Source organism: Streptomyces sp. NBC_01622 (genome assembly GCF_045209635.1).
In the GTDB taxonomy this organism is placed as follows: Bacteria; Actinomycetota; Actinomycetes; order Streptomycetales; family Streptomycetaceae; genus Streptomyces.
The window spans coordinates 8919397-9034739 of record NZ_CP109293.1; the positions used below are offsets into that span (position 1 = coordinate 8919397).

General features: G+C 69.9%; 99 protein-coding genes and 4 pseudogenes (1 of these 103 running past the window's edge). 68 read left to right on the forward strand and 35 right to left on the reverse strand.

Features of this window, described 5'->3' with window-relative positions; all coding sequences use genetic code 11:
* From OH768_RS41360 to mshC, 4 genes are all read left to right on the forward strand, one after another.
* Positions 1-564 carry the 3' portion of a histidine phosphatase family protein gene (locus OH768_RS41360; protein ID WP_406461568.1) on the forward strand. 123 nt of this gene lie to the left of the window's left edge, so 564 of the gene's 687 nt are visible here — the last part of the coding sequence; the start codon falls outside the window, past its left edge; it ends in the stop codon at positions 562-564.
* Between the two features lie 75 nt (positions 565-639).
* Positions 640-1230 carry a DUF3090 domain-containing protein gene (locus OH768_RS41365; RefSeq protein WP_406461569.1) on the forward strand — a complete coding sequence of 197 codons (591 nt, stop codon included), beginning with the start codon at positions 640-642 and terminating at the stop codon, positions 1228-1230.
* Positions 1194-2021 carry an SCO1664 family protein gene (locus OH768_RS41370; RefSeq protein WP_406461571.1) on the forward strand — a complete coding sequence of 276 codons (828 nt, stop codon included), beginning with the start codon at positions 1194-1196 and terminating at the stop codon, positions 2019-2021. Before OH768_RS41365 ends, OH768_RS41370 begins: the two co-directional genes overlap by 37 nt.
* Positions 2022-2138: 117 nt before the next feature.
* On the forward strand, positions 2139-3368 hold the full coding sequence (gene mshC / locus OH768_RS41375; RefSeq protein ID WP_406461573.1) for a cysteine--1-D-myo-inosityl 2-amino-2-deoxy-alpha-D-glucopyranoside ligase: 1230 nt from the start codon (positions 2139-2141) through the stop codon (positions 3366-3368).
* Positions 3369-3432: 64 nt separating this feature from the next.
* Here mshC and OH768_RS41380 read toward each other — a convergent pair whose 3' ends face one another.
* The 7 genes and pseudogenes from OH768_RS41380 to OH768_RS41410 all read right to left on the reverse strand — a co-directional run.
* Positions 3433-3975, reverse strand: coding sequence for a hypothetical protein (locus OH768_RS41380; protein WP_406461574.1), 543 nt, complete (start codon positions 3973-3975; stop codon positions 3433-3435).
* 34 nt (positions 3976-4009) lie between these two features.
* Complete coding sequence (locus OH768_RS41385; protein WP_406461576.1) at positions 4010-5731, reverse strand: S8 family peptidase; 1722 nt, start codon at positions 5729-5731, stop codon at positions 4010-4012.
* A gap of 180 nt (positions 5732-5911) precedes the next feature.
* Positions 5912-6928 carry a PAC2 family protein gene (locus OH768_RS41390; RefSeq protein WP_406461578.1) on the reverse strand — a complete coding sequence of 339 codons (1017 nt, stop codon included), beginning with the start codon at positions 6926-6928 and terminating at the stop codon, positions 5912-5914.
* A gap of 198 nt (positions 6929-7126) precedes the next feature.
* Positions 7127-7798, reverse strand: a complete 672-nt coding sequence (locus tag OH768_RS41395) for a FadR/GntR family transcriptional regulator (RefSeq protein WP_019066078.1) — start codon at positions 7796-7798, stop codon at positions 7127-7129.
* An 85-nt stretch (positions 7799-7883) separates the two neighbouring features.
* Positions 7884-9179, reverse strand: coding sequence for an amidohydrolase (locus OH768_RS41400; protein ID WP_406461579.1), 1296 nt, complete (start codon positions 9177-9179; stop codon positions 7884-7886).
* Positions 9176-9928 (reverse strand): nucleoside phosphorylase, encoded by a 753-nt coding sequence (locus tag OH768_RS41405; protein WP_406461581.1) that lies wholly within the window; start codon positions 9926-9928, stop codon positions 9176-9178. Before OH768_RS41405 ends, OH768_RS41400 begins: the two co-directional genes overlap by 4 nt.
* A pseudogene (locus tag OH768_RS41410) lies at positions 9925-10533 on the reverse strand (ABC transporter permease); the annotation flags it as partial. The pseudogene OH768_RS41410 and the gene OH768_RS41405, both read right to left, overlap by 4 nt.
* Before the next feature lie 292 nt (positions 10534-10825).
* Here OH768_RS41410 and mtnA point away from each other — a divergent pair.
* Together mtnA and OH768_RS41420 are read left to right on the forward strand one after the other, a co-directional pair.
* A complete protein-coding gene (mtnA, locus tag OH768_RS41415; RefSeq protein ID WP_406461583.1) occupies positions 10826-11899 on the forward strand; it encodes an S-methyl-5-thioribose-1-phosphate isomerase in 1074 nt (357 codons plus the stop codon).
* Positions 11900-11966: 67 nt separating this feature from the next.
* Positions 11967-12371 (forward strand): hypothetical protein, encoded by a 405-nt coding sequence (locus OH768_RS41420; protein WP_406461584.1) that lies wholly within the window; start codon positions 11967-11969, stop codon positions 12369-12371.
* A 30-nt stretch (positions 12372-12401) separates the two neighbouring features.
* On the opposite strand, the gene OH768_RS41425 is transcribed toward OH768_RS41420, so the two are convergent.
* A complete protein-coding gene (locus tag OH768_RS41425; protein ID WP_406461586.1) occupies positions 12402-13388 on the reverse strand; it encodes an alpha/beta hydrolase in 987 nt (328 codons plus the stop codon).
* Between the two features lie 143 nt (positions 13389-13531).
* Here OH768_RS41425 and OH768_RS41430 point away from each other — a divergent pair, with 143 nt between their 5' ends.
* A complete protein-coding gene (locus OH768_RS41430; protein ID WP_406461587.1) occupies positions 13532-14134 on the forward strand; it encodes a helix-turn-helix domain-containing protein in 603 nt (200 codons plus the stop codon).
* Positions 14135-14215: 81 nt separating this feature from the next.
* On the opposite strand, the gene mtnB is transcribed toward OH768_RS41430, so the two are convergent.
* Genes mtnB through OH768_RS41445 form a run of 3 tightly spaced genes read right to left on the reverse strand, consistent with a single transcriptional unit; the run spans position 14216 to position 16142 of the window.
* Positions 14216-14824 carry a methylthioribulose 1-phosphate dehydratase gene (mtnB, locus tag OH768_RS41435; RefSeq protein WP_406461589.1) on the reverse strand — a complete coding sequence of 203 codons (609 nt, stop codon included), beginning with the start codon at positions 14822-14824 and terminating at the stop codon, positions 14216-14218.
* A complete protein-coding gene (gene mtnC / locus OH768_RS41440; RefSeq protein ID WP_406461591.1) occupies positions 14821-15546 on the reverse strand; it encodes an acireductone synthase in 726 nt (241 codons plus the stop codon). The genes mtnB and mtnC overlap by 4 nt, the downstream gene beginning before the upstream one ends.
* Positions 15543-16142 (reverse strand): 1,2-dihydroxy-3-keto-5-methylthiopentene dioxygenase, encoded by a 600-nt coding sequence (locus tag OH768_RS41445; protein ID WP_406461592.1) that lies wholly within the window; start codon positions 16140-16142, stop codon positions 15543-15545. The genes mtnC and OH768_RS41445 overlap by 4 nt, the downstream gene beginning before the upstream one ends.
* A 439-nt stretch (positions 16143-16581) precedes the next feature.
* On the opposite strand from OH768_RS41445, the gene OH768_RS41450 reads away from it, so the two are divergent.
* From OH768_RS41450 to mtnK, 4 genes are read left to right on the forward strand one after another with little or no spacing between them, the layout of a single operon-like run.
* Positions 16582-17679 carry a substrate-binding domain-containing protein gene (locus tag OH768_RS41450; RefSeq protein ID WP_406461594.1) on the forward strand — a complete coding sequence of 366 codons (1098 nt, stop codon included), beginning with the start codon at positions 16582-16584 and terminating at the stop codon, positions 17677-17679.
* Positions 17666-19195: a sugar ABC transporter ATP-binding protein gene (locus OH768_RS41455; RefSeq protein WP_406461596.1), complete on the forward strand. Its 1530-nt coding sequence runs from the start codon at positions 17666-17668 to the stop codon at positions 19193-19195. The genes OH768_RS41450 and OH768_RS41455 overlap by 14 nt, the downstream gene beginning before the upstream one ends.
* 25 nt (positions 19196-19220) lie before the next feature.
* On the forward strand, positions 19221-20267 hold the full coding sequence (locus OH768_RS41460) for an ABC transporter permease (protein ID WP_406461597.1): 1047 nt from the start codon (positions 19221-19223) through the stop codon (positions 20265-20267).
* A gap of 22 nt (positions 20268-20289) precedes the next feature.
* On the forward strand, positions 20290-21450 hold the full coding sequence (gene mtnK, locus OH768_RS41465; protein ID WP_406461598.1) for an S-methyl-5-thioribose kinase: 1161 nt from the start codon (positions 20290-20292) through the stop codon (positions 21448-21450).
* On the opposite strand, the gene OH768_RS41470 is transcribed toward mtnK, so the two are convergent.
* The 5 genes from OH768_RS41470 to OH768_RS41490 all read right to left on the reverse strand — a co-directional run bounded on the left by OH768_RS41470 (position 21421) and on the right by OH768_RS41490 (position 27224).
* Entirely contained in the window at positions 21421-21951 is a 531-nt protein-coding gene (locus OH768_RS41470; RefSeq protein WP_406461600.1) for a hypothetical protein, read from the reverse strand. The two genes, mtnK and OH768_RS41470, sit on opposite strands and share 30 nt — an antisense overlap.
* Positions 21952-22054: 103 nt before the next feature.
* A complete protein-coding gene (locus tag OH768_RS41475) occupies positions 22055-23671 on the reverse strand; it encodes an FAD-dependent oxidoreductase (RefSeq protein ID WP_406461601.1) in 1617 nt (538 codons plus the stop codon).
* A 9-nt stretch (positions 23672-23680) separates the two neighbouring features.
* Entirely contained in the window at positions 23681-25219 is a 1539-nt protein-coding gene (gene glpK, locus OH768_RS41480) for a glycerol kinase GlpK (protein ID WP_406461603.1), read from the reverse strand.
* A gap of 72 nt (positions 25220-25291) precedes the next feature.
* Positions 25292-26071 (reverse strand): MIP/aquaporin family protein, encoded by a 780-nt coding sequence (locus OH768_RS41485; RefSeq protein ID WP_406461605.1) that lies wholly within the window; start codon positions 26069-26071, stop codon positions 25292-25294.
* Positions 26072-26450: 379 nt separating this feature from the next.
* Entirely contained in the window at positions 26451-27224 is a 774-nt protein-coding gene (locus tag OH768_RS41490; protein WP_406465664.1) for an IclR family transcriptional regulator, read from the reverse strand.
* Positions 27225-27530: 306 nt separating this feature from the next.
* Here OH768_RS41490 and metH point away from each other — a divergent pair, with 306 nt between their 5' ends.
* From metH to OH768_RS41510, 4 genes and pseudogenes are all read left to right on the forward strand, one after another.
* A complete protein-coding gene (gene metH / locus OH768_RS41495) occupies positions 27531-31046 on the forward strand; it encodes a methionine synthase (RefSeq protein ID WP_406461607.1) in 3516 nt (1171 codons plus the stop codon).
* 98 nt (positions 31047-31144) lie between these two features.
* Positions 31145-31843, forward strand: coding sequence for an HAD family hydrolase (locus OH768_RS41500; protein WP_406461608.1), 699 nt, complete (start codon positions 31145-31147; stop codon positions 31841-31843).
* A 415-nt stretch (positions 31844-32258) separates the two neighbouring features.
* Positions 32259-33857, forward strand: a complete 1599-nt coding sequence (locus OH768_RS41505; protein ID WP_406461610.1) for an ABC transporter substrate-binding protein — start codon at positions 32259-32261, stop codon at positions 33855-33857.
* A 78-nt stretch (positions 33858-33935) separates the two neighbouring features.
* Positions 33936-35386 (forward strand): annotated as a pseudogene (locus tag OH768_RS41510) (ABC transporter substrate-binding protein).
* Between the two features lie 78 nt (positions 35387-35464).
* On the opposite strand, the gene OH768_RS41515 reads toward OH768_RS41510, so the two are convergent.
* Together OH768_RS41515 and OH768_RS41520 are read right to left on the reverse strand one after the other, a co-directional pair.
* Positions 35465-36136, reverse strand: a complete 672-nt coding sequence (locus OH768_RS41515; protein WP_019066105.1) for a response regulator transcription factor — start codon at positions 36134-36136, stop codon at positions 35465-35467.
* Positions 36137-36283: 147 nt separating this feature from the next.
* Positions 36284-37261, reverse strand: coding sequence for a RecB family exonuclease (locus OH768_RS41520; protein WP_406461611.1), 978 nt, complete (start codon positions 37259-37261; stop codon positions 36284-36286).
* Between the two features lie 595 nt (positions 37262-37856).
* Here OH768_RS41520 and OH768_RS41525 point away from each other — a divergent pair.
* The 3 genes from OH768_RS41525 (at position 37857) to OH768_RS41535 (ending at position 41189) form a co-directional block, all read left to right on the forward strand.
* The gene (locus OH768_RS41525) at positions 37857-39416 is read left to right on the forward strand and encodes a site-2 protease family protein (RefSeq protein WP_406465666.1); all 1560 of its coding nucleotides are present in this window, start codon (positions 37857-37859) and stop codon (positions 39414-39416) included.
* Between the two features lie 50 nt (positions 39417-39466).
* On the forward strand, positions 39467-40369 hold the full coding sequence (locus OH768_RS41530; RefSeq protein WP_406461613.1) for a tRNA (adenine-N1)-methyltransferase: 903 nt from the start codon (positions 39467-39469) through the stop codon (positions 40367-40369).
* A 241-nt stretch (positions 40370-40610) separates the two neighbouring features.
* Positions 40611-41189, forward strand: a complete 579-nt coding sequence (locus OH768_RS41535; RefSeq protein WP_406461614.1) for a hypothetical protein — start codon at positions 40611-40613, stop codon at positions 41187-41189.
* 28 nt (positions 41190-41217) lie between these two features.
* Here the strand turns inward: OH768_RS41535 and OH768_RS41540 are convergent, their stop codons facing one another.
* Positions 41218-41523: a ferredoxin gene (locus tag OH768_RS41540; RefSeq protein WP_043682010.1), complete on the reverse strand. Its 306-nt coding sequence runs from the start codon at positions 41521-41523 to the stop codon at positions 41218-41220.
* Between the two features lie 386 nt (positions 41524-41909).
* Here OH768_RS41540 and arc point away from each other — a divergent pair, with 386 nt between their 5' ends.
* The 6 genes from arc to prcA all read left to right on the forward strand — a co-directional run bounded on the left by arc (position 41910) and on the right by prcA (position 48026).
* Positions 41910-43676, forward strand: coding sequence for a proteasome ATPase (gene arc, locus OH768_RS41545; protein ID WP_019066111.1), 1767 nt, complete (start codon positions 41910-41912; stop codon positions 43674-43676).
* A gap of 245 nt (positions 43677-43921) precedes the next feature.
* Positions 43922-45433: a depupylase/deamidase Dop gene (gene dop / locus OH768_RS41550; protein WP_406461615.1), complete on the forward strand. Its 1512-nt coding sequence runs from the start codon at positions 43922-43924 to the stop codon at positions 45431-45433.
* Positions 45434-45588: 155 nt separating this feature from the next.
* Positions 45589-45807, forward strand: coding sequence for a ubiquitin-like protein Pup (locus OH768_RS41555; protein WP_406461617.1), 219 nt, complete (start codon positions 45589-45591; stop codon positions 45805-45807).
* 6 nt (positions 45808-45813) lie between these two features.
* Positions 45814-46407 (forward strand): endonuclease VII domain-containing protein, encoded by a 594-nt coding sequence (locus OH768_RS41560; RefSeq protein ID WP_406461619.1) that lies wholly within the window; start codon positions 45814-45816, stop codon positions 46405-46407.
* Positions 46359-47204 carry a proteasome subunit beta gene (gene prcB, locus OH768_RS41565; RefSeq protein ID WP_317879858.1) on the forward strand — a complete coding sequence of 282 codons (846 nt, stop codon included), beginning with the start codon at positions 46359-46361 and terminating at the stop codon, positions 47202-47204. Before OH768_RS41560 ends, prcB begins: the two co-directional genes overlap by 49 nt.
* A gap of 69 nt (positions 47205-47273) precedes the next feature.
* Positions 47274-48026, forward strand: coding sequence for a proteasome subunit alpha (gene prcA, locus OH768_RS41570; protein ID WP_019066115.1), 753 nt, complete (start codon positions 47274-47276; stop codon positions 48024-48026).
* A gap of 77 nt (positions 48027-48103) precedes the next feature.
* Here prcA and OH768_RS41575 read toward each other — a convergent pair whose 3' ends face one another.
* Positions 48104-49120, reverse strand: a complete 1017-nt coding sequence (locus OH768_RS41575; RefSeq protein WP_406461622.1) for a LacI family DNA-binding transcriptional regulator — start codon at positions 49118-49120, stop codon at positions 48104-48106.
* 104 nt (positions 49121-49224) lie between these two features.
* Between OH768_RS41575 and OH768_RS41580 the strand changes: the two genes are divergently transcribed.
* From OH768_RS41580 to OH768_RS41630, 11 genes are all read left to right on the forward strand, one after another.
* Positions 49225-50478: an MFS transporter gene (locus OH768_RS41580; RefSeq protein ID WP_406461624.1), complete on the forward strand. Its 1254-nt coding sequence runs from the start codon at positions 49225-49227 to the stop codon at positions 50476-50478.
* A gap of 9 nt (positions 50479-50487) precedes the next feature.
* A complete protein-coding gene (gene pafA / locus OH768_RS41585) occupies positions 50488-51849 on the forward strand; it encodes a Pup--protein ligase (RefSeq protein ID WP_043681683.1) in 1362 nt (453 codons plus the stop codon).
* A gap of 141 nt (positions 51850-51990) precedes the next feature.
* On the forward strand, positions 51991-52998 hold the full coding sequence (locus OH768_RS41590; RefSeq protein WP_381245886.1) for an FKBP-type peptidyl-prolyl cis-trans isomerase: 1008 nt from the start codon (positions 51991-51993) through the stop codon (positions 52996-52998).
* Between the two features lie 92 nt (positions 52999-53090).
* Entirely contained in the window at positions 53091-53462 is a 372-nt protein-coding gene (locus OH768_RS41595) for an FKBP-type peptidyl-prolyl cis-trans isomerase (protein WP_403653422.1), read from the forward strand.
* A gap of 130 nt (positions 53463-53592) precedes the next feature.
* On the forward strand, positions 53593-54546 hold the full coding sequence (locus OH768_RS41600; protein WP_406461627.1) for a helix-turn-helix transcriptional regulator: 954 nt from the start codon (positions 53593-53595) through the stop codon (positions 54544-54546).
* Between the two features lie 19 nt (positions 54547-54565).
* The gene (locus tag OH768_RS41605; protein WP_406461629.1) at positions 54566-55582 is read left to right on the forward strand and encodes a helix-turn-helix transcriptional regulator; all 1017 of its coding nucleotides are present in this window, start codon (positions 54566-54568) and stop codon (positions 55580-55582) included.
* 127 nt (positions 55583-55709) lie between these two features.
* Positions 55710-56003, forward strand: a complete 294-nt coding sequence (locus OH768_RS41610) for a hypothetical protein (protein WP_388105823.1) — start codon at positions 55710-55712, stop codon at positions 56001-56003.
* A 19-nt stretch (positions 56004-56022) separates the two neighbouring features.
* Entirely contained in the window at positions 56023-56217 is a 195-nt protein-coding gene (locus OH768_RS41615; RefSeq protein ID WP_406461630.1) for a hypothetical protein, read from the forward strand.
* Positions 56218-56477: 260 nt separating this feature from the next.
* A complete protein-coding gene (gene tatA / locus OH768_RS41620; RefSeq protein ID WP_406461632.1) occupies positions 56478-56759 on the forward strand; it encodes a Sec-independent protein translocase subunit TatA in 282 nt (93 codons plus the stop codon).
* A gap of 48 nt (positions 56760-56807) precedes the next feature.
* The gene (gene tatC, locus OH768_RS41625; RefSeq protein WP_406461633.1) at positions 56808-57770 is read left to right on the forward strand and encodes a twin-arginine translocase subunit TatC; all 963 of its coding nucleotides are present in this window, start codon (positions 56808-56810) and stop codon (positions 57768-57770) included.
* 86 nt (positions 57771-57856) lie between these two features.
* Positions 57857-60721, forward strand: coding sequence for a DEAD/DEAH box helicase (locus OH768_RS41630; RefSeq protein ID WP_406461634.1), 2865 nt, complete (start codon positions 57857-57859; stop codon positions 60719-60721).
* A gap of 75 nt (positions 60722-60796) precedes the next feature.
* Here OH768_RS41630 and atzF read toward each other — a convergent pair whose 3' ends face one another.
* Genes atzF through OH768_RS41650 form a run of 4 tightly spaced genes read right to left on the reverse strand, consistent with a single transcriptional unit; the run spans position 60797 to position 67432 of the window.
* Positions 60797-62596, reverse strand: coding sequence for an allophanate hydrolase (atzF, locus tag OH768_RS41635; protein ID WP_406465667.1), 1800 nt, complete (start codon positions 62594-62596; stop codon positions 60797-60799).
* Positions 62488-65997 (reverse strand): 5-oxoprolinase/urea amidolyase family protein, encoded by a 3510-nt coding sequence (locus tag OH768_RS41640; protein WP_406461636.1) that lies wholly within the window; start codon positions 65995-65997, stop codon positions 62488-62490. The genes atzF and OH768_RS41640 overlap by 109 nt, the downstream gene beginning before the upstream one ends.
* A complete protein-coding gene (locus tag OH768_RS41645; RefSeq protein ID WP_406461637.1) occupies positions 65994-66611 on the reverse strand; it encodes an urea amidolyase associated protein UAAP2 in 618 nt (205 codons plus the stop codon). The genes OH768_RS41640 and OH768_RS41645 overlap by 4 nt, the downstream gene beginning before the upstream one ends.
* Entirely contained in the window at positions 66608-67432 is an 825-nt protein-coding gene (locus OH768_RS41650; protein ID WP_406461638.1) for an urea amidolyase associated protein UAAP1, read from the reverse strand. The genes OH768_RS41645 and OH768_RS41650 overlap by 4 nt, the downstream gene beginning before the upstream one ends.
* A gap of 174 nt (positions 67433-67606) precedes the next feature.
* Between OH768_RS41650 and OH768_RS41655 the strand changes: the two genes are divergently transcribed.
* The 6 genes from OH768_RS41655 (at position 67607) to OH768_RS41680 (ending at position 73106) form a co-directional block, all read left to right on the forward strand.
* Positions 67607-68242 (forward strand): TetR/AcrR family transcriptional regulator, encoded by a 636-nt coding sequence (locus OH768_RS41655; RefSeq protein WP_406461640.1) that lies wholly within the window; start codon positions 67607-67609, stop codon positions 68240-68242.
* Positions 68243-68550: 308 nt separating this feature from the next.
* Positions 68551-70134 carry a sensor histidine kinase gene (locus OH768_RS41660; protein ID WP_406461642.1) on the forward strand — a complete coding sequence of 528 codons (1584 nt, stop codon included), beginning with the start codon at positions 68551-68553 and terminating at the stop codon, positions 70132-70134.
* The gene (locus OH768_RS41665) at positions 70131-70538 is read left to right on the forward strand and encodes a roadblock/LC7 domain-containing protein (RefSeq protein ID WP_200715016.1); all 408 of its coding nucleotides are present in this window, start codon (positions 70131-70133) and stop codon (positions 70536-70538) included. The genes OH768_RS41660 and OH768_RS41665 overlap by 4 nt, the downstream gene beginning before the upstream one ends.
* The gene (locus OH768_RS41670; protein ID WP_406461643.1) at positions 70535-70936 is read left to right on the forward strand and encodes a DUF742 domain-containing protein; all 402 of its coding nucleotides are present in this window, start codon (positions 70535-70537) and stop codon (positions 70934-70936) included. The genes OH768_RS41665 and OH768_RS41670 overlap by 4 nt, the downstream gene beginning before the upstream one ends.
* Positions 70917-71537 (forward strand): GTP-binding protein, encoded by a 621-nt coding sequence (locus OH768_RS41675; protein ID WP_406461644.1) that lies wholly within the window; start codon positions 70917-70919, stop codon positions 71535-71537. The genes OH768_RS41670 and OH768_RS41675 overlap by 20 nt, the downstream gene beginning before the upstream one ends.
* Positions 71538-71633: 96 nt before the next feature.
* A complete protein-coding gene (locus OH768_RS41680; protein WP_406461646.1) occupies positions 71634-73106 on the forward strand; it encodes a cytochrome P450 in 1473 nt (490 codons plus the stop codon).
* 19 nt (positions 73107-73125) lie between these two features.
* Here the strand turns inward: OH768_RS41680 and OH768_RS41685 are convergent, their stop codons facing one another.
* Positions 73126-74070 (reverse strand): RluA family pseudouridine synthase, encoded by a 945-nt coding sequence (locus tag OH768_RS41685; RefSeq protein ID WP_406461647.1) that lies wholly within the window; start codon positions 74068-74070, stop codon positions 73126-73128.
* 140 nt (positions 74071-74210) lie between these two features.
* Here OH768_RS41685 and OH768_RS41690 point away from each other — a divergent pair.
* From OH768_RS41690 to OH768_RS41710, 5 genes and pseudogenes are all read left to right on the forward strand, one after another.
* A pseudogene (locus OH768_RS41690) lies at positions 74211-74795 on the forward strand (GNAT family N-acetyltransferase).
* A 222-nt stretch (positions 74796-75017) separates the two neighbouring features.
* Complete coding sequence (locus tag OH768_RS41695) at positions 75018-75515, forward strand: transposase (RefSeq protein WP_406461648.1); 498 nt, start codon at positions 75018-75020, stop codon at positions 75513-75515.
* Positions 75516-75744: 229 nt separating this feature from the next.
* Complete coding sequence (locus tag OH768_RS41700; RefSeq protein ID WP_406461650.1) at positions 75745-76788, forward strand: hypothetical protein; 1044 nt, start codon at positions 75745-75747, stop codon at positions 76786-76788.
* Positions 76789-76897: 109 nt separating this feature from the next.
* On the forward strand, positions 76898-78250 hold the full coding sequence (locus OH768_RS41705; RefSeq protein ID WP_406461651.1) for a cytochrome P450: 1353 nt from the start codon (positions 76898-76900) through the stop codon (positions 78248-78250).
* A gap of 809 nt (positions 78251-79059) precedes the next feature.
* Complete coding sequence (locus OH768_RS41710; RefSeq protein WP_406461653.1) at positions 79060-79353, forward strand: hypothetical protein; 294 nt, start codon at positions 79060-79062, stop codon at positions 79351-79353.
* On the opposite strand, the gene OH768_RS41715 is transcribed toward OH768_RS41710, so the two are convergent.
* Positions 79256-80815 carry an amino acid permease gene (locus tag OH768_RS41715; protein ID WP_406461654.1) on the reverse strand — a complete coding sequence of 520 codons (1560 nt, stop codon included), beginning with the start codon at positions 80813-80815 and terminating at the stop codon, positions 79256-79258. The two genes, OH768_RS41710 and OH768_RS41715, sit on opposite strands and share 98 nt — an antisense overlap.
* A gap of 222 nt (positions 80816-81037) precedes the next feature.
* On the opposite strand from OH768_RS41715, the gene OH768_RS41720 reads away from it, so the two are divergent.
* From OH768_RS41720 to OH768_RS41730, 3 genes are all read left to right on the forward strand, one after another.
* Entirely contained in the window at positions 81038-81658 is a 621-nt protein-coding gene (locus tag OH768_RS41720) for a PadR family transcriptional regulator (protein ID WP_406461655.1), read from the forward strand.
* 182 nt (positions 81659-81840) lie between these two features.
* The gene (locus tag OH768_RS41725; protein WP_406461656.1) at positions 81841-82863 is read left to right on the forward strand and encodes an ATP-binding cassette domain-containing protein; all 1023 of its coding nucleotides are present in this window, start codon (positions 81841-81843) and stop codon (positions 82861-82863) included.
* Positions 82860-83636, forward strand: coding sequence for an ABC transporter permease (locus OH768_RS41730; RefSeq protein WP_406461657.1), 777 nt, complete (start codon positions 82860-82862; stop codon positions 83634-83636). Before OH768_RS41725 ends, OH768_RS41730 begins: the two co-directional genes overlap by 4 nt.
* A gap of 66 nt (positions 83637-83702) precedes the next feature.
* Here the strand turns inward: OH768_RS41730 and OH768_RS41735 are convergent, their stop codons facing one another.
* The 3 genes from OH768_RS41735 to OH768_RS41745 all read right to left on the reverse strand — a co-directional run bounded on the left by OH768_RS41735 (position 83703) and on the right by OH768_RS41745 (position 85966).
* Entirely contained in the window at positions 83703-84557 is an 855-nt protein-coding gene (locus OH768_RS41735; protein ID WP_406461659.1) for a siderophore-interacting protein, read from the reverse strand.
* Positions 84558-84646: 89 nt separating this feature from the next.
* Positions 84647-85576, reverse strand: coding sequence for a 5'-3' exonuclease H3TH domain-containing protein (locus OH768_RS41740; protein WP_406465669.1), 930 nt, complete (start codon positions 85574-85576; stop codon positions 84647-84649).
* Between the two features lie 21 nt (positions 85577-85597).
* Complete coding sequence (locus tag OH768_RS41745; RefSeq protein ID WP_400977720.1) at positions 85598-85966, reverse strand: hypothetical protein; 369 nt, start codon at positions 85964-85966, stop codon at positions 85598-85600.
* 234 nt (positions 85967-86200) lie between these two features.
* Here OH768_RS41745 and OH768_RS41750 point away from each other — a divergent pair, with 234 nt between their 5' ends.
* The 4 genes from OH768_RS41750 (at position 86201) to OH768_RS41765 (ending at position 90740) form a co-directional block, all read left to right on the forward strand.
* Positions 86201-87256, forward strand: a complete 1056-nt coding sequence (locus OH768_RS41750) for a glycine betaine/L-proline ABC transporter ATP-binding protein (RefSeq protein WP_406461660.1) — start codon at positions 86201-86203, stop codon at positions 87254-87256.
* On the forward strand, positions 87249-89069 hold the full coding sequence (locus tag OH768_RS41755) for an ABC transporter permease/substrate binding protein (RefSeq protein ID WP_406461662.1): 1821 nt from the start codon (positions 87249-87251) through the stop codon (positions 89067-89069). Before OH768_RS41750 ends, OH768_RS41755 begins: the two co-directional genes overlap by 8 nt.
* Before the next feature lie 388 nt (positions 89070-89457).
* Positions 89458-90021, forward strand: coding sequence for a helix-turn-helix domain-containing protein (locus tag OH768_RS41760; protein ID WP_406461663.1), 564 nt, complete (start codon positions 89458-89460; stop codon positions 90019-90021).
* Positions 90021-90740, forward strand: coding sequence for a helical backbone metal receptor (locus OH768_RS41765; RefSeq protein WP_406461664.1), 720 nt, complete (start codon positions 90021-90023; stop codon positions 90738-90740). Before OH768_RS41760 ends, OH768_RS41765 begins: the two co-directional genes overlap by 1 nt.
* Here OH768_RS41765 and OH768_RS41770 read toward each other — a convergent pair.
* Positions 90652-91776, reverse strand: a complete 1125-nt coding sequence (locus OH768_RS41770; protein ID WP_406461665.1) for a TDT family transporter — start codon at positions 91774-91776, stop codon at positions 90652-90654. The two genes, OH768_RS41765 and OH768_RS41770, sit on opposite strands and share 89 nt — an antisense overlap.
* 70 nt (positions 91777-91846) lie before the next feature.
* On the opposite strand from OH768_RS41770, the gene OH768_RS41775 reads away from it, so the two are divergent.
* Positions 91847-92770 (forward strand): LysR family transcriptional regulator, encoded by a 924-nt coding sequence (locus OH768_RS41775; RefSeq protein ID WP_406461666.1) that lies wholly within the window; start codon positions 91847-91849, stop codon positions 92768-92770.
* A 663-nt stretch (positions 92771-93433) separates the two neighbouring features.
* On the forward strand, positions 93434-94402 hold the full coding sequence (locus OH768_RS41780; RefSeq protein ID WP_406461667.1) for an aminoglycoside phosphotransferase family protein: 969 nt from the start codon (positions 93434-93436) through the stop codon (positions 94400-94402).
* Here the strand turns inward: OH768_RS41780 and OH768_RS41785 are convergent.
* Together OH768_RS41785 and OH768_RS41790 are read right to left on the reverse strand one after the other, a co-directional pair.
* Entirely contained in the window at positions 94374-95090 is a 717-nt protein-coding gene (locus OH768_RS41785; protein ID WP_406461668.1) for a gamma-glutamyl-gamma-aminobutyrate hydrolase family protein, read from the reverse strand. The two genes, OH768_RS41780 and OH768_RS41785, sit on opposite strands and share 29 nt — an antisense overlap.
* A gap of 64 nt (positions 95091-95154) precedes the next feature.
* Complete coding sequence (locus OH768_RS41790; RefSeq protein ID WP_406461669.1) at positions 95155-95889, reverse strand: FadR/GntR family transcriptional regulator; 735 nt, start codon at positions 95887-95889, stop codon at positions 95155-95157.
* A 96-nt stretch (positions 95890-95985) separates the two neighbouring features.
* On the opposite strand from OH768_RS41790, the gene OH768_RS41795 reads away from it, so the two are divergent.
* Genes OH768_RS41795 through OH768_RS41805 form a run of 3 tightly spaced genes read left to right on the forward strand, consistent with a single transcriptional unit; the run spans position 95986 to position 99532 of the window.
* Entirely contained in the window at positions 95986-97350 is a 1365-nt protein-coding gene (locus OH768_RS41795; RefSeq protein WP_406461670.1) for a glutamine synthetase family protein, read from the forward strand.
* Between the two features lie 8 nt (positions 97351-97358).
* The gene (locus tag OH768_RS41800; protein ID WP_406461672.1) at positions 97359-98753 is read left to right on the forward strand and encodes an aldehyde dehydrogenase family protein; all 1395 of its coding nucleotides are present in this window, start codon (positions 97359-97361) and stop codon (positions 98751-98753) included.
* Complete coding sequence (locus OH768_RS41805) at positions 98750-99532, forward strand: 3-oxoacyl-ACP reductase (RefSeq protein WP_406461673.1); 783 nt, start codon at positions 98750-98752, stop codon at positions 99530-99532. Before OH768_RS41800 ends, OH768_RS41805 begins: the two co-directional genes overlap by 4 nt.
* A gap of 45 nt (positions 99533-99577) precedes the next feature.
* Here OH768_RS41805 and OH768_RS41810 read toward each other — a convergent pair whose 3' ends face one another.
* Positions 99578-100780 (reverse strand): amino acid deaminase/aldolase, encoded by a 1203-nt coding sequence (locus tag OH768_RS41810; protein ID WP_406461674.1) that lies wholly within the window; start codon positions 100778-100780, stop codon positions 99578-99580.
* A 2199-nt stretch (positions 100781-102979) separates the two neighbouring features.
* Between OH768_RS41810 and OH768_RS41815 the strand changes: the two genes are divergently transcribed.
* Positions 102980-103852 carry a hypothetical protein gene (locus OH768_RS41815; protein ID WP_406461675.1) on the forward strand — a complete coding sequence of 291 codons (873 nt, stop codon included), beginning with the start codon at positions 102980-102982 and terminating at the stop codon, positions 103850-103852.
* Positions 103849-105024, forward strand: a complete 1176-nt coding sequence (gene mycP, locus OH768_RS41820) for a type VII secretion-associated serine protease mycosin (RefSeq protein WP_406461677.1) — start codon at positions 103849-103851, stop codon at positions 105022-105024. Before OH768_RS41815 ends, mycP begins: the two co-directional genes overlap by 4 nt.
* Positions 105025-105036: 12 nt before the next feature.
* On the opposite strand, the gene OH768_RS41825 is transcribed toward mycP, so the two are convergent.
* Complete coding sequence (locus OH768_RS41825; protein ID WP_406461679.1) at positions 105037-106041, reverse strand: serine hydrolase; 1005 nt, start codon at positions 106039-106041, stop codon at positions 105037-105039.
* A gap of 150 nt (positions 106042-106191) precedes the next feature.
* On the opposite strand from OH768_RS41825, the gene OH768_RS41830 reads away from it, so the two are divergent.
* Positions 106192-106926, forward strand: coding sequence for an SseB family protein (locus tag OH768_RS41830; RefSeq protein WP_406461681.1), 735 nt, complete (start codon positions 106192-106194; stop codon positions 106924-106926).
* Between the two features lie 4 nt (positions 106927-106930).
* Here OH768_RS41830 and OH768_RS41835 read toward each other — a convergent pair whose 3' ends face one another.
* Positions 106931-107302, reverse strand: coding sequence for a DUF1844 domain-containing protein (locus tag OH768_RS41835; protein WP_406461682.1), 372 nt, complete (start codon positions 107300-107302; stop codon positions 106931-106933).
* Positions 107303-107641: 339 nt separating this feature from the next.
* Between OH768_RS41835 and infC the strand changes: the two are divergent.
* From infC to pheT, 7 genes and pseudogenes are all read left to right on the forward strand, one after another.
* Positions 107642-108353, forward strand: a pseudogene (gene infC / locus OH768_RS41840) (translation initiation factor IF-3).
* A gap of 107 nt (positions 108354-108460) precedes the next feature.
* On the forward strand, positions 108461-108655 hold the full coding sequence (gene rpmI, locus OH768_RS41845; RefSeq protein WP_019065473.1) for a 50S ribosomal protein L35: 195 nt from the start codon (positions 108461-108463) through the stop codon (positions 108653-108655).
* A 102-nt stretch (positions 108656-108757) separates the two neighbouring features.
* Positions 108758-109141 carry a 50S ribosomal protein L20 gene (gene rplT, locus OH768_RS41850; RefSeq protein WP_019066261.1) on the forward strand — a complete coding sequence of 128 codons (384 nt, stop codon included), beginning with the start codon at positions 108758-108760 and terminating at the stop codon, positions 109139-109141.
* 171 nt (positions 109142-109312) lie between these two features.
* Positions 109313-110161 carry a TrmH family RNA methyltransferase gene (locus OH768_RS41855; protein ID WP_406461685.1) on the forward strand — a complete coding sequence of 283 codons (849 nt, stop codon included), beginning with the start codon at positions 109313-109315 and terminating at the stop codon, positions 110159-110161.
* Between the two features lie 56 nt (positions 110162-110217).
* Complete coding sequence (locus OH768_RS41860) at positions 110218-111354, forward strand: ATP-binding protein (protein ID WP_406461686.1); 1137 nt, start codon at positions 110218-110220, stop codon at positions 111352-111354.
* 166 nt (positions 111355-111520) lie between these two features.
* Positions 111521-112648, forward strand: coding sequence for a phenylalanine--tRNA ligase subunit alpha (gene pheS, locus OH768_RS41865; RefSeq protein ID WP_019066264.1), 1128 nt, complete (start codon positions 111521-111523; stop codon positions 112646-112648).
* Positions 112648-115152 (forward strand): phenylalanine--tRNA ligase subunit beta, encoded by a 2505-nt coding sequence (pheT, locus tag OH768_RS41870; protein ID WP_406461688.1) that lies wholly within the window; start codon positions 112648-112650, stop codon positions 115150-115152. Before pheS ends, pheT begins: the two co-directional genes overlap by 1 nt.
* The last annotated feature ends 191 nt before the right edge of the window (positions 115153-115343 follow it).

Below are 115343 nucleotides of genomic sequence, written 5' to 3' on the forward strand. Positions count from 1 at the left end.
GGACGGCTCGCCGCGCTGCCGATCGCCGAGGTCGTCACCAGCCCGCTGCAACGCTGCCAGGAGACCCTCCAGCCCCTTCTGGACGCCCGCCCCGAACTGCGCGCGCACACCGACGAGCGGATCGGGGAGTGCCACTACGGCGACTGGTCCGGCCGCAAACTCGCCGAGCTCAAGGACGAGCCCCTCATGGAGGTCGTCCAGGCGCACCCCTCGGCCGCCGCGTTCCCCGGCGGCGAGTCGATGCGGTCGATGCAGACCCGCGCGGCCGAGGCCGTACGCGAGTGGAACGCGCGCGTGGAGCGCGATCACGGCGCCGACGCCGTCTACCTCATGTGCTCGCACGGCGACATCATCAAGTCCCTTGTCGCGGACGCACTCGGACTTCATCTCGACCTCTTCCAGCGGATCTCCGTAGAACCGTGTTCCATCACCGCGATCCGTTACACCCGTCTCAGGCCCTTTCTCGTACGGCTCGGGGACACCGGCGATCTCGCCTCCCTGGCGCCGCGCGAGGAGCCCCCGGGCGACGACGCCCCGGTCGGGGGCGGCGCGGGCGCACCGTGATCGTCGGCCGCAGTAGGGTGAAGCGGTCGCAGTAGCGCCGCACTTGTCAGCAGTCGATTCCAATGGAGACAGGACGTGTCCCGTCAGGTGTTCCTCTACGACCCGCCGGACCGCTTCGTAGCCGGTACGGTCGGTCTGCCCGGGCGCCGTACGTTCTTCCTCCAGGCCGCCGCCGGCCCTCGGGTGACCAGCGTGGCCCTGGAGAAGACGCAGGTCGCCGCGCTCGCCGAGCGCATGGACGAGCTTCTGGACGAGGTCGTACGGCGCAGCGGCGGCATCGCGGCCGTCCCCGCCGTCACCCCCACCGAGATCTCCGACACCCGCCCCCTGGAGACCCCCGTCGAGGAGGAGTTCCGCGTCGGGACCATGGCGCTTGCCTGGGACGGCGAGGAACAGCGCATGATCGTCGAGGCGCAGGCCCTCGTGGAGCTCGACGCGGAGTCCGAGGAGGACCTCGCCGAGGCCGAGGAGCGGCTGCTCCAGGACGAGGAGAACGGACCCCCGATGCTGCGGGTCCGGCTCACCGGAGCCCAGGCCCGCGCCTTCGCCAAACGCGCCCTGGACGTCGTCAACGCCGGCCGTCCGCCCTGCCCGCTGTGCAGCCTCCCGCTCGACCCGGAAGGACACGTATGTCCGCGCCAGAACGGATACCGCCGCGGAGCGTGACCACGGCCGAGCTGCTCGCCAAGGGCGAGCTGAAGGTACGCGGACGCATCCGCGAGGCCTCGAACGCGGTGCTGTTCTGCTCCGTGACGTACGAGGGCCGTGAGGCGTCCTGCGTGTACAAACCCGTCGCTGGGGAGCGCCCCCTGTGGGACTTCCCGGACGGCAACCTCGCCCAGCGCGAGGTCGCCGCCTACGAGGTCTCCGAGGCGACCGGCTGGGGTCTCGTGCCGACCACCGTGCTGCGCGACGGGCCGTACGGCGAGGGCATGTGCCAGCTGTGGATCGAGGCGGCGACGGACGAGGGCGGGCCCGAACTGCTCGCCCTGGTCGACGCGGAGGAGCCCGAAGCCGGGTGGAAGGCCATCGGGTTCGCCGACGTCGGCGAGGGCAAAACGGCACTCCTGGTGCACGCCGACGACGAGCGGCTGCGCCGGCTCGCCGTCCTCGACGCCGTGATCAACAACGCCGACCGCAAGGGCGGCCATCTGCTGCCCGCCGACGGGGGGCGCCTTTACGGCATCGACCACGGTGTCACCTTCAACGCCGAGAACAAGCTGCGCACCCTCCTGTGGGGCTGGGCGGGCGAGTCCCTCACCCCGGAGTCGATCGAGGTCCTCCAGGGGCTCAGAGAGGCGCTCAGGGACCGTGCCGGGCTCGCCGGGAAGCTCGCCGAGCTGATCACCGCCGTAGAACTCGACGCCACGCGCGCGCGGGTCGAGGCGCTGCTTGAGGCCGGAAAGCATCCCGAGCCGAGCGGGGAGTGGCCGGCCATTCCGTGGCCGCCGGTCTGACAGCACCGTGTCCGCAGGCCGGAAAGCACAAGGGTGCGGGACGGGCAAGAGCGCCTTACCGGCCATCCGGCCTGGTCCGGTTCGTATGCGAAACATCCGTCCGGTTACGCTCATGACATGTATGCCTGGCCCGCTTCTGAGGTCCCCGCCCTGCCCGGCAAGGGCCGCGACCTCCGGATCCACGACACCGCGACCGGCGGTCTGGTCACCCCCGACACCGGTCCCGTCGCCCGTCTCTACGTGTGCGGCATCACGCCGTACGACGCCACCCACATGGGGCACGCGGCGACCTACAACGCGTTCGACCTCGTGCAGCGCGTGTGGCTCGACACCAAGCGCCAGGTTCACTACGTCCAGAACGTGACCGACGTCGACGACCCGCTCCTGGAGCGCGCCGTGCGCGACGGCGTCGACTGGGTGGCCCTCGCCGAGAAGGAGACGGCGCTCTTCCGCGAGGACATGACCGCCCTGCGCATGCTGCCCCCGAAGCACTACATCGGCGCCGTCGAGGCGATACCCGGCATCGTGCCGCTCGTCGAGCGCCTCAGGGACGCCGGTGCCGCCTACGAACTCGAGGGCGACATCTACTTCTCCGTCGGGTCCGACCCCAACTTCGGCAGGGTCTCGAACCTCGACGCCGCCGCCATGCGCCTGCTGTCCGCCGAGCGCGGCGGCGACCCGGACCGCCCGGGCAAGAAGAACCCCCTCGACCCGATCCTGTGGCTCGCCGCCCGCGAGGGCGAACCGAGCTGGGACGGCGGCTCATTGGGCGCCGGCCGCCCCGGCTGGCACATCGAGTGCGTGGCCATCGCCCTGGACCACCTCGGCATGGGCTTCGACGTGCAGGGCGGCGGCTCCGACCTCGCCTTCCCGCACCACGAGATGGGCGCCTCGCACGCCCAGGTGCTGACCGGCGAGTTCCCCATGGCCAAGGCGTACGTCCACGCCGGCATGGTCGCCCTGGACGGCGAGAAGATGTCGAAGTCCAAGGGCAACCTGGTCTTCGTCTCGGCGCTGCGCCGCGAGGGCGTCGACCCGGCCGCGATCCGGCTGGCGCTGCTCGCCCACCACTACCGCGCCGACTGGGAGTGGACCGACGGGGTGCTCGCGGAGGCGGTCGCCCGGCTCGGCCGCTGGCGTGCCGCCGTCTCCCGGCCCGACGGTCCCTCCGCCCTGAAGCTCGTCGAGGAGATGCGCGAAGCCCTCGCGAACGACCTCGACGCACCGGCCGCGCTCGCCGCGGTCGACCGCTGGGCCGCCGTCCAGCGCGACCGGGGCGGCAGCGACGAGGGCGCCCCCGGCGTCGTCTCCCGTGCCGTGGACGCCCTGTTGGGCGTGGCCCTCTAGTAGGCAGACGGGGGCGGTTCCTCCCCGCGGGAGGAACCGCCCCTGTTTCACGCGCAGTTGTCCGTCAGAGCTTCTGCACCCGGACGCTGCGCAGGATCGCCGGCGTCTGGCTGTCCCAGATGCCGATCACCTGGTGGCCGAACGCGAAGGCCTGCTCGATCTCCTGATGGGCTTGCGGGGCCGGGTTGTTGAGCACCCGGAACCCGTCCTGGAAGCGCAGGAAGATCTGCTGCGGCTGGCCAGGCAGCGGCTGCACGATGTCGATGTAGCCGTTGGCGACACCGGCCGCCAGCGATTGCGCCTGCGCCGAGACCTGCTGGATCGCCGTCTCGGTCACCTGCTGGAGCTGCTGCTGCACCTGCTGGTCGCCCTGCTGCTGCGGCTGGCCGAGTTGCTGGAGCAGTTGCTGGAACGGCTGCTGCTGGCCGAGCTGTTGGAGCTGCGGCAGCAGACCGGCGCCCGGCCATCCGGCGGACTGCTGCTGCCCGAACGGCTGTTGCTGCTGCGCGAACGGCTGCTGCTGGTACGGCTGTTGATACGGCGACGTACTCGGGAACTGCTGACCTTGCTGCTGTCCCGGTTGGCTCATCTGCGGGGTGGTGCTCATGCGGGTGTCACCTTCCCTTGATGGTGGGGATGCGTCAGCCCGTGACGACCAGGCCGACGATCTCGTCGTCCGAGAACCACACTCGGACGTCGGGCCGTCCCGTCGCGAAGGCGGCGTGCACCGCCTGGCGTATCTCGGGGGACGGATGGTCGAGGTCGCGCCAGGCCCCGGCCACGAACAGCCGGAGCCTGGGCGGGAGTTCACGCGGATACGGCAGCAGCTCGTCCCAGTACCGCTCGGCGCGGCCGGAGCCGACCGCCTGCGGCAGCAACTGGCTGACGGCCGCCCTGAGGTCGGGCCGGCTGCCGATCCGCTGCGAGGCGGGCCGGCCGGGCGCGTCCTGCTGCGGGGAGCCCGAGGCGCGCAGCGTCTCGCGAGCCCGTTCCGGGGACATCGGCTGCTGTTCGGCCGCCCTGAGCATGCCTTGGAGCGCGGCCAGCGCCCCGGCCACCACCGGTGCGGCGGCGGAGGTCCCGGAGAACGTGTCGGTGTACCAGGCGATCTCCTCGGGCCCGGCCTGCAGATCGCCGGGCCGGTCCCAGAACCCGCCGGTGGTCGTGACCTCGCGTCCCCAGCCCTGGGCGTCCACACGGGCACCGTGGTTGGAGAACGCGAGCCGGGACCGGTCCGGCCCGTGGTCGCGGCCGTGGGTACCGGGCGGCGGGGCGCCGGCGCCGACGAGGACGGCACCCGAGGACAGGTTCGAGGGGTTGAACGGGTTGCGCCACCCCTCCGGGAACGCGTCCGGGCGGCGCTCGTAGACCGCGTCGTCCAGCGACTCCGCGCCGTTGCCCGCCGCCTCGACCACCAGGACGCCCCGGGCGGTCGCGTACCGGACGGCCGCGAAGTCGTCAGGCCACCACTCGACGGGGACGTAACCCCGCTGGTCGTCGCGCTGTTCGAAGTCGAACCGCGGTCCGGGGCGGTGCAGTTCGATCAGCAGGAGGTCGCCGGGGCCGAGGCGGTCGGCCGCCGCGTGGATCGCCGCCGCCGTGCCGAGGCCCTGGAAGGACGCCGTCGCGGTCACCGCCTCGGGCACGATGCCGGTCACGCCGTGCTCGCCCCGGTCGCCGCCGAGCACACCGATCACGGCGGTGCCGTGGTTGCGCCAGGCGACATCGGTCAGCGGGGTGCCCACGACGACACCGGCGAGCTTGGCGGCCAGGTCCTCGTGCCCCAACTGCCAAGCCCCCTCTACGTCGATCACGGTCACCCCCTGACCCGACCCGCCGGGCCGTTGCCAGGCCCAGTGGGCGTCGATCCCCTCGGGCGCGGGCCGCAGATAGCCCTGGCGGCTGCTGAAGTCGGGCGTGATGGGCGCCCCCTCCTTCACCTGTAGCTCGTCGTCGGCCACCGTGGCGGGCACGGCGCCCGGCTTCACGTACGCCGTGTCGATGCCCGGCAGCGCCGCGATGCGCGAGCGCAGCTCCTCGGCCCGGCTCCCGCCGTCCTGCACCCGGTAGAAGAGCGCCAGGTCGGGTACGTTCTCCGCGCTCCCGAGGGTGGACTGCTGGAGCCGTTCCTCTCCGCCGAACAGCGGTCGCAGCGCGAGCTGTTCGTCGCCGAGGAACATGTTGAGGGCGGTGACGTCGGCGCCGGACGCCGAGTGGACGCCCTCGGTCCGGGCGCGCAGCCTGGCCTCGGGGCGTGCGACGACGATCAGTTCCTGCTCGGCTCCCCGGTAGGTGAATCCCGCTCCGTCGGGCCCCGGCCCTGATGTTCCCGGGCCCGGCGACGGCTGTGCCTGGTCGGTCATCGGATCTCGCTCCCTTCGGTGCCTGGGTGCCTCGGGGCCCAACCAAGCACCGATGGCGGGAGTCGTAAACCCTCAAATGCCGCCAACTCGGTTTGAAACAAGTTGAATTGGGTAACGTGTGCAATCCGGCCAAACACAGAGAAGGCGGTGCACATCACGTGCACCGCCTTCTGTCCCGCTTCACTCGTCGGAGGAATCCTCGTCGTCTGCATCGGCGTCGGGCCCGGTCTCGGGCTCCGTCTCCGGCTTCGCGGGCCTCGCCGGCTTCGCACGGCCGCCGCCGGGGTTGTCCCGGAGATACGACGCGCTGTCGCTGCCGTCCGCCGTGGCGTGCCCACCGGGCGGGCTGCTGCCGCCGCCGTCCCTGCGTCGCAGATAGCGTTCGAACTCGCGGGCGATCGCCTCGCCCGACGCCTCCGGCAGCTCCGCCGTGTCGCGGGCCTCCTCCAGCGTCTGCACGTACTCGGCGACCTCGCTGTCCTCGGCGGCCAGCTGGTCCACGCCGACCTGCCAGGCGCGCGCGTCCTCGGGCAGCTCGCCCAGCGGGATGCGCACGTCGATCAGGTCCTCCAGGCGGTTCAGCAGCGCCAGGGTGGCCTTCGGGTTGGGCGGCTGCGACACGTAGTGCGGCACCGCCGCCCACAGCGACACGGCCGGTACGCCCGCGTGCGTGCACGCTTCCTGGAGGATGCCGACGATCCCGGTGGGACCCTCGTACTTGGTCTCCTCCAGGTCCATCCGCTGCGCCAGGTCGGAGTCGGACGTGGTCCCGCTGATCGGCACCGGACGTGTGTGCGGGGTGTCACCGAGCAGTGCGCCCAGGATCACCACCAGCTCCACGCCCAGCTCGTGCGCGAAGCCCAGCAGCTCGTTGCAGAACGAGCGCCAGCGCATCGACGGTTCGATACCCCGGACGAGTACGAGATCGCGCGGCTTCTCACCGCCGACCCGGACCACCGAGAGACGGGTCGTGGGCCAGGTGATCTTCCGCACCCCGGCATCCATCCACACCGTGGGCCGGTTCACCTGGAAGTCGTAGTAGTCCTCGGCGTCCAGGGCCGCGAACACCTCGCCCTTCCACTCCCTGTCCAGATGCGCGACCGCGGTGGAGGCGGCGTCGCCGGCGTCGTTCCAGCCCTCGAACGCGGCCACCATCACTGGGTCGATCAGCTCGGGAACCCCCTCCAGCTCGATCACCCAGCGCCTCCTTCCGATCTGTCCTCGCGTACGCCCCAACCTTACGGCGTCCGACGGGGGCGCCCGCAGCCCCCTTGCACGGGGGAGTGACCCCATGCCTGCCCCGTCCGAGCCGGTCGAACACACAAGATCGCCACCCGGTGCGGCCGCGGACCGGCCGGTCACTCCTCCGATGGGTCGGCGGACCCACCCACTCGTTCACAGGGTCGAACGCAGCCACTGCTCCACGCTCGCGATGTGCACCGTCGCCCACGACCGCGCCGCCTCCGCGTCCCGGTCGCGCAGCGCGCCCAGGATCGCCCGGTGCTCGTGCAGGGTCCGGCTGACCGCGTCCTCCTGGGTCAGCCCGCGCCAGATCCTGGCCCGCGTGGTGGGTCCCGACAGACCGTCGAGGAGCGAGCAGAGCACCGAGTTGCCGGAACTCTGCACGATGCCCCGGTGGAACTCCAGGTCGCAGGCGACCAGTTCCTCCACCGAGGGGGCACCGCCCAGCGCGTCCAACTGGAGGGTGAGCGCGTCGAGTTGCTGCTCGCTGATCCGCAGGGCCGCCATCCCGGTGGCCGCGGGCTCCAGAATGCGCCGCACCGCCAGGAATTCGAGCACCGTGTCGTCGCGGTGGAAGTCCACCACGAAACTCAGCGCCTCCAGCAGGAGTTGGGGATCCAGACTCGTGACGTACGTGCCGTCGCCCTGCCGCACGTCCAGGATGCGGATCAGCGACAGCGCGCGCACGGCCTCCCGGAGGGAGTTGCGGGACAGGCCGAGTTCGGCGGCGAGTTCGCTCTCCTTGGGCAGCCGGTCCCCCGGACGCAGCGCGCCGGAGACGATCATTCCCTTGATTTTCTCGATCGCCTCATCGGTGACTGCCATGACCGGCCTCCCTGTTGCTCAGACATCCGATGTATCAGGCATATTATGGGGGTTCAGTGGGCTGAACGGGAGGGAAATCCACAGCTCAGGCAAGTGATTCGAGCTCCGCGATCACGGATTCCTCGTCCAGCGTGCCCAGTGTCCGGTTCCGCATCAGCACCCGGCCGTCCACCACCGTGTCCCGTACGTCCGCCGAGTGGGCCGCGTAGGCGAGCGTCGACCAAGGGTCGTGCAGGGGCCGCAGATGAGGTGCGCCCAGGTCGAGCACGATCAGGTCGGCCCGCTTGCCGACCTCCAGGGACCCCAGGTGATCCCCGAGCCCCAGCGCCCGCGCGCCCTCGATCGTCGCCATCCGTACGGCCTGCTCGGCACCGACCGCCGTCGGATCACCGCTCGCCTTGTGCACCAGCGCCGCCTGTCGTACGGCGCCCAGCACGTCCAGCGTGTTCGAGCTGACGGCCCCGTCCGTGCCCAGCCCCACAGTCACGCCCGCACTCAACAACCGGGGCACGGGCGCGATCCCGCACCCCAACTTCAGGTTGGACACCGGACAGTGGGCGACCGACGTGCCCGTACGGGCCAGCGCCGCGATCTCCGGACCGGTCAGGTCCACGGCGTGCGCGAGCAGCAGATCGGGACCGAGCAGCCCCAGCGAGTCGAGCAACTCCACAGGCCGCTTGCCGTACTTGACCTCGACGGTGGCGACCTCGGTCGCGTTCTCCGCCGCGTGGATGTGCAGCAGCGCCCCGAACTCCCGTGCCAGGGCGGCGATTTCGACCAGCTGGTCGGGGGAGAGGGTGTAGGTCGAGTGCGCGAACAGGATCGGCCGCCGACCGGGGCGTGCCGCGCCGCGCGCCGCCAAGTCCCTTCGCGCCCAGTCGAGTCGGTCCTCGTACGGCATACCGTCCGGCGGCTCCGGTACGTCCATGAAGGTCGGCCCGGAGTGCAGCCGCCAGCCCGCCTCACGGGCCGCCTGCTCGGCCGCCTCGTGGAACCAGTACATGTCGAGCGCCGAGGTCACCCCGGCCCGCACACTCTCGGCCACCGCGAGCCGCACCGCCGCCGCCACGTTCTTCGGCGCCAGCAGCTCGGCCTCCCACTTCAACACCCGCTCCAGGAAGCCCTGGAGAGTCACGTCGTCGGCGCGACCGCGCAACAGCGTCATCGCGAGGTGGGTATGCGTGTTGATGAGTCCGGGCAGGACGAGACAGCCGTCGGCGTCAATGGACTCGACGGCCGTGAACCGTGCTTTCAGCTCCTCGGCGGGTCCTACGGCGACGATCTCGCCCTCGTGGACGGCAACCGCCCCGTCCTGTACGACAGTTCCGGCCTCGTCGACGGTCAGGACATCCCCGCCGTGCACCAACAGATCGATGCTCACGCCTCGTTCCCTTCCGCCAGCAGTCGGAGCGCCTCCAGCGAGACGACCGCGCCGCGCTCGACACCGGCCGCGACGACCTCCCGGTGCGGGTCGTATCCACCAGTGGCGTCCTCGTCGACCAGTTCATCGGCGTTGGCACCGTCGATGACCAGCACCCCACCCGCGACCAGACCCCGCAGCGAGGCGGTGACCAACAGCGCCGACAGCTCCATCTCGATCGCCGCGAGCCCGGCACCGTCGTAGGAGAAGAGGGGGATGAGGCCGGGCTGGAAGGCGGCCCTGGTCCACACGATGCCCCGGTGGTGCGGCGCGCCGGCCTCGCGGGCCGCGCGCTGGAGGGCGAAGACGGCCTCGGGGGAGGAGACCGCCGGGTACTCGGGCGGGAGCAGTTGCTGTGTGACACCGTCGTCGCGTACGGCCGCCTCCGCGATGACGAGGTCGCCGTCGCCGATGCCGGGCTTCATCGCGCCGGCCGTGCCGAAGCGCAGGAAGGTGCGGACCCCCGCGTCCGCCAGTTCCTGGAACAGCAGGATCGCGCCCGGCCCGCCTACCCCGTGCGAGGCGACGGTGACCGGCAGGCCCTTCCAACTCCCGCTGAACACACGGTATTCGCGGTGGTACGACACCTCCTCGGCACCGTCGAGCAGCGCGGCGACGGCGGCTGCGCGTGCCGGGTCGCCGACGACGACCGCGTGTGCCGGTAGGCCGGTGCGCGGTATTCGGGTGATGGGCAGCAGGTCCTGCGTCATGTGGTGGCTCCGGAAGGGGAGTTGGCGGTACGGCGACGGCGGCGGGCCGTCGAGAGGAAGAGGGCGACGAGCGTCACGACGTACGGCGCGGCATCGGTGGCCTGTTGGGGCAGGCCGACGCCCTGGAGGCGGAAGCCGGCGGCCTCGGCGAGACCGAACAGCAACGTGGCGAGCAGCACGCCGACGGGTGCCGCGCGGCCGAGCATCACCGCGACGACGGCGATCCAGCCCCGGCCGGCCGTCATGTTCTCGGAGAACAACGTGACGTTGCCGAGCGCGAGTTGGGCCCCCGCGAGCCCGCACAGGACCCCGGAGACCAGCACCGCCGCGTACTTGTACTTCGCCGGGCTCACCCCCAGCGTCGCCGCCGCGTCCGGTGTCTCACCGACCCCGCGCAGCCGCAGTCCCCACACATGGCGGGACAGCATCACCGCGGCCACCGCGACCGCGACGAACGCCAGATACGCGAGCGGGGTGAAGCCACCGACCAACGGCAGACCGGCGAGTGACGGATCGTCGAAAGTGCCCTGCACACCGAAGACCGTACGCAGGAGGAAGCTGGTGAGGCCAACTGCCAGGAGATTCATGGCGATTCCCAGAACGACCGGCAAGGCGCGCTCCGGCGGGAGCGCGTGCGACCAGATGGTGAGACGGGACATAACGAGGAGTGGACGCGAGAGGAACAGGTCAGCGTCGACAGCGGTCGCTCGCGCAGCGGCCGTGATCGAGGAAACGGCGCATGGTGAGCAGCACACGTCCTCCTTCGTCTCGGCCTTCGGGCTGCGGGTGCTGGACTTTAACATTCGTTTTGAGACACCTGCCCGACTGTCTCGAACTGTGGTTCTTCGAGGTCATGTACGGTGTCCGACACCATCGGAATAGCAGGAGTGTCCCGTTATGCCCCAGGAATTGCGCGCGGTCGACTGGACCGGCAGCGGCCTCGCGCTCATCGACCAGACCCTGCTCCCGCATCGCCACGAGACAGTGGATGTCCACGATGTGGACACGCTCGTCGATGCGATCCAGCGTCTTGTCGTGCGTGGGGCGCCCGCGATCGGGGCGGCCGGAGCGTACGGCGTCGCGCTCGCGATCATCGAGGGCGAGCGGGAGGGCTGGACCGAGGCCGAGGTGCGCGCGGCGGTCGCCCGTGTCCGCGAGGCCCGGCCCACCGCGGTCAACCTCATGGCGGGCGTGGACCGGGTCATGACGCGTTTCGTCGAGGGCCTCGACGCAGTCCTCGAAGAGGCCGCCGCCGTCCAGCGCGAGGACGTCGCCGCCAACCGCGCGATGGGCGCGTTCGGCGCGGACTGGCTGCTCGCCAGGCTGCAACAGGCCGGTGTGGAACGGCCGTTGCGCATCCTCACGCACTGCAACACGGGCGCGCTGGCGACGGCCGGCTGGGGCACGGCACTCGGCGTCATCCGCGAACTCCACGCGCGGGGACGGCTGGAGGTCGTCTACGCCGACGAGACACGCCCCCTGCTCCAGGGATCGCGTCTGACCGCCTGGGAGTTGGTCCAGGAGGGCATCCCGCACTACGTCCAGGCCGACGGCGCCGCCGCAGGAACGATTCTGCGCGGCGAGGTCGACGCGGCCATCGTCGGCGCCGACCGCATCGCGGCCAACGGCGACACCGCGAACAAGGTCGGCACGGTCGGCGTCGCCCTGGCCTGCGCGGACGCCGGCATCCCGTTCCTGGTGGCGGCCCCGACCACCACGGTCGACCTCGCCACCAGGACCGGCGACGAGATCCACATCGAACTCCGGGGCGAGGCCGAGGTGTTGGAGTGGGCGGGGGTACGGACCGCTCCGGCCGAGTCGCGCGGCCACAACCCCGCCTTCGACGTCACACCGGGCCGGCTGGTGACCGGACTGGTCACGGAGCGGGGCGTGTTGGAGGTATCGGCCGGTGAACTCCCCGGAGACCGGCTGAACGTGGGACGTTCCGTGAGTTCCCCCGAGCTCCGCTGAGCCCCTGCGCCCGCAGCCAGGAGGTTCTTCCTCGTCTCGGCCGACCGGTTCTGTCATTCTGCGTGCTGTGTCCGCACGCAATCGAAGACTGCCCAGGCACCGTGCCTGGCCACTGACCACCACCGACATCAACGAGTGTCTCGGCCCCTTCATGACCCGAGTCACGGACCTGCGGTTCCTCACCGGACAGGACAGCGGGACCATCGTTCTGGGCGCAGCGTGGATCGCTCCGATCGCCCGCAATTACGGCCGCGGCACGCACTCGGACATGGTCGGCTTCCGCATAGACGTCCACCCGGTGGATGCTGCCGAACGTGCCGCCACCCGCGCCGTTCTACGGGCGCATGCCCTCCCGCAACTGCATGAATGGATCGCGCGGGCGATCGACGCCGACGAGACCTGGCAACTGATCCCCCATCAGCACTACTGGCGGCTCACCGACGGCCACCTCACCCACCGCGACGAAGCATGAACCCGGTCCGGACGACAGGGCACCCGCCCCTCAGCCCGTGAGGGTGGTGAGCCAGTCGGTCAGCAGACGGTTGACCTCCCCGGGGCGTTCCTGCTGGATCCAGTGGCCGCAGCCGTCCAGCAGATGGGAGGCGGTCAGGCCGGGGAGGGTGGTCGGGAAGTCGGCGATCGCGTCGGACATCCAGGTGGTGGAGGCGTCCAAGGTGCCGCCGATGAACAGGGACGGCTGCTTGATCGGGGCTCCGCGGTGGGGAGCGAGGTCCTCCCAGTCGCGGTCCATGCTGCGGTAGCGGTTGAGGGCGCCGGTCAGGCCGGTGCGCTCGAACTCCCCGGCGTAGACGTCGAGTTCGTCCTCGGTCAGCCAGGCCGGGAGGATACCGGCGGGGAAACGGTCGCGCAGCAGGCCGCCGCGGGCGACGAAGTGCGGGTCGGGCTCGCCCCGGGCGGGCATGGTGTCGGCGGACAGGGCCGCGTAGAAGCCGGCGAGCCAGCCCCGGACATCAGGTTCGATCTCCGCCTCGGCGCGGCCGGGCTCCTGGAAGTAGGAGACGTAGAACTCCTGCTCGGGGCCGCCGATCCGGCCGAAGACATCGGTGGGGCGGGGCCCGCCGGGCGGTGCGTAGGGGACGCTCAGCAGACCGACCGCGCGGAAGACCCCGGGGTGGAGCAGGGCGGAGGAGGCGGCGATGCCGGAGCCCCAGTCGTGGCCGACGACCACCGCGTCCTTCTCTCCGAGGGCGCGCACGACGGCGACGTTGTCCTCCACCAGGTCGAGCATCCGGTACGCGTCGGGCGCCGCGGGCCTGGACGAGCGGCCGTAGCCGCGCACGTCGATCGCCACCGCCCGGTAGCCGGCTGTGGCGAGGGCCGGGAGCTGTCGGCGCCAGGAGTACCAGGACTCGGGGAAGCCGTGCACGAGCAGGACCAGCGGGCCGGTGCCCTGCTCGACCAGGTGCAGGCGCCCGGCCGGGCCCTCGACGGTGCGGTGGCAGAGCGCGGCGGACGGCTCGGACTGCATGGGGGCTTCTCCTCGGTTCGCTGGTGGTCGCGGGTACCCATCGATCATGCGGCGCGGCGACCGCCCGACGCGATGAGGATTGCCAATCTGGCAAACTTGCAGGACAGGGCGGTGGAGTAGCGCGTTCGGGAGGTGCAGGGGCGGTGGCAGGCGACGGCGTGGCCGAGACACTGGCGGCGATGGGCCCCCGGCTGCGGGCCGCACGCGAGCATCGCGGCGCCACGCTCACCGGCGTCAGCTGTGCGACCGGCATCTCGCCGAGCACGCTGTCGCGGATCGAGACCGGCCGGCGCAAGCCCACCCTGGAGGTGGTGCTGCAACTGGCGAAGGAGTACGGCGTCTCCCTGGACGAGCTGGCCGGCACCGCGCCCGCCCCCGCGGCCGAGCGCCGCACCTCGGTGCCGCTGAGCTTCGGCGACGACAAGGCAGTCCTCCCGCTGACCCGCTACGTCGGCGGAGTGCACGCCCACAAGCACGTCCTGCCCGCCGTCGACGAACCGCCGGCGCGCCCGCGGCAGGTCTCGCACGACGGCTACGAGTGGCTGTGCGTCCTGTACGGGCGGCTGTGGCTCGCACTCGGCGACCAGGACCTCGTCCTGACTGCCGGGGACGTGGCCGAGTTCGGCACGCGCACCCCGCACGGGGTCGCGAACGTCGGCTCCGGCGGGCCGGTCGAGTACCTGATCATGTTCGGGCCGCAGGGAGAGCGCCTGCGACTGCGCACCCCGCCCGTCCCCGGCCGTTAGGGCCATGCCGGTGTCGCAGCTCCGCGGAACCGGCAAAGGGGCCCCGAAACTCGGGGCCCCTTTCGCACGGGTCGGCGTCGGTCAGTGCTGGGTGAGCTCCAACTCCAGCAACCACTCCACCACTTCGGTGTGATGCCGGGCCTGACGCGCATCCGCACCCCACACATACAGCCCGTGCCCCGCCACGACCACCGCCGGCATCCGAGGATCCCGGGCCGCCTCCAGGCGGTCGCCCAGCACTTTCATGTCCTGGCTGTTGGCGATGACCGGCAGGGTCACCTCGACGTCGTGCGCGGGCCGGCCGACACCCTTGAGCATCTCGACGTCCTTGAAGACGATCCCGCCCGGCTCACGCCGTCCCATCGCGACGGACGCCACGGTGTGCACGTGGACCACCGCACCGGCGCCGGTCAACGCGGCGACACGGGCGTGCAGTTCGGCCTCGGCGGACGGCTTGCCGCCCTGCACGGCGGCGCCGTTCTGGTCCACCAACACCACATCCGCGGGCGTCAGATCACCCTTGTCGTGCCCGCTCGCCGTCACGGCCAGCCGCAGCGGGTCCCGGGACAGCACCACGGACAGGTTCCCGGAGGTCCCCCGCATCCAGCCGAACGAGGCGAAACGGGCGGACTCGGCGGCGAGTTGCGCCCCCGCCTCCTCAAGGTCGAGTGCGGTGGGCTCGGTGGTCACGTGGTGCTCCTTGAACTGGTGATGCCGATCTCGTCGAACGCCCCCGCCTGCGCGTGGTCGCCGACGCCCTGCTCGAAGTACGGCTCTCCCGGCCGCCGTACACCCACGGCGTGCCAGCCCGCGGCCACGGCCGCGTCCAGTTCGCCGGGCCGGTCGGAGAGGAAGAGCAGCCGGGACGGCTCGACGCCGGTCGCCGCCGCGATACGGCGGTACGACTCCGGCTCCTGCTTGGGACCGGCGTTCTCCGTGTCGTAGAGACCGGAGACAAGGGGGAGGAGGTCGCCCTCCGGGCTGGAGGTGAACCACGCGCGCTGCGCGGCCACCGAGCCGGACGAGTAGACGTACAGCCGAAGTCCCGCCGTGTGCCAGGTGCGCAGGGCAGGTACGACGTCGTCGTAGAAGTGCGAGACGAGGTCGCCGCGGGCGAAGCCCTCGGACCAGATGATGCCCTGGAGGGTCTTGAGGGGTGTGGCCTTGCGGTCCTCGTCGAGCCAGGTGCCCAGGGTCTTCTCGATCTGTACGGCGTCGGCGTCCGGGGTGCCTGTCAGCTCGCGGACCTGCGCGATCGCCCGGGACACGGCCGGGTCGTCGGCCCGCTCGGTGAGCAGGGCGGCGAAGCGCGAGCGCGAGTACGGGTACAGCACGTCGACGACGAAACCCGTGGCGCTCGTGGTGCCCTCGATGTCGAGCACCACGGCGTCCACGTCGTACCGCAAGGTCACGCGGCGGCCTTGTCCTGCTGGTAGCCCGCGTCGATCGTGTCGTAGTCGGGGAAGCGCGAGGCGATGGTCGAGCCGGTGAAGTTGCCGACCCAGCCGTCCTCCTCGTGGAAGAAGCGGATCGCGGTGAAGGCGGGCTCGGTGCCCATGTCGAACCAGTGGGTGGTGCCGCGCGGCACGCCCAGCAGGTCGCCCTTCTCGCAGTAGACGGCGTGCACTTCGCCGCCCACGTGCAGGTAGAAGATGCCGGAGCCGGAGACGAAGAAGCGGACCTCGTCATCGTCGTCGTGCGTGTGCTCCTGGAGGAACTTCGCGCGGGCGCCGGCCGCCTTCGCCGGGTACTCCGGGTCGTCGCTGGGGTGCAGACCGAGGACGTCGACGGTGGTGAAGCCCTCCTCGGCGTTCAGCTTGTCGATCTCCGGGCCGTAGGCGGCGAAGACGGTGTCGCTGTCGGCGTCGGCCGGGACGTCCTCGCGGATCGGCCACTGCTCGTAGCGCACACCGAGGGGCGCGAGCGCGGCGGCGATCTCGACGGGGTCGGCGGTGCGGCGCACGAGGTTCTCGGGACCGGACTCGGGCCAGGTGGTGAGCAGGGTCATGGGAGCAACTCCGGAAAGTGGGAGGGATGTCCGGATGCCGAGACGAACACCGGACCGGTGGAGGAGGCAAAGGGGGGACAGCGAGGCCCGTCGTCCCGGGTCGGGGCCGGTTATGCGATGGTAACCGCCGTCAGTGAACAGGCCTGATGTGACGTAGTCGTTGTCTCACCAGCTGAGAAACCGCTTCCATCCTTTTGACCAATGGCTGAAAACATTCTCATGATCTCCCTATGAAGACGCTGCTGCTCGTGCGGCGGCTGTACGTGGACTTGCTCCGGTCGACCACAGCCAGCTGTCGCTGACCACATCCGGAGCCCCGCGAGCCCTTGGTGCCGCGGTCCACCACCCGTTCCGCGGTGGCTGATTCCTTTTCCCATGCTCCGGGTCACGCACGCCCGTTCTTCACCCCTTCTGCACCACCTTGCACCTGGAGCCCCTCATGTCCCGCACCCGTGTCCCCCTCGCCGCGCTCTCGCTGGCCTCCGCCTCGGCCCTCCTCCTCGCCGGCTGCTCCCAGTCCAGCGACGCGTCGAAGAGCACCGCCGACACCGCCGCCTCGGCCTCGGCCGCCACGGGCAAGAAGCCGGCCCCCTTCGACAAGGGCACGGTCAAGGTCGCCCTCGTCCGGCAGAGCGGCGCCGGCGACTACTTCGAGCAGTGGGGCAACGGCGCCAAGGCGCAGGCCAAGGCCCTCGGCGTCGACCTGACCGTGTACGACGCCCAGGCCGACAACGCCAAGCAGGCCACCGACCTGTCCTCGGCCATCAACTCCGGCGCGCAGGCGATCATCATCGACCACGGCTTCCCGTCCACGATCCAGCCCGAGATCGACCAGGCCGTGAAGAAGGGCATCAAGGTCGTCGTCTACGACGTCGACCAGACCAACAAGTCCGTGATCAGCACCGAGCAGGACGACGCCAGCATGGCGCAGGCCGTCCTCGACGTGATGGCCAAGACGGTCGGCAAGAACGCCAAGGTCGGCTACGTCAACGTGGCCGGCTACGCGGCCCTCGACAAGCGCAACACCGTCTGGGCGAAGGAGGTCGCCGCCCAGGGCTGGAAGCAGCAGTTCAAGGTCGGCAAGGTCACCGACTCCACGGCCACCGACAACGTTCCCCTGGTCTCCGCCGCGCTCACCCAGCACTCCGACGTGGTGGGCGTCTTCGCCCCCTACGACGAGCTCGCCAAGGGCACCGTCCTCGCCGTCCAGAACAAGAAGCTCCAGAGCAAGGTGAAGGTCTTCGGCGCGGACGTCTCCAACGCCGACATCCAGAACATGACCGCCGCGAACAGCCCGTGGGTCGCCACCGCCGGCACCGACCCGTCCGCCGTCGGCGCGGCCGTCGTCCGTACGGCAGCCCTGGAGCTGGCCGGTCAGCTGGGCAAGACCTCCGTCGACTTCCCGGCCGTCGCGATCACCCAGGACTTCCTGCGCAAGAACAAGATCGAGAACATGGACCAGCTCCGCGCGGCCCTGCCCGCCCTGAACCTCTCCAAGGTGGGCACCGCCGACTGGATCCCCAATGTCGCCCACTGACACGGCCGTTGACGCCGCGGTCTCGCTCCGCGACGTCAGCATGGCCTTCGGCGGCAAGACGGTGCTCGCCTCCGTCTCGCTCGACATCGCACCGGGCAGCGTGGTCGCGCTGCTCGGCGCGAACGGCGCGGGCAAGTCCACGCTTATCAAGATCCTGTCGGGCGTGCACACGGACCACGGCGGGGAGGTACGGGTCGCAGGGGAACCCGCAGCTCTCCAATCCCCGTCCGCCGCCCGGCGGTTGGGCATCCAGACGGTCCACCAGCGGATCGGCGAGGGCATCGTGCCCGGTCTCTCCGTCGCCGAGAACCTGGTCTTCGAGGAACTGGCCCAGCGCCGCGGCAACCCGTTCCTCAACGGCCGCCGTGTCCTGGCCCGCGCCCGCGAGATCCAGGCCGCGCTGGAACTCGACTGGAGCGACGCCGTGTTGCGCCGCGACGTCACCGAACTCGGCATCTCCGACCGTCAGTTGCTCATCCTGGCCCGCGCCCTCGCCACCCGCCCCCGGCTGCTCGTTCTCGACGAACCGACCTCCGCCCTCTCCGCCGCCGAGGCGGAGCGGCTCTTCGCCCTCGTCGAGAAGATGCGCGACGACGGCATCGCGGTCCTCTACGTCTCCCACCGCCTCGGCGAGATCGACGCCCTCGCCGACCGGCTGGTCGTCCTGCGGGACGGCGGTCTCACCGACGACCAGGTCAAGCCCTTCGACTGGGACAGCGCCCTGCGCGCGATGCTCGCCCAGGCCCACGAGGTGACGACGGCCCGCCCGCAGCACTCGGGCGAGCACGGGGACGCCGTCCTCGCCCTGCACGGCGTCCACCTCTTCGAGGGACGCGCACCCCTGGACCTCGACCTCCGCGCCGGTGAAGTCACCGGTGTCGTAGGCCTGTTGGGCGCGGGCAAGACGGAACTCGCCCGCGGCCTGTTCGGCGCCGAGCCCTTCACCACCGGCACGGTGACGCTCGACGGCAAGCCCTACGCGCCCCGCCGCCCGGCCGACGCGATCCGCGCCGGCGTCCACCTCGTCCCCGAGGACCGGCACGCCGACGCGCTCGTCCCCGGCTGGTCGGTGGCGCAGAACATCTCGCTGCCGTTCCTCAGGTCCCTGTCCCGGGGCGGACTCGTGAACACGGGCAAGGAGGACGCCCTCGGCCGCGAGACCATCGACGCCCTCGGTGTCGTCGCCCGCGACGAGCACAGCACGGTGGAGGAACTCTCCGGCGGCAACCAGCAGAAGGTCGTCGTGGGCCGCTGGCTCGCGCACACCCCTCGTGTCCTCATCCTGGACGAGCCGTTCCGAGGCGTGGACATCGGCGCCCGCCGTGACATCGGCCGCCGCGCCCGCGCGCTGGCCGCCGAGGGAGCGGCCGTCCTCGTCCTCTCCGCCGACGTGGACGAGGTCCTGGAGATCGCCGACCGCGTCGTCGTCCTCGCGGCCGGCGAGGTCCACCTCGACGCCTACGGCGAAGACGCGGAACGCGACCGCGTGATCCAGACCATCTCGGCGTCCGTGTGACCCCGGCCCACTCAGGAAGTACGCCATGACCACCACCCAGAGCCCCGAGGCCGCACCGAAGGCGACGGGGGCGCCCGCCGCCTCCACCGCCGTGCTCGTGCAGAGCGCCGTCATCAAGTACGGCTTCATCTTCGTCACGGTCGCGCTCTTCCTGTACTTCGCGCTGAGCGAGGGCTCCTTCCGCGAGTCGGCGACCCTCCTCGACACCCTCCGGTACGTCTCCGTCGCCGCGATCCTCGGCCTCGGCGTCACCCTCACCATGGCAGTCGGCGGAATGGACATGTCCGTCGGCGCGGTCGCCGGGCTCGGGGTCACCGTCGCCGCGAAGACGATGGTGACGTACAACCAGGTCGGCACGGTCGCGATCCTCGCCGTGATCGCGGCGGGCGCGCTCGCCGGACTCCTGAACGCCCTGCTCATCGTCGTGATGAAGATCCCCGACATGCTGGCCACGCTCGGAACCATGTTCGTCATCCAGGGCACCAAACTCATCCTGGTCGACGGCCAGTCCATCTCCGCCGGTATGACCCAGTCCGACGGCACCACCGCCCCCGGCAAGTTCACCGCGGGCTTCCTCCGCATCGACCGCGGCACGCTCCTCGGCATCCCCATCTCGGTGGTGATCTTCGGCGCGCTGACCGTCGTCGCCTGGGTGTTCCTGGCCCGCACCCGCTGGGGCCGCGTCCTGTACGCCATCGGCGCCAACCCGGAGGCCTCCCGCCTGGCGGGCATCCGCGTCGGCGCGTACCGGGCCCTCGCCTACGTTCTCTCCGGCGTCCTCGCCTCCATCGGCGGCCTGATCCTGGCGTCCCGCATCGGCCAGGGAGACGTGAGCGCCGGTACGTCACAGCTGTTGGAGGCGGTCGCCGTCGCCCTGGTCGGCACCTCGGTCCTCGGCCGTGGCCGCCCGAACGTCTGGGGCACGGCGTTGGGAGCCGTCCTCATCGGCATCATCACCACCGGTCTGACGATCAAGGGCCTGCCCTACTACACCCAGGACGTCGTCGAGGGCGCGGTCCTCATCCTCGCCCTGGTCTTCAGCTTCACCCTGTCCAAGCGCCGCACCGCATAAGGAAGTTCGAGGAGTTCGTACGATGGGCTACCGCATCCTGGAGACCGACGACATCCCGGCGTACCTGCACGAGCGCGGCCACTGGGCGGACGTGAGCGACATCCACGTCCGCGAGGTGTCGGACGGCAACATGAACCGGGTGTTCCTCGCCTCGAACGCCGACGGCAGCCACAGTCTCGCCGTCAAGCAGGCGCTGCCCTGGGTGCGGGTCGCGGGCCCCTCCTGGCCGATGAGCCCCGAGCGCGCCGACGCCGAGGCAAGGGCATACGAGCAGGTGGCGCGCGTGGCCCCCGACAAGATCCCGGCGATCCACGGCTACGACGCCGACAACTACGCCCTCGTCATGGAGGACATGTCCGACCTGGAGGTCCTGCGCACGGTCCTCAACGAGGGCGCGTCGTACGGCCCGGACACCTCGGCGCGGATCGGCGAGTTCGTCGCCCAACTCGCCTTCGCGACCAGCGACTTCGGTATGGAGTCCGCCGACCGCAAGGCGCTGATCGCGGCCTCGGTGAGCCCAGAACTGTGCAAGATCACGGAAGACGTGGTGCTCTCCGAGCCGTACATCGAGCACGAACACAACCACTGGCTCCCGGAGTTGACGGACCTGGCCGCCGACTTCCGTGCCGACGCCCGTCTGCGCACGGAGGTCGCGGACCTCCGGTACACGTTCATGACCAGCGCGCAGGCACTGCTCCACGGCGACCTGCACACCGGCAGCGTCATGGTCGGCGAGCGTGAAGGCGCCCCGGTGGTACGGGTCTTCGACCCCGAGTTCTCCTTCGTGGGCCCGATCGGCTACGACCTCGGGCTGTACTGGGCCAACGTGCTGGTGTCGGAGGAACGGGCGCGTGCGCTGGGCACGTTGTCCGACCACGGCGACCAGCTCCGGCTGTCCTGGGCGGCGTTCGCGGCCGAGTTCCGGCGCCTGTGGCCGACCCGGGTCGACGCCTTCTTCGACGACGCCTACCTCGACCGCTTCCTCTCCCGTGTCTGGACCGACTCGGTCGGCTACGCCGGCACGGAGATCGTCCGCCGCATCATCGGCTTCGCCCACCTGACCGACCTGACGACGTTGCCGGATCCGGTGCCGGCGTCCCGGCGGGCGTTGCTGCTGGGGCGCGAACTGATCGTGCGGCGGGCCGAGTTGACGTCACCGGATCACATCAGGGCGCTTGTCTGATGGCGGGCGTACGACGATCGTGCTGACGGTGCCGTTGCCCCACAGGGTGGTGTTCATCATCATGTGGCCGTCGAGCGCCATCACCGTGAATTCCGGCGCGAAGCGGTCGCCCATGTAGAACCGCATCCACATCGGCAAGGGCCCGTCGTCCCCGCCGCCCAGGTCCCACCCGTCGAGGAGCTGGACGCGGGCCCAGGCCCACTCGCTGCCGACGGCCTCGGGATCGGAATACTCGACGCTGAGCAGGAACTCCCGGTTCTCGTCGAACAGCCCGTACTCGGTCGCCATCCGGAACCAGCCCTCCCCGACCTTGGCGGGGAGGGCCGGGTCGTGGATGTCGACGGCCGGCGAGTCGATGCGCCCGTGCTCGGGCAGACAGCTCGCAGGACCGCGGTCGCGCGGCAGCGGGTACGGCGGGACCTCGGCCTCGTCGAGGCGCCGGAGGAACAGGAAGCCGCCAGGCGCCAGTTGGGCGGCGATCTCGGCGTCGGTAATCAGCACAGCCTCACGATAGGCACCGTCCCCAACTGGACGCCGCTGGGTTTCCTGGCACGCCAAAGGGGCGGCTCCCAACCGAAGAGCCGCCCCTTTCATGCCGTACCGCCTACTTCTTGTCGAGCAGGTCCTGGACCTTCGCGCGGACCTCGTCCGTGGCCAGGCCGCGGATCGTCAGGGTGGTGCGGCGGCGCAGGACGTCGTCCTGGGTCTCCGCCCACTCGTGGTCGCGGGCGTAGACGACCTGCGCCCAGATCTCGGGGGCGTCGGGGTGGACGCGCCGGCCCAACTCCGGGTTCTCGTTGGCGAGTCGGGCGATGTCGAAGGCCAGCGAGCCGTAGTGCGTGGCCAGGTGCTTCGCCGTGTCGGCCGCCATGCGCGGGCCCGGCGCCGGGTTGTCGACCAGGAGACGGTGGGCGACCGCGCGCGGGTTGGCGACGCCCGGCAGCGGGAGCTTCTTCGGGAGGGAGGAGATCGGCTCGAAGTCCTCGCCGAGCGGGCGGCCGGGGAGGGCCTCCAGCTTCTGCATGACCGTACGGCCGATGTGCCGGAAGGTGGTCCACTTGCCGCCCGCGACGGACAGCATGCCGCCCTTGCCCTCGGTCACCACCGTCTCGCGCTTGGCCTTCGCGGTGCTGCCGGGGCCGCCGGGCAGCACGCGCAGACCGGCGAAGGAGTACGTGATCAGGTCACGGGAGAGCTGCTGGTCGCGGACCGAGAACGCGGCCTCGTTCAGGATCTGGGATATGTCCTTCTCGGTGACCGAGACGTCCGCCGGGTCGCCCTCGTACTCCTCGTCGGTCGTGCCGAGCAGCAGCATGTCCTCCCAGGGGAGGGCGAAGGTGATGCGGTACTTGTCGATGGGGGTCGCGAGCGCGGCCTTCCACGGAGCCGTGCGCTTCAGGACCAGGTGCGCGCCCTTGGAGAGGCGGATCGAGGGAGCCGAGTCCGGGTCCTCCATCTTGCGCAGGTGGTCCACCCACGGGCCGGTCGCGTTGAGCACCAGGCGGGCGCTCACGCCGAACTCGTCGCCGGAGGTGGTGTCGCGCAGCTCCGCGCCGGTCACCCGGCCCTGGGTGAAGCGCAGGCCGGTGACCTCGGCGTGGTTGAGGACGACCGCGCCCGCCTCGACGGCCGCGCGGACCGTCATCAGCGCCATGCGGGCGTCGTTCATCTGGTCGTCGCCGTACACGGCGACGGCCTTGAGGTTCTGGGTGCGCAGCTCGGGCACGTCCTGCGCCGCCTTGGCGGGGGACAGGAGGTGGCCGACGCCGTCACCGAACGCGGAGAGCGCGGAGTAGGCGAAGACGCCCGCCCCGAGCTTCGCCGCACCGTGCGGACCGCCCTTGTACACGGGGAGGTAGAACGTGAGCGGGTTCGCCAGGTGGGGGGCCACCTGGCGGGAGACCGCACGGCGTTCGAAGTGGTTCTCCGCCACCAGCTTCACCGCGCCGGTCTGCAGATAGCGCAGACCGCCGTGGAGCAGCTTGGAGGAGGCGGAAGAGGTGGCACCGGCGAAGTCGCCGGCGTCGACCAGGGCCACCCGCAGCCCGGACTGCGCGGCGTGCCAGGCGGTGGAGATGCCCAGGATGCCGCCGCCGATGACGAGGAGGTCGTACGTCGCCTTGGAGAGTTGCTCCCGGGTCTCGGCCCGGCTCGGGTTCGAGCCGGAGGCCGGGTGCGTACCGAGGGCAGGCACGGACTGCAGGGTGGACTGACTGGTCATGTGGGGTTCTTACTCCTCGTCCTCGAGCCAGCCCATGGTCCGCTCGACGGCCTTGAGCCAGCTCTTGTACTCACGGTCGCGCTTCTCCGCGTCCATGTTGGGGGTCCACTCGGCGGCCCGGCGCCAGTTGGCACGCAGGTCGTCGGTGCTGGTCCAGAAGCCGACGGCCAGACCGGCGGCGTAGGCGGCGCCGAGGCAGGTGGTCTCGGCGACCATCGGGCGCACCACGGGGGCGTCCACGAAGTCCGAGAGCGTCTGCATCAGCAGGTTGTTGGAGGTCATGCCGCCGTCGACCTTGAGAGCGGCCAGCTCGACGCCGGAGTCCTTCGTCATGGCGTCCGTGATCTCCCGGGTCTGCCAGGCGGTGGCCTCCAGGACGGCACGCGCGAGGTGCGCCTTGGTGACGTACCGGGTCAGACCGGCGATCACACCGCGGGCGTCGGAGCGCCAGTACGGGGCGAACAGACCGGAGAAGGCCGGCACGAAGTAGGCGCCGCCGTTGTCCTCGACCGAGAGCGCGAGGGTCTCGATCTCGGCGGCGGTGGAGATGAGGCCCATCTGGTCGCGCATCCACTGCACCAGCGAACCGGTGACGGCGATCGAGCCCTCCAGGGCGTAGACCGGCGCGTCGTCGCCGATCCGGTAGCCGACCGTGGTCAGCAGGCCCGAGTAGGAATTGATGATCTTCTCGCCGGTGTTCATCAGCATGAAGGTGCCGGTGCCGTACGTGGACTTGGCCTCGCCCTCGGCGAAACAGGTCTGGCCGAACAGGGCCGCCTGCTGGTCGCCGAGCGCGGAGGCGACCGGGATGCCGCCGAGCAGCTCGCCGAGGCGCCCGCCGGTGACCTCGCCGTAGACCTCGGAGGAGGAACGGATCTCCGGGAGCATGTTCAGCGGGACGCCGATGGACTCGGCGATCTTCTCGTCCCACGCCAGGGTGTGCAGGTTCATCAGCATGGTGCGGGAGGCGTTGGTGACGTCGGTGTAGTGCTTGCCGCCGTTCACACCGCCCGTCAGGTTCCAGATGACCCAGCTGTCCATGGTGCCGAAGAGGATGTCGCCGGCCTCGGCGCGCTCCCGCAGGCCCTCGACGTTGTCGAGCAGCCAACGGGCCTTCGGACCGGCGAAGTACGAGGCGAGGGGAAGGCCCGTCTCGCGGCGGAAGCGGTCCTGGCCCACGTTGCGGCCGAGCTCACGGCAGAGCGCGTCGGTGCGGGTGTCCTGCCAGACGATGGCGTTGTGGACGGGCTCGCCGGTGTTCTTGTCCCAGAGGAGGGTGGTCTCGCGCTGATTGGTGATGCCGATGGCCTTGATGTCGTCGCGGGTGATGCCGGCCTTCTCGATGGCGGAGGCGACGACCTCCTGGACGTTGGTCCAGATCTCGGTGGCGTTGTGCTCGACCCAGCCCGGCTTCGGGAAGATCTGCTCGTGCTCCTTCTGGTCGACGGAGACGATACGGCCGTCCCGGTCGAAGACGATGCAGCGGCTGGAGGTCGTGCCCTGGTCGATGGCCGCGATGAACGGTCCGGCGGTGTGGGCGTCGGTCACTGTGTGCTCCTGAGGGGTTCCGTGGTCATGAGGACTGGTTCTACTGCTGCTTCAGTGCTCGGAATTCTGCTTCTAAGCAAAAGCGACGTTGTAGAGGCCTGCAGCGACGGCGCCGCCGATCAGCGGACCGACCACCGGGATCCAGGCGTAGCTCCAGTCGGAACCGCCCTTGTTGGGCAGGGGCAGGAGCGCGTGCACGATGCGCGGGCCCAGGTCACGGGTCGGGTTGATGGCGTAGCCGGTCGGGCCGCCGAGCGACAGACCGATGGAGACGACCACGAACGCGGTGATCAGGGCGCCCAGGGTGCCGAGGCCGTTGCCCTTGTCGTTCAGACCCTGCGTCAGGATGGCGAGGATCAGGACGACGGTGCCGATGATCTCCGTGGCGAGGTTCTGCACCACGTTCCGGACCTCAGGACCGGTGGAGAAGATGCCCAGGACCGGGCCCGCGCCCTTCTCCGTGGCCTCGACGGCCTTGGCCGCCGGCTCGCCGACGATCTCCTTGTCGGTCAGGTGCGCCTGGAACTGGCCGTAGTAGGCCACCCAGACGAGCGTCGCGCCGATCATGGCGCCGAGCAGCTGCCCGGCCCAGTAGATCGGGACGTTGTCCCAGCCACCGTCCTTGATCGCGAGTGCGAGCGTCACGGCCGGGTTGAGGTGGGCACCGGAGAGCGGTGCCGAGATGTATACGGCCGTCATGACGGCGAAACCCCACCCGAAGGCGATGGCGAGCCAGCCGGCGTTACGGGCCTTGGAGGCCTTCAGCGTGACGGCGGCGCAGACGCCACCGCCCAGCAGGATGAGTACGGCGGTACCTATGGTCTCGCCGATGAAGATGTCGGAGCTGGACACCCGCGACTCCTTTGTCCTTCGTCCAGGGAAGCCGAACCCCGGGTCCCGCCGGGGGTTCGTGCGCCCTCGGGGGTGAGAGCGATGCCGGCCTTTGGCGTTGCCACACTCTAGCGCGTATTGCCGGTAGGTGTTCGACAATGCCGACCGATGGACGGGAGTCTTGCTCCGGGGTTACAGGCGCGTCAAGAGTGCTGTTATCGAAAACACGATCGTTATTGATTGGCGTGAGCTATCGGTCTCGTGGTCGATGCGCACGGCAGTCAGCTGGGCACCGTGTGTGGTGATTTGACGTTTTGGCCGACTTTGCCATCCAGGGTACGACTAATACCGGAATGTCCCCATAACGTTCCGGTGAGCTCTCGCTGTGAATCCGCTGAGGTCAGAACCGCCCGGCGCCCAGGTCCCGCGACACCGCGCGGGCGCAGTCCCGTACCGCGGCGATCAGCTCGGGCCGCAGCGCGCCGTCCTCGTCGGGCCGGCACAGCCGCTCCACGGCGCCCGTGATGCCCACCGCGCCGACCGGCATGCGCCGCCGGTCGTGGATGGGCGCGGCGATGGACGCGACGCCCTCCCAGGTCTCCTCGACGTCGGCCGCGTACCCACGCGCGCGCGTGACGTCCAGGACGTGCTCGAAGTCGGCGAGCTCGGACACCGTGCGCTCGGTGAAGGGCTTGCGGTCGGCCTCCAGGACCTCGCTGTGCGCGACCGGGTCGTAGGCCGACAACACCTTGCCCAGAGCCGTGGAGTGCAGCGGCTGCATGGCCCCGATCTCCAGGACCTGCCGGCTGTCGTCGGGCCGGAAGACGTGGTGCACGATCAGGACGCCCTGCTGGTGCAGGACGCCCAGGTGCACGCTCTCGCCGCTGGAGCGGGCCAGGTCGTCCGTCCACACCAGGGCGCGCGCCCGCAGTTCGTGCACGTCGAGATAGGTGGTGCCCAGCCGCAGCAGTTCCGCGCCCAGCTGATAGCGCCCGGAGGCTTCGTCCTGCTCGACGAAGCCCTCTTGCTGGAGGGTGCGCAGGATGCCGTGGGCGGTGCCCTTGGCCAGACCGAGCGACGAGGCGATGTCCGAGAGGCCGAGCCGTCGCTCGCCGCCCGCGAGCAGGCGCAGCATCGCGGCCGCCCGTTCGAGCGACTGGATGTTCCGTGCCATCGCCGTACTGCCTCCGTCCCGTTCGACCGCCGACGCGCGACGCAGCCGCCGCCGTTCGGCAATGTCGAACACTACCGGTCCATGCCGACCTCCCGCCAATGGTCGGTCGACACCTGTTACGACACTCGTCGGGAGAACCTAGACGGGGTTGATCCGCCCGTCACCCGGTCCGCCCCATGGACGTGCCGAGCATTCTCCCGCCCGACCCCGTTACCCTTGCCGCGTGCAAGCTCCCCGGGGAGTTCCGTGAGAGGTTCCAGGGGAAGCCGCAAAGCCGACAGCCGTCGCACTCCAGGGAGCCCCTTCATGGCCTCGTCGCCACTGACCCCTTCTGCCGACAGCCGGACCCGTGTGTCCGAGCTCCGAGAGGCACTCGCCACCCGTGTGGTGGTAGCCGACGGAGCCATGGGCACCATGCTCCAGGCGCAGGACCCCACTCTCGACGACTTCGAGAACCTCGAAGGCTGCAACGAGATCCTGAACATCACCCGCCCGGACATCGTCCGCTCGGTCCACGAGGCGTACTTCGGCGCGGGCGTCGACTGCGTCGAGACGAACACCTTCGGCGCCAACCACTCCGCGATGGCCGAGTACGACATCGCCGACCGCGTCCACGAACTCTCCGAGTCCGGTGCCCGCATCGCCCGCGAGACCGCCGACGACTTCGCCGCCCGCGACGGCCGCCGCCGCTGGGTCCTCGGCTCCATCGGCCCCGGCACCAAGCTGCCCACCCTCGGCCACATCGGCTACGCCACCCTCCGCGACGGCTTCCAGGCGAACGCCGAGGGCCTCCTCGCCGGTGGCGCCGACGCCCTGATCGTGGAGACCACCCAGGACCTCCTCCAGACCAAGTCGTCGATCCTGGGCGCCCGCCGCGCCATGGAGGCGACCGGCGTCGACGTACCCCTGCTGGTCTCGATGGCCTTCGAGACCACCGGCACCATGCTCCTTGGCTCCGAGATCGGCGCCGCGCTCACCGCGCTGGAGCCCCTCGGCATCGACATGATCGGCCTGAACTGCTCGACGGGCCCGGCCGAGATGAGCGAGCACCTGCGCTATCTGGCCCGCCACTCCCGCACCCCGCTGCTGTGCATGCCGAACGCGGGTCTGCCCATCCTCACCAAGGACGGCGCCCACTTCCCGCTCGACCCCGAGGGCCTGGCGGACGCGCAGGAGCACTTCGTCCGCGACTACGGCCTGAACCTGGTCGGCGGCTGCTGCGGCACCACCCCCGAGCACCTGCGCCAGCTCGTCGAGCGGGTCCGCGAGGCCACCCCCACCGAGCGCCACCCCCAGCCCGAGCCCGGCGCCGCCTCCCTCTACCAGACGGTCCCGTTCCGCCAGGACACCGCCTACATGGCGATCGGCGAGCGCACCAACGCCAACGGCTCGAAGAAGTTCCGCGAGGCCATGCTGGAGGCCCGCTGGGACGACTGTGTGGAGATGGCCCGCGACCAGATTCGCGAGGGCGCCCACATGCTGGATCTCTGCGTGGACTACGTGGGCCGCGACGGAGTCGCCGACATGGAGGAGCTGGCCGGCCGCTTCGCCACCGCCTCCACCCTGCCGATCGTCCTCGACTCCACCGAAGTCGCCGTCATCCGGGCCGGGTTGGAGAAGCTCGGCGGCCGCGCGGTCATCAACTCCGTCAACTACGAGGACGGCGACGGCCCCGAGTCCCGCTTCGCGAAGGTCACCAAGCTGGCCCAGGAACACGGCGCCGCGCTCATCGCGCTGACCATCGACGAGGAGGGCCAGGCCCGCACCCCGGAGCACAAGGTCGCCATCGCCGAGCGGCTGATCGAGGACCTCACGACGAACTGGGGCATCCACGAGTCGGACATCCTCATCGACACCCTGACCTTCACCATCTGCACCGGCCAGGAGGAGTCCCGCGGCGACGGCATCGCCACCATCGAGGCCATCCGCCAACTCAAGAGCCGCCACCCGGACGTCCAGACCACCCTGGGCCTGTCCAACATCTCCTTCGGCCTCAACCCGGCCGCGCGCGTCCTGCTCAACTCCGTCTTCCTCGACGAGTGCGTCAAGGCCGGCCTCGACTCGGCGATCGTCCACGCCTCGAAGATCCTCCCGATCGCCCGCTTCACCGAGGAGGAGGTGCAGACCGCCCTCGACCTCATCCACGACCGCCGCGCCGAGGGCTACGACCCCCTCCAGAAGCTGATGGCCCTCTTCGAGGGCGCCACCACCAAGTCCCGGACGGCGGGCCGCGCAGAGGAACTGGCCGCCCTCCCGCTGGACGAGCGGCTCAAGCGCCGGATCATCGACGGCGAGAAGAACGGCCTGGAGACCGACCTCGCCGAGGCCCTGGAGACCCGCCCCGCCCTCGACATCGTCAACGAGACACTCCTGGACGGCATGAAGGTCGTCGGCGAGCTGTTCGGCTCCGGCCAGATGCAGCTGCCGTTCGTGCTCCAGTCCGCCGAGGTCATGAAGACAGCGGTCGCCTATCTCGAACCGCACATGGAGAAGTCGGACGCCGAGGGCAAGGGCACCATCGTGCTCGCCACCGTGCGCGGCGACGTCCACGACATCGGCAAGAACCTCGTCGACATCATCCTGTCCAACAACGGCTACAACGTCGTCAACCTCGGCATCAAGCAGCCGGTCTCCGCGATCCTGGAAGCCGCCGAGGAGCACCGCGCCGACGTCATCGGCATGTCGGGCCTCCTGGTCAAGTCCACGGTGATCATGAAGGAGAACCTCCAGGAGCTCAACCAGCGCAAGATGGCCGCCGACTACCCGGTCATCCTGGGCGGCGCCGCGCTGACCCGTGCCTACGTCGAGCAGGACCTGCACGAGATCTACGAGGGCGAAGTCCGCTACGCCCGCGACGCGTTCGAGGGCCTGCGCCTCATGGACGCCCTCATCGGCGTCAAGCGGGGCGTGCCCGGCGCGAAGCTTCCCGAGCTCAAGCAGCGCAGGGTGCGGGCGAGCGCCCCCGTCGAGGTCGAGGAGCGCCCCGAGGAGGGCCACGTCCGCTCCGACGTCGCCGTCGACAACCCGATCCCCACCCCGCCGTTCCGCGGCACCCGGGTCATCAAGGGCATCCAGCTCAAGGAGTACGCCTCCTGGCTGGACGAGGGCGCCCTCTTCAAGGGCCAGTGGGGCCTCAAGCAGGCCCGTACGGGCGAGGGACCGTCGTACGAGGAACTGGTGGAGACAGAGGGCCGCCCCCGGCTGCGCGGCCTCCTGGACCGGCTCCAGACCGACAACCTCCTCGAAGCGGCCGTCGTCTACGGCTACTTCCCCTGCGTGTCCAAGGACGACGACCTGATCATCCTGGACGACGAGGGCAACGAGCGGACCCGCTTCACCTTCCCGCGCCAGCGCCGTGGCCGCCGGCTCTGCCTGGCCGACTTCTTCCGGCCCGAGGAGTCCGGCGAGAAGGACGTCGTCGGCTTCCAGATCGTCACCGTCGGCAACCGCATCGGCGAGGAGACCGCCAAGCTCTTCGAGTCCAACTCCTACCGCGACTACCTCGAACTGCACGGCCTGTCCGTCCAGTTGGCCGAGGCGCTCGCCGAGTACTGGCACGCGCGCGTGCGTTCCGAGCTGGGCTTCGCCGGCGAGGACCCCACGGACGTCGAGGACATGTTCGCCCTCAAGTACCGGGGCGCCCGCTTCTCCCTCGGCTACGGCGCCTGCCCCGACCTGGAGGACCGCGCGAAGATCGCCGACCTGCTGGAGCCCGAGCGCATCGGCGTCCACCTGTCGGAGGAGTTCCAGCTGCACCCGGAGCAGTCCACGGACGCGATCGTCATCCACCACCCCGAGGCGAAGTACTTCAACGCACGTTGATCGGATAAGTCGTACACTGGTCGGTCCACCGCAGGCCGGTTGCCTCTCTGTGAAAAAGAGGCGACCGGCCTGATCGTCCCTCAAGGAGGTGCGCCAGGATGACCAGCACGGTCCCCGCGCTCGGAACCCGTACGGCCGAAGGCTCGGCGCTTCAGGCCGTACTCCTCGACATGGACGGCACCCTGGTGGACACCGAGGGGTTCTGGTGGGACGTCGAGGTCGATGTCTTCGCCGCCCTCGGACACACCCTCGACGACTCCTGGCGCCATGTCGTGGTCGGCGGCCCCATGACCCGCAGCGCCGGTTTCCTGATCGAGGCCACCGGCGCCGACATCACCCTGGCCGAGCTGTCCGTCCTGCTCAACGCGGGCTTCGAGGACCGCATCGGGCGGGCCCTGCCGCTGATGCCGGGCGCCGCCAGACTCCTGGCCGAGCTCTCCGAGTACGAGATCCCCACCGCCCTGGTCTCCGCCTCGCACCGGCGCATCATCGACCGCGTCCTGACCGCGCTCGGCCCCCAGCACTTCGCGCTGACGGTCGCAGGCGACGAGGTGGCGCGCACCAAGCCGTACCCCGACCCGTATCTGTTCGCCGCCGCCCGCCTCGGCGTCGACCCGGCCCGCTGCGCGGTCGTGGAGGACACCGCGACCGGTGTCGCGGCGGCGGAGGCGGCGGGCTGTCTGGTGGTGGCCGTACCGTCCGTGCAGCCCATCGCCCCGGCCGCCCGGCGCACCGTCGTGACCTCGCTGGAAGTCGTCGACCTGGCATTTCTGCGGGGACTGATGACCGACCGATGACGGAAATGCGTCAGTCGTTCACCGAGCGTGCAAAGTCCAATGGGAAAGGAATTCGCACTCGGTCGACCGGTCGAATTCGGGTGCTCCCCAACCGAGTTGACGGTGTGAGGTTCCCCACGTGTACGGGAGTCGACATCGCCGCCGTCCTGTGCTGTTCACCCCATTTCTGAGGCCGATCACGCACCGTTGTGTCCCGATTGGTGAAACGCTGCACTAATCCTTCCGCCGACGGGTTTTCGGTCTGTCCACAGCCGGTTCCGCAGCGTGATGGGAACTCAACTACGGTGGCCGCGAGCCCCTGTGCGGGGCCGGACTAATCTCAACGCGAGAACATCGCCCTTACCCCCGTGATTCGGCGTCACCACCCCATGCATGCCGGGTACACGGACTCGAACAGCTCTGGAGAACTTCGAGCATGAACCGCAAGACTTTGGTGCTGCCGGCCGTCGTCGGCCTGCTCGCGCCGGTGCTCGCCGCCTGTGGCGGTTCCGGCAGCGGGAGTTCCGGCGACGGAGCGATAGTCGTCGGCACCACGGACCGGTTCGAGGCGACCAAGGACGCTCCGGCGCCGCTCGACCCCGCCTACGCCTACGACGTCGGCACCTGGAACATCCTGCGCCAGACCGTGCAGACCCTGATGATCCAGCCCAAGGGCGAGGGCGACCCGGTCCCCGAGGCCGCCGAGAAGTGCGGCTTCACCGACACCGGCAGCGAGCGCTACGCCTGCACCCTGCGCGAGGGTCTGAAGTTCGCCAACGGCAACAAGATCACCGCGGCCGATGTGAAGTACTCCATCGACCGCGCGATGCGTATCAAGGCCGACAGTGGTGTGTTCGCCCTGCTGTCGACCGTCGACACCGTCGAGACCCAGGGCGACCGCGAGGTCATCTTCCACCTGAAGACGGCCGACGCCACCTTCCCGTACAAGCTGTCCACCCCGGTCGCGGGCATCGTGAACCCCGACGACTACCAGAAGGACAAGCTGCGCGACGGCTTCGGCGTGGACGGCTCCGGCCCGTACACGCTCTCGGTCGCCCAGAAGGACGACGCGATCACCACGGCCACGTTCACCAAGAACCCCAACTACAAGGGGACTCTGCAGGTGAACAACAGCAAGGTCGAGATGCGCTCCTTCGCGGACGCCACCTCCATGGGCACCGCGCTGAGCAAGGGCGACATCGACGTGATGACGCGCACCATGTCGCCGGAGCAGATCCAGAAGCTCGGCGACAACTCGAACGGCAACATCGACCTCGTCGAGATGCCCGGTCTCGAAATCCGCTACCTGGCCTTCAACACCGACGCCGCGACCGTCAAGACGAAGGCCGTGCGCGAGGCGATGGCCCAGCTCATCGACCGCGGCGAGCTCGTCTCCAAGGTCTACGGCACCGAGGCCGAGCCGCTCTACTCGATGGTCCCCGCGACCATCACCGGCCACTCGAACTCGTTCTTCAACAAGTACGGCAACCCGAGCGCCACCAAGGCCAAGTCCCTGCTGACCAAGGCCAACATCATCACCCCGGTGAAGCTCACGCTGCACTACACGACCGACCACTACGGCTCGGCCACCAAGGATGAGTTCGAGCAGCTGCGGACGCAGCTCAACAGCAGCGGCCTGTTCGACGTCACCATCAAGGGCGAGCCCTGGTCGACGTTCGTCCCGGCCGAGCGCAAGGGCTCGTACGACGTCTGGGGCATGGGCTGGTTCCCCGACTTCCCCGACGCCGACAACTACCTCGCGCCGTTCCTCGACACGGACAACTTCCTGAAGCTGCCGTACAGCAACCCCGAGATCATCAAGACCCTGATCCCGGAGTCCCGCCGCGAGGCCGACCGGCTCGCCGCCGGCAAGAGCCTCACCAGCATCCAGGACATCGTCGCCTCGGACGTCCCGCTGATCCCGCTGTGGCAGGGCAAGCAGTACGTCGCCGCCCGCGACGACATCACGGGCACCGCGTATGTGCTCAACTCCTCCTCGACCCTCCAGTTGTGGGAGCTCGGCCGCGGCGTGTGACCGCCTGACGCTCCCGAATGTGCCCGGGGCCCGGGGCGCGGCTCCGGGCTTCGGAGAAACAACGACAAGGCACACGCAGTGAACAAGCTCCACCGGTGGCCAGTCCTGCCGATCGCGGCGGGTCTGGCCACCGGCCTGTCGACGCGATGCGGCACCGCGACCGGCGGCTCCTCGGACACCGGCTCCTCGGACACCGGCTCCTCCGTGGTCATGGGAATGTCCGACGACGTCCTGGCCACCGACCCCGCCGCAGGCTACGACCCCGGCTCCTGGCTGTTGTTCAACAACGTCTTCCAGTCGCTGCTCAGCTTCCCCAAGGGCGGCACCGAACCACAGCCCGAGGCCGCCAAGGAGTGCTCCTTCACGGACACCCGGGCCCGCGTCCACCGGTGCACCCTCAAAGCCGGCCTCAAGTTCAGCAACGGCGACGCGCTCACCTCGAAGGACGTCAGGTTCTCCTTCGACCGCATGCTGAAGATCAACGACCCGGCCGGCCCCGCGATCATGTTCCCGATGCTCGACAAGGTCGAGACACCGGACGCGAAGGCGGTTGTCTTCCGGCTCAACACCTCCGACGCCACCTTCCCGAGCAAGCTCGCCTCCGGCGCCGGCTCGATCGTCGACCACACCCAGTACGCCGCCAACGGGCTCCGCGAGGACGGCCGGGCGTTCGGCTCCGGCCCGTACACACTCGACTCGTACAACGACGACGAGGCCGTCTTCTCCGTCAACGACAACTACAAGGGCACCGCCGAACTCAAGAACTCCGGCGTCACCCTCAAGTTCTTCCACGGCGACCAAGCAGCACTGAAGACGGCCCTGCTCGACAACAAGGCCGACATCGCCTACCGCGGCCTGACCGCCACCGACATCTCGGACATCGAGAACTCCGACGACAGCGACGGCGTCGAGGTCGTCGAGGGCAGCAGCGCCGAGGTCCAGCACCTGGTCTTCAACATGGACGACCCCGTAGCCGGACAACTCGGCGTCCGCAAGGCCATCGCCCACCTCCTCGACCGCGACGCCCTCATCCGGGACGTCTACAAGGACACGGCGACCACGCTCTACTCCATCGTCCCGGCAGGCATCGCCGGACACACCACGTCCTTCTTCGACACCTACGGCGCCCACCCCTCCAAGGCCGAGGCGCGGGCCGCGCTGGAGTCGGCCGGCATCACCGACAAGGTGAAACTGACCCTCTGGTCCACCCCGTCCCGCTACGGCCCCGCCACCGACCAGGAGTTGAAGGCCATCGCGGGACAGCTCAACGCCATTCGGCAAGGGCAACGTGCTGAGCAACAACTACACCAACAACACGATCACCGGCACGCTCATCCCGCGCACCGCCGCCCAGAGCGACCGCGGCGCCACGGACAACGACTATGCCAAGATCCAGGACATCGTCGCCGACCAACTGCCCGTCCTCCCGGTCTGGCAGGCCAAGCAGTACGCGGTCACCCGCGACAACGTCTACGGCCTCGAGTACTGCCTCGACGGTGTTCCGCTTCTGGGAACTCAGCAAGAGCTGAACCCGCCCCGCAGACACGGAGAGGGCGCCCCTGTCAGGAAGGGGCGCCCTCTCCGCTCGTACCCGGTCTTTACGGCGTCTACTGCGCGCCGGGGCGTACCAGCCCGCTCTCGTACGCGTACACCGCCGCCTGCACCCGGTCGCGCAGGCCCAGCTTGGTGAGGACGTGCCCCACATGCGTCTTGACAGTGGTCTCGCTGACGAACAGATCGGCGGCGATCTCCGCGTTCGACAGCCCGCGCGCCACCAGCTTCAGCACCTCGACCTCGCGCTCGGTCAGCGTGTGCAGGGCGTCCGGCACCGGCTCGTCACCGGACGGCAGATGACCGGCGTACTTGTCCAGCAGCCGCCGTGTGATGCTCGGCGCGAGCATGGCCTCACCCGCGGCCACCACCCGGATCGCCTGCACCAGTTCGTTCGCCGGCGCGTCCTTCAGCAGGAAGCCACTGGCACCGGCCCGCAACGCCTCCACCACGTACTCGTCGAGGTCGAAGGTGGTCAGCACCAGCACCTTCGCCGGGCCGTCCCGCCCGGGACCGGTGATCTGCCGGGTCGCCTCCACCCCGTCCATCCGCGGCATACGGATGTCCATCAGCACGACATCGGGCTGCAGAGCCCGCACCTGGTCGAGTGCCTGCAGACCGTCACCGGCCTCGCCGACGACCGCGAGATCCTGCTCAGCCTCCAGAATCATCCGGAACCCGGTGCGCAGCAGCGGTTGGTCGTCGACAAGTAGGACGCGGATGGCCACGTGAGTCTCCTTCGCTAGCCCGGCCCCATTCTGCCCTGCGCGACACGTGAGGACCCGACCGGGCCGACGGGGAGGGCCCGCGCAGCCAACCGTCGACGCACTCAGCGCCGGGCGCTGTGCCGTCGGCTGAAACGCCGTCGACTGCCCCTAGCCCCCTGCCGAGTCGCCGTCCGCCGCATTGCCGTCGGCCGAAACGGCGTCGGCCACCCGCACCGGCAGCGGATACGGCGGGGGAGTGCCGCCGAACTCCGGGCACACCGCCTGGTGGTCGCACCAGCCGCACAGCTTGGTCGGCCGCGGTAGCCACTCGCCCGTCTCCGTGGCCAGCCGGATCGCCTCCCACAGCGCCAGCAGTTTGCGCTCCACCCGCTCCAGATCCGCGAGGACGGGGTCGTAGGTCAGCACGTCCCCGCTGCCCAGATACACCAGCTGGAGCCGCCGTGGGACGACCTGCTTCAGCCGCCAGACCACCAGCGCGTAGAACTTCATCTGGAACAGCGCGCCCTCGGCGTACTCCGGCCGAGGCGCCTTGCCCGTCTTGTAGTCGACGATCCGCACATCACCCGTGGGCGCCACATCGACCCGGTCGATGATCCCGCGCAGCTTCAGCCCCGAGTCCAGCTCGGCCTCGACGAACATCTCGCGCTCGGCCGGCTCCAGCCGCGTCGGATCCTCAAGGGAGAACCAGCGCTCCACCAGCCGCTCCGCCTCCCCGAGCCAGCGCGCCAACCGCTCGCCCTCCGGATCGTCGGCGAACAGCTCCACGACCTCCGGCCGGGTCTCCCGCAGCCGGTCCCACTGCCCCGGGATCAGCGACTTCGCACGCGGCGCCGTACGCTCGGCGGCCGGCGCGTCGAAGAGCCGCTCCAGGACCGAGTGCACCAGAGTCCCGCGAGTCGCCGCCTCGCTGGGCTTCTCGGGCAGCCGGTCGATCACCCGGAACCGGTACAGCAACGGGCACTGCATGAAGTCGCTGGCACGCGAGGGGGACAGCGAGGCGGGCGCTATGGCGACACGCTCGACCACGTCCACCGTCCCCGTCCCTGCTGCCGCTTCCGCGCCCGGCTCCGCCGCCGCGCCCTCGTCGCCGACTGTCCCCGCGACGCCCTCCGCACTCGTCTCCATGCCCACAGACCTTACGGCCCGCCACTGACAGTGACCCGCCCCCGGCCGACGCGCCCGCGACAGCCGGGGAAACACGGGGGGTGCCGGGGCGGAACGCGTCGCGACCGCCGCATACCATCGACCCGAGACCCCTCCGCCCGGCTGGCGCGGAGGACGCTTCGAACGAGGGGACACCGTGGACGAGAGCGGCGGCAGCGCACAGCCGCGGTCCGGCAACGACGAGCCGACCGAACACGCCACGGGTGCCACGACCCCGGCCGCCGATCCCGGCACCCCCGAACCGAACCACGACGACACCCCCGAACCGAACCACGACGACACCCCCCCCAACGGCACCGAGAGGCCCACCCGGCACGTCGAGGACCCCGACACGTCGTCCAAGAGCCACGCAAAGCCGACCACACCACCCGAGCCGGCCACCCCCGACCACTCGGAGACGCCGAGTCCGTCCGGGGCGACGGCGCCGGATCACGCCGAGACGGCACCGCGGCCCGGGCCCACCGCGAGCGACGGCCCGCCGCCGGGATCGGGCCCGCCGCCGACCAGACCCGAGCCGCAGGACGGCCTCTCGGCGCCGGTATCGGGCACGCCGACTATCGGCTCCGCCCCGCACGACGGCCCGTTGGCCCCGGCGCCGGGCGCGCCGTCCGGCGACTCCACTCCGCCCGACGGCCCGCCGTCCGCAGGCTCCGCCCCGCACGAGGCCGCAGCGGCGTCGGAAACGGGCACGCAGTCCGCCGACTCCGCCGCCAACGCCGACCCGTCGACACCGGTATCCGGCACACCGTCCACCAGCCCCGCCCCCCACGACCGCACGGACACTGCGACCGGCACCCCCGACGCGGGCACCACCCCTCATGCCGGCCAGCCCTCCACCGACCGGGCCCCCGACCGCCCACACGCCCACACGGAGCCTCACGCTCACACGGGCGCGCCCACGCCCCCCGACGCCCGCCCCGGCGGCCCCGCCATGCCCAAGGGACGCCCCCCGCAGCGCCCCAAGGAGCCCGGTGGGGGCCTGCTGATGGGGCGGCCCTTCGGGGTGCCCGTCTACGTGGCGCCCAGCTGGTTCCTTGTCGCGGCCCTCATCACGTGGGTGTTCGGCGGCCAGCTGGACCGCGTGCTGCCCGAACTCGGCGCCGCCCGCTACCTCGTGGCCCTCTTCTTCGCGGTCGCCTTCTACGGCTCGGTCCTGGTGCACGAACTCGCCCACACCGTCGCCGCCCTCCGCTTCAAACTCCCGGTCCGCCGCATCCAGTTGCAGTTCTTCGGCGGCGTCTCCGAGATCGAGAAGGAGGCCGAGACCCCCGGCAGGGAGTTCGTGCTGGCCTTCGTCGGCCCCCTGCTCTCGCTGATCCTCTCGGGCATCTTCTACCTGGCCATGCAGCCCGTGGAGCCCGGCACGGTCCCAGGCGTCCTGCTGGCCGGCCTGATGGTCTCCAACCTCATCGTGGCCGCCTTCAACCTCCTGCCGGGCCTGCCCCTCGACGGCGGCCGGATGCTCCGCGCCGTCGTCTGGAAGATCACCGGCAGGCCCATGAGCGGCACGATCGCCGCCGCCTGGGTCGGCCGGGCCCTCGCCGTCTCCGTCCTGATCGGCCTCCCGCTGCTCACCCAGACCGGCGCCCTCGGCACCAACACCGAGGACATCAGCGGCATGGACACCGTCACGGACGCCCTCCTGGCCGCGATCCTCGCCGCGATCATCTGGACCGGCGCCGGCAACAGCCTCCGTATGGCCCGGCTGCGCGAGCACCTCCCGGACCTCCGCGCCCGCAACCTCACCCGCCGCGCGGTACCCGTCGAGACCAACACCCCCCTCTCCGAGGCCCTGCGTCGCGCCAACGCCGCCGGCGCCCGCGCCCTGGTCGTCGTCGACGCCGACGGCCAGCCCCTCTCCCTCGTCCGCGAGGCCGCCATCGTCGGCGTCCCCGAACACCGCCGCCCCTGGGTCTCCGTCAGCGGCCTCGCGCAGGACCTCACCGAGGGCATGCGCGTCTCCGCGGAACTGGCCGGCGAGGACCTCCTCGACACCCTGCGCGCGACCCCCGCCACCGAATACCTCGTGGTCGAGGAGACCGGCGAGATCTACGGCGTCCTGTCCGCGGCCGACGTGGAGCGCGCCTTCGTGAAGGCCATGGCCCGCCCGAACTGAGGCACGCGCGCGTGGTCGGCGGCCCCCGCAATCGCCGGTAGGCTGGTCACATGTCCGAACCGACCGGTGCCGCCCGCAGGCGCGGGCCCTTCAAGGTCGGGGACCAGGTTCAGCTGACCGACCCCAAGGGCCGCCACTACACGTTCACGCTCGAAGCGGGGAAGAACTTCCACACCCACAAGGGTTCCTTCCCGCACGACGAGCTGATCGGCGCACCCGAGGGCAGCGTTGTCCGCACCACCGGAAACGTCGCCTACCTCGCGCTGCGCCCCCTGCTCCCCGACTACGTCCTGTCCATGCCCCGCGGCGCCGCCGTGGTCTACCCCAAGGACGCGGGGCAGATCCTGTCCTTCGCGGACATCTTCCCCGGCGCCCGCGTCGTGGAAGCGGGCGTGGGCTCCGGCTCGCTCAGCAGCTTCCTGCTGCGCGCCATCGGCGACCAGGGCATGCTGCACTCCTACGAGCGCCGCGAGGACTTCGCCGAGATCGCCCAGCAGAACGTGGAGCGCTACTTCGGCGGCCCGCACCCCGCCTGGCAGCTCACCGTCGGCGACCTCCAGGACAACCTGTCCGACACGGACGTGGACCGCGTCATCCTCGACATGCTCGCCCCCTGGGAGTGCCTGGAGGCCGTCTCCAAGGCGCTCGTGCCCGGCGGCATCCTGTGCTGCTACGTCGCGACCACCACCCAGCTCGCGCGGACCGTCGAGTCCATCCGCGAGATCGGCTCCTTCAACGAGCCGACCGCCTGGGAGACGATGCTGCGCAACTGGCACGTCGAGGGCCTGGCCGTCCGCCCAGACCACCGCATGATCGGCCACACCGGCTTCCTCCTCACAGCCCGCCGCCTCGCGGACGGCGTCGAGCCCCCCATGCGGCGCCGCCGTCCCTCCAAGGGCGCCTACGGCGACGACTACAACGGCCCGAACGCCGACGGCGGAGCAGGCCGCTAGCTCCTGCCGCGCAGCGCCCTTGGCGGCCCTGTGCCGCACTCAACGCACGAACGCCGTGGCCGAGTTCCCGGAAGACCTCCGGAACTCGGCCACGGCGTCTTTCTTCTGACGTACCGCCACGGCCGAACCCGCCCGGGCGATCACGCGAGCGAACTGTCGACCCCGCCGTTCCCCCGCATTGTGACGTGTGGCACCATGCAGGCCACCCCCACCGGCACAGCCCTCACAGGAGACACTCCTAGTGCAGCACTCCGCCGTCCCGGAACTGGAACTGGCACACACGAACACCCGGCCCATCCACTGGGTCGCCACGGCCACGGCACTCGCCGCCGTCGTGGCGCTCTCCTCGGTCCTGCAGCCCGATTCGGCGCGCGCCGTCCAGGCCTCCGGCCCGCAGGCGAAGCCCGCCACCGTCGCGGCCCCCGCGACCACAGGGGTCGACTTCCCCATCCAGTGCGGTCCCCAGAAGGCCGTGGTCCAGAAGCAGGCCTCCGGCGACCTCGACGGCGACGGCAGGCCGGAGACGGTCGCCGTGGTCCACTGCGACGCCGGCATGGGCACCCCGCCCGACGGCGTCTACGTCCTGACCCAGGCCGCGCATGCCGCCACGCCGCGCGTGGTGGCCACCCTGATCGCGCCGAAAGCCCGGGAGACGGTCACCGAGTTCGCCGTACGCGACGGCGCCGTACTCGCGACAATGCTCGGCTACTCGACCCAGGACGTGCCCAGTTGCTGCCCGGACGTCAAGGAGAGCGCGAAGTGGCAGTGGAAGAACGGCGCGTTCGTCCGCTCCACGCCGGGCAACACCCAGAGCATCTGACGCCCGGGCCCCGCCGACTCAGGGGCCCTCAGGCCGCGTCGGGGCCGTAGACCTCGACCCGGTCCGCGACCCGGCGGACATGAATGCAGTCGCCGGGACACTCCTTGGCGGAGTCCACCACGTCGACCAGCAGCGGCAGCGGCACGGGCGTGGTGGCGCCCTTGTCCTGCAGCAGCTCGTCGTCCGGGCTCTTCACATAGGCCAGACCGTCGATGTCCAGCTCGAAGACCTCGGGGGCGTACTGGGCGCAGATGCCGTCGCCGGTACAGAGGTCCTGGTCGATCCAGACCTCCAGCGCCTCGCCGTCGGCCGCGGCCTCGTCCTGCACGGTGATGTCTCCTGCTTCCGCCGGGTGTTGAACACTTCGACCCTACCTCCGCGCACCCCGGCGACACTTCCTGGAGATCCCTGGTTTCACGCCACGACATGACGGGCAACGTCCGCCCGGACACTCTCCGTCAGGGGGCGCCCCGGCGGGATTTCGCCGGGCCCCGAACCCGTCGTCACGGCAACTCACGTCCCCCATGAAGGATTTTGACCGACCCACCCTTGGAACAGTCGGCTTCTGAATCACGTTGAGTGGGTATTCAGACGGCGTGAGGGAGAGCGCAGGGTGACCGACGACACACCTTGACAGTCTTTGTGATCTAGGGGTTTCAATCGACACCCACCCAGGTAGGGTCTGGAAGCGTCCAGCTCCCCTTGGAGGAGGTGAGGACCGTGGCAGCCCACGACGACGACATGAACCGCGGCATCCGCCCGGGACGAGGGTCCGACGACCCGTCCGGGCAGATTGCCTACCTTGAGCAGGAGATCGCCGTCCTGCGACGTAAGCTCGCCGACTCTCCGCGACACACGAGGATTCTCGAAGAGCGGATCGTCGAGCTGCAGACCAATCTGGCCGGAGTGTCCGCCCAGAACGAGCGACTCGCCAACACGCTCCGTGAGGCCCGCGACCAGATCGTGGCCCTCAAGGAAGAGGTCGACCGGCTCGCACAGCCACCGGCCGGCTTCGGAGTCTTCCTCGTGGCCAACGAGGACGGCACCGCGGACATCTTCACCGGCGGCCGCAAACTCCGGGTGAACGTCAGCCCAAGCGTGGATCTCGAAGAGCTCCGCCGCGGCCAGGAAGTAATGCTCAACGAAGCGCTCAACGTGGTCGAGGCCATGGAGTACGAGCGCGTCGGCGACATCGTCACCCTCAAGGAGATCCTTGAAGACGGCGAACGCGCCCTCGTGGTGGGGCACACCGACGAGGAGCGGGTGGTGCGGCTCGCCGAGCCACTGCTGGACATCACCATCCGCCCCGGCGACGCCCTGCTGCTCGAACCCCGTTCCGGCTACGTCTACGAGATCGTCCCGAAGAGCGAGGTCGAGGAACTCGTCCTCGAAGAGGTCCCCGACATCGGCTACGAGCAGATCGGCGGTCTGGGCGGCCAGATCGAGATGATCCGCGACGCGGTCGAGCTCCCGTACCTCTACCCCGACCTCTTCAAGGAGCACGAACTGCGGCCGCCCAAGGGCGTCCTGCTCTACGGGCCTCCCGGATGCGGAAAGACGCTCATCGCCAAGGCCGTCGCCAACTCGCTGGCCAAAAAGGTCGCCGAGGTCACCGGACAGGCCACCGGCAAGAGCTTCTTCCTCAACATCAAGGGCCCCGAGCTCCTCAACAAGTACGTCGGCGAGACCGAGCGGCAGATCCGCCTCGTCTTCCAGCGTGCCCGTGAGAAGGCCAGCGAGGGCACTCCCGTCATCGTCTTCTTCGACGAGATGGAATCCCTCTTCCGCACCCGCGGATCCGGTGTCAGCTCGGACGTGGAGAACACCATCGTCCCCCAGCTGCTCGCCGAGATCGACGGCGTGGAAGGCCTGCAGAACGTGGTCGTCATCGGCGCCTCGAACCGCGAGGACATGATCGACCCCGCCATCCTGCGCCCCGGCCGCCTGGACGTGAAGATCAAGATCGAACGTCCCGACGCCGAGGCCGCCAAGGACATCTTCGGCAAGTACCTCACCGAACGCCTCCCACTCCACCCCGACGACGTCGGCGAGCACAGCGGCGACAAGACCACCACCGTCCAGAGCATGATCCAGACGGCCGTGGAACACATGTACACGGAATCCGAGGAGAACCGCTTCCTGGAGGTCACCTACGCCAACGGTGACAAGGAAGTCCTCTACTTCAAGGACTTCAACTCCGGCGCGATGATCGAGAACATCGTGGGCCGGGCCAAGAAGATGGCCATCAAGGACTTCCTCGACCACAAGCAGAAGGGCATCCGCGTCTCCCACCTCCTCCAGGCGTGCGTGGACGAGTTCAAGGAGAACGAGGACCTGCCCAACACCACCAACCCGGACGACTGGGCCCGGATCTCCGGAAAGAAGGGCGAACGGATCGTCTACATCCGTACGCTCATCACCGGCAAGCAGGGCGCCGACACCGGACGCTCCATCGACACGGTGGCGAACACCGGTCAGTACCTGTAAAAAGCAGGGTGGCTGCGGGTGCCCTAGGCGGGTACCCGCAGCCAACTGTTTTTCAGGCCATGACCGCGACAAGGGGCGCGCAAGGCAATGACGCAAATGATCTCCCCACCAGCGCAAAGCCGTTCTAGGCTCTTCGGTACCGCCGAGTCGCGCAGTGCGGGGACGGGCACCGCACACGCACCGGAGCGCCAGCGGTACTTGAGCGGCGCCCCCGACCGAGGGCGCCGCCGGGCAAGGAGGGCCGCATGACCGTACGGCGAGTAATGGGCATCGAGACGGAGTACGGAATCTCCGTCCCCGGCCACCCCAACGCCAATGCCATGCTCACCTCGTCCCAGATCGTCAACGCCTACGCGGCGGCGATGCACCGGGCCCGGCGGGCCCGCTGGGACTTCGAGGAGGAGAATCCGCTGCGGGACGCGCGAGGCTTCGACCTCGCCCGGGAGGCCGCCGACTCCACCCAGCTCACCGACGAGGACATCGGCCTCGCCAATGTCATCCTCACCAACGGCGCGCGCCTCTACGTCGACCACGCACACCCGGAGTACAGCTCCCCCGAAGTCACCAACCCCATGGACGCCGTTCTGTGGGACAAGGCCGGCGAACGCATCATGGCGGAGGCCGCGGAGCGGGCCGCCCAACTCCCCGGTGCCCAGCCGATCCACCTCTACAAGAACAACACCGACAACAAGGGCGCCTCCTACGGCACGCACGAGAACTATCTGATGAAGCGGGAGACGCCCTTCTCGGACATCGTGCGCCACCTGACGCCCTTCTTCGTCTCCCGACAGGTCGTCACCGGAGCCGGCCGCGTGGGCATCGGCCAGGACGGACACGAGCACGGCTTCCAGCTCAGCCAGCGCGCCGACTACTTCGAGGTCGAGGTCGGTCTGGAGACCACCCTCAAGCGCCCGATCATCAACACCCGCGACGAACCGCACGCGGACGCCGAGAAGTACCGCCGCCTGCACGTGATCATCGGCGACGCCAACCTCTCCGAGATCTCGACGTATCTGAAGCTCGGCACCACGGCCCTGGTCCTCTCCATGATCGAGGACGGTTTCATCGCGGTGGACCTGGCCGTGGACCAGCCGGTCCGCACCCTCCACCAGGTTTCCCACGACCCCACCCTCAAGCGCCTGGTCACCCTCCGCAGCGGCCGGACACTCACCGCGGTCCAGCTGCAGATGGAGTACTTCGAGCTGTCCCGCAAGTACGTGGAGGAGCGCTACGGCTCCGACGCGGACGACCAGACCAAGGACGTCCTCGCCCGCTGGGAGGACACGCTCAACCGCCTGGAGAACGACCCGATGAGCCTGGCCGGCGAGCTGGACTGGGTCGCCAAGCGGGAGCTCATGGAGGGCTACCGGCGCCGGGACGACCTCGACTGGGACGCGGCCCGGCTGCAGCTGGTCGACCTCCAGTACGCCGATGTACGGGCCGACAAGGGCCTCTACAACCGCCTGGTGGCCCGCGGCCGTATCAAACGGCTGCTGGACGAGGACACGGTCGAGCGGGCGCGTACGACGCCGCCGGAGGACACGCGCGCGTACTTCCGCGGACGCTGCCTGGAGCAGTACGCCGACGATGTCGCGGCGGCCTCCTGGGACTCCGTGATCTTCGACCTCCCGGGCCGGGACTCGCTCCAGCGCGTCCCAACCCTGGAACCGCTTCGCGGAACGCGTAATCACGTCAAGGAGCTTCTGGACCGCTGTCGTACGGCGGAAGACCTGGTCAGGGTCCTGTCGGGCGGCTGACAGGACCCTCGGATCCGGAGCTCCGGACAGGGTGGAATGTCCGGTGGCCGGGAATCATCGAGGTGGCCGCCGTACGTTGTAGGAACTGCGGGGCCGATGTCAGTCCCTGCAAGTAGGGTCTGATCAAGAACGTCGAACCGAGCGGGGTGAGGGTTATGGCGACCAAGGACACCGGCGGCGGACAGCAGAAGGCGACGCGCTCTACCGAGGAGGTCGAGGAGCAGACCGTCGAGGCGGAAGCTTCGGAGGATCTCAAGGAGCGCCACGAGAAGCTGAGCGACGATGTCGACTCGGTTCTGGATGAGATCGACGATGTCCTCGAGGAGAATGCCGAGGACTTCGTGAGGTCGTTTGTCCAGAAGGGTGGCGAATAGGGCGTAATGTCCGAATTGGCCAACGGGAGAGGTTGCCCGCGTTGCAGTCGGATCTTGCCGCGGGCAGCCTTCGCCAAGAACAAGGCCATGCGTGACGGACTTCAGGCGTACTGCCGCGAGTGCTCTGCTGAGTACTACCGGCGGCGCCAGGAGGCAAAGGGCAAGACTGTCCGTGCCAAGGTGCCAGTGCCGCGCGGACACAAGCGCTGTCCTCGGTGCGGGGAGATCAAGGCCCACTCGGAGTGGGAACCCAACGCGACGACGTCAGATGGCTACGCGAGTTACTGCAAGGCGTGCCGGGCTGACCGGAACCAGCAAAGTTACTTCAAGCGCAAGTACGGCATCACCTTGGCCGAGCGGGACGAGATGATCGCCTCCCAAATGGGGCTCCGCGCGATCTGTTTGAAAGCTCCTGCCGTTCATGTGGATCACTGCCACCAGACGGGTAGGGTCCGTGGCGTACTGTGCTTCAACTGCAATTCCGGCATCGGCCTGTTGAGGGATGACCCCGCAGCTGCGTACCGAGCTGCCGACTACCTGGAAGGAAACGCGTGGAAGCCAACACTCGTAGCACCGGGCGTCTACCAGCTGCCTTCCTGACGCCTGGGTCGTCGTCCTTCATGGACTTTCTCTCCGACCACCAGCCGGAGATGCTCCCGGGCAACCGGCAGCTGCCGCCCACCCAGGGTGTCATCGAGGCCCCGCACGGCACGACCATCGTCGCCGTCACGTTCCCCGGCGGCGTGGTGCTCGCGGGTGACCGACGGGCCACCATGGGCAATGTCATCGCACAGCGGGACATCGAGAAGGTCTTCCCGGCGGACGAGTACTCGGCCGTCGGTATCGCCGGCACCGCCGGCCTCGCCGTCGAGATGGTCAGGCTCTTCCAGTTGGAGCTGGAGCACTTCGAGAAGGTCGAAGGCGCCCAGCTCTCCCTGGAGGGCAAGGCGAACCGACTGTCCACCATGATCCGTTCCAACCTCGGCATGGCCATGCAGGGCCTGGCCGTGGTCCCGCTCTTCGCCGGCTTCGACGTGGACCGCGGCGTCGGCCGCATCTTCTCCTACGACGTGACGGGCGGCCGTTCCCAGGAGCACGGCTACGCGGCCACCGGCTCCGGCTCGGTCTTCGCCCGCAGCGCCATGAAGAAGCTCTTCCACGACGGACTGACCGAGTCCGAGGCCACGACCCTCGTGGTGCAGGCCCTCTACGACGCCGCTGACGACGACTCGGCGACCGGTGGTCCCGATGTGGCCCGCCGGATCTACCCGATCGTCACCGTGATCACCGAGGACGGCTTCCGTCGGCTCACCGACGACGAGTCCTCCGAGATCGCCGCCTCGATCCTGGAGCGGCGACTGCAGCAGCCCGACGGCCCGCGCGCCGCGCTGCTCTGACCGCGGGCCCGTTCTCATCAAGGTGATCCAGTGACTTCGACGGAACTTTAAAGAGAGGGACGGATACCGGTGTCGACGCCGTTCTATGTCTCACCCCAGCAGGCCATGGCCGACCGGGCGGAGTACGCCCGCAAGGGCATCGCCCGTGGCCGCAGCCTGGTCGTGCTGCAGTTCGCCGACGGCATTGTCTTCGTCGGCGAGAACCCGTCCCGTGCGCTGCACAAGTTCAGCGAGATCTATGACCGGATCGGGTTCGCGGCCGCCGGAAAATACAACGAGTACGAGAACCTGCGGATCGGCGGCGTGCGCTACGCCGACATGCGCGGTTACACCTACGACCGTGCGGATGTGACCGCCCGCGGTCTCGCCAATGTCTACGCCCAGACGCTCGGCACGATCTTCTCCAGCGCGGCCGAGAAGCCGTACGAGGTGGAGCTGGTCGTCGCGGAGGTCGGGGACACCTCCGACGGCGATCAGATCTACCGGTTGCCGCACGACGGTTCGATCGTGGACGAGCACGGCTCGGTCGCGGTCGGCGGCAACGCGGAGACGATCAGCAGCTATCTGGATCAGCGGCACCGCGACGGCATGACGCTCGCGGAGGCCCTCAAGCTGGCAGTGCAGTCCCTGTCCCGCGACACGAACGGCAGCGAGCGGGAGATCCCCGCCGAGCGCCTGGAGGTCGCGGTGCTGGACCGTACCCGCCCGCAGGCCCGCAAGTTCAAGCGGATCGTCGGCGGCGAGCTGTCCCGGCTGCTCGGTGAGAGCGCGGACGCGTCGTCGGAGTCCGACGACGACGGCGAGGACGACGCCGAGAAGTGAGTGGGCGTTCGCCCCTCGCAGAGCCCTTCGTGCGCCCCGGCCGGTCATCGGCCGGGGCGCACGGGCGTAGCGGGGCGTCAGAGGCCGCCCGGCGGCGCCGTGGAGCCTCGTACGACCAGTTCCACCGGGATGTCCCCCTCCTCCGGTACACGGCCGTCCAGGACCGCCAGGAGGGCGCGCATGCCCTGTTCCCCGAAGAGTTCGGCGTCGAGGCGGACCGTCGTCAGCTCCGGGTCGATGGCGGTGGCCAGGGCGAGGTCGTCCAGGCCGGTGATCGACACGTCCTCCGGGATGCGCAGGCCGAGGCGACGGGCGGCCTTGTAGGCGCCGGCGGCGAGTTTGTCGTCGTCGCAGACCAGGGCGGTGGGCCGGGGTCCCGGTGCCGAGAGTGCGGCCTCGGCGGCGGTCAGGGCGCCCTCGATCGAGATGGGGGCGCGGGTCGTGCGGATCGTGGTGCCCTCGAACTCGGCCACCCTTGCCGCCAGTTCACGCGCGCGTACCTCGAAGGTCCAGGACGGGATGTCCGCGGCGAGGTGGAGGAAGTGGCGGTGGCCCAGGGCCAGCAGATGGTCGGCGACCTGGCGGACGCCGTCGCCGATGTCCAGATTGACGGTCGCCGCGCCGAGGCTGCCCTCCGGGTCGCTGTCGAGCATCACCAGGGGCAGCTGGTCGCCGCGGATCGCGCTGAGGGCGTCGGCGGCCATGGAGGAGGCGATGACGCCGTCCAGGGCGGCTTGCGCGGAGGCGAACGGGTCGCGGGCGGGGCCGATGCCCTCGGGGGAGGGGTAGAGGACCACGCCGAAGCCGTGTTCGGCGGCGACCCGGGCGGCGCCGGTGTAGACGCCGGCGAAGAACTCCGTGGTCAGCGCGGGGACGACCAGGAGGACGGTACGGGTGCGTCCCAGCCTGAGATTGCGGGCCGCGAGGTTGGGGCGGTACCCCAGGTCGCGTGCGGCCTCCCGGACGCGTTCGGCGGTGGTCTCCGAGACGCGGCCCCGCCACTTGTCGCCGAGCACCAGCGAGACCGCGGCCTGTGACACCCCCGCGACCTGGGCGACGTCGCGGCTCGTGGGGCGGGTGCTGCCTCGTGCCACCGTGGGGCTGCTCCTTCGGCTGGGCTCCGTCTGGACTCGTGACAGGGCACATGGTACGTATGACGGTGGAAGTTATACGTAAAACGTGAGGGTGGGGCAGGGCCGTGGGATATCTGGAGATCCTCAGGGCGAGACACGCCACTCGCCTGCTCATAGGCACGCTGGTCGGCCGGCTGCCGAACGCCACCGCCGCGATCGCGATCGTGCTGTTCATCCGCGCCGAGGGCGGTACCTACAGCCTCGCCGGGGCACTGGCGGCCGTCTACGGCATCGCCAACGCCGTCGGGCAGCCCCTCCTCGGCCGGCTGGTGGACGTCCACGGACAGCCGCGGGTGCAGCTGCCCGCCGCGGTCCTGTCGGCCCTCGCGATGACCGTCTTCGCCTGCTGGGGCACCGACCCGCGCCCGCTCGCCTACGTCGCCGTGGCCGCCGCCGGCCTCTTCGCGCCGCCCCTGGAGGGCGGTCTGCGCGCCCTGTGGCCGACCGTGCTGAGCCGGGAGGAGCAGGTGCACACGGCGTACGCCATGGACGCCGTGGCGCAGGAAGTCATGTTCACCGCGGGGCCGTTGCTCGTGACGGTGTTCGTGTCGCTGTGGTCCGCCCCGGTGGCGCTGCTCGTGCTGAACGTCATCGGAGTGCTGGGCGCCCTCTCCGTGGTCGTGTCGCCGCCCTCGCGCGCGTGGCGGTCGGCTCCGCGTGCCGCGCACTGGCTGGGCGCCCTGCGCTCGCCGGGGCTGCTGGCGCTCCTGGGCGCGTTCCTGTTCGTCGGGATGGCGCTCGGGTCCATCACGGTCGCCTCCGTGCCGTACGCGGACGGGCACGGCGGTGACGTGGTGTACGGGTGGCTCATGGCGGCGATCGGTCTGGGCGCGCTGCTGGGCGGGACGGTCTACGGGGCGCGGCAGTGGAGCGGGGTGCCCGAGCGCCGACTGCGGGTGCTGGTGGGGCTGCTGGCGGTGTGTTACCTGCCGCTGATGCTCATGCCGGGCGCGGTCGCCATGGTGCTGCTGACCGTGCTCGCCGGGGTGTTCCTCGCGCCCGCCCTCGCCTGTGCGTTCATCATCGTGGACCGGCATGCCCCGAAGGGGACGGTCACCGAGGCCTTCTCCTGGCTTGTGACGACGTTCACCGTGGGAGCGTCGGTCGGAACGGGCGTCGCGGGACCGGTCGTAGAGGCCGGTGGAGCCCTGTGGGGGTTCGCCGTGCCGGGGGCCGCCGGGGCGGTGTCGTTGCTGGTCCTGCTGGCCACCGGGCGGGTCCTCGCAGCTCCCGCCGGGGGAGCGGTCGTTGCGGCTTCATCGGAAAATGATCCAAACCGTGCGGTCGAACCCCGTTTCAGCACAGGGGATCGGGCGTAATGTTCACTCATGGACCGCCGCATTTTCGGGCTGGAGAACGAGTACGGCGTCACGTGTACGTTCAGGGGACAGCGGCGTCTGTCTCCCGACGAGGTGGCTCGGTACCTCTTCCGCCGTGTCGTGTCATGGGGCCGCAGCAGCAATGTCTTTCTGCGAAACGGCGCCCGGCTCTATCTCGACGTGGGCTCACATCCGGAATACGCGACCCCCGAATGTGACAACGTGACCGAACTGGTCACCCACGACAAAGCCGGCGAGCGCATTCTCGAAGGACTCCTGGTGGACGCCGAACGACGCCTGCACGAGGAAGGAATCGCGGGCGACGTCTACCTCTTCAAGAACAACACCGACTCGGCGGGCAACTCGTACGGCTGCCACGAGAACTATCTGGTGGCACGGCACGGCGAGTTCTCCCGGCTCGCGGACATCCTCATCCCGTTCCTGGTCACGCGTCAGCTGCTGTGCGGCGCGGGCAAGGTTCTGCAGACTCCGCGCGGCGCCGTGTACTGCGTCAGCCAGCGCGCCGAACACATCTGGGAGGGCGTCTCCTCGGCCACGACGCGTTCCCGGCCCATCATCAACACCCGCGACGAACCGCACGCGGACGCCGAGCGCTACCGCCGTCTCCACGTCATCGTGGGCGATTCGAACATGTCCGAGACGACCATGCTGCTCAAGGTCGGGGCCACCGACCTGGTGCTGCGCATGATCGAGGCGGGCACGGTGATGCGTGACCTGACCCTGGAGAACCCGATCCGGGCGATCCGTGAGGTGAGCCACGACATCACGGGCCGGCGCAAGGTGCGTCTGGCCAGCGGCCGGGAGGCCTCCGCGATCGAGGTGCAGCGCGAGTACTACGAGAAGGCCGTGGACTTCGTCGACCGTCGCGGCATCCGCACCGGCACCGTCGAGCAGGTCCTCGAGCTGTGGGGCCGCACGCTCGACGCGATCGAGGCCGAGGACCTCGACCGGATCGGCACCGAGATCGACTGGGTCATGAAGTACCAGCTCATCGAGCGGTACCGGGCCAAGCACAACATGACCATGTCCCACCCGCGGGTCGCGCAGATAGACCTCGCCTACCACGACATCCACCGTCGCCGAGGGCTCTACTACCTCCTGGAGAGGAAGGGCCAAGCCGCCCGGATCTGCAACGACTTGAAGATCTTCGAGGGCAAGTCCGTTCCGCCGCAGACCACTCGGGCACGGCTCCGCGGCGACTTCATCCGCAGGGCCCAGGAACAGCGGCGGGACTTCACCGTCGACTGGGTCCATCTCAAGCTCAACGACCAGGCGCAGCGCACCGTGTTGTGCAAGGACCCGTTCCGTTCCGTGGACGACCGGGTGGAGAAACTGATCGCCGGAATGTAGGCCAAAGCGTCCGGATACCGACGTCCGGATACATATTCGGTACGCCACACGGGCCCCGTACGTTTCACGTACGGGGCCCGTGCCACGCCGTAGAGTTGCGCGCACGCCATCAACAAGATCGACCGATACGAGGCCTTCACCGTGCGCCGACGCTCCCTTCTCATCGCTGTTCCCGCAGGACTTGTGACGCTCGCGGGGTGCGGTGACAGCGATTCCTCCTCCAGCAAGGCCAGTGCGTCGCCGTCGCCGTCCGCCTCGGCCTCGACCGCTCCGCCACCGAAGGTGGTCGACGGTCCGGTGCCGGCGATCACCGCGGGCACGAAGTTCGACGAGAAGCCGACCGTCGCCAAGGGCACCGGCGACCCCTCGAAGAACCTCGCGGTCAAGACGGTCATCGCGGGCAGCGGCAAGGCCGTCGCGGAGGGCGACTTCGTCCAGGTCAACTACCTGGGCCAGATCTGGTCGACGGCCAAGGTCTTCGACAACTCCTACGACCGCAAGACCCCGTTGGTCATCCAGCTCGCCCAGGGCAGCATCATCGACGGCTGGCGCTACGGCCTGGCGGGCCGGAAGGTCGGCAGCCGCGTCGAGATGGCCATCCCGCCGACCTGGGGATACGGCACGACGGGCAACAGCCAGGCGGGCATCAAGGGCACCGACACGCTCGTCTTCGTGATCGACGTGCAGGACGCCTTCAACATCAAGAGCTCCGCCAAGGGCAAGGCCGTCGCCCAGTCCGACTCCGCACTGCCCAAGGTCGGTACGAACACCGACGGCAAGGCCCCCTCGGTCACTGTCCCGAAGGTGGACCCGCCGAAGAAGCTGGTGTCGAACTACGTCCTGGAGGGCGACGGAGCCGTCGTCAAGGCGTCGCAGACGATCCTGTGCCAGTTCGAGGGCGTGGTCTGGAGCACCGGCAAGCAGTTCGAATCGACGTACTCCCAGGGCCGGTTGAGCCAGTTCGCGATCTCGCAGATGGAGTCGGTCGTCAAGGGCCTGGCGCAGGGTGTCACCGGCAAGAAGGTCGGCAGCCGCGTCCTGATCGTCGCGCCCCCGGACCTGGCCTACGGCGACACCCCGCCGACCGGCGGCACCATCAAGAAGGGCGAAACCCTGGTGTTCTCGGTCGACATCCTGGCGGCGATGTAGTCCCGCGGGTGAAGTGCCTGCCGACGCATGAGCGCGGCCGGGATGCGAGACTGTCCGAGTTGTCTTGTCGTACACAAGCAGGAGCTAGAGACGTGAGCATCGAGAAGCCCGAGATCGACTTCCCTGAGGGCGCACCCCCGGCCGACCTGGAGATCAAGGACCTGTGGGAGGGTGACGGCGAGGTCGCGCAGGCGGGCCAGAACGTCACCGTCCACTACGTGGGCGTGGCCTTCAGCACCGGCGAGGAGTTCGACGCCAGCTGGAACCGCGGCACCCCGTTCAAGTTCCCGCTCGGTGGCGGCCGTGTCATCAAGGGCTGGGACCAGGGCGTGCAGGGCATGAAGGTCGGCGGCCGTCGCCAGCTGACCATCCCGGCGCACCTCGCCTACGGCAACCAGAGCCCGACCCCGGCGATCAAGCCGGGCGAGACCCTGATTTTCGTGGTCGACCTCGTCGCCGTCTGATCACCGGATCCGACCGGACCCGATCACCTGGGGCCCATGCCTGCTCGGGCATGGGCCCTCGGCTTTTGTCAGGCCATCGTGGGGCGGTACGGTCATCGTTCGTAAGTACAGAGGAAGGCGAAGGGCGTCGATGGCCATTGCCAAGGCCGAGCGGCTGATGAACCTCGCGCTGTGTCTGCTCGGGACCCGGCGGCCGCTCAGCAAGCGTGAGCTGCGGGAATCCATCGAGGCCTACCTGGAAGCCGGGTCCGACGACTCCTTCAACCGGATGTTCGAGCGCGACAAGGACGATCTGCGCGAGCTCGGGCTGGTCATCGAGACGGTGGAGAACCTGGACGGCGAGGTCGGCTATCTCGCCCGCCGCGACAGCAACCGTCTCCCGCCCATCACCCTCGACGCCGAGGAGGCCGCCGCGCTCGGTCTCGTCGCGAAGGTGTGGCAGCAGGCCCGGCTCGCCGGCGCGGCCAGCGGCGCACTGCAGAAACTGCGCGCCGCCGGAATGCCCGAGGACCTCGACCCGTACGAGCCGCACGGCGCCCTGGAGCCTCGAATTCCGGTACACGAGGCGTCGTTCGAGCCGCTGATGCTGGCCTGTCGCGACCGTCGGCCGGTCGTGTTCGAGTACCGCAAGGCCACCGCCGCCCGCCCCGAGACCCGCAGCGTCGAGCCGTGGGCCCTAGAGTGCTGGCGCGGCCACTGGTACCTCGCCGGCTGGGACCGGGACCGGGGTGCCGAACGCGTCTTCCGCCTCTCCCGGATCACCGGCAAGGTGCGCTCGCGCAACGGGCGGTTCACCGCGGACGTACCCGATGTCGTCACCGTGCGCGAGACCGTCGCGAGCTGGGCGGGGGAGACCGCCGACCGCTCGGCCCTGATCCGGCTGCGCACGGGTTCCGGGTACCCCCTGCGGGCGAAAGCCACGGCGGTTCGGGAACTCGGGGACGGCTGGGACGAGTTGGAGATTCCGTACGGCCACGGACTCGACGCCTGGCTGGTCGAGTTCGGGCCGGACGTGGTCGTCCTGGAGCCCGCCGAGCTGCGGGCCGACGTGGTGGACCGGCTGCGTGCCGTGGCCAAGGGCTGAGGGGGAGCGGAAGAGAACTGTGGCAGGCAAACCGGTCAGGCCCGTCAACGCCATCGACCAGACCCGGCGGATGCTCTCCCTGGTGACCTATCTGAAGGAGCGCCCCGGAGCACGCGTCGAGGACGTGGCCCGTGCCTTCGGGATCACCGAGGACGAGCTGGTCTCCGACCTCGACATCCTGCCCATGTGCGGGACCAGCTTCCGAGGCGGCGATCTGCTCGACATCGACACCGACGGCGACCGCATCTGGTGGCACAACCCGGACGACGTCGCCGAACCGCTCCGGCTCGCCGCCGACGAGGCGACCGCGCTCCTGGTGGCCGCCCGCGCGGTGTCGACACTGCCCGGCCTGCGCGAGAGCGACCGGCAGGCCCTGCTGCGGGCCAACGCCAAACTGGAGGCGGCGGCCGGTGAGGCGGCCGGGGCCAGCGCGCGCCTTTCGGTGACCTTCGAGTCCGAGGGCGGTGTCTTCGCGGACGTCGACCGCGCGATCTCGGAGCGCCGCCGCCTGTGGATCCGCTACTACTCACCCGCCCGCGACGAGCTGTCCGAGCGCGAGATCGACCCCATCCGCCTGGTCAGCGTCGGGCACACGTACGTGGAGGCCTGGTGCCGGCGCTCCGAGGCGCGCCGCACCTTCCGCCTCGACCGGGTCGCCGAGATCAAGATCCTCGACGAGCCGTCCGCACCGCCCGAGATCGAACTGCGGGACCTGTCGGAGGCGCTGGTGCAGCCCGCCGCCGAGGACCCGGAGGTCGTCGTCGAGGTAGGCCCGGGCGGACGCTGGGTCGCCGAGTACTACCCGCACGACAGTGCCGATGAGCTTCCCGACGGCGGGCTGCGTATTACCTTGCGCACCCCCGACCCGACGTCCCTGAGACGCCTGGCCCTGCGGCTCGGGCGCGACGGCCGGATCGTCTCGCCGGGCGACCTCGCCGACAGCGCCCGCCGGGCCGCCCGCGAGGCACTGGCGGCGTACGACGGACCGCAGAGCGTGGTTGACGGTGTGCACGGTGTTGACGAGAGGCGGGAGTGAGCCGGAGGGGCGCGTCGTGACCGAGACGGCGAGCGCGCGGAGGCCCGAAGGGGTGAGCACGGTCGCCGTCTCGGTCACGACTGAGGCGCCCAGGAGGCGAACGACCAGGGGAAGAGGAGCAGGAGCTGTGAGCGAGTCGACGATGTCGGGCGTCCAGGAGATGACGGTGGCCGCCGCGTTCGCCGGGATGAAGAACGTGATGCCCGTCGTGTTCAGAGCGGGCTGCCCGGACTGCCGGGGCAACTTCGAACTGGCGGCGAGCGCCCTGCGCCTCGCCATCGGCGCCACCAGCCGCACCACGTTCTACTCCTTCACCTGCCCCGACTGCGGCGCCGCGGTCCGCAAGCCCGCGGGCGAGCGGATCGTCGAACTGCTCACCGGCGGCGGGGTCAGGACCCTGCGCCTGACCTCCGTCGGGTAACAGGGTCTAGGCTCGCCCCATGTTCTGGGCGATGGTCGCGATAGCTGTCGGTTTTCTGGGTCTCGCCGTGCTCGGGGTGCTCGCCGTCCGGGTCTTTCTGGAGGCGCGGCGGCTCGGACTGCAGGTCACGGACGCCGCGCAGCGCATCAACAGGGCGGCTGAGGACCTGGAAAAAGCGGCAGTCTCCACGGCCCGTTCCGTCGACGCACTGTGAGTCACGTATGCGTGGGGTGTGAGTTGCGCGCCTGATGCGCTTCGCGTCACTTTGCCCTGTCACGTTGTCGCCCGGGGCGGGTACGCTGCTGATCGCGGTCCGGATAACGAGGCCCGGAGCGCGGACCGGGAGTACGCACGGGGATTGCCTGACGTTTACCCCTGAGCGTTACGATCGCTGGCAGCACGAACGTCGGACAAGTGTCCGACCGATCGGACAGCACCCCCACCCCAGCCGCCTCGGTGAGAAGGTAAAGACTTATGTTCGGAAGGCTCGGAGCTCCCGAGATCATTCTCATCCTCGTCGTCATCGTGCTGCTCTTCGGCGCGAAGAAGCTTCCGGACATGGCCCGCTCCCTCGGCAAGTCCGCCCGCATCCTCAAGAGCGAGGCCAAGGCGATGAAGGAAGAGGGCAGCAGCACCCCCGCCCCCGCCGGCCCGCCGAACACCGACGAGTCCGTGCAGCGCACCATCCAGGCCGCCCCCGGCGACGTGACCAGCTCGCGCCCCGTCACCGAGCCGTCGGACACGACCAAGCGCTGACACAGGGCCGGGACGCCCCCGGCCTGCCGCACGAGATGAGGACGTGGGTTGCCCAAGTCTGCCCGCACGAAGGAGAAGGACCCCGAGGGGCGGATGCCCCTCGCGGACCATCTGCGTGAGCTGCGCAACCGGCTCGCGAAGGCGATGCTCGCCATCATCGTGGTGACCTGCGTGGCCGCCTTCTTCTACAACGACATCGTCAACATCATCACCGATCCGGTGCTGAAATCGGTCGGCTGCTCCCAGAACTTCGAGCAGCTGGCGAGGTCGTCCAAGACGACCCAGCCGTGTGCGCAGATCACCATCAACGGTCTCCTGACGCCGTTCACACTGGCGTTGAAGGTGTCCCTGATGGCCGGTGTCGTCCTGGCATCGCCGGTCTGGCTGTACCAGCTGTGGGGCTTCGTCGCCCCGGGCCTGCACAAGAACGAGAAGAAGTACGCGCTCTCCTTCGTCGGCACCGGAGTTCCGCTGTTCCTCGGTGGCGCCTACTTCGCCTACCGGGTGCTGCCCACCACCGCGAAGGTCCTGCTCACCTTCACCCCGCACGACGTCAACAACCTGCTGCCGCTGGACGACCTGCTCGACCTGGTCACGCGCATGGTGCTGGTCTTCGGCCTCTCCTTCGAGCTGCCGCTGCTGCTGATCATGCTCAACCTCACGGGCGCGCTGACCGGCAAGCGGATGCTCGGCTGGTGGCGCGCCATGATCCTGGGCATCACGGTCTTCGCAGCCGTCGCCACCCCCAGCACCGACCCGCTGACCATGCTGGCGCTGGCCGGGCCGATCTGGGTGCTGTACTTCGGCGCGGTCGTCTTCTCCCTGCTCAACGACCGGCGCAAGCGCCGCCGCGACGAGGCGGGACCGGCCGACGACGAGGCCTCCGACCTGGACCTCACCCCCGAGGACATCGGCGACGTCGAAGCCGTCTCGGCCGGCCGGGCGGCCCTGCCCGAGCAGGCGAGCGGCACCGGTTCGGACCGGGTCAACGGGTATGACGACGTGACCTGATCACCTTCCCGACCTCCGCCGAGACCGGCCGTTCCCGCAGCGCGGGCGGCCGGTCTCCGTGTGTGGGGGACCTATGGGAAAGGATAATGATCGTCCTGTTGTCAGTGGCGCCCGGTACGCTCGAAAGCACGATGACAGAGGACCTCTCCCCGGCCGAGCGGTACGCGGCAGCCCGCCTGCGGGCAGCCGAGCAGGCCACCGCGCTCGCGGACTTCCGCGAGATGTACGACTTCGGTCTCGACCCCTTCCAGATCGAGGCCTGTAAGGCGCTCGAAGCGGGGAAGGGCGTCCTGGTCGCGGCGCCCACCGGCTCCGGCAAGACGATCGTCGGCGAGTTCGCCGTCCACCTCGCCCTCCAGCAGGGCAAGAAGTGCTTCTACACGACCCCCATCAAGGCACTGTCGAACCAGAAGTACGCCGACCTGTGCCGCCGTTACGGCGCGGACAAGGTCGGCCTGCTCACCGGCGACAACAGCGTCAACTCCGAGGCACCGGTGGTCGTCATGACCACCGAGGTCCTGCGGAACATGCTGTACGCCGGTTCGCAGACCCTCCTCGGCCTCGGCTATGTGGTCATGGACGAGGTGCACTACCTCTCCGACCGCTTCCGCGGCGCCGTCTGGGAAGAGGTGATCATCCACCTCCCCGAGTCGGTGACCCTGGTCTCGCTCTCGGCCACCGTGTCGAACGCGGAGGAGTTCGGCGACTGGCTCGACACCGTCCGCGGCGACACCGAGGTGATCGTCTCCGAGCACCGGCCGGTGCCGCTGTTCCAGCATGTGCTCGCCGGGCGGCGGATGTACGACCTCTTCGAGGAGGGTGAGGGCAACAAGAAGGCCGTCAACCCCGACCTCGCCCGCCTGGCCCGCATGGAGGCGCAGCGCCCCTCCTTCCAGGACCGCAGACGCGGTCGTGCCATGCGCGAGGCCGACCGGGAGCGTGAGCGCAGACAGCGCTCACGGGTGTGGACACCGGGCCGCCCCGAGGTCATCGAGCGGCTGGACAGCGAAGGCCTGCTGCCCGCCATCACGTTCATCTTCAGCCGCGCCGCCTGCGAGGCCGCCGTACAGCAGTGTCTGTACGCCGGGCTGCGGCTCAACGACGACGAGGCGCGGGCGAAGGTGCGCGCCCTCGTCGAGGAGCGCACGGCGTCCATTCCGTCCGAGGACCTGCATGTCCTCGGGTACTACGAGTGGTTGGAAGGCCTGGAGCGCGGTATCGCGGCCCACCACGCGGGCATGCTGCCGACGTTCAAGGAGGTCGTCGAGGAGCTGTTCCTGCGCGGCCTCGTGAAGGCCGTGTTCGCCACCGAGACCCTGGCACTCGGCATCAACATGCCCGCGCGCTCGGTGGTGTTGGAGAAGCTCGTCAAGTGGAACGGCGAGCAGCACGCCGACATCACGCCCGGCGAGTACACGCAGTTGACAGGTCGTGCCGGCCGGCGCGGCATCGATGTCGAGGGCCACGCCGTCGTGCTGTGGCAGCGCGGGATCAGCCCCGAGCACCTCGCGGGACTGGCCGGCACGCGTACGTATCCGCTGCGCTCCAGCTTCAAGCCGTCGTACAACATGGCGGTCAACCTCGTCGAGCAGTTCGGGCGGCACCGCTCGCGCGAACTCCTTGAGACCTCCTTCGCGCAGTTCCAGGCGGACAAGTCGGTCGTCGGGATCTCACGGCAGGTGCAGCGCAACGAAGAGGGCCTGGAGGGCTACAAGGACTCCATGACCTGCCACTTGGGCGACTTCGACGACTACATGCGGCTGCGTCGCGAGCTCAAGGACCGCGAGACCGAGCTCGCCCGGCAGGGCGTGGCACAGCGGCGCACCGAGGCCGCCGTCGCCCTGGAGAAGCTCAAGCCGGGAGACGTCATCCACGTCCCGACCGGCAAGTACGCGGGCCTGGCACTGGTGTTGGACCCGGGCCTGCCCGCCGGACGGTCCAACGGCCACCGCGGCTTCGAGCAGCACGACGGCCCGCGTCCGCTCGTCCTGACCGTCGAACGGCAGGTCAAGCGGCTCGCGTCGATGGACTTCCCGGTGCCCGTCGAGGCTTTGGACCGGATGCGGATCCCGAAATCCTTCAACCCCCGTTCTCCGCAGTCCCGTCGGGACCTGGCCTCCGCGCTGCGCACCAAGGCCGGGCACATCCCGCCGGAGCGGGCCCGCAAGCAGCGCTCGCAGGCCGCCGACGACCGGGAGATCGCCCAGTTGCGTACGGCGATCCGCGCGCACCCCTGCCACGGCTGCAACGACCGTGAGGACCACGCCCGTTGGGCCGAGCGGTACCACCGGCTGCAGCGGGACACCACGCAGCTGGAGCGGCGCATCGAGGGGCGGACCAACACCATCGCCCGCACCTTCGACCGGATCGTCGCGCTCCTCACCGAGCTGGACTATCTGCGCGGCGACGAGGTCACCGAGCACGGCAAGCGGCTGGCCCGGCTCTACGGCGAACTCGACCTGCTCGCCAGTGAGTGTCTGCGCGAGGGGGTCTGGGAGGGGCTCGCCCCCGCCGAACTCGCCGCGTGCGTCTCGGCGTTGGTGTTCGAGGCGCGGGTCAGCGACGACGCTACGACGCCGAAGGTGCCGTCCGGTGCGGCCAAGGCCGCGCTGGGGGAGATGGTGCGGATCTGGGGGCGTCTTGACGCCCTGGAAGAGGATTTCCGGATCACCCAGACCGAAGGGGTCGGGCAGCGCGAGCCTGATCTCGGCTTCGCCTGGGCCGCGTACATGTGGGCCAGTGGGAAGGGGCTGGACGAGGTGCTTCGGGAGGTGGAGATGCCGGCCGGGGACTTTGTCCGGTGGTGCAAGCAGGTGATTGATGTGCTCGGGCAGATCTCGGCTGCGGCGCCGGTTTCTGGTGGGGAGGCGTCTTCTACTGTGGCGAAGAATGCGCGTAAGGCTGTTGAACTGTTGCTGCGGGGGGTTGTGGCCTACTCGTCGGTGGGGTGACGGGCTGGGGGGCGGGTGCGTTGTGGCTGGTCGCGCCCACGCGGCGGAGCCGCACATCGACACAGCACCGCGCCCCTAAAAGACCTCGCGGTTCAGGTAGGTTCGCCAGGCACCGTACTTGGTGATGTCCTCTGCGTCTGGCAGCGCGGCCGGCTCGCACAGGAAGCCCGGGACCCTCGTACCGTCCGCCAACTCCACGCTTCCCAGTGTCATCGGGCGGGGGAGGGCCGCCAGCAACCGGCCCAAGCCCTCCGCCGGGAGTCGCCACACCTCTGTCTCTATCTCCGCGCCGCCCTCGCCCACATGCACCAGGCCCGGCTTGGGTGGGGTCGTCGCCAGGGCGTGCAAGCGGTACACCGGGGCCGTTGTTGTCGTGCGGTCCAAGTGGGCGCCCAGGGACAGGAGTTGGGGGTTCAGGGGCTGGCCCGTCAAATGGGCTCCTACGACTGCCAGTTGGAGCGATGGCTCCAGCTCGCGCGCGATTCGGGCCAGGCGGTCGTCCGTGAACGCCGGGCCGATCAGCATGACGCCGAAGGGCAGGGAGTTCACCCGACCGGACGGGACGGCCACCGCTGCCAGGTCGAAGAGGTTCGTGGAGTTGGTGAAGCGGCCCAGGCGGGCGTTGGCCCCCAGGGGGTCGGCCGCCACCTCGGCCAGGGTGGGGTGGCCCGGTGCGGTCGGCAGCAACAGGGCGTCCGCGTCGGCCAGTTCCGACAGGGCTCGGGTGCGGAGGGTCGCCAGGCGTTCCTCGTCCGCGTACAGCTGGTGGGCCGGGATGTCCCGGGCCCGGGTGATGATGCCGGTGACGGTGGGGTCCAGGCCCTCGGTGCCGTCTGCGATTGCTTTGTCGACAAAGCCCCCTACCGCTGTATAGCGCTCGGCCACGAACGCGCCCTGATAGAGCATCGCCGCCGCTTCCGTGAAGGGGGTGAGGTCGAGGGTGCGGATTTCGGCGCCCGCGCCCCTGAGCTGGTCCACCGCCGCCTCGTAGGCCTCCGCCCAGCCCTCGTCCAGTTCGCCGAGCTGTGCGCGTGCCGCTACCGCGATGCGCCACGGGCCCGGTGCGCGCTGGGGGAGGGGCGGGAGGCCGCGGTCCGGCGGGGAGGTCATGAAGGACAGGGCCTGTTCGGCCTCCGGGAGGGTGCGGGCGAAGACCGTCACGCAGTCGATCGAGGCGCAGGCCGGGACCACTCCCGCCGTCGGGACCAGGCCCCGGGTGGGCTTGAGGCCGACGATGCCGTTGAAGGCCGCGGGGACCCGGCCCGAGCCCGCCGTGTCGGTGCCGAGGGCGAAGTCGACGATGCCCAGAGCCACGGCGACCGCCGAACCGGCGCTGGAGCCGCCGCTGATCAGCGCCGGGTCGTGGGCGCCTCGGACCGCGCCGTACGGGGAGCGGGTGCCGACCAGGCCGGTGGCGAACTGGTCGAGGTTCGTGGTGCCGAGCACGATCGCGCCGGCCGCGCGGAGGCGGGCCACCACCGGGGCGTCCGTCTCCGGCTCGTAGGCGTACGCCGGGCAGCCCGCCGTCGTGGGCAGGCCCTGTACGTCGATGTTGCCCTTGGCCGCGAACAGGCGGCCCGCGAGGGGGAGTTGCTCGCCTGCCGCCACTCGCGCGTCCAACGCCTGTGCTTCTTGCTCGACCTCCGGCTGCGGGCGCAGGTCGATCCAGATCTCGGGGCGGTCGACGGCCTCGATGCGGGCGTAGGCGGCGCGGACTCGGGACACGGTGGTCGAGGTGGTCGACATCTCTTGGTGCTCCTTGCTGTTCAGCTTGTGGGGGCGAGGACGAGGAGCGCCGTGCCCGCTTCGACCTGGTCGCCGGGCCTGGCCAGGATCTCGGCCACCACACCGGCCATCGGGGCGTGGACCCTGGATTCCATCTTCATCGCCTCCAGGGCCAGGAGGGGTTGGCCGACGGTCACCTCGTCGCCGGGTTCTACGTTCAACTGCCAGACGGAGGCAGCGAATTCGGCCTCGATCAGACGTCCGCCGACCGGGATCGTCACCTCGGCCTGCGGTGGGGCCGGTGCGGCCGCCGCCTCCGCCCGGGTGAACTCGCCCGCTGCCTCCCAGGCATCGCGCTCCGCGCCGAACGCCGTCTGCTGCCGGGTCCTGAACTCCGCGATGGAATCGGCGTGTTCGGCCAGGAACGCCTCGTACTCGGCGAGCGAGAACGTGCCCTCCTCGATGCGCGGGACGAAACGGCCGGAGATGATGTCGGCCCGGAGTTCGAGGAGTTCGTCCGCCTCCACCGGGTACCACTTGATGCGGTCGAAGAAGCGCAGCAGCCAGGGCGAGCCCGGTTCGAACGCGCCGCGCTGCTGCCAGCCCGACCACACCTGCGTCGTACGGCCCACGAACTGGTAGCCGCCGGGTCCCTCCATGCCGTAGATGCAGAGATACGCGCCGCCGATGCCGACCGAGTTCTCCGCCGTCCAGGTGCGGGCCGGGTTGTATTTGGTGGTGACCAGGCGGTGGCGCGGGTCCAGGGGCGTGGCCACCGGGGCGCCCAAGTAGACGTCTCCCAGGCCGAGTACGAGGTACTCGGCGTCGAAGACCGTGCCGTAGACGTCCTCGACCGAGTCCAGTCCGTTGACGCGGCGGATGAACTCGATGTTCCAGGGGCACCAGGGGGCGTCGTCGCGGACGCCGGCCATGTATCGGGCGGTCGCCTCGCGGGTGGCCGGGTCGTCCCAGGAGAGGGGGAGGTGGACCGTGCGGGAGGGGACGATCAGTTGGTCGGTGGGCGGGAGTGCGGCCGCTATCTCCCTTACGGAGATGAGGAGTTGGGACTGGGGCAGGCGGGTCGGGTCCGTCTGGATCTGGAGGGAGCGGATGCCCGGGGTGAGGTCCGTGACGCCCTCGAAGTCGGCCTCGGCGACCGCCTCCATCAGGGCGTGGACCCGCATGCGCTGCGCCAAGTCCAGTTGCATGGGGCCGAATTCGACCAGGAGGTTGTCGTCGCCGCTGCGGCGGAAGGTGACGTCGCCGTCGCGGGCGAGTATTCCGCCGTCCACGATGGATGGGCGGGGTGAGCCGTCCACGTTCACCGGGAGGAAGCGGACCGTGTCGCCGGGCCTGAACTGGCCCAGTTTCCAGCGCTCTTGGCTGATCACCGTCGCCGGGCAGACGAAGCCGCCGAGGGACGGGCCGTCGGGGCCGAGCAGTACCGGCATGTCGCCCGTGTAGTCGACGGCGCCGACCGAGTACGGGGTGTCGTGGATGTTGGACGGGTGCAGGCCCGCCTCGCCTCCGTCGGTGCGGGCCCAGCGGGGCTTCGGGCCGACCAGGCGGACGCCAGTGCGGGCCGAGTTGAAGTGGACCTTCCAGTCGGCCGCGTAGAAGTCGTGGATGTCGTCCTCGGTGAAGAACTCCGGTGCCGCGTGCGGCCCTTCGACCGCCGCCACCTCCCATACGGCACCGAAGGCCGGACGGTCGGCGGGTGGCACCGGCGTGCCCTCGGTGACCGTGCCGCCGTGCAGGACGTCACCGGTGCGCAGGGCCCGGCCGCCGTGGCCGCCGAAACGGCCCAGGGTGAAGGTGCTCGCGCTGCCGAGGAAGGCGGGTACGTCCAGGCCGCCCGCGAACAACACGTAGGTCCGCAGGCCGTGTTGGGCTGGTGCGCCGATCTCCAGGACCGCGCCGACGGGGACCGTCACCGGCTCCCACTGCGGAACCGGGACGCCGTCGACCGTCACCGGTGCGGGGACGCCCGTCACGCACACCGTGGTGGCGTGTGTGAACCTCAACGTCGGTCCCTGGAGCGTGCATTCGAGGCCGGGGGTGCCCTCCTCGTTGCCGAGAGCGCGATTGCCGAGGCGGAAGGAGAGGTCGTCCATCGGGCCGCACGGGGGGACGCCGACCTGCCAGTAGCCGGTGCGGCCTGGCCAGTCCTGGACGGTGGTGAGAGTGCCGCCGGCGACGATCTCGATGCGAGGCGTGGGGTCGGTGACGGTGGCGAGGGTCGCCGTGGAGTGGGCGGCCGTACGGAAGTCCGGTTCGGCGAGGGCCGCCCGGACCAGGCCCAGGTTCGTCTCGATGCCGTCCACTCGGGTGCGGGCCAGCGCCTCGTCGAGGCGCCGCAGTGCGTGGGCGCGGTCGGAGCCGTAGGCGATGACCTTCGCGAGCATCGGATCGTATGACGTCGTCACCTCGGTGCCGGTCTCCACCCAGCCGTCGACGCGGACGCCGTGCGGGAACTCGACGCGGGTCAACAGGCCCGCGCTGGGCCGGTGTTCGCGGGACGGGTCCTCGGCGTAGACGCGGGCCTCGACGGCGTGGCCGCGCGGGCTGCCCGGGTCGCGTACGACGTCCCGCTCGCCGCGGGCCAGGCGCAGCATCCAGGCGACCAGGTCGACGCCGTAGATCTCCTCGGTGACCGGATGCTCCACCTGGAGGCGGGTGTTGACCTCCAGGAAGTAGGCCTCTTCGCGGGCGGCGTCGTAGACGAACTCCACGGTTCCGGCGGAGCGGTAGCCGACCGAGGCACACAAGTCGCGGGCGGAGGCGGCCAGTTGGGTACGGACGGCGTCGGGCAGGCCCGGTGCCGGGGCCTCCTCCAGCACCTTCTGGTTGCGGCGCTGGAGGGAGCAGTCGCGGTCGCCGAAGGTGACGACCTTGCCCTCGCCGTCGCCGAAGACCTGTACCTCGACATGGCGGGCGTGTTCGACAAGGCGTTCCAGGAAGACTCCGGCGGAGGAGAAGGAGGCGGCGGCGACGCGTTGCACCCGCTCCCAGGACTCGGTCAGTTCGTCGGCGGAATGGCAGGCCGACATGCCGATGCCGCCGCCTCCGCCGGTCGCCTTGAGCATGACGGGGTAGCCGATGCGTGCGGCCTGGGCGAGTGCTTCGGGCAGGTCTGTCAACAGGCCTGTGCCCGGGGCGAGTTGGACGCCCGCCGCCTCGGCCGCCGCTCGTGCCGTGTGCTTCGCGCCGAACAGTTCCAGCTGTCCCGGCGTCGGGCCCACGAACACGATTCCGGCGTCCTCGCAGCGCCGGGCGAAGGCCGCGTCCTCGGAGAGGAAGCCGTAGCCGGGGTGGATCGCGCCCGCGCCGGTGTCCTTGGCCGCCTTCAGGACCAGGTCGGCATCGAGGTACGACTCCTTCGCGGGCGCCGGGCCGAGCCGTACCGCCTCGTCGGCGAGCCGTACGTGGGGGGCCGAGCGGTCGGCGTCGGAGTACACGGCGACCGTGCGCAGGCCGAGTTCGCGGGCGGTGCGGATGATGCGGACGGCGATCTCGCCCCGGTTGGCGACCAGCAGCGTGTCGAAGGTCATGCGGCGTCCCCTTGGGAGGCGGCCTCAACGATCGTCATCTCCACCGCCGTCGGCTCGAAGCCGTTGCAAGGGTTGTTGATCTGGGGGCAGTTGGAGACCAGGACCAGGACGTCGCGTTCGGCGCGCAGGGTCAGTTTCAGGCCCGGCGCGGAGAGGCCGTCGACGATGCCGAGGGTGCCGTCCTTCTCGACCGGCACGTTCATGTACCAGTTGATGTTGGACACCAAGTCCCGTTTGCCCAGGCCGTACTTGGTGCCCTCGGCGAGGAAGTTGTCCACGCACGCGTGCTGCGACCAGGTGTGGTGGCCGTAGCGCAGGGTGTTGGACTCCTTGGAGCACGCGCCGCCGACCGTGTCGTGCCGGCCGACCTCGTCCTCGGTGACGGTCATCAGCGGGGTGTGCTCGTTGGACATCAGCACGCTGCCGGTGGTCAGGAAGATGCCGCCCTGGGCGTGGATGGTGTCGGGGGCGCTGTAGCGGATTGACGTGTCGTGGGCGTCGTAGACGAGGAAGTCGACTGCCTGGTTGCCGTGCAGGTCGGTGATGGTGAGGGTCTCGCCGGTGCGGACCACGGCGGACCAGGCGGCGCGGGCGGGTACGGTCGCGGTCTTCATATGAGCCCCCTCGCGGCAAGGAATTCGGTGGTGTTCAGGAAGGCGCGGCGGCCCTCGGGCGTGGCCTCCCACAGCGGGTCGCCCGGCCCGGTGGCCCCGGCGCGCCAGGCGAGCACCTCCAGCGGAGTGCTGACGTAGTCGGCGCGCGGGTCGGCCGGGTGGGGCACGTTCGCGATCAGTACGGTCACGTCCTGCTCGGCGCGCAGGGTCACGCTGCCGCCGGGGCCGGTCGAGCCGGTGAAGTCGAGGGAGCCGTCGTCGCGGACCTCGACGCCCTGGAAGAAGGAGAGGGACGGCGGCAGGTCGCGGGGTTCGAGGCCGTTCTTGGCGGCGGCCAGTTTGAACAGTTCGCGGCCGGCGGGCGAGTCGGACTGCGGGGTGCCGTCGCCGTAGCGCTCGGTGTTCCGGACGAGCGTGGAGGTGCCGCAGAGCGCGTCGTGGCGGCCGGAGGTGTCGGCGACGAGGGAGGCGAGGACGCGGCCCTGGTCGGAGAGGAGGAGTTGGCCCTCGCCGAGGTAGGCGTTCCACTGGACCTTGACCGTGTCGGCGACGTTCAGCCGCTCCCAGGGGCGGTCGGCCGCGTGGAGGAGCAGGTGGGCGCAGGCGTCGCCGCGCAGGTCGGTCAGGCGGAGTTCGGTGCCGCGGGCCAGGACGCTGTGCGTGTAGTTGCCGCCCGCGACGGTCTCGGCCCACACCAGATGGCCCGCCTCGCAGGGCGGGGCCGGCCAGTCGGCGGCGGGGACGACGGGCATGGCCTCGGCCCGTGTGCCCTCCTGGGCGCGGGCGTGGGCGCGGGCTCCGTAAGTGGTCGCTGTCGCCATCGCGGGGACCTCCGGCTGCGGGGACGTCTCGGTCGTACGACATTTCTGTCGCTCGACAGAAATTAGGAGGCGGCCGGGTCGCCGGGGTTGCCCGGGTGTTGCCGGTCGGTTACCGAGCCCTCACCAAGATCGCCGGGCGTTCGCGGTGCGGTGCCGTGTGCGAGGATCGAACGCATGGGGACAACGGGTGCACAGGGGGGCCGTCGCGTCGGCAGGCCGCGGGCCGATCAGCGGCCGGACAGCGGACTGTCCCCGCGCGCCGAACTGCTCGCCGCCGCGGCCGAGTTGTTCACCACCCGCGGCTACGCGGCCACCACCACCCGGGCCGTCGCCGAACTCGCGGGCATGCGGCAGGCCTCCATGTACCACTACGTCTCCGGCAAGGAAGAACTCCTCGCGGACCTCCTGGAGTCCACGGTCACACCCTCGCTGACCTGCGCCAGGGAACTCCTCGCGGACGACACCACCCCGGCCGAGGACCGGCTCTGGGAGCTGTGCCGCACCGACGTCGAGCTGCTGTGCGGCGGCACGCACAACCTCGGCGGGCTCTACCTGCTGCCCGAGGTGCGCGCCGAACGCTTCGCCGGTTTCCACGCCGTACGCGCCGAACTCAAGGACGCCTACCGGCAGTTGCTCGCCGCGACCGCCGCCGGCGGGGCGCTCGCCAAGAGTGAGCTGGAACTGCGCACGGATCTGCTGTTCGGGCTCATCGAGGGCGTCATCCTGGTGCACCGCTCCGACCCCGAGCGGCCGGTGTCCGCCTTCGCGGAGGCGACGGCCGACGCGGCGCTGCGCATCGCCGGAATCTGAGCCGCAAACCCGGCCGGAATCAGGGCCGGAATCGGGGCTTCACTCCTTACGGTGAGTGATTTTCGTATGCCCGTTCGTCGTCACGTGCTGTGTTCGAGCAGTGTCACTACGTGTAAATGGGCTGAGCGTACTCCTCTCCCGTGTCCCGTTTCAGGGGCTTGCTGAATATGACACGGCGATGATCCGGTCGGACTAAGCTCGCCCGCAGCGCACCGAGTTGGGCTGTATTCGTGCGTTTGTTCCTAAACATAACGAAGATCCCCCGGGTCTCTCCCCCTACCCCAGCCGACTTCTTCTAGAGGGCATACATGGTGAGTGTTCAATCGCCCCCCGGCCGCCGTGAACTTCCGTACGCCCGTGTGCTGTTGCTGCCCGCCATAGTGATGGCCGCGGCGACCGGGGCCGCCGTCGCCATGGTGACGGAGCCGGCCCGGGCCGCAGTCGGCTTGTGCGGTGGCATCGCCACGCTCCTGGTGATCGTGACCGCGGCCGAAGCGGTCCGCCGCGGCCGGACCGTGCGTGACCTGCGCGCGGATCACGCTCGTGACCGTGCGTACATGGAAAGGCGTATCGCCGGCCACGACCAGGACATCGAGCGGCTCGCGACGGAGATCATGCCCGCCGCGCTGTACGGAATGCGTACCGGAGAATCCCCCGGAGAGGTGATTCGCCAAGTCGTCGACTCCCACCCCCAGTGGCGCGAACTCCCCGAACCGCAGCGCGGTTTGCTGCGCACGGTGCTCGACATCGTGGACCGCGAGACGGCCATGCGTGACTCCGCGCAGCGCAACTTCGTCAGCATCGCCCGGCGTGTCCAGGCGATCGTCCACCAACAGGCCAACGAACTCCGCGAGATGGAAGAGGACCACGGCCGCAACCCCGAGGTCTTCGACGACCTGCTGCGCATCGACCACGGCACCGCGCTGATCGGCCGCCTCGCCGACTCCATCTCGGTGCTGGGCGGCGGCCGTCCCGGCCGTCAGTGGCCCCAACCCGTCACGCTCTACAGCACGTTGCGCGGCGCCATGTCCCGGATCCTGGAGTACCGGCGCATCTCGCTGGACTCCATCGCCAAGGTCAACATCAACGGCACCTCCGTCGAACCGCTCATCCACGCCGCCGCCGAACTCCTCGACAACGCCACCCGCTACTCGCCGCCGCAGACCCAGGTGCACGTCACCGCCGTCGAGGTGCAGACCGGTGTCGCCATCGAGATCGAGGACGCCGGCGTCAGCCTCAGCGAGGAGGCCCGTGCCCGGGTCGAGAACATGCTGGAGCAGGCCAAGGCCGGTATCGACCTCCAGGACCTCGGTGAGAGCCCGCGCCTGGGCCTGACCGTCGTCGGCCGGCTCTGCCAGACGTACAACATGCAGGTCTCGCTCAGGGCCTCCGCGTACGGCGGCGTCCGCGCCATCCTGGTCGTGCCGCGGGACATGCTCAGCAGCGAGCCCGCACCCGGCCTCGCCCACGGTATCGGCGCGACCGCCGCGCCCAAGATCGAGCTCGGCGCGCTCGAGGGCCCCAAGCGCACGCCCAAGAAGCGCCGGCCGACCAGCCCCCGCATCCCCGCCACGGTCTCCATGGTGGACGAGGTCCCCGAGGTCACGGAGTGGACGGTGGGCGGCCTGCCGCAGCGCCGCAGCCGGGTCAAGATGCCGCTCAGCCAGCGGCTCGCCGAGCAGGCGGCGGCCGAACGGGCCGAACAGGCCGAGCGGGAGGCCCGGTCCGCCTGGGCCGAGCCGGCGCCCGAGCCCGAGAAGAAAGAACCCGAACCGGGGCTGTGGGTCGAGGCGTTCATGAACGGACTCAAGGGCGACCCGGACCCGACCCCATTCACCCAGACGACCGAGCCGGCCCGTGTGGAGGCCGACGACGAGGGGGACCGCAAGTGATCCAGCAGCGAGCCAACTTCGACTGGATGCTCAAGGAGCTCGCCGACGGCGTACCGGGCATCGAGATGATCGTGGTGCTCTCCGCCGACGGACTGCGGATCGCCCGCTACGGCGGCGACCCCGACGCCGCCGACCGGGTCGCCGCGGCCTGCGCGGGGCTGCAGAGCCTCGCGAGCGCCGTCGCCCACGAGATCCCGGACAGCGACGGCACGATGCGCATGGTCATCATCGAGATCAACGGTGGCTACTTCTATCTGATGGCGGCGGGCTCCAACGCCTATCTCGCGGTGCTCTCCGACGTGGTCGCCGAACCCGGTCTGATGAGCAACCGCATGCGTGACCTGGTCGTCCGGATCGGCGCCCATCTCACCAGCCCGCCCCGACGTAACGGGCAGACCGTATGACTCCTCCGCAACGCCGGCGGCGCCACCCCAAGGAACAGCCCCCGCCCGAGCCCCTCAAACAGGGCCCGCGCAAGGAGCCCGAGCGACTGTACGTGCTCACCGGATCGGCAGAGGGACGCGAGCGCGCCGCCCTCGACCTGGTCACGTTAATCGTGGCGCGCGCCGATCCGCCGCCCTCCTCCACGCCGGAGCGCGCGGCGCTGATCCGGCTCTGCGCCGCCCCCCTGTCCGTGGCCGAGCTGTCGGCCTATCTCAATCTGCCGTTCAGCGTGGTGACCGTCCTGCTCACCGAGCTGCTGACGGCCGAACTGGTCCAGGCGCGCGCCCCGATCGTGCGGCAGGCGATCGCCGACCGTTCCCTCCTCGAAGCGGTGATGCATGGACTTCAAAAGCTCTGACACCCTCCCCGGACCACGGACCGAGGACCATCTGCCGCAGACGGCACAGGCCGCGGTGAAGATCGTCATCGTGGGCGGTTTCGGGGTGGGCAAGACGACCATGGTCGGTTCGGTCAGCGAGATCAGGCCGCTGACCACGGAGGAGACCATGACGCAGGCCGGCATCGGGGTCGACGACGACTACGGCTCCGAGACCAAGACCGCCACCACCGTGGCGATGGACTTCGGCCGCATCAGCATCACCGAGCAGCTGGTGCTGTACCTCTTCGGCACCCCCGGCCAGGAACGCTTCTGGTTCCTGTGGAACGGGCTGTTCGAGGGGGCGCTCGGGGCGGTGGTGCTGATCGACACTCGGCGCTTGGAGGTCAGTTTCGATGTCATAGGGCGGTTGGAGGAGAGCGGTGTGCCGTTCGTGATCGCTGTCAACTCGTTCCCGGACGGTCCCCGTTACCCCGTCGAGGACTTGCGTGAGGCGCTCGACCTGGCGCCGGAGATCCCCATCGTGGAGTGCGACGCACGTCGCCGGGCCTCCAGCCGGGACGTCCTGATGACCCTCATGACCTTCCTGCACTCGCTCGCGATGACGGGCTCGCTGACCTGATCCCGAGCCCGATCCGCGTACCCGCAGCCGTAGTTCTGTCCCGCTGTCCCGGACTCCCCGGACATCGGATCCACTTCAGTTTTCGGAGCGACCACCGTGACGCCTGAACGACACTCCCTGACCGGTACGGACGATCCCACGCTCGGCCCGCCCCCCGGCTGCCCCGCGCACGGCCTCGGCCCCGGGGGACTGCGCCGGCTGTACGGCCCCGAGGCGCAGGACCTGGGGGCCGTGTACGAGAAACTCCGCGCCGAGCACGGCGTGGTGGCCCCCGCCCTGCTCCACGACGACGTGCCGATCTGGGTGGTGCTCGGTCACGGCGAGAACATGCACATGCTGCGCACCCCCTCGCAGTACACCCGTGACACCCGGGTGTGGGCCCCTTTGCAGGACGGCACGGTCAAGCCGGATCACCCGCTCATGCCGATCGTCGCCTGGCAGCCCATCTGCTGCCACGCCGAGGGCGACGAGCACCTGCGGCTGCGCGGCGCGGTCACCGGCGCCATGTCGACCATCGACCACCGGGGCATCCGCCGCTACATCAACCGGGCGACCCAGCACCTCGTCAACAAGTTCTGCGAGGAGGGCAGGGCCGATCTGGTCAGTCAGTTCGCCGAACATCTGCCGATGGCGGTGCTGTGCGAGATCCTCGGCATGCCGGACGAGTACAACGACCGGATCGTGCAGGCCGCCCGCGACATGCTCAAGGGCACCGAGACCGCCATCGCCAGCAACGCGTACATCATGGACGTCCTGATGCGGCTCACCGTCCGCCGCCGGGCCGAGCCCAAGGACGACTTCACCAGCCACCTGATCAACCACCCGGCGGGGCTCAACGACGAGGAGATCGGCCAGCACTTGCGCGTCGTCCTGATCACCTCGTACGAGGCCACCGCCAACCTTCTCGCGAACGTACTGCGGGTGGTGCTCACCGACCCCGGGTTCCGTGCCCGGCTCAACGGCGGCCAGATGACGGTGCCCCAGGCGGTCGAGCAGTCCCTGTGGGACGAGCCACCGTTCAGCACCATGCTGGGCTACTTCGCCAAGCAGGACACCGAGCTCGGCGGTCAGCACATCCGCAAGGGCGACGGCCTCCTCCTGGGCATCGCCCCAGGCAACGTCGACCCACGCGTGCGCCCCGACCTCAAGGCCAACATGCAGGGCAACCGCTCCCACCTCGCGTTCAGCGGCGGTCCCCACGAGTGCCCGGGCCAGGACATCGGCCGCGCCATCGCCGACGTAGGTGTCGACGCGCTGCTGACCCGCCTCCCGGATATCCAACTCGCCTGCGAGGAGCACGAGTTGCGGTGGAGGACGTCCATCTTGAACCGGCATCTCGTGGAACTGCCGGTGAAGTTCGCGCGGAAGCCCCAGCAGGATGTCATGCAGCGGCCCTCTATCAACCCGGTGCCGTCGCAGCGCCCGAACAACTGGAAGGTCAGTACTCCGGAGCCGCAGGCGCAGCCCACAGCTCAGGAGCCCCCCGCTTCGACGCCGGCGGCAATGCCCGAACTGGTCCGTCGGCCGGGCGTGTTCCGGCGCTTCCTGCGCTGGTGGCGCGGCGACTGAGCCGATCGGGGCACCGAAGCTACCCGGCCCACTCTTCGTACGACGACCAGGCTTGCAGCACACGCGGGCTGACGAACCGGTGCTCGCGCCCCGTGACCGGATCGGTGAAGTCCAGGACCCGCGCCAGCAGTTGGAGCGGGCGTCGGAAGTCACCGGCCGCCACGGGGCCGGTCACCACGGGATAGAGGGGATCGCCGAGGATCGGCACCCCCAACGCCGTCATGTGCACCCGCAGTTGGTGTGTCTGCCCGGTGCGGGGTTTCAGCCGATAGCGGGCCAGCCCGTCGTCCCGCTGTTCCAACAACTCCACGTCGCTGACGGCATTGGGCTCGCCCGCGACCTCGCGCGCCGCCATGACCCCACGCTCTTTCACGATCCGACTGCGCATGGTGCGCGGCAGGGCGAGCGCCGGATCGTACCGGGCGATGGCCTCGTATCCCTTGGCGATGAGCCGGTCGCGGAACAGTGACTGGTACGCGCCGCGCTCCGCGGGCTGCACCGTGAACAGGACCAGCCCGGCTGTGAGCCGGTCCAGGCGGTGGGCGGCGCCGAGCGAGGGCAGGCCCAGTTCTCGGCGCAGCCGCGCGAGCGCGGTCTCCGTGACATGGCTGCCGCGCGGTGTCGTGGCCAGGAAATGCGGCTTGTCGATGACGACGATGTGCTCGTCGCGGTACACGACGTCCAGCGTGAACGGCACCGGCACCTCGGACGGCAGCTCCCGGTGGAACCACACGAACATGCCCGGCACGTACGCCATGTCACGCGGCACGGCACGCCCGTCGGCGTCCACGATCAGCCCTGCGTCCAGCATCCCGTCAATCACCTCCGCCTCGGCCGCGAGCCGCTCCACCAGATGATCACGCACGGTCGCCCACGCTGCCCCCTGCGGCAGCCTCAGCCGCACCGGATCGATCCCGTTGCGCTGCGGCAGGGGAGAGGGAGGGACCGGGCTTCTGCGTCTCATCACGATCAAGCTTACGAGGGGACACTGACGGCAGGGGTACGAGCCTGTCCCGACCTTGTTCTCGGGCCGGTGGGATACCGGACTCCCACGGACCGAGGCCGGTAGGAAAAGGGTGTGCCCGCCCGCGCTCCGTTGGCAGGATGTCGGCCACGCCTTTCCTCACCTGTGCGGTCCTGTCCGCCGGAACCCTTGACCAGCGCCCACAGCCCACCCTGCCCGCTGGTGACAGCCTGCTCTTGCGGCCCTGGCGGACGGTGATGAGCCCACATGGTCCAAAAGGACCGGGGGCCGTCACCGACGCGGATACCGACCGGCTGCTGCGGCGTTCGGCGCTGCGGAGCATCGTGCTCGCCGACGGCTGCGCCGAACTCGCCTACTGGACCGCGCCGTTGGCCCGGGGCCAGGGTGTCGCCCCGCGTGCGACGACGATCCTGACCCTCCGGGCCCTCGTCGAGATCGGCGTCCACTGCCTCGACTCCTCCACGCCGTCGGCAACGAGGGGTCCTGCCAGGTGGCCACGAAAACCGGCTTCGCTTTGGAGGGCACCAAGCGCCGTGCCCTTCTTCATCCGGACGGCTGGCACGACACACCTGCACGCGCGTGCAGGGCGATTGACGCTACGCGCGCGTACCGAGCTGTTCCGGTCTCTGGCTCAACTCGGCCGCCGCTCAGACCCCGACCGCAGAAGGGGCGCGCGTCCTGATCGCGCGACCGTTCAAAAGTGAGTGCAACACGTTCATGCCTGAATCAATGGTGTCCACTTCCGGTCGCGACCGAACTGCGATGTGATAGTCGGTGTACCGCCGAAGGTGGCGTGTCCTGGTCGCGCCACCGAGGAAGGGGGAGTTCGTGGTGCCACTCGTCCCGTCAAAGCCCACCGCGGCCGCCACTGGCCCGGCCCTCTTGGAGCACGCCCGTACGCGGGCACGCCAACAGTGCAAACGGACATGACCTACGGCTGGCAGATCTGCGAGGCTCGGCAGGGCAGGGAACCTTTGTGCGACCTCCTCGACCTGTCTGTCACTCGCAGGCACGTCACCCCTGACCGCTCCGCGATCCCCACCGCCCGCCATCGCTTCTTCGCCCGCGTCGGCGACCATGCTCATCTGCCCGAACGACTCACCCCCATCGAGGCCGTCGAGCTGTGGTGGGACGGCATCGAGACCTACCTGACCACTGGCATTACCGACGCCGTTTTGGTGGGCCACAACCGCCTCATCAAGGTCGTAGCACGTAACGCCTTCGGCTTTCGGAACCGAGCGAACCAGCGCTTCCGCTCATGCTGTGCAACCACCCGACGGAACCGACGGGAGGCACCCCCCTCACGAATTCGAAGACCCCACCTGCTGCCCCGGCGTCTGCCGCACCACGGCGGTCTCACCTCGGCCTTGACCGCGCCGCCCGGCTTGTTGAGGCCGAGCTTCCCGGTTGACTCTGCTGTGTGAATCGGGGACATCCGTAGGCGATGTGGCGGCCGCATGTTTCTTCCTGCCTGGGAATCCGCTGTGGCCGATGTTGCTGCACTGCGCGCCGGCTTCGCCGTTGGCCTGCCCGTCTGCCGGGTGTACCTGCCGCCGTCCGGAGGGTTTCCCGGGGTTACCTCAAGAGCCTGTGCGCGGAAGGGCAGCACCGCACACCTCGCGAGGGAGAAGCCGACCAGAAAGAGGCGCCAGCATGGACAACAACGCGATTGACGTGTGCACACGCCCCGCCGCGGGAGAGGGTTTGCGGGACGGGGTGATGGATCTCGTTCACGCTCACCTCCGTGGCACTCAGGACAGCCTGACCACACCCTTTGTGGTACGGGAGAACGCCGGGGCTCGCGACGTCTTCGCCGCATCTGTGCAGTGGATGCAGGAGCACGGGCTGCTGACCGTCGAACGGCGTCAGTGGCTGGAGAACTGCAACATCGGGGCACTGCTCGGTCTCACCAATCCGCACACGGACCGCCACCTCCTCCGGCTCGCCGGGGACTGGTACGTATGGCTATACGCCTTTGACGACGGGGTGTGCGATGAAGCCTTCACTGGTGCCGACGCCTGGGACATGGCTCATCTGACGCTGCGACTCAAGCGGTCCGTGACGGGCTTCGCGCCTGGCGAGGAGCCTGAAGAGAACTATGCGCGTGCTCTGTTCGATCTGCGGTGCCGTATCGCCGAGCACGCCACGCCCGCCCAACTCGTCCGCTGGACGGAAGCAGTCCGTGACTACCTCAACGGGCAGCTGTGGGAAACCATGTACCGCGCCACCGGACATACTCCAGCTCTGGACGACTACATCACGATGCGTGAATCCGCTTCCGGCTGCCTTACCTGCTTCGCGCTCTTACCGCTGATCAACCGCTACCACCTGCCTGAGGAAGAACGCGCCCATCCGGACGTGGAGCAGCTCTCCCGGTCCGCCAACCGAATTATCGCCTGGGACAATGACCTGTTCTCCTACTGGAAAGAACAGGGAGACCACTCGGCGCTTGCCAACCTCATCACCGCAGTGGCACAGGAACAGGCATGCGAGACCGCTGCGGCTATCACCTACACCCGAAAGCGGCGCGACGACGAACTGGCCACGTTTCTGCGCACCGAGAAGCGTATCTCCCCCTACCTCAGCATGGAGGGAAAGAAATACGTCGCCAATCTCAGGAATTGGGTGAGCGGAAGCCTGGAATTCCACAAGACGAGCCGACGCTTCGCCCCCGTGCCGCGCGCTGTGCATCTCTGATCCCTCGCAGCCGCAGGGAGCCCCAGCCGGCGCGCGGAGGGAGCCGGGGCGCGGGCCTCTGGTTCAGGTAGGACCGAACCTCAACCGTCCACATCCTAGGGAGGAACACATGACCAACCAGGCCAGCATTCCTCGGGCGCCAGGATCCTTTCCGCTGATTGGCCACGCACCGTCCCTACTGCGCTCCCCGCTATCGTTCCTCAGCTCGCTGGCTTCGCACGGCACCCTGGTGCGGGTTCAAATCGGCCCTATGACAGCCCTGGTCGTGTGCGACGCACAACTGACACGTCAAGTCCTGCTCGACGATAAAGTGTTCGACAAGGGCGGCCTGCTGTATGACCGCGTCAGGGAGGGATTCGGCAATGGGCTGGCCTTGTGCCCGCATTCATCCCATCGACGTCAACGCCGCCTGATTCAGCCAGTCTTCAACCGTGAAAGCCTAGCCCGATATGCCGACACGATGACCGAGATGATCTACTCGACCATCAACGGATGGGTGGATGGACAAACCATCGACGTCCTCGCGGAGATGCAGGAGGTCACTGCGCGGACCATCGTCGCCTCGATACTGGGCCAGACTTTCACCGAAAATGAGCTTTCTGCAATGCTTCGGGACTTCGGAACATTATCCCGTGGCAGTTACCGAAGAATGTTCCTGCCGCCGTCCATGGCGAAACTCCCCACTCCTGGCAATCGGAGCTACCGGGCTGCGCGAGCCCGCCTCCGCCAAACGCTGACCGCAGCCATCCTTACGCGTCGCAGTGGGGGCACTACCTATAAGGACCTCCTGGGGGCGCTCCTTGAGGCATCACCAGAGGGGGAGAGGCTGACGGACGACGAGGTGGTCGACCAGGCAATGATCTTCTTCTTCGCCGGCATGGAATCCACCGCCGCAACACTCGCCTGGTCCCTACATCTCATAGCCACCCAGCCGGACGTCGAAGTCGCATTGCATAGAGAAGTGGACGCCGTGCTGGCCGGGGCGCCGGCTACTGTCAGTTTCCTGGCGGACCTGGCGTACACCCGAAAAATAATCACGGAAACCCTACGGTTTTACCCACCTGGGAGTCTTTTCACTCGCGTGACCACCGCCCAAACAGACTTGGGCGGTTACGAGATAGGGGTGGGTACGACGATTATCTGTAGTCCCTACCTCATGCATCATCAGCCCACAAATTTTTCCGCGCCGTACGTCTTCGACCCGAGCCGCTGGAACGAAACGCCGCGGACCGAGGCGGAGAGGGCAAGTTTCATTCCCTTCGGCGGAGGGCCGCGCAAATGCATCGGGGACAATTTCGGCATGATGCAAGCAGTTCTCGCACTGGCCGCCATCGCTTCCAGGTGGAAACTCACCCCTGTGCCTGGAGCCAAGGTGCGTGCCGGAGTCCGGACTGTGGTTAATCCGCAAGGACTGCTTATGACTGCAGCCTCGCGGTGCGCCCATGACGGGTCTTCGAATTAGATGAGGGTGCGGTGGTGACGGTCGACGAACAAGGAGTCCGCGAGCGTCTCTCCGGGGTGTGCGGAGGCCTTCAGTGATGCCGTGCAGCGCCGGAGTTCGCAGAGCCTCGGCCATCCGCTCGGCCGCGTCAGCGGCCCCCTTACGGCCAGTGCGATACGTGTTCATGTCCATCGCCATCAGTGCTCGCCCCCGGCGTGGTCCTGGATTCTCGTAGCGCGCTGGTGGCCTTCAGGATGTCATCCCTGTCCCTCACGGCGGCGGACCTGCTCACCGGCTGCGACGTTGGCGGCTGTCGGGTGGTGATCGAGGACAGCTCCGCAGCCGGTGGTCAAGCGTCGGTTCCGCTACAGCCGTTGAGTTCCCAGAAGAACTGGACCATGTGTCGAGGGATCTCTACTACGTCCTCGTGGCCGGGCGGATCCGTCTGAGAACCATGGTTCACCTTTCAGGCTGGTGCGCTCGGACGAGGAGGACGTCGCAGGACGCAGCCTGGAACGATGCGGGAGAACACTCGTGGCTGCGTACGGCGGAGGCTCAGCGGGTGTCCTGAACAGGGCTATGGCCGACAGGCGAAGAGGCGACGGCAGCCGCGATCAAGTGGGTGCTGAGGTTCCCCGGTGGTGGACGCGGACCCCACGGCGACGGCGATCACCCCGATTCTGCGGGCACCGCCAGCGGTACCTCCTCCTCCGCAGCGCGCCCTCGATGTGCCCCCAGCCACCGGTACACGCACCCCAGTCCCACCGCGACCAGCAAGAACAACACCGTGAACCAGGAAGCAAATCAAGGCGGACGCCGACGAGTTGTTGATGGCAGCCGCGACGGATGTGCGTGTCCCGAAGAAGTGCACGCTGCACAGTCTCCGGGACTTCTACGCGACGACGTTGATCAAGCACAAGGAGAGTGTGAAGGTCGTCCAGGTCCGCCTCGGGCATTCCAAGCCTTCGATCACGCTCGACAAGTACGTCGGCTACTGGCCGACCGACGAGGACACGACCGCTGCGGCTATCGAGTCGGTTCTGGAAGAGCCGGAGCCGGTTCCGCAACAGAGTGCACGCGTTGTGCACGCACCCACCGGTACAGGACTCCGAGGCCTACGGTGACCAGCAAGAACAACACAGTGAACCACTGGAAGTACCAGTGCCCGCCCGCCGGGTCGTACACTGCGGCCCGCGGCCACGCCAGGTTGACGGTCATGACGAGGCCGTAGAGGAGCGCCAGGGCGTTGACCGGTACCCCCCACCGGCCGAGCGAGAACAGTCGGGCGCCCGTCTCGTCCGTGCCCTCTGTTGTGAACTCGCCGCGCAGGCGGCGGAGCAGGAGGGGGCCCGTGACCATCGCGTAGGCCAGGTACAGCATCACGATGCAGGTGGTGCCGATGGCGAGGAAGGCGTCCGGGGAGGCGAAGTTGAGGAGGAGCAGGGCCGCTGCCAGGACGCCTACGACCAGGGCGGGGGCGCTGGGCATGCCCGTGCGGGGGTTGACCTTGGACAGGCGGGCGGAGAACGGGAGTTGGCCGTCGCGGGCCATGGAGAAGAGCATGCGGCAGGCCGCCGTCTGGATGGCGAGGGTCGCCACCGCGATCGCCACCACCACGTCGGCCAGCAGGGCCTTGCCGACGCCGTCGCCGAGGCGGCTCGTCAGGACGTAGCTGAGGCCGTCGACGCCCAGGTGGCCGTCGGTCAGGCTGGGGGCGGCGAGCAGGCCGCCGAGGATGATCAGGCCGCCGAGCAGGCCTGCGGCGGTGAGCGCGGTGAGGATCGTGCGGGGCGCGGTGCGGCGGGGGTTGTGGGTCTCCTCGCTCATCTCGCCCGCGCTGTCGAAGCCGATCATCACGTACGCCGCCGTGAACGAGCCGACCAGCAGCGCGCCTAGCAGGCCGCTCTCCAGGCTGCCGCCGGTGTGGAAGGTGATGCTCGGGGTGCGCTTGGAGTGGGTCAGCAGGAGGACGACGATCAGGATCGCGCCGATGATTTCCGCCGTCACACCGACCCGGTTGATCACCGACATCACACGGTTGTCGAGGATGTTCACCACCGTCGTCAGGACCAGCAGGATCACGCCCAGGACCGCCGCGTTGGCCGCGCCGTCCGGCGAGGTGGGCGTGGGATCGGTGCCCACCAGTTGGAAGCCCGACCAGATCGCCGGCAGCACCATCTGGAGCGCGAGCGCCGCCGCCGCCACGACCACGATCTGGCCGATCACCATGATCCAGCCGGCGAACCAGCCGAAGGTCGCGTTGGAGAGGCGGGACGACCACTGGTAGATCGCGCCCGAGATCGGGTAGCGCGCGGCCAGTTCCGCGAAGCAGGCGGCCACCAGCAACTGGCCTGCCAGCACGATCGGCCAGGCCCAGAAGAAGACCGGGCCGCCGAACGCGTACCCGAAGGCGAAGAACTGGAAGACGGTCGTCAGTACGGAGATGAAGGAGAACCCGGCCGCGAACGACGCGTACCGGCCGAGGCTGCGATGCAGTTCCTGGCGGTAGCCGAACTCGGCGAGGGAGCCGTCGTCGGGGGAGTGGGGCGGATCGGGGCGTACGTCGGAGGGGGTGGTTGTGGCCACGGCGGCACCTGCCTTCGGCGCGAATTCCTGTCGGGTGACAGAAATTAGGGACGGCCTGTTTCGGACGCGTCACGCGACCGTGTCCAGGGCGGGCCCAAGTCCTCACGCTCTTGCCCTCGCCGCAAAATCGCGATACATCGTGTATTGACGTTCCGCGGCGACTCGCGATATGTTCGATCACGAATATTCGGATGCGAGGTGTGGGTGGAGGTGGTGGTCCCCGTGGCCGCGAAGCGTCGCAAGCTCAGCAATCCGCTGGCACTCGCCGTGCTGGTGACCCTCTGCCAGGGCCCCATGCATCCGTACGAGATCGCCCAGACCCTGCGCCGCCAGGGCAAGGACACCAGCACGAAGATCAACTACGGCTCGCTCTACACGGTCGTCCAGAACCTGGAGAAGCACGGCTTCGTCGAGGTCGCCGACATAGAGCGCAAGGGAAACCGCCCCGAGCGCACGGTCTACGGCCTGACCGGCGCCGGGCGCGAGGAGATGACCGAGTGGCTGTCGGAGCTGCTGGCCCGCCCGGTCAAGGAGTTCCCCATCTTCGAGACGGCCCTCTCACTGCTGGGCGCCCTGCACCCCGACGAGGCGGTGACGCTGCTGGAGGAACGGGTGAAGAGCCTGGAGGTGCAGGCGGCCGGCGAGCGTGGGGCGCTGGAGAAGCTCTACGAGTCGGTGCCCCGCCTCTTCCTCGTCGAGGTCGAGTACCAGCTGCACATGACCGAGGCGCAGACCGAGTGGGTCCGCGGCCTGCTGGAGGAGCTCAGAAAGGGCTCGACGCTCGGCGTCGAAGGCTGGCGCCACTTCCACGAAACGGGGGAACAGCCACCGGAGTTCACCTAGCGAAGTCTGACCCCGACCGGACTGTTGCAGCAGCCCTGCCGGGGTCACGAACCCCGAGACCGACCCGCCGTGCGGCAAGCCAGGCAATCGAGGTGCGGCACACCCAGGATAGCCCGGCGCTCTGCACGCGGATCAGTCGTGACCTTTCACATCTCACATCCGCTCATTCATGGAGAGCTGTCATGGGCAGTACCCGTGCGCCCGCAGTAGCGGCACACCGACTGATCAAGACCTATCCCGGCGACGTCACCGCCCTCAACGGCATGGACGTCACCGTCGAACCCGGCACCGTCTTCGGCCTCCTCGGGCCGAACGGCGCCGGCAAGTCCACCACCGTCAAGATCCTCACCACCCTGGCCCGCCCCGACTCCGGCACGGCCACCGTCGCGGGACACGACGTGCTGCGCCACCCGGACCGGGTACGCCGCGCGATCGGCGTGGTCGCGCAGAACTCGGGCGCCGACCCGACGGCGACCGGCCGCGAGAACCTCCAACTCCAGGGCAGGCTCTACGGCTTGAAGGGCGCCGCCCTCGCGCAACGGGTGGACGAACTCCTCGACCGCTTCTCCCTCGCCGACGCCGCCGGGCGCCCGGTGAAGGGCTACTCCGGCGGAATGCGCCGCCGCCTGGACGTGGCGCTCGGTCTGGTGCACCGGCCCGAGGTGCTCTTCCTGGACGAGCCCACCACGGGCCTCGACCCGGAGGCCCGCACCGCGATGTGGGACGAGATCGGCCGGCTCGCGGGGGAGGAGGGGCTGACCATCCTGCTCACCACGCACTACCTCGAAGAGGCCGACCGGCTCGCCGAGCGCATCGCGATCGTCGACCGCGGCCGGGTCGTCGTCGAAGGCACCCCCGACTCGCTCAAGGGCGAACTCCGGGGCGACGCCGTCCACTTGGAGCTGCGCGAAGCGGTCGGCGACGCCGGTCGTACGCTGCTCAGGAGCGCCCTCGTCGGACTGCCCGGCGTGCACGAGGTACTGGTCGACGGACGCCGGGTCAGCGCCCGCGCCGACGACGGAGCAGCCGCGATGCCCGTCCTGCTGGCGGCGTTCGAGCGCGTCGGCGTCGGGGTCGCCGCCGCGACCGTCGCCCGCCCCTCGCTCGACGACGTCTATCTCCGCTACGCCGGCCGCCGATACTCCGAGGCCGACGCGGACAGCACCGAGCAGCTTGCCGTCGCCGTCGCCGGAGGTGCGCGATGAGCACCGCCGTCTCCCAGACCTGGTACATGACGCAGCGTCAACTCAGGGTGTTCGCACGGCAGCCCGCCTTCGCGGTCATCACCCTCATCCAGCCGGTGATCTGGCTGTTCCTCTTCGGCAACCTCTTCAAGAAGGTCGTCGAACTCGGCGGCTTCGGCACCACCTCGTATCTGGACTACCTCGTCCCCGGTGTGGTCGTGATGAGCGCGCTCAGCTCCAACATGTGGGCGGGCATGGGCACGTTGGAGGAGATCCAGCGCGGCACCCTCAACCGCTTCCTGACCACTCCGGTCAGCCGGGCCGCGCTGATGAACGGCAACGTCGTCAACAACGGCCTGGTGACCGCGTTCCAGTCGGTGGTCATCGTGCTGCTCGGACTCCTCGGCGGCGCCGACTACCCGGGAGGCGTCGGCGGCATCGCGATCCTGATAGTCGCCTCGGTGCTGCTCGGCACGATATTCGGGGCGCTCTCCAACGCGCTCGGGATGCTGGTGCAGGAGCGGGAGTCGATCATCGGCATCAACACCTTCCTGCTGCTGCCGCTGACATTCCTGTCCAGCGCCTTCATGGCGCCCTCGCAGATGCCCTCGTGGATGCGGCACATCGCCGACTTCAACCCGCTCAACTGGGCGATGGTGGCGGGCCGTTCGGCGATGTCCGAGCATCCCGACTGGGGTGACGTACTCAGCCGCGGCGGCGCGCTGCTGGGACTCGCGGTGGTGGCGGTGTGGCTGTCGATCCGCACGTTCCGCTCTTATCAGCGGTCGGTGTGAGCGACCCGCGCATGACGAAGGGGCGGTGCCTCGAAGCGCCGCCCCGTTCGGAACCTCACGTGGGTGCTACGCGGCGGACGTAGCCCCCGTCACACCCTCCTGCTCGGCCTCGATCTTCGCGTTCCAGTCCCGCTTGGAGGCCTGCCAGCCGTCCTCGTTGTGGCCGAGCCGCCAGTAGCCGGAGATCGACAGGTCCTCGCGCGGAATCGCCGACTCGACCCGCAGCAGGGCCCGCAGGTCCTTCACGAAGGCCGCCTCGCCGTGCACGAACGCGCGCACGCGGCCCTCGGGGAACTCCAGGGCTCGTACGGCCTCGACGAGCGCCTCGCCGACGGGACGGTCCCCGCGGTGCAGCCAGACGACCTCGATGTCCGAGTCGATCTTCTGCTCCTCCTCGGGCCCGGAGATCTCCACGAAGGCGTGTGCCGTGACGCCCTCGGGCAGCGACTCCAGCGCGCGGGCGATCGCGGGCAGCGCGCTCTCGTCTCCGGCGAGCAGATGCCAGTCGGCGTCGGTGTCGGGGGCGTAGGCGCCACCGGGGCCCATGAAGCGGACGGTCTCGCCCGGCTGAACGCGGGTGGCCCACGGGCCGGCGAGGCCCTCGTCGCCGTGGATCACGAAGTCCAGGGTGAGTTCGAGGTGTTCGGCGTCCCAGGCGCGCACGGTGTAGGTCCGGGTCACCGGCCACTGCTCGCGCGGGAACTCGGCGCGGATGCGCTCCATGTCGAAGGGCTCGGGGTAGGTGGCACCCCCGGCCGGGAAGAGCAGCTTCACGTAATGGTCGGTGCAGGTGTCCGCCGAGAACTCGGCCAGACCCTCGCCACCGAGCACCACGCGCTGCATGTGGGGGCTCAGCCGTTCGGTGCGGACAACCTGCGCGGAGTGGGGCTTACGCGGCTTCCGTGCCGGACGTTCTGCCATGACGGCCTCCCGAATTCCCATGCTTAGGCTTACCTAAGTTAGCACTACATTCTCTGTAAAAGGCAAGAAAGCGAGGGCAGGAACCATGCTTACGCGCCCAGCGTGGTCAGCAGTCGCTGCAATGATCCGCCCAGTCCCCAGCGTTCCGCCAGTGCGCCCACCAACTCCGGATCACGCGGGGCGCGCGGCAGGGCGGGGTCGACATCGGGCAGCGGTACGTCGTCCGCGACCCGTACGACCTTGGGCGCGACCGCGACATAGGGCCGCGACTCGTCGAGGCGCTTGCGCTGCGAGGGGGTCAGCTTGGACTTCGGGTCGTCGATCGCCGCCATGATCCCGTCCACGTCACCGAACTCGGCGAGGAGCTTGGCCGCCGTCTTCTCGCCGATCCCGGGCACGCCCGGCAGACCGTCGCTGGGGTCGCCGCGCAGCAGCGCCAGATCCACGTAACCGCGGCCGTCGACACCGTACTTCTCGCGCAGCACCGCCTCGTCGGTGAGCTGGAGGGAGCCGACCCCCTTGATCGGATACAGGACGCGGATGCCGCGGGCGTCGTCGACGAGCTGGTACAGGTCGCGGTCGCCGGTGACGATGTCGACCGGGACCTTGGCGTGCGCCGTGAACGTGCCGATCACATCGTCCGCCTCGTACGGCTCGACGCCCACGCGTGCGATGCCGATCGCGTCGAGGACGGCCTCGATGATCGGGACCTGCGGGGAGAGCGTGTCCGGTACCTCCTCCGCGTCCGGGCCGCTCTCGCGCACCTCGGCGACGCGGTGCGCCTTGTAGGTGGGGATCAGGTCGACCCGCCACTGGGGCCGCCAGTCCGCGTCCATGCACGCGACCAGCTGGTCGGGCCGGTGGTCCTTGACCAGCCGGTCGATGAATTCGAGCAGCCCGCGCACGGCGTTCACCGGCGTCCCGTCCGGTGCCTTCACGGACTCCGGGACGCCGAAGTAGGCGCGGAAGTAGAGCGAGGCGGTGTCGAGGAGCATCAGTCGTCCGGTCACGTCACGCATCATGCCGCACGACGTCCGCGGTCACGTAGTGGCACGGGCCGGCAGTGTCAACAGCCATGTCCAGCGCGGACGTTCCGTGACCAGGGTGGCGGCGGCGAGCACGGACACCGGGACCGCGGCCCACAGCGGCATGATCCACCAGGCGGCGACCAGGGCGCCGGCGATCTGGAGCAGTACGAGGAGGATCGTCACCCACCCCGGGACGGCGACGACCACGTGCGCCTTGTCACCCGGAGTGGTGAAGACGCTCGGCAGTCCGATCAGCACCACCAGCGACAGCACGGCCAGCGGCCACGAGTGTCCGGAGAGGGCCCAGGGCACACCGATCCAGGCGACGAGCTCCGTACCGAAGCGCAAAGCCGACGGCACACGGTCGTCCGGTCGTTCCACGGCGTCCCCCCACGGTCCCCGACAGTGACGTCGTCGGTGATCCTACGGCGCGAGTGACCTGGCGCACTCCGTGTTTGCGTCGGCGAAGCGAGGGCAGGCGCCGCCTCGGAGCGATGCCGGTTGCGTGTTCAACCGTCGACGGACCGAGGCCCGAAGTTGACGGCCCCGGGCCCGTCGTCATCCCGATCGCGAGCGCCGTCGCCTCCCTGTCCTGCCCCCGAACGAGAGGTACGCGTGTCAGCCAGGCTAGAAGCCGAGCACCTGCACAAGGTGTTCGGCAGACGAACCGACCAGGCGGTCGAACGGCTCCAGGCAGGAGCCGACCGGGAGGAACTGCGCGCCGACGGCACCACCGCAGCCGTGATCGACGCCTCCTTCTCCGTCGCACCGGGCCAGATCTTCGTCGTCATGGGCCTGTCCGGCTCCGGCAAGTCCACGCTCCTGCGCATGCTCAACGGACTCCTTGAGCCCACCGCGGGCCGCGTCCTCTTCGACGGCCAGGACCTCACCGCGCTCACCGACCGCGAACTGCGCCAGGTTCGCGCCCACAAGATCAGCATGGTCTTCCAGCACTTCGCGCTCTTCCCGCACCGCAGCGTCCGCGAGAACGCCGCCTACGGCCTGGAAGTGCAGGGTGTGCCCCGCGCCGAGCGCGAAGCCCGCGCAGGCGAGGCCCTCGCGCTGTGCGGCCTGGCCGGCTGGGAGGACTCCTGGCCCGACGAGCTGTCCGGCGGAATGCAGCAACGCGTCGGCCTGGCCCGGGCGTTGGCCACCGACGCCGACCTGCTCCTCATGGACGAGTCCTTCAGCGCGCTCGACCCGCTGATCCGCCGGGACATGCAGGACCAGCTCCTGGAACTCCAGAAGTCGTTGAAGAAGACCATCGTCTTCATCACCCACGACCTCAACGAGGCCATGCGCCTCGGCGACCGCATCGCCGTCATGCGCGACGGCCGTATCGTCCAGACCGGCACCGCCGAGGACATCCTGCTGCGCCCCGCGAACGACTACGTCGCCTCCTTCATCCAGGACGTCGACCGCTCCCGGGTGCTGACCGCGTCCGCCGTCATGGACACCGGCGTCGACGGCCACGAGGCCGACTGCGACTGCGAGACCGCCACGCCGGACACCCCCTTCACCGACCTGTGCGCCCTCAGCGCCCGCCTCACCCACCCGGTCGCGGTGCTCGACGCGGCCGACGCCGTCGTAGGAGTCGTACCGCAGGAACGGCTGGTCGCGTTCCTCGGGGAGTCCGCCACGGAGCAGGAGCAGGTGACCGCCTGTGCCTAGGCTTCCGCTCGGTGACTGGGTCGACTCCGGGGTCGACTGGCTGGTCGCCCACATGTCCTGGCTCTTCGACGCGATCAAGACGGTCGTCGAGGGCATGTACGACGGTGTCAACGCGGTCCTCACCGCGCCCGAACCCCTGCTTCTCGCGGGCATCCTGGCGGTGCTCGCCTGGTGGCTGCGCGGACTGGTCGCGGGTGTCCTGGCCTTCGCCGGGTTCCTGCTGATCGACTCGCTCGACCTGTGGGACCGGTCCATGTCGACGCTGGCCCTGGTACTGGTCGCGACCGTCATCGCCCTGGTGATCTCGATCCCGCTGGGCATCTGGGCGGCCCGCTCCAAGACGGTCAGCGCGGTGGTACGGCCCGCCCTCGACCTGCTCCAGACGATGCCGTCGATGGTGCTGCTGATCCCGGCGATCCTCTTCTTCGGGCTCGGCACCTCCGCCGGCGTCATCGCCACCCTGATCTTCGCGCTCGCCCCCGGCGTCCGCATGACCGAGCTGGGCATCCGGCAGGTCGACGCCGAACTCGTCGAGGCGGCCGAGGCGTTCGGCACCTCACCGCGCGACACCCTGCTGCGCGTTCAACTGCCGCTCGCCCTCCCGACGATCATGGCGGGCGTCAACCAGGTCATCATGCTGGGCCTGTCGATGGTCGTCATCGCGGGCATGGTCGGCACCGGCGGCCTCGGCGGCGCCGTCAACGAGGCCATCGGCCAGCTCGACATCGGCTTCGGCTTCGAGGCGGGCGTCGGCATCGTCGTCCTCGCCATCTACCTCGACCGGATGACCGGCGCGCTCGGCACCCAGATCTCCCCGCTCGGCCGCAGGGCCGCCGCCAAGGCCCGCGCGGCGGAGAGTGTCAAACCCTGGAACCACCGCCCCCGCCCGGCGTTCGCCGTGATCGGTGTGGTCGTCCTCGCCCTGGTGGCCGGCGGCCTGGGTGTCTTCGGCTCCTCCTCCGGGACGAAGGCGACCTCCGCCACGGACGTCGGCAAGGGCAAGGAGATCACCATCGGCTACATCCCCTGGGACGAGGGAATCGCCTCCACCTTCCTCTGGAAGGAGCTCCTGGAGGAGCGCGGCTACAAGGTGACGACCACCCAGTACGCCGCCGGCCCCCTCTACACCGGCGTCGCCACCGGCCAGGTCGACTTCCAGACCGACGCCTGGCTGCCCACCACCCACGCCGAGTACTGGAAGAAGTACGGCAAGCAGCTCGACGACCTCGGCAGCTGGTACGGCTCCACGTCCCTGGAGCTGACCGTCCCGTCGTACGTGAAGGACGTCAACACGCTCGCCGACCTCAAGACCCACGCCGCCGAGTTCGGCGGCAAGATCACCGGCATCGAACCGAGCGCCGGAATGATGGGCCTCCTGAAGACCAAGGTCCTCAAGGAGTACGGCCTTCAGGGCTACGACGTCGTCGACGGCTCCACTCCGGCGATGCTGGCCGAGCTGAAGCGCGCGTACGCCAAGAAGCAGCCGATCGTCGTCACGCTCTGGTCGCCGCACTGGGCGTACAGCGACTACAAGCTGAAGAAGCTCACCGACCCGAAGAACGCCTGGGGCAAGGGCGACGGCGTGCACACCGTGTCCCGCAAGGGCTTCGCCGCCGACAACCCCGATGTCGGCAAGTGGCTGAAGGGCTTCCGCATGACCGAGGCGCAGCTCACCGGTCTGGAGGCGCAGATCCAGAAGTCCGGCAAGGGCCAGGAGCAGGCCGCCGTCCGCACCTGGCTGAAGCAGCACCCGGGCCTCGTCGACAAGTGGGCACCGGTGAAGCAGAACCAGAAGAGCCAGGCGGCCGGATGACCTGACAGTCCCAGCCGCCGCCCCGGAGGTGGGCTTCGCCGCGCGTTCCCCCTTCGTGCGGCGAAGCCCACCTTTCGTGCTGTCCCGGTACGAAAAGGATCCGGCCAACCACACAGCGCTACGAAGCCGCTCGATCGGGCCCGAGAAGTGAGCGGGAACACAGGCGACCGCGTACGCATTGAAGAGTAGAGACGAACTCTCGCGCTGATCGAGGGGCAGCGGGCCCCTGTGCACTGGCCAGAACCGTGAGGTCCGATCGCACGCTGTGTGACGTGGATGTGACAGGCGCATGAAACGGTTTGCCGAACATGCGTAGGGTGCAGAGAACTCATCAGAGGCAGGTTCAGAACCGGCTGCGGGCCGACGAGCGAAGGAGGGAGCCGGAGCGATGGGCGACCACAAAGAACAGCCCCTTCGGGTGGGTGCGGCCGTACGGCGGCGGCGCCGCGCGCTGGACCTGACACTCGCCGTCGTGGCCGAGCGCAGCGGTCTGTCGGTGCCCTTCCTGAGCCAGGTCGAGAACGACCGGGCGCGCCCCAGCCGGAGTTCCCTGGAGAAGGTGGCCGACGCCCTGCGCACCACGGCCGTCGAACTCCTCGCCGCCGCCGACCCCGCGTGCAGCGTCGACGTCGTACGCGCCGAGGAACCCGAGTCGGCCGCACCCCGGATGCGTTCCCTGGTACGAGGTCATCACCAGCTGCACGCCTCGGAGTTCACCGGCGACCATGACGCCGGACGCGAATTCCAGCACCGCAACGACGAGTTGATGTACGTCGCGGACGGCGCCGTCGAGATCGAGGCGGAGGGGCGCGCGTACCGGCTTGTGCGCGGCGACACGATGTACCTGACCGGCGGGGTACGTCACCGCTGGCGCGCGACCGTGCCGGACACCCGGGTCGTCGTGGTCGCGGTGGCCGAGCACATCGAGGCGGTCCAGGACCGCGCGCGCTGATGCGCGTCGTCTCGCTCGTGCCGTCCCTGACGGAGGCAATTGCCGTGTCGCTGCCGGGAGTTCTGGTCGGCGCGACCGACTGGTGCAGTCATCCGTCCGGCCTGGACGTGACGCGCGTCGGCGGCACCAAGAACCCGAAGCTCGACCCGATCCTCGCCCTCGCGCCCGACCTGGTGGTCGCCAACGAGGAGGAGAACCGCGAGCCGGACCTGACGGCCCTGCGGGAGGCGGGTGTCGGGGTCCTGGTCACCGAAGTGCGTGACGTCCCGCAGGCCTTCCGCGAACTGGACCGGGTCCTGGCCGCCTGCGGAGCATCGCCACGACCGCGCTGGCTGGACGAGGCCGAGCGGGCATGGGCCGAACTCCCGGTCCCCGAACGCCGGTTGACCGCCGTCGTCCCCGTCTGGCGCCGCCCCTGGATGGTGCTCGGGCGGGACACCTTCGCGGGCGATGTGCTGTCCCGCCTGGGCGTCGACCACGCCTACGCGACGCACGCCGAGCGCTACCCGCGCGCCACGCTCGATGAACTACGGGCCGCGGAACCGGAGTTGGTGGTCCTCCCCGACGAGCCGTACCGCTTCACGGCCGAGGACGGACCGGAGGCATTCCCCGACCTGCCCTGCGCGCTCGTCAGCGGCCGGCACCTGACGTGGTACGGGCCGTCACTGGCCGAAGCGCCACGGGTGCTGTCCGAGGCCCTGCGAGCAGCTCGCCGCTGATCAGACCCCGGGCCGTGTGTACGGCTGCGGTGGCCCAGGCGATGACGAGCACGCCGTACAGGACGAACGCGAGCCCGTCGTAGGCGGCGAGGCCGGTGTGCCGGGCCAGGGACTCGGCACCGGTGACGCAGGTGCCGACCGGGAAGGTGAACGCCCACCAGGTCATCGTGAAGCCCATACCCCGGCGCCTGGCGCGGACCACGTGCGCGGTGGCGAGGGCGAACCAGAGCAGTGCGAAGCCCATGACGGGGACGCCGTAGAGAACGGCCAGGAGGCTGAAGGCCTGGGCGGAGGCGGCCGGTACGACGCCGGGGGCGAAGTCCGCGAACTTGCCGACGGCGGTGGTCGATTGACCGAGCGGGCCGAGCACCAGGAACAGCGTCGGGGTGAGTACGAGGGGCAGCGGTCCGCCGGTGACCAGCCTGGCGAAGATCAGCGGCAGCATCAGGAGCGTGGCCAGCAGACTCAGCCCGAACATCGCGAAGCACGCGAGGAGGAGTGTCTCCCGGGGCTGTCCGGGCGGCAGATGGGGCACCAGGAGCGGCCCGAGGGCGGCCGACACCATGGGCGCGACGACGGGCAGCAGCCACACCGGGGTCGCCTCCGAGGGATGCACGTGACGCCGTACGGCCATCAGGTACGGGACGGCGACGGCGGCCGTGAGCCCGACGACCGTGCCGGCGCCGAACAGCACGGCGTCGAGGACGACCGCCGCGCGCAGCCCGATCCAGTCCTGCCCGACGACGAGGGCACCGCCGCCCACCGCCAGCAGGGCCATCGCGAGACAGCCGTAGAACGGGGCCGTCGCCGGATCCCGGAGATGGGCGCGGGCCTGGTCGCGGTGGTGGGTCCAGTGCAGGGTGCGGGCGGTGAGCAGGGCCAGGAGGAGGGCGAGGGAGAGGGCCCAGACGGCGGTGCAGGCCGTGCGCAGTCCCGGGAGGTGGCCGGGGAGCCCGGCGCCGGCTGTGGCGACGATGGCGGTGCCCATGACGGACGCGTACCAGTTGGGTCCGAGGTGACGAACTGCGGTGACCATGTGTCCAGCGTCTCGCCGGCTGAGACGGGCGACCAGGGAGTATGTGCCTATGGGGACATAAACTGGATTTATGAGCAGTGACGAGACGGACGGCGGGCGGGGAGGGTCGATAGCGCACCGGGTGCCGGATCTGGGCGCGCTGGAACTGCTGCTGGCGGTGGCCCGGCTCGGCAGCCTCGGTGGCGCGGCACGCGAGCTGGGCATCACCCAGCCGGCGGCCAGCAGCCGGATCCGCTCCATGGAACGGCAGCTCGGTGTGGCCCTGGTGGACCGTTCTCCGCGCGGCTCGCGGCTCACGGACGCGGGTGCCCTGGTCACCGACTGGGCGCGCCGGGTCGTCGAGGCCGCCGCCGCGTTCGACGCGGGTGCCCAGGCGCTACGGCACCGGCGGGACTCCCGGCTCCGGGTCGCCGCGAGCATGACCATCGCGGAGTACCTGCTCCCCGGTTGGCTCCTGGCTCTGCGCTCCCAACGCCCGGACACGGCGGTGTCGTTGCTGGCCGGCAACTCCACGACGGTCGCGGAACAACTGCTGGCCGACGAGGCGGACCTGGGCTTCGTGGAGGGCCTGTCGGTCCCGTCCGGCTTGGACTCCACGGTGATCGCCCACGACCACCTGATCGTCGTGACCGCCCCCACCCACCCCTGGGCCCGCCGCCGACGCCCCGTCCCCGCAACGGAGTTGGCGTCGACACCGCTGATCCTCCGGGAAAAGGGCTCGGGCACACGCCAGGTCCTGGACGCGGCACTGGGCGGCCTGGCCCGCCCTCTCATCGAGTTGTCCTCCACTACGGCGGTCAAGGCATCGGCGGTGAGCGGAGCGGGGCCGGCTGTCCTGAGCGAACTGGCGGTGGGCGAGGAACTGTCGACGCGACGCCTGGTCCGCATACCGGTCGAGGGACTCACCCTGGCCCGCGACCTGAGAGCGGTCTGGCCCACGGGCCACCGACCGACAGGCCCAGCGCGCGAGCTGTTGTCCCTGACCCGGGCTTGACACCCCCGCCCGGGGGCTCCGCCCCCAGACCCCCGACCTATGCCCACCCACCACCCGACTCGGTGGGTCGAGAAGTGCGCCGCCTCGGCTCGGTGGGGTGAGCGGTGCGCCGTTCGGGCTCGGTGGGGCGAGGGCCGTGCCGCCCGGGCTCGGTGGGTTGTGGGGCGTGCGGCCCCGGCTTGGTGGGTTGTGGGGCGTGCGGCCCCGGCTTGGTGGGGCGAGGGGTGTGCGCCCCTGGGCTCGGTGGGTTGTGAGGTGCGCTACCCCGACTCGGTGGCGCGAGATCTCGCGGCCCGGCTTGGTGGGGTGAGGGGTATGCCGCCTGGGCTTGGTGGGGTGAGGGGTGTGGGCCTCGGGCTGGGTGGGTCGTGAGGTGTGCGACTTCGGCTCGGTGGGGTGTGGTGCGCCGCCCGGGCTCGGTGGGCCGAGGGGCGTGCGGCCCCGGCTTGGTCGGGTGGGAGGCTCGCGGCCCTGGCCCGGTAGGGCGAGCGGTGCGCCACCCCGGCTCGGTGCCGAGAAGTGCGCGTTCCGGCCCGGAGTAGTCGAGCGGTGCGTCGCCCCAGCTCGAAGTAGGCGGGCGGTGCGTCACCCCAGCCCGGAGTATCGGCGCCCGCGGCGAAAACCCTTGGCACGCGCCCGCCACCCTCCCTCACCATGACCGGCATGTCTTCTCCGACCGCCCCGCCCGCCACCGGCGTCCGTACCCCCTGGGAAGCCCTCCCCGGCCACGTCCACGAGGCCGTCGCGCGGTTGCTCGGTTCGCCCGTGACGCGTGCCGTCACTCAGGTCGGCGGGTTCTCGCCGGGGACCGCTGCCAGGGTGCGGACCGCCGACGGTGCTCGTGCCTTTGTGAAGGCGGTCAGTGCCGAGGTCAACCCGCACAGCCCGGAGTTGCATCGCGCAGAGGCTCGTAATGCCGCGGCTCTGCCGGCCGCGGTTCCCGCCCCTCGTCTCCTGGGTGCGTATGACGACGGTATGTGGGTTGTGCTGGTTTTTGAGGAGGTGGTGGGGCGGCAGCCTCATGTCCCATGGCGGGAGGGCGAGTTGGCGCGGGTCCTGCGTGCCGTGGAGCAACTCGGCCGTGCTCTCACGCCGTCTCCCGTCGCCGCCCCGCCCGTGGCCGACAGCCTTGCCGGCGACTTCGACGGGTGGCGGCGTCTGCTCGACGGAGAGGTGGGTGATGTCGGCGGACGACTCGACCCCTGGACGGTCGGGCATCTCCCCGAACTTGCCCAACTCGCCGCCCCCTGGGCCGAGTCCGCGTCCGGTGGCATCCTCGCGCACGGCGATCTGCGTGCGGACAACATGCTGCTCACGGACGACGGCGGGGTCGTCTTCGTCGACTGGCCGCACGCCGTCCTTGCCGCCCCCTGGTTCGACCTGCTGGTCATGCTGCCGTGTGTGCGGGCCCAAGGCGGTCCGGATCCGGAGGAGTTGTTCAGTCGGCATCCCCTTGCCGAGGGTGCGGATCCGTCCGGTGTCACCGCCACCCTGGCGGGGCTCGCCGCATTTTTTGTCGAGCACTCGCTCCTGCCTCCGCCGCCGGGCCTGCCCACCCTGCGTGCCTTCCAGCGGGCGCAGGGCGACGCTGCCCTCGGCTGGCTCAGGAAGCGGTGGGAGACGGCGCCGTAGTGGCGACCGTGGCCGCTGCCACCAGGGCCCGCATCACGCGCAGGTCCTCACCCATCTCCGGATGCCATTGGACGCCCAACACCCAGTCGGCGGAGGGGAGTTCGACCGCCTCCACGGTGCCGTCCCCGGCCCAGGCCGAGACCACGAGGCCCGCGCCCAGGCGGTCCACGGCCTGGTGGTGGAACGTCGGTACGGACGTCTCCTCCGGTACCGCCGCCGCGTACAGCGTTCCCGGTACCGGCTTGACCGGGTGGCGGCCGAAGACTCCCGGTGTCTCCGCGTGGCCGTCGATGTGCTGAACGAGGGTGCCGCCCACGGCGACGTTCAGCAGCTGCATGCCCCGGCAGATGCCCAGCAGGGGCAGGCCGGCCGTCAACGAGGCCTCGATCAGGGCGAGTTCCCAGGTGTCCCGGGCGAGAGCGGGCGGGCCGGTGCGGGGCTCGCGCTCCGCGCCGTAGCGGACCGGCTCGACGTCCGGACCGCCCGCGATCACCAGGCCGTCGAGACGGGCCACGGTCGCTGCCGCGTGCTCGGGGGCGTCCGGCGGCAGCATCGCGGCGAGGCCGCCCGCCTGTTGGACCAGCCGCGGGTAGCCGGCCGGCAGCAGCGCGGCCTCCAGCTCCCAGGTGCCCCAACGTGCCCCGGCCTCCAGGTATGTACTGATGCCGATCAGCGGCCTGCCCGCCATGCTTTCCTCCGACCGCGAAGCGACGTGAATGGACTCGACGGGAACCATTGAACTACCCCACCCGTCACGCGAGGAAGCCCCGCAGCAGGGCCGCCGTCCCGGCGCAGTGCTCCCGCATCATCTCCCGCGCCCCGTCCGCGTCCCCGTCCAGCACCGCCTCCACCAGCGCGATGTGCTGCCGCTGCGAGTGCTCCAGGTTGCGGACCAGGAGCGGGATGCAGTCGAGGAGGTCGTTCACCGTGGCCCGTACCGCCGCGTACTGCGCGGTCAGTGTCGGCGAACCACACAGTTCGGCCAGGGTGAGGTGGAGCAGGGTGTCCAGGCGGCGGTAGTCGGCGAGCGGCGCGTCGTGCGTGCGGGCCAGGGCGTCGCGCAGCCGTCCCGCCTGTTCGGCCGTCAGGCCGTGCGTCGCGCACAGGCCCGTCGCGCCGACCTCCAGCACCTCGCGGAAGCGCAGTACGTCCTCGATGTCGACCACGCTGATCCGCCGCCGCAGCTCGTCCTCGCCGCCGGCGTCCGACTTCGGCAGCACGAACGTCCCGCCGTAGCGTCCGCGCCGCGACTCCACGAGCCCCTGGTCCTGCAGTACCTTCAGAACCTCGCGCAGTGTCACGCGGCTGATCCCCAGCCGCTCGGCCAGCTCCCGCTCGGCCGGCAACCGCTCGCCCCCCGGCACCAGCCCCAGCCGTACGACCTGCAGAATCTGTTCCAGCGCCTCTTCGAAGCCGTTGCCCGCCCGCACCGGCCGCAGCACCGGGGTCAACCGGTCCTCGACGCCGTCCTCCGCATCCAGCGACATATGGCGGCACCCCCTTCCCAAGCAATGGTTCTCCGCAATACCTTATGGCTTCCGGCCCGGCCGGAAAAAGCGCGCAGAAGCCGAAGGAGCTTTCCCGTGGCAGACCGCACACCCCCGCTGAGCGTCGAGGAGCTGCACGCTCTCGTCGCCGGCGGCGAGATCGACACTGTCGTCCTGGCCTTCCCCGATATGCAAGGCCGGCTCCAGGGCAAGCGGTTCGCCGCCCGCTTCTTCCTCGACGACGTGCTCCAACACGGCACCGAGGGCTGCAACTACCTCCTCGCCGTCGACACCGAGATGAACACGGTCGACGGCTACGCGATGTCCTCCTGGGAGCGCGGTTACGGCGACTTCGCCATGCACCCGGACCTGTCCACCCTCCGCCGTGTGCCCTGGAACGCGGGCACCGCCATGCTCATCGCCGACCTCGCCTGGAACGACGGATCGCCGGTGGTCGCCGCACCCCGCCAGATCCTGCGCCGCCAGCTGGAGCGCCTCGCCGAGCACGGTTTCACCGCGCAGGTCGGTACGGAGCTGGAGTTCATCGTGTTCAAGGACACGTACGAACAGGCCTGGGACGCCAACTACAGAGGTCTCACGCCGGCCAACCAGTACAACATCGACTACTCGGTGCTGGGGACCGGGCGCATCGAGCCGCTGCTCCGCCGGATCCGCAACGAGATGGCCGCCGCCGGCCTGACCGTCGAGTCCGCCAAGGGCGAGTGCAACCCCGGCCAGCACGAGATCGCCTTCCGCTACGACGACGCCCTCGTCACCTGCGACCAGCACGCCGTCTACAAGACCGGCGCCAAGGAGATCGCCTCCCAGGAAGGTGTCTCGCTCACCTTCATGGCGAAGTACAACGAGCGCGAGGGCAACTCCTGCCACATCCACCTCTCGCTCGGCGACGGGGACGGCGGCAACGCCATGGCCGGGGACGGCGAGGGCGGCATGTCGGAGGTCATGCGGTATTTCCTCGCGGGCCAACTCGCCGCGCTCCGTGACTTCTCGCTGCTCTACGCCCCGAACATCAACTCCTACAAGCGGTTCCAGCCGGGCTCGTTCGCGCCGACCGCCGTCGCCTGGGGCTACGACAACCGCACCTGCGCGCTCCGGGTCGTCGGCCACGGCCGCTCGATGCGCTTCGAGAACCGGCTGCCCGGCGGCGATGTGAATCCCCATCTGGCGGTGGCGGGGCTGGTCGCGGCCGGGCTCTACGGGATCGAGCAGAAGCTGGAGCTGCCGGAGGCCTGCGCGGGCAACGCCTACAGCGGCGAGTACGCGCACGTCCCCACCAACCTCCGCGAGGCCGCCGAGCTGTGGGAGAACAGCCCGATCGCCAAGGCCGCCTTCGGGGACGAGGTCGTCGCGCACTACCGGAACATGGCGCGCGTCGAACTGGAAGCTTTCGACGCCGCCGTCACCGACTGGGAGCTGCGCCGCTCCTTCGAACGCCTGTGAGGACCCCGTTGCCTGCCGAGCACCCGCTGCACGTACTGAACCCCGCCACCGAGGAGGTCATCGCCACCGTCCCGGCAGCCACCGCGGCCGACGTGGACGCCGCCGTCGTACGCGCCGCGCGGGCCCAGGCGAAGTGGGCCGCGCTGCCGCCCGCCGACCGCGCCCGTCTGCTGCGCCGCTTCGCGACCGCGGTCGACGAACACCTCGAAGAACTCGCCCAGTTGGAGGTGCGCGAGGCCGGGCACACGGTCGGCAACGCCCGCTGGGAGGCCGGCAACGTCCGTGATCTGCTCGACTACGCGGCCGGGGGAGTGGAGCGGCTGACGGGCCGGCAGATCCCGGTCGCGGGCGGCCTGGACATCACGATCCTCGAACCGCTGGGCGTGGTGGGCGTGATCGCGCCCTGGAACTTCCCGATGCCGATCGCCGCCTGGGGCACCGCCCCGGCCCTCGCGGCGGGCAACGCGGTCATCCTCAAGCCGGCCGAGACGACCCCGCTGACCGCCCTCCGGCTGGCCGAACTCGCCCTGGAGGCGGGCCTTCCCGAGGGCCTCTTCCAGGCACTGCCTGGCCACGGCCCGGTCACGGGCACCGCGCTCGTCGAGCATCCCGGCGTCGCGAAGATCGTGTTCACCGGGTCAACGGCCGTAGGCAAACAAGTGTTGGCGAAGGGCTCGGAACTCCTCAAGCGCGTCACCCTCGAACTCGGCGGCAAGAGCCCCAACATCGTCTTCGCCGACGCGGACATCGAGGCAGCCGCAGCGGCGGCCCCCATGTCCTTCCTCGACAACTCCGGCCAGGACTGCTGCGCCCGCACCCGCATCCTCGTCCAACGCTCCGTCTACGACCGGTTCCTGGACCTCCTGACCCCCGCGATCGAAGGGGTCACGGTCGGCGACCCGGCCGACGAGAAGACGGACATGGGTCCGCTGATCTCCAAGGTCCAGCTGGAGCGCGTCCGTTCGTACGTCACCGACGACCTGGCCGGCATCCGCGGCAAGGCGCCCGAGGGCCCCGGCTTCTGGTTCCCGCCCACCGTCGTCACCGGCGTCGACCCGCACGCACGCGTGGCCGTCGAGGAGGTCTTCGGCCCGGTCGCCGTAGTGCTCCCCTTCGAGGACGAGGCGGAGGCGATCGGCCTGGCCAACGCCACCGACTACGGCCTCTCCGGCTCCATCTGGACCCGTGACGTCGGCCGCGCCCTGCGCGTCTCGAAGGCCGTCCGGGCCGGCAACCTGTCCGTCAACTCCCATTCCAGCGTCCGCTATTGGACCCCCTTCGGCGGCTTCAAGCAGTCGGGGATCGGCCGCGAACTCGGCCCGGACGCGCTCACCGCCTTCACCGAAACCAAGAACGTCTTCATCAGTGACGTCTCCACCAGCACGGAGGGCCCAGCACAGTGACCTCAGAGATTGTTTGCCGGCGTCTTGTCGGCCGTACCGCGGTCATCACCGGAGCCGGCAGCGGCATCGGCCTCGCCACCGCGCGGCGGCTCGCCTCCGAGGGGGCCAACGTCGTCTGCGGCGACATCGACGAGACCCACGGCAAGGCGGCGGCCGACGAGGTCGGCGGGCTCTTCGTGAAGGTCGACGTCACCGACCCCGAGCAGGTCGACGCGCTCTTCAAGGCCGCCTTCGACACCTACGGCAGCGTCGACATCGCCTTCAACAACGCGGGCATCTCACCGCCCGACGACGACTCCATCCTCGACACCGGCCTGGAGGCCTGGAAACGCGTCCAGGACGTCAACCTCACCTCCGTGTACCTGTGTTGCAAGGCCGCGATCCCCTACATGCGCCGCCAGGGCAAGGGCTCCATCATCAACACGGCGTCCTTCGTGGCCAGGATGGGGGCGGCGACCTCCCAGATCTCCTACACGGCCTCCAAGGGCGGTGTGCTGGCCATGTCCCGTGAACTGGGCGTGCAGTTCGCCCGCGAGGGCATCCGCGTCAACGCGCTGTGCCCGGGCCCGGTCAACACCCCGTTGCTCCAGGAGCTGTTCGCCAAGGACCCCGAGCGGGCCGCGCGCCGCCTCGTCCACATCCCGGTCGGCCGCTTCGCCGAGGCGACCGAGATCGCCGCCGCCGTCGCGTTCCTGGCGAGCGACGACTCGTCGTTCGTCAACGCGGCGGACTTCCTGGTCGACGGCGGGATCGCGGGAGCGTACGTCACCCCGATGTGAGCCGTGAACCCCCGCCGGAGCGGGGGCAGTTGACCCCGTGAACTCTCACAGGAAGGTCAGGCCCTCGCCCCGGTAGGTGGGGACGGTGGCCGTCACCTGGTCGCCCTCGATCAGGTGCAACGCGTCGAACCGCTCGCACAGTTCACCGGCCTTGGCATGCCGGAACCACACCTTGTCGCCGATGAGCAGATCGTCGGCGGGGGAGCCGAGCAGCGGCGTCTGCACTTCGCCGGGCCCCTCCTGGGGGTCGTAGCGCAGACCCTCCGGCAGATACGGCACCGGGAGCCGGTCGGGGCCGGCGGCGCCGGAGGCGGGGTAGCCGCCGCCGAGGACGGTGACCACGCCGACGCCCGGGCGCCGTACGACGGGCTGGGCGAAGAGCGCGGCCGGACGGGCCGTGAACGACGTGTAGTTGTCGAAGAGGCGCGGCACGTACAGCCCGGAGCCGGCCGCGATCTCGGTCACGGAATCCTCGGCGGCGGTGTACTGGACACTGCCGGTGCCACCGCCGTTGACGAACTCCAGATCCGGTACGACGGCCCGCACGGCCCGCACCACTTCCGCGCGCCGCTCGGCGAGTTCACGCTTGGCGGTGGCCTGCATCAGCCGGATGGCGCGGGAACGGAAGGGCCGCCCCGAGACGGAGTCGCCGACACCGGCGATGTGGCCTTCGTAGGCCATGATCCCGACGACCTTGAAGCCGGGGCGACGCGACACCGTCCTTGCGATGTCGGCGAGTTGGGCGGGGGAGCGGAGGGGGGAGCGGAGCGCACCGATGCGCACCCGGCCGCCGAGCATCCGCAGCGCGGTGTCCAACTCCAGGCAGACACGCACCACTTCGGTGCCGCCGTCGCGGGAGTCGTCGATGAGCTTGAGCTGGGCCGGGTCGTCGATCATCACGGTGACGGCGGAGGCGAGCTTGGGGTCGCTGGTCAGTTCGGCGAAGGCGGCGTGGTCGGCGGACGGGTAGGCGAGGAGCACGTCGTCGAAGCCGGAGCGGGCGAGCCAGAGGGACTCGGCCAGGGTGAAGGACATCAGGCCCGCGAAGCCGTCCCTGGCCAGGACGCGTTCGAGGAGGGTTCGACAGCGGACGGACTTGCTGGCGACGCGGACCGGCTTGCCGCCGGCCCGGCGGACGAGGTCGTCCGCGTTGGCATCGAAGGCGTCCAGGTCGACGATCGCGAGAGGGGCGTCGAGGTGGGCGGTGGCCCGGTCGTAACGGGCCCGGTCGGCGGCGCGCGCAGTCATGAACGCAGCCTGCCAGACAGGATTACCGCAGGGTAGGGGGACGTTCCGGGCAGAAGCCCCTGGGGTGTGGACTGGTTCCCGTTCGAGCGGGGGCAACCCGTAGAGTGACGCGCACGCACGGAGGAAACGCCGCCGGTCGTTCGACCGCGCCCGGGATGGCGGTCCGCCGCGGCGGGTATGCGTGCTCGGGACGACTTTGTTTTTTGTGCGTGCCGGGTGAGGCGGGGTGGACGCCGGCGCGTATACGAACAAGGGCAGGAGCACACCGGCCCGCACATGAAACAAACGGTGGCCCGGGTACGAGGAAACGGGGGGTGCATGAGCACGGAAGCGCGGCGCGCCCCCGTACCGCCACATCCCACCTCGCCGCGGGCCCCTTCGGGGAGTTCGACGCAGCCCGTGAACGACACAACAGGCGAAGACTTGGACGGACCGTATTCCGGCACTGGGGGATCTTCCGGGGCTGCTTCGGGGACAGGTTCGGGGCGGGGTCCGATTCCGTCGGTTCCGTCGGTGTCGGGTACGCAGGATGCACAGGCGCACTCGGACGTGCAGGGCGGACCGGGTGCGGAGTCGGCCGAGAGTGACAGCCGGGGTGACGGGAACGGCAGGGTGACCTGGGGCGGCGACCGGCCCGGTACGGGGTGGTGGGAGGGCGGCAACGCGAGACGCGCGGCCCGGCGGAGCGCCGGGGCCGACGCGGGCGCGGACTTCCGGGGAAACGGCTCGGAGGCGGACCGCGCTGCGGCTCCGGGCAATGGGTTCGACACGGGTTCGGTTTCTCCGGGCAACGACTTCGAGACGCGCGCCGGGCGTCCGGCCAACGGCCCCGACGCACGCGGGGCGTCCGAGGACAACGGCCTCGAGAGCGGCGGCTTCGAGAACTTCGCGAACTTTGAGAGCGACGGCTTCGCGGGCAATGGCTCAGGAACCGGCAACGGGTCCGGGGCTGGGGCGGGTTCCGAAACCGGGTCCGGGGCTGGAACTCGAACCGGAGCCGGTTCAGGTTCCGTCGGCGGGTCGGCAGGAGGCTCCTCCGACGCCCGGCCGCGCTTCCCGGGTCTTCGGCCCTTCTCGCCCTTCGCCGCCGAGACGGTGAGCCCGCCCCCGCCGCCGGCCTCGGCACGCTTCCCGGACACACCGCCGGCATCCGCGACCGACCCGCGCCGCGCGAACCCCGAACGACCCGGTACCGTCCCGCCCCAGCCACCCCACCGGCCCACGGCGACGGGCGCCGGCGAAGCACCCCGGGAAACCAGGCCGGAGACGAGCACACCCCTCCGCCCGACCCCGCCGACAGCCTCCGACACCCCGCCGCGCCCTGCAGTCCCGCCGCGCCCCGCGGGTGAGGCTCCGCGCGAGGCCCCTGACCGACCGCGCCAGGAGCCGTCCCGCCCGGCGACGCCTCCCGGTTCCGCTGTTCCGCCGCGCCCGGCGGGCGAGGCTCCACGTCAGTCGTCCGACCGGCTGCGGCAGGAGCCGTCCCGTCCGGGAGCGCCTGCTGGGTCGGCTGTTCCGCCGCGTCCTGCGCGCGAGGCCCCTGACCGACCGCGCCAGGAGCCGTCCCGCCCGGCGACGCCTGCCAGTTCCACTGTTCCGCCCCGCCCCGTGACGTCTCCCGGCCCCGCTGACCCGTCGCGCCCCGCGACCGAGACCTCACCGCCGACGGCCGACCGGCAACGCGACACCCCCGCCCGGCCGGTGACACCTCCGTCGCGTCCGGCTGTCACTCCCGAGGAACCGTCGGAGACCACCTCTCAGCTGAGGCCGCCGCCCCCTGCTGCCCCTTGGCGGGGTGAATCGTTCACGGATCCCACTGGCGGTGCGCCCACGCGCGGTGTGTGGTCGCCTTCCGGTGCCGGTGCGCCGTATCCCTCCTCCGCTACTGGAACTGCCGAGCCCCGGCCTTCCGATGCCCCTCCCGCTGGACCCACGGCGTCCGGTTCCGGCTCCTCCGCGCCCACCACCGAAGGCACTGACACCGGCACCGCCCCCTGGTCATCTGCCGCTCCCACTACCCCAGTTCAGCCCGCTCCCGCCCCGGTCCCCGACGGCACCGGCACCAGCGCCTGGTCGCCCGCCGCCCCCGGTACCCCCGTCCGCCCCGCCTCCGAAATGCCGCGGCCCGGAGTCAACTCGGGTCCCGATCCCGCCTTTTCCTGGAGTTCGCCGACAACTCCCGTCGGCGGGCGGCCGGTTGTGTCGTTCGGGGAACCCGAGGGGTATGACGAGCGGGTGCGGCCGCGGCCGTTGGGGGCGCGGATACGGTCCCGTACCGCCGCTGTCGCCGCCTGTGTCGTGCTCGGTCTCGGTCTCATCGGCGGTGCGGTGACCGGGAGTTGGCTCACCGGCGACGACGGGGACGGCGGCGGTCCGAGCACCTTCGCCGCCGCCGGGCAGTTGTGGCACAGCGTGCCCGTCGACCAGCTGTTCCCGCCCACCGTGCAGGGCCAGGGCGCGGGCCCCGGCGGCGCCGACCGCACCTGGACCCGTATCGCCGTGGCCCCGGACACCGGCTGTACGGGCGCCTTCGACCCGCTGCTGAGCAGAGTGCTCGCCCCGGTCGGCTGCCAACGGCTCCTGCGCGCCACCTACACCGACGCCACCCAGAGCTATGTCACGACGGTCGGCCTCCTCTTCACCAAGGCCGACATCGCCGCGATGACCTCGCTGTCCACCCGGTTCAAGAACGAGAAGCTCGGCGACCGGACCGACCTCCTGCCCCGCGCGTACGCCGCGAAGGGCACCGTCGCCGCCACCTTCGGCGACAAACAGCGGGCCTCCTGGACCGTCTCCGTCCTCACCGACGCGCCCGTCGTCGTCTACGCCGTCTCCGGCTGGGCGGACGGCCGTACCGTCGACGCGCCCGAACCCGCCGACGAAGCCGTCACCTCCGGCTCCACCACGGCCCCCTCGCAGTCGGGTCTCGGCAATGAGGCGCAGGGGCTCGCGGACCGTGTCGAGCGGAGCCTGCGCAAGACCGTCGACTCACCTTCCGAGACCTCGGCCTCAGAGACGTCGAAGACGTCGGAGACCGCTGCGAGTTCGAAGGCCTCGGAGGGGAACTCATGAGCGTCACGTCCCGCCGGGCCGGGCTGGTGAGCGCCCTGCTGGCCGCCTCCCTCGCCCTGGTCCCGTCCACCGTCGCGCACGCCGACGGCATTCGCGCCCAGGAATGGGCCCTGGACGCCATGCACACCCAGGAGGTCTGGCAGACCACCAAGGGCAAGGGCATCACCGTCGCCGTCCTCGACACCGGCGTCGAGGCCGACCACCCCGACCTCGTCGGCAACGTCCTCACCGGCAAGGACATGGTCGGCTTCGGGGCGAAGCCGGGCGACCGGGCCTGGGCCCGCCACGGCACCGCCATGGCCGGCATCATCGCCGGGCACGGACACGGCCCAGGTGACGAGGACGGCGTCATGGGCGTCGCCCCCGAGGCCAAGATCCTGCCCGTCCGCGTGATCCTCGAAGACGGCGACTCCGCGCGCAGCAAGGCACGCACCACCCGGGGCAACGCCCTTGCGGACGGTATCCGTTGGGCCGCCGACCACGGCGCCGACGTCATCAACCTCTCCCTCGGCGACGACTCCGCCTCCGCGCACCCCGAGCCCGCCGAGGACGAGGCCGTGCAGTACGCCCTGAGGAAGGGCGTCGCCGTCGTCGCCTCCGCCGGCAACGGCGGCGAGAAGGGCGACCACGTCTCCTATCCGGCCGCCTACCCGGGGGTGATCGCCGCGACCGCCGTGGACCGCTACGGCACCCGCGCCTCCTTCTCCACCCGCCGCTGGTACGCCACGGTCAGCGCGCCCGGCGTCAACGTCGTCATCGCCGACCCCGACCACAAGTACTACGAGGGCTGGGGGACCAGCGCCGCGTCCGCCTTCGTGTCGGGCGCGGTGGCGCTCATCAAGGCGGCCCACCCGGGGCTGACCCCGGCCCAGATCAAGAAGCTCCTCGAGGACACCGCCCACAACCCTCCGGTCGGCGGCCGGGACGACTCCCGGGGCTTCGGCTTCATCGACCCCGCCGCCGCGATCAAGGCCGCCGCGGCCCTCAAGCCGACGAACCTGCACGCCGCCGCCTACGGCAAGAAGTACTTCGGTGCGGGACCCGACCCCATCAAGACCGACAGCCGTACGTCCGACTGGGCGGGCCCCCTCGCGGGCGGCGTCGGCGGAGTCCTGCTCGTCGCGGGGGTCGTCCTCTGGCGTGGCCGACGCAAACGGCCCGAGGGCTTCTAGAGTCTGTGGGAGTCAATCGGTGGCGGACGCGGAAGCCGGCGTAGAAGAGTCGCTCGCCGCGAACGCCGCGACCCCCGCCTTCGCCGCCGCCTCGATCAGCGTGATGCCCTTGTTCTGCGTCGTGCTGCCCTTCGACAGCACCGCGATCAGGTACTCGTGCCCGTCCGCGGCCGTCACCCGCCCGATGCTGTTGACGTCCCACAGCCCGGTCGTGCTCCGCGCCAGCCAGCCGTTCTTCAGCCGCCACTTGGAGCCGTCGGCCGCCGCCGAGACCCCCCACTGCTGGTCGGCCTCTATCTTCCCCATCAGCCCCTGGATGTACGACTTCGAGGCCGGGCTGAGCTTGGAGTCGTCCCCGAACACCTGCTGGAGCAGGGTGAGTTGATCCGCGGCCGTGGTCTGCGTCAGCCCCCAGAGCGGGCCGTCGCCACCCTTGGTGCCGGTCAGCCCGAACGTCTTGTTGGCCGCGTCGAGCCCGTCCGCCGTGCCGATGATGTTCCACAGCGCCGTAGCGGAGTTGTTGTCGCTGTTTTCGATCATCGTGGTGGCGTACGACTTCTCGGTCGTGGTCAACTGCCGCCCCGCGTGCTGCGCCTGCAGCAGCAGTGTGGCCAGGATGTCGACCTTGACGATGCTCGCCGTGTCGTAGGCCGCGCTGCCGTACGTGGCGCTCTCACCGGAGTCCACGTCGAGCACGGCCACGGACACCTTCTGCTGCCCGGCCGGGGTCACCGCCTTCATGGCCTTGGCCACCAGCGCGTCGTAGTCCACCGTCGGCCGTGTCACCGGTTCCACCGTCGCCTCCCCGCTGCCCGATGCCGCCGCCGACGCCGACGCGGAGGCGGACGGCGCCGCCGCCGACGATACGGGGCCGGAGTGCGCCTGCGCCTTCACGTACACGGTTCCGGCCGCCGTACCGCCCACCACGGCGACGGTGGCGAGGGCGGTGTAGAGGAGCGGACGGCGCCGGGAGGGACGCGCGCGGTGGTTTCGGCGGGCGGCTCTGGAAGACTCCATGCCCGCGATCGTGGAGGCGGCGACTGTGCGAACCGTGAGACGAAAGTTAGATGTCTGTCAACGGTTTCTGAGAAAGGTGTGAAACCGGTGTCTCCTGTGTTTCAGGACCCGCACAAGCCCAGCAGGATCCCCCCGATAGGGTCGGTCACCGTGGCGAACAAGAACATTCCCGACTCCGGCTACTCCGACGACGACGGCTCGGCCGATCCCGCACTGAGCGCGGCGCTTGCCGCCTGGGCCCAGGACCGTACCGCCGTGGATCCCGTCCTTGCGGCCCTCAAGGGCGCCCGGCTGCTCGTGCCCGTGGTGGCCGTGCTCGGCGAGGTGGACGTGGACGAGAAGGGGCTGCGCCGCGAGAAGACCAGCGACATGGCCGTCCCCACCCTGAAGGCCGGCGGACGCACCGCGCTGCCCGCCTTCACCTCCAGCGACTCGCTGGCCCGCTGGGACCCGGCGGCGCGCCCCGTGGCCGTACCGCTGCACCAGGCGCTGCAGGCCGCCGCGCACGAGAAGGCGGACACGATCGTGCTGGACATGGCGGGGCCGGTGTCCTTCGAGCTGTCGGGGCCCGCGCTGCTGGCCCTCGCCGAGGGGCGTACCAGTGTGGACCCGCTCACCGATCCGGCGGTCGCGGAGGCGGTCCGCGCCGCGCTCACCGACGTGCGCGCGGTTCTTCGTGCCTACCTCGGCGCCGGCCGGGGCGACGGCACTCTCGCCCTGGTCTTCGAGCCCGCCGTGCCGCCCGCCGGCGGCATCCACGCGGTCGCGCGCCGGCTCGCCGCCGAGGAGACGCTGAGGGCCCGCCTGGTGCGCGGCCTCGACCTGGCAGTCCTGCCGGCCGGGGCGACGCCTCCGGGCGAGCCCTTGTACGTACGTATGGGGTGAGTTCCTAGCCGTAGACCGGGCCCGTGTACTTCTCGCCCGGGCCCTGGCCCGGCTCGTCGCGGACGAGGGACGCCTCGCGAAACGCCAGCTGGAGCGACTTCAGGCCGTCGCGCAGCGGGGCCGCGTGGAAGGAGCTGATCTCGGTCGCGCTCGCGTCGAGGAGCCCGGCCAGGGCGGTGACCAGCTTGCGGGCCTCGTCCAGGTCCTTGTACTTGTCGCCCTCGTCGGTCAGACCGAGCTTCACGGCGGCGGCGCTCATCAGGTTGACGGCGACCGTCACGATCACCTCGACCGCCGGGACCTCCGCGATGTCGCGGGTCAGGGCGTCGAAGTCGGGGGAGTCGGGATTCGGGGACCCGGGGGGCGTGTCACTCATGCCCCACACGATAGGGCCCGGTGTACGGCGGTTCGCACCACCCCCGGGTAGCTGCTAACCTTGTGTGATGACCGGCCAGGCACTCGTGTGCCCGGCCAACAAGTGGAGGCTCCGATCTCCCACCTGACTGTCCTCACGGGCGGCGGGTCACCCCCGGTCAGGCGGTTGCCATCGTTCCGTACGGACGATGGAGTCGCCCGAAAGCGCGCCCCGCGATCATCGCGGCGGTGCTCCGGCAGTGTTTTGGAGCCCCGTCTTGTGATCGTCCGGGGCATTTTTTGTGCTTCGGCGCGGTTAGGTCTGTCTATCGAGACAAACGCGGCCGTCCGCCAGATGGCCGTGTGGTGCTAACCGAGGAGGATCCATCAGCGCCGAACCCCGCATCAACGACCGGATTCGCGTTCCCGAGGTGCGACTGGTCGGTCCCAGTGGCGAGCAGGTCGGCATCGTGCCGCTTGCTAAGGCCCTGGAGCTTGCGCAGGAATACGACCTGGACCTGGTCGAGGTCGCGGCGAACGCCCGTCCGCCCGTGTGCAAGCTCATGGACTACGGGAAGTTCAAGTACGAGTCGGCCATGAAGGCCCGTGAGGCGCGCAAGAACCAGGCGCACACGGTCATCAAGGAAATGAAGCTCCGGCCGAAGATCGACCCGCACGACTATGACACCAAGAAGGGTCACGTCGTCCGGTTCCTGAAGCAGGGCGACAAGGTCAAGATCACGATCATGTTCCGCGGTCGCGAGCAGTCCAGGCCCGAGTTGGGCTACCGACTGCTGCAGCGTCTGGCTTCGGACGTCGAGGACCTCGGGTTCGTCGAGTCGAACCCGAAGCAGGACGGCCGAAACATGATCATGGTGCTCGGCCCGCACAAGAAGAAGACCGAGGCGATGGCCGAGGCCCGCGAGGCCCAGGCCGCCCGCAAGGCGGAAGCGAAGGCCAACCCGGGCAAGTCGCAGAACGCCGCGGAGTCCGACGTCGAGGACGAGAACAGCGTCGGCGAGGACATCGTCGACGAGGTCGAGGCCCCGGCCGAGGCTTCCGCCGACGCCTGATCCCCGGACGTCAGTCCAGGGATGTAACCGATACAAGAGCGACGCTCCACCGTGCCCGGTTTCACGACCGGGCATCGGAGCGCCACCGACGAGGAGATAACGGCGCTATGCCGAAGAACAAGTCGCACAGCGGTGCCAGTAAGCGCTTCAAGATCACCGGCTCCGGCAAGGTGCTCCGCGAGCGCGCCGGCAAGCGCCACCTGCTCGAGCACAAGTCGTCCCGTGTGACGCGTCGCCTCACCGGCAACGCCGAGATGGCCCCGGGCGACGCCAAGAAGATCAAGAAGCTTCTCGGCAAGTAACGTACGCGGCGCTCCCGCCGAGCGCCGTACGTCTGGACCGGGACCCCATCGATTCCGGGCCGTGTGAGTCCAACCACGGCCCCGCTACAAGGAGTTAAACAAGTGGCACGCGTCAAGCGGGCAGTCAACGCCCACAAGAAGCGCCGGGCGATCCTCGAAGCCGCCTCCGGCTACCGCGGTCAGCGTTCGCGTCTGTACCGCAAGGCCAAGGAGCAGGTCACCCACTCGCTGGTCTACAACTACAACGACCGCAAGAAGCGCAAGGGCGACTTCCGTCGGCTGTGGATCCAGCGCATCAACGCCGCTGCCCGCGCCAACGGCATCACCTACAACCGCTTCATCCAGGGTCTGAACGCGGCCAACATCGAGGTCGACCGCAAGATCCTCGCCGAGCTGGCCGTCAACGACGCCGGTGCGTTCGCCGCGCTGGTCGAGGTCGCCCAGAAGGCGCTGCCGAGCGACGTCAACGCGCCGAAGGCCGCGTGACGCTGCGCTGGCTTTAGCGTGAGTTGAAGGACCCGCAGGTTTTCAGGCCTGCGGGTCCTTTGGTGTCAGCTCCGGTAGTTGTTCGGGTGCGGGCCGGTGGGGGCTGGTCGCGCAGTTCCCCGCGCCCCTAAAGAAACCTGGGCGCCCTGAGATTTGAAGGTGAAGTAGAGAATGTCCCCTCACGGTCCCGAGCTCATTTCTCCCCGTTCCGCTCGTGTGGCCGCCGCCCGGCGGCTCGCTCGGCGGAACTTCCGGAGCAAGGAGCGGCTGTTCCTGGCCGAGGGGCCGCAGGCCGTGCGGGAGGCCGCCGGGTACAAGGACACGCTCGTCGAGTTGTTCGCGACCGTTGAAGCCGCGGAGCGGTACGCCGACATCGTCGGTGAGGCCCGTGAGGCCGGTGCTCGGGTGCATCTCGCCGATGAGCAGGTGATCGCCGACATCTCCACGACCGTGACTCCGCAGGGGCTCGTCGGAGTCTGTCGGTTCCTCGACACCCCGTTCGAGGAGATCCTGAAGGCCCGGCCCAAGCTCGTCGCCGTGCTCGCCAACGTGCGCGATCCCGGCAACGCCGGCACCGTTCTGCGCTGTGCCGATGCCGCCGGTGCCGAGGCCGTCGTACTGACCGATGCTTCCGTCGATCTGTACAACCCCAAGGCCGTACGGGCCTCCGTGGGCTCCCTGTTCCATCTGCCCGTCGCTGTCGGGGTGCCTGTCGAGCAGGCCGTGGCCGGGCTCAAGGACATCGGGGTGCGCATCCTGGCCGCCGACGGGGCCGGGGCCGACGACCTCGACGACGAGCTGGACCAGGGGACCATGGGCGGGCCCACAGCGTGGGTTTTCGGGAATGAAGCCTGGGGGCTTCCGGAGGAGACCCGCGCACTCGCGGACGCCGTCGTGCGGGTTCCGATCCACGGGAAGGCCGAAAGCCTGAACCTGGCCACCGCCGCCGCCGTATGTCTGTATGCGTCTGCCCGTGCACAGCGCGGCTCCGGAGGGTGCCGCTCCGTCACCGACAGCTAGTAGGGTGACCAGCTCGGGGGCCACCTGCGCCGTATGAGAAGAGGTGGGGTACGGGGATGACTGTCGGCACGAGCAGCGCGCCAGGAGCACGGGGCGTGCCCCGGCCGTCCACGGCCCGGCACGACGACCTCACCGGCCTCGGTATCGACCCCGACCAACTGGCCGACGGCCTGGTCGTCGCCGACGAGCACGGCCATGTCATCTGCTTCAACGCCGCCGCCGAGCGCATCACCGCCGTCCGCGCCGCCGACGCCCTCGGACAGCGGCTGGAGAAGGCCCTCCCCTTAGAGGACCTGGAAGGCCGCCGCTGGTGGCAACTGACCGATCCCTACGGCGGGTTGGCCATCCGGGTACGGCAGCCCGAGCGCAACCTGCTGCTGCCGGGCGGGCACGAGGTGCTCGTCACGGCTCGCTATGTTCGTTCGGAACCTCTCGGTCCGGTCCGCCGCGTCGTCGTCTCCCTGCGGGACACCGAGGCCCGCCGCCGCACCGAGCGCAGTCACGCCGAGCTGATCGCCACCGTCGCTCACGAACTGCGTTCCCCGCTCACCTCGGTCAAGGGCTTCACCGCGACCCTGCTCGCCAAGTGGGAACGCTTCACCGACGACCAGAAGCGGCTGATGCTGGAGACCGTCGACGCCGACGCCAACCGCGTCACCCGGCTCATCGCCGAGCTGCTCGACATCTCCCGCATCGACTCCGGGCGGCTCGAACTGCGCCGTCAGCCCGTCGACATTGGCGCGGCCGTCGGCCGTCACATCCAGGCGTATGTCGCCGCCGGCCAGCCCGCCGACCGGTTCATGCTCCGCGTCGAACAGCCGCTGCCCGACCTGTGGGCCGACCCCGACAAGGTCGACCAGGTGCTGAGCAACCTGCTGGAAAATGCGGTGCGCCACGGCGAGGGAACCGTCACTATCGACGTCACGGCCTCGGCGTCCCCCCGCGAGGGGGAGGAAACCGGCACATCGGTGACGGTCAGCGACGAGGGCCCAGGCATCCCGGAGGAGTCCATGAACCGCGTCTTCACCCGCTTCTGGCGGGGCAGCAAGCGCGGCGGCACCGGACTCGGGCTGTACATCGTCAAGGGCATCGTCGAAGCCCACGGCGGCACCATCACGGTCGGCCGCGCCCCCGGCGGCGGCGCCGAGTTCCGATTTATGTTGCCCGTGGGCACCCCGGCGTATCTGCAGTAGCCCTGCCGCAGCCGCCGACGAGGCCCCACGGGCGCGGTCACCTGCCTCACCCCCGTTAGACTCGGCCTTTGGCACCTTTGCGTCCCCGTTTCAGGGACGACGACGCGTCCCCCGAGTCGAGTCGGGACGGGGACCATCCGCCAGCCAACCGGAAGCACGGGAAGAGATGTCGGCACCGAATAAGTCGTACGACCCTGTAGAGGTCGAGGCCTTGAAACCGGAAGAGATCGAGCGCATGCGGGACGAGGCGCTCGCCGCCTTCGCCGCCGCCGGTGATCTCGACGCGCTCCAGGAGGCCAAGGTCGCCCACACCGGCGGCACCTCCCCGCTCGCCCTCGCCAACCGCGAGATCGGCGCGCTGCCCCCGCAGGCCAAGGCAGCCGCCGGCAAGCTCGTCGGGCAGGCCCGGGGTGCGGTCAACAAGGCCCTCGCCGCCCGCCAGGCCGAGCTGGAGGCCGACCGCGACGCCCGCGTCCTGGTCGAGGAGGCGGTGGACGTCACGCTGCCGTACGACCGTGTACCGGCCGGCGCCCGGCACCCGCTCACCACGTTCATGGAGCGCGTCGCCGACGTCTTCGTGTCCATGGGCTACGAGATCGCCGAGGGCCCCGAGGTCGAGGCGGAGTGGTTCAACTTCGACGCGCTCAACTTCACCCCGGACCACCCGGCCCGGCAGATGCAGGACACCTTCTTCGTCCAGGGCCCGAAGGGGACTGAAGGCGACGAGTCGGGTGTCGTACTGCGGACGCACACCTCGCCCGTGCAGGCCCGCGCCATGCTGGACCGCGAGCCGCCGGTCTACATCGTGTGCCCCGGCCGCGTGTACCGCACGGACGAGCTGGACGCCACGCACACCCCGGTCTTCCACCAGATCGAGCTCCTCGCCATCGACGAGGGCCTCACCATGGCCGACCTCAAGGGCACCCTCGACCACATGGTCCAGTCGCTCTTCGGCGCGGAGATGAAGACCCGGCTGCGGCCGAACTACTTCCCCTTCACCGAGCCGTCCGCCGAGATGGACATGCTCTGCTACGTCTGCAAGGGCGAGTCCGTCGGCAACCCCGACCGCCCCTGCCGCACCTGCTCCTCCGAGGGCTGGATCGAGCTGGGCGGCTGCGGCATGGTCAACCCGCGCGTGCTCGTCGCCTGCGGGGTCGACCCGGAGAAGTACAGCGGATTCGCCTTCGGGTTCGGCATCGAGCGGATGCTGATGTTCCGCCACAACGTCGAAGACATGCGAGACATGGTCGAGGGCGACGTCCGGTTCACCCGGCCGTTCGGGATGGAGATCTGATGCGGGTCCCGCTTTCTTGGCTGCGGGAGTACGTCGACCTGCCGGCGACGGAGACCGGCCGCGACGTCCAGGCCAAGCTCATTTCGGTCGGCCTGGAGGTCGAGACCGTCGAGCAGCTCGGCGACGGCCTCAAGGGCCCGCTCGTCGTCGGCAAGGTCCTCACCATCGAGGAGCTGGAGGGCTTCAAGAAGCCCATCCGCTTCTGCACGGTGGACGTCGGCCAGGCCAACGGCACCGGTGAGCCCCAGGAGATCGTCTGCGGCGCCCGCAACTTCGCCGTCGGCGACAAGGTCGTCGTGGTCCTCCCCGGCGCGGTCCTGCCCGGCGACTTCGCGATCGCCGCCCGCAAGACGTACGGCAAGACCTCGCACGGCATGATCTGCTCCGGCGACGAGCTGGGCATGGGCGACGACGGCTCCCACGGCATCATCGTGCTGCCGCCGGAGCACGAGGTCGGCACCGACGCGATCGAGCTGCTCCAGCTCGTCGACGAGGTCCTCGACATCGCCGTCACGCCCGACCGCGGCTACGCCCTGTCGATGCGCGGCGTCGCCCGCGAGACCGCCATCGCCTACGGCCTGCCGCTGCGCGACCCGGCCCTGCTCGACGTACCGGGGCCGAACGCGTTCGGCTACCCGGTCCAGGTCTCCGCGCCGCTCGGCTGTGACCGCTTCACCGCCCGCACGGTGACGGGCCTCGACCCCGAGGCCCGCTCCCCGCTCTGGCTGACCCGCCGCCTCCAGAAGGCGGGCATGCGCCCGATCTCGCTCGCCGTCGACATCACCAACTACGTGATGCTGGAGCTGGGCCAGCCCCTGCACGCCTACGACCGTTCCCGCGTCCAGGGTCCGATCGGTGTGCGCCGGGCCACCCAGGGCGAGAAGCTCACCACCCTCGACGGCGTCACGCGCACGCTGGACGCCGAGGACCTGGTGATCACCGACGACCGGGGCCCCATCGGCCTCGCGGGCGTCATGGGCGGCGCCAACACCGAGATCGACGACACCGAGGGCACCACCACCGAGGTCGTCGTCGAGGCCGCCCACTTCGACGCGCTCTCCATCTCGCGCACGGCCCGCCGCCACAAGCTGGCCTCCGAGGCGTCCAAGCGCTTCGAGCGCGGCGTCGACCCGCAGGCCGCTTCGGCCGCCGCGCAGCGTACGGTCGACCTCCTGGTCCTCCTCGCGGGCGGCACGGCGGACGCCGGCGTCACCGAGGTCATTGCCCCGTCGGCACCCCACACCATCACCATTCCGGCCAACCACCCGGACAAGGTGGCGGGTGTCGACTACGGCCGCGAGACCGTCGTACGGCGTCTCCAGCAGGTCGGCTGCGACGTGTACGGGCAGGACGAGCTGATCGTCACCGTCCCGTCCTGGCGCCCCGACCTCACGGACCCGAACGACCTGGCTGAAGAGGTCATCCGCCTTGAGGGCTACGAGAACCTGCCCTCCACGCTCCCCAAGCCCCCCGCGGGCCGGGGCCTCACCGACCGGCAGCGGCTGCACCGCCGGGTCGGCCGTGCACTCGCGGGCGCCGGTTACGTGGAGGCGCCGAACTACCCGTTCGTCGGCGAGCACGTCTTCGACCAGTTCGGCCTGGCCGCCGACGACCCGAACCGCAAGGTCGTCAAGCTGGTCAACCCGCTCTCCGACGAGGAGCCCGCACTCCGTACGACGCTGCTGCCGGGCCTGCTGGGTGCCCTGCGCCGCAACGACGGCCGCGGCTCCCACGACCTCGCGCTCTTCGAGACGGGCCTGGTCTTCCACCCGCGCGAAGAGCTGAAGATCGCCGTACGGCTCCCCGTCGACCGGCGTCCGACCGACGAGGAGATCGCCTCCCTCACCGAGGCGCTCCCGCTGCAGCCCCGGCACGCGGCCGTCGTCCTCACGGGCGCCCGCGAGCAGACCGGCTGGTGGGGCAAGGGCCGACCGTCCGACTGGGCCGACGCGGTCGAGTCGGCGCGGGTGCTCGCGCGTGAGGCCGGTACCGAACTCATCGTCCGTGGCGGGCAGTACGGGCCGTGGCATCCCGGCCGCTGCGCCGAACTCGCCGTCGTCGTCGAGGGTGTTGAGCAAATCATCGGGTACGCCGGTGAGTTGCACCCCGGTGTGCTGAAGACCCTGGGTCTGCCCGCGCGCACCAGCGCGATGGAACTGGACCTGGACGTCCTGGAGTTGGCGTCGTCGGGTGTCCCCAAGGGCCCGAAGATCTCCACGTTCCCGGTCGCCACGCAGGACGTCGCCCTGGTCGTCGACGCCTCGGTCCCGCACGCGGACGTCGAGGCGGCGCTGCGCGAGGGTGCCGGTGAACTGCTGGAGTCCATCCGGCTGTTCGACGTCTACGACAACGCCGCGCAGCTGGGCGAGGGCAAGAAGTCCCTCGCCTACGCACTGCGTTTCCGTGCGGCGGACCGGACGCTGACCGTCGATGAGGCGTCGGCGGCTCGGGACGCGGCGGTGGCGCTGGCCGCCGAGCGCACGGGAGCCGTACTGAGGGGCTGATCGCCGGAGCGGCCGATTCCCTACCGGGACGGCCCCTACCTGCATAAATGCGCCTGTCTCATGTCACCTCACTCGTTCGGGTGAGAAGTTCGGGCGATCTGGCCCGATCGGGGCATGCGGTCGACAGAATCGGACCGGCCTTTCGGGGTCGGTCCGATTGCGCTGTCGGGGCCTATTTGGGGGGCCACAGG

Bases quoted from the DNA above. Each gene is read 5' to 3' on its own strand.
- OH768_RS41460 (WP_406461597.1), top strand. From the start codon at position 19,221: ATGACCACCACCCAGAGCCCCGAGGCCGCACCGAAGGCGACGGGGGCG.
- OH768_RS41650 (WP_406461638.1), bottom strand. From the start codon at position 67,432: ATGGCGACAGCGACCACTTACGGAGCCCGCGCCCACGCCCGCGCCCAG.
- OH768_RS41725 (WP_406461656.1), top strand. From the start codon at position 81,841: ATGGGCAGTACCCGTGCGCCCGCAGTAGCGGCACACCGACTGATCAAG.
- OH768_RS41560 (WP_406461619.1), top strand. From the start codon at position 45,814: ATGTCCGAATTGGCCAACGGGAGAGGTTGCCCGCGTTGCAGTCGGATC.
- OH768_RS41825 (WP_406461679.1), bottom strand. From the start codon at position 106,041: ATGGAGTCTTCCAGAGCCGCCCGCCGAAACCACCGCGCGCGTCCCTCC.
- rpmI (WP_019065473.1), top strand. From the start codon at position 108,461: ATGCCGAAGAACAAGTCGCACAGCGGTGCCAGTAAGCGCTTCAAGATC.
- OH768_RS41710 (WP_406461653.1), top strand. From the start codon at position 79,060: ATGGCAGCCGCGACGGATGTGCGTGTCCCGAAGAAGTGCACGCTGCAC.
- OH768_RS41445 (WP_406461592.1), bottom strand. From the start codon at position 16,142: ATGACCCTGCTCACCACCTGGCCCGAGTCCGGTCCCGAGAACCTCGTG.
- mtnK (WP_406461598.1), top strand. From the start codon at position 20,290: ATGGGCTACCGCATCCTGGAGACCGACGACATCCCGGCGTACCTGCAC.
- OH768_RS41700 (WP_406461650.1), top strand. From the start codon at position 75,745: ATGGACAACAACGCGATTGACGTGTGCACACGCCCCGCCGCGGGAGAG.
- OH768_RS41790 (WP_406461669.1), bottom strand. From the start codon at position 95,889: ATGTCGCTGGATGCGGAGGACGGCGTCGAGGACCGGTTGACCCCGGTG.
- OH768_RS41785 (WP_406461668.1), bottom strand. From the start codon at position 95,090: ATGGCGGGCAGGCCGCTGATCGGCATCAGTACATACCTGGAGGCCGGG.
- OH768_RS41860 (WP_406461686.1), top strand. From the start codon at position 110,218: ATGACTGTCGGCACGAGCAGCGCGCCAGGAGCACGGGGCGTGCCCCGG.
- OH768_RS41675 (WP_406461644.1), top strand. From the start codon at position 70,917: ATGGACTTCAAAAGCTCTGACACCCTCCCCGGACCACGGACCGAGGAC.
- metH (WP_406461607.1), top strand. From the start codon at position 27,531: ATGGCCTCGTCGCCACTGACCCCTTCTGCCGACAGCCGGACCCGTGTG.
- OH768_RS41660 (WP_406461642.1), top strand. From the start codon at position 68,551: ATGGTGAGTGTTCAATCGCCCCCCGGCCGCCGTGAACTTCCGTACGCC.
- tatA (WP_406461632.1), top strand. From the start codon at position 56,478: ATGTTCGGAAGGCTCGGAGCTCCCGAGATCATTCTCATCCTCGTCGTC.
- dop (WP_406461615.1), top strand. From the start codon at position 43,922: ATGACCGTACGGCGAGTAATGGGCATCGAGACGGAGTACGGAATCTCC.
- OH768_RS41385 (WP_406461576.1), bottom strand. From the start codon at position 5,731: ATGACCGACCAGGCACAGCCGTCGCCGGGCCCGGGAACATCAGGGCCG.
- OH768_RS41670 (WP_406461643.1), top strand. From the start codon at position 70,535: ATGACTCCTCCGCAACGCCGGCGGCGCCACCCCAAGGAACAGCCCCCG.
- OH768_RS41455 (WP_406461596.1), top strand. From the start codon at position 17,666: ATGTCGCCCACTGACACGGCCGTTGACGCCGCGGTCTCGCTCCGCGAC.
- OH768_RS41685 (WP_406461647.1), bottom strand. From the start codon at position 74,070: ATGAGACGCAGAAGCCCGGTCCCTCCCTCTCCCCTGCCGCAGCGCAAC.
- OH768_RS41395 (WP_019066078.1), bottom strand. From the start codon at position 7,798: ATGGCAGTCACCGATGAGGCGATCGAGAAAATCAAGGGAATGATCGTC.
- OH768_RS41450 (WP_406461594.1), top strand. From the start codon at position 16,582: ATGTCCCGCACCCGTGTCCCCCTCGCCGCGCTCTCGCTGGCCTCCGCC.
- OH768_RS41765 (WP_406461664.1), top strand. From the start codon at position 90,021: ATGCGCGTCGTCTCGCTCGTGCCGTCCCTGACGGAGGCAATTGCCGTG.
- OH768_RS41740 (WP_406465669.1), bottom strand. From the start codon at position 85,576: ATGCGTGACGTGACCGGACGACTGATGCTCCTCGACACCGCCTCGCTC.
- OH768_RS41780 (WP_406461667.1), top strand. From the start codon at position 93,434: ATGTCTTCTCCGACCGCCCCGCCCGCCACCGGCGTCCGTACCCCCTGG.
- OH768_RS41705 (WP_406461651.1), top strand. From the start codon at position 76,898: ATGACCAACCAGGCCAGCATTCCTCGGGCGCCAGGATCCTTTCCGCTG.
- OH768_RS41555 (WP_406461617.1), top strand. From the start codon at position 45,589: ATGGCGACCAAGGACACCGGCGGCGGACAGCAGAAGGCGACGCGCTCT.
- OH768_RS41760 (WP_406461663.1), top strand. From the start codon at position 89,458: ATGGGCGACCACAAAGAACAGCCCCTTCGGGTGGGTGCGGCCGTACGG.
- mtnA (WP_406461583.1), top strand. From the start codon at position 10,826: ATGCCCCAGGAATTGCGCGCGGTCGACTGGACCGGCAGCGGCCTCGCG.
- OH768_RS41520 (WP_406461611.1), bottom strand. From the start codon at position 37,261: ATGGAGACGAGTGCGGAGGGCGTCGCGGGGACAGTCGGCGACGAGGGC.
- OH768_RS41855 (WP_406461685.1), top strand. From the start codon at position 109,313: ATGTCCCCTCACGGTCCCGAGCTCATTTCTCCCCGTTCCGCTCGTGTG.
- OH768_RS41425 (WP_406461586.1), bottom strand. From the start codon at position 13,388: ATGCAGTCCGAGCCGTCCGCCGCGCTCTGCCACCGCACCGTCGAGGGC.
- mshC (WP_406461573.1), top strand. From the start codon at position 2,139: ATGTATGCCTGGCCCGCTTCTGAGGTCCCCGCCCTGCCCGGCAAGGGC.
- OH768_RS41475 (WP_406461601.1), bottom strand. From the start codon at position 23,671: ATGACCAGTCAGTCCACCCTGCAGTCCGTGCCTGCCCTCGGTACGCAC.
- OH768_RS41645 (WP_406461637.1), bottom strand. From the start codon at position 66,611: ATGAAGACCGCGACCGTACCCGCCCGCGCCGCCTGGTCCGCCGTGGTC.
- pheS (WP_019066264.1), top strand. From the start codon at position 111,521: ATGTCGGCACCGAATAAGTCGTACGACCCTGTAGAGGTCGAGGCCTTG.
- OH768_RS41405 (WP_406461581.1), bottom strand. From the start codon at position 9,928: ATGACGCAGGACCTGCTGCCCATCACCCGAATACCGCGCACCGGCCTA.
- pafA (WP_043681683.1), top strand. From the start codon at position 50,488: ATGGACCGCCGCATTTTCGGGCTGGAGAACGAGTACGGCGTCACGTGT.
- OH768_RS41380 (WP_406461574.1), bottom strand. From the start codon at position 3,975: ATGAGCACCACCCCGCAGATGAGCCAACCGGGACAGCAGCAAGGTCAG.
- OH768_RS41630 (WP_406461634.1), top strand. From the start codon at position 57,857: ATGATCGTCCTGTTGTCAGTGGCGCCCGGTACGCTCGAAAGCACGATG.
- OH768_RS41600 (WP_406461627.1), top strand. From the start codon at position 53,593: ATGGCCATTGCCAAGGCCGAGCGGCTGATGAACCTCGCGCTGTGTCTG.
- OH768_RS41695 (WP_406461648.1), top strand. From the start codon at position 75,018: ATGACCTACGGCTGGCAGATCTGCGAGGCTCGGCAGGGCAGGGAACCT.
- pheT (WP_406461688.1), top strand. From the start codon at position 112,648: ATGCGGGTCCCGCTTTCTTGGCTGCGGGAGTACGTCGACCTGCCGGCG.
- OH768_RS41505 (WP_406461610.1), top strand. From the start codon at position 32,259: ATGAACCGCAAGACTTTGGTGCTGCCGGCCGTCGTCGGCCTGCTCGCG.
- OH768_RS41770 (WP_406461665.1), bottom strand. From the start codon at position 91,776: ATGGTCACCGCAGTTCGTCACCTCGGACCCAACTGGTACGCGTCCGTC.
- OH768_RS41810 (WP_406461674.1), bottom strand. From the start codon at position 100,780: ATGACTGCGCGCGCCGCCGACCGGGCCCGTTACGACCGGGCCACCGCC.
- OH768_RS41490 (WP_406465664.1), bottom strand. From the start codon at position 27,224: ATGGCACGGAACATCCAGTCGCTCGAACGGGCGGCCGCGATGCTGCGC.
- OH768_RS41500 (WP_406461608.1), top strand. From the start codon at position 31,145: ATGACCAGCACGGTCCCCGCGCTCGGAACCCGTACGGCCGAAGGCTCG.
- OH768_RS41775 (WP_406461666.1), top strand. From the start codon at position 91,847: ATGAGCAGTGACGAGACGGACGGCGGGCGGGGAGGGTCGATAGCGCAC.
- mycP (WP_406461677.1), top strand. From the start codon at position 103,849: ATGAGCGTCACGTCCCGCCGGGCCGGGCTGGTGAGCGCCCTGCTGGCC.
- OH768_RS41615 (WP_406461630.1), top strand. From the start codon at position 56,023: ATGTTCTGGGCGATGGTCGCGATAGCTGTCGGTTTTCTGGGTCTCGCC.
- OH768_RS41835 (WP_406461682.1), bottom strand. From the start codon at position 107,302: ATGAGTGACACGCCCCCCGGGTCCCCGAATCCCGACTCCCCCGACTTC.
- OH768_RS41370 (WP_406461571.1), top strand. From the start codon at position 1,194: ATGTCCGCGCCAGAACGGATACCGCCGCGGAGCGTGACCACGGCCGAG.
- OH768_RS41655 (WP_406461640.1), top strand. From the start codon at position 67,607: ATGGGGACAACGGGTGCACAGGGGGGCCGTCGCGTCGGCAGGCCGCGG.
- OH768_RS41730 (WP_406461657.1), top strand. From the start codon at position 82,860: ATGAGCACCGCCGTCTCCCAGACCTGGTACATGACGCAGCGTCAACTC.
- OH768_RS41640 (WP_406461636.1), bottom strand. From the start codon at position 65,997: ATGACCTTCGACACGCTGCTGGTCGCCAACCGGGGCGAGATCGCCGTC.
- OH768_RS41530 (WP_406461613.1), top strand. From the start codon at position 39,467: ATGTCCGAACCGACCGGTGCCGCCCGCAGGCGCGGGCCCTTCAAGGTC.
- OH768_RS41735 (WP_406461659.1), bottom strand. From the start codon at position 84,557: ATGGCAGAACGTCCGGCACGGAAGCCGCGTAAGCCCCACTCCGCGCAG.